Source organism: Pseudomonas sp. SWI7 (genome assembly GCF_006351945.1).
Lineage (GTDB): Bacteria > Pseudomonadota > Gammaproteobacteria > Pseudomonadales > Pseudomonadaceae > Aquipseudomonas > Aquipseudomonas fulva.
This window is the reverse complement of the sequence record NZ_CP040930.1, coordinates 4317501-4430556: the sequence shown is the minus strand read 5'-3', so window position 1 is coordinate 4430556 and position 113056 is coordinate 4317501. Positions and strand designations below refer to the sequence as shown.

Annotated in this window: 113 protein-coding genes, 5 tRNA genes, 2 rRNA genes, 1 pseudogene and 1 riboswitch (2 of these 122 only partly in view); of the genes and pseudogenes, 37 read left to right on the top strand and 84 right to left on the bottom strand. The window is 60.9% G+C overall.

The genetic code is table 11. The features are described 5' to 3' along the window. Both FH041_RS20320 and FH041_RS20315 read left to right on the top strand, forming a co-directional pair. Nucleotides 1-2556: the 3' portion of a T6SS effector BTH_I2691 family protein gene (locus tag FH041_RS20320; protein ID WP_140174994.1), read on the top strand. Its footprint begins 51 nt before the window's first position; 2556 of the gene's 2607 nt are visible here — the last part of the coding sequence; its start codon lies beyond the left edge, outside the window; its stop codon occupies nucleotides 2554-2556. Then, on the top strand, nucleotides 2556-3755 hold the full coding sequence (locus FH041_RS20315; RefSeq protein ID WP_140174992.1) for a DUF6708 domain-containing protein: 1200 nt from the start codon (nucleotides 2556-2558) through the stop codon (nucleotides 3753-3755). Before FH041_RS20320 ends, FH041_RS20315 begins: the two co-directional genes overlap by 1 nt. Before the next feature lie 211 nt (nucleotides 3756-3966). Here the strand turns inward: FH041_RS20315 and FH041_RS20310 are convergent, their stop codons facing one another. Then, nucleotides 3967-5820: a sigma-54-dependent Fis family transcriptional regulator gene (locus tag FH041_RS20310; RefSeq protein WP_049695382.1), complete on the bottom strand. Its 1854-nt coding sequence runs from the start codon at nucleotides 5818-5820 to the stop codon at nucleotides 3967-3969. Nucleotides 5821-6102: 282 nt separating this feature from the next. Here FH041_RS20310 and FH041_RS20305 point away from each other — a divergent pair, with 282 nt between their 5' ends. From FH041_RS20305 to FH041_RS20275, 7 genes are all read left to right on the top strand, one after another. Beyond that, nucleotides 6103-7155 (top strand): NAD(+)/NADH kinase, encoded by a 1053-nt coding sequence (locus tag FH041_RS20305; RefSeq protein WP_140174990.1) that lies wholly within the window; start codon nucleotides 6103-6105, stop codon nucleotides 7153-7155. Nucleotides 7156-7177: 22 nt separating this feature from the next. Continuing rightward, entirely contained in the window at nucleotides 7178-8155 is a 978-nt protein-coding gene (locus tag FH041_RS20300; RefSeq protein WP_023534974.1) for a thiamine pyrophosphate-dependent dehydrogenase E1 component subunit alpha, read from the top strand. 33 nt (nucleotides 8156-8188) lie between these two features. Then, on the top strand, nucleotides 8189-9211 hold the full coding sequence (locus FH041_RS20295) for an alpha-ketoacid dehydrogenase subunit beta (protein ID WP_059183610.1): 1023 nt from the start codon (nucleotides 8189-8191) through the stop codon (nucleotides 9209-9211). Further along, nucleotides 9208-10314, top strand: coding sequence for an acetoin dehydrogenase dihydrolipoyllysine-residue acetyltransferase subunit (locus FH041_RS20290; RefSeq protein WP_028687650.1), 1107 nt, complete (start codon nucleotides 9208-9210; stop codon nucleotides 10312-10314). Before FH041_RS20295 ends, FH041_RS20290 begins: the two co-directional genes overlap by 4 nt. 49 nt (nucleotides 10315-10363) lie before the next feature. After that, on the top strand, nucleotides 10364-11431 hold the full coding sequence (locus FH041_RS20285; protein WP_023534966.1) for a 2,3-butanediol dehydrogenase: 1068 nt from the start codon (nucleotides 10364-10366) through the stop codon (nucleotides 11429-11431). Between the two features lie 186 nt (nucleotides 11432-11617). Further along, nucleotides 11618-13351, top strand: coding sequence for a C13 family peptidase (locus tag FH041_RS20280; protein WP_140174988.1), 1734 nt, complete (start codon nucleotides 11618-11620; stop codon nucleotides 13349-13351). 27 nt (nucleotides 13352-13378) lie between these two features. Then, complete coding sequence (locus FH041_RS20275) at nucleotides 13379-14023, top strand: oxidoreductase (protein ID WP_023534952.1); 645 nt, start codon at nucleotides 13379-13381, stop codon at nucleotides 14021-14023. Between the two features lie 35 nt (nucleotides 14024-14058). On the opposite strand, the gene FH041_RS20270 is transcribed toward FH041_RS20275, so the two are convergent. The 4 genes from FH041_RS20270 to FH041_RS20255 all read right to left on the bottom strand — a co-directional run bounded on the left by FH041_RS20270 (nucleotide 14059) and on the right by FH041_RS20255 (nucleotide 18330). Next, complete coding sequence (locus FH041_RS20270; protein ID WP_027915153.1) at nucleotides 14059-14346, bottom strand: YceK/YidQ family lipoprotein; 288 nt, start codon at nucleotides 14344-14346, stop codon at nucleotides 14059-14061. After that, the gene (ubiX, locus tag FH041_RS20265; RefSeq protein ID WP_027915152.1) at nucleotides 14343-14972 is read right to left on the bottom strand and encodes a flavin prenyltransferase UbiX; all 630 of its coding nucleotides are present in this window, start codon (nucleotides 14970-14972) and stop codon (nucleotides 14343-14345) included. The genes FH041_RS20270 and ubiX overlap by 4 nt, the downstream gene beginning before the upstream one ends. Then, nucleotides 14969-16318 carry a UDP-N-acetylmuramate:L-alanyl-gamma-D-glutamyl-meso-diaminopimelate ligase gene (gene mpl, locus FH041_RS20260; RefSeq protein WP_059183607.1) on the bottom strand — a complete coding sequence of 450 codons (1350 nt, stop codon included), beginning with the start codon at nucleotides 16316-16318 and terminating at the stop codon, nucleotides 14969-14971. The genes ubiX and mpl overlap by 4 nt, the downstream gene beginning before the upstream one ends. A gap of 65 nt (nucleotides 16319-16383) precedes the next feature. Beyond that, complete coding sequence (locus tag FH041_RS20255) at nucleotides 16384-18330, bottom strand: sigma-54-dependent Fis family transcriptional regulator (RefSeq protein WP_027915150.1); 1947 nt, start codon at nucleotides 18328-18330, stop codon at nucleotides 16384-16386. A 254-nt stretch (nucleotides 18331-18584) separates the two neighbouring features. On the opposite strand from FH041_RS20255, the gene FH041_RS20250 reads away from it, so the two are divergent. From FH041_RS20250 to FH041_RS20215, 8 genes are all read left to right on the top strand, one after another. Further along, the gene (locus FH041_RS20250) at nucleotides 18585-20105 is read left to right on the top strand and encodes an aldehyde dehydrogenase family protein (protein WP_140174986.1); all 1521 of its coding nucleotides are present in this window, start codon (nucleotides 18585-18587) and stop codon (nucleotides 20103-20105) included. A 165-nt stretch (nucleotides 20106-20270) separates the two neighbouring features. Further along, nucleotides 20271-21719, top strand: coding sequence for an ethanolamine permease (eat, locus tag FH041_RS20245; protein WP_027915148.1), 1449 nt, complete (start codon nucleotides 20271-20273; stop codon nucleotides 21717-21719). 46 nt (nucleotides 21720-21765) lie between these two features. Continuing rightward, the gene (locus FH041_RS20240) at nucleotides 21766-23160 is read left to right on the top strand and encodes an ethanolamine ammonia-lyase subunit EutB (RefSeq protein WP_027915147.1); all 1395 of its coding nucleotides are present in this window, start codon (nucleotides 21766-21768) and stop codon (nucleotides 23158-23160) included. 12 nt (nucleotides 23161-23172) lie between these two features. Beyond that, the gene (gene eutC, locus FH041_RS20235) at nucleotides 23173-23991 is read left to right on the top strand and encodes an ethanolamine ammonia-lyase subunit EutC (protein WP_027915146.1); all 819 of its coding nucleotides are present in this window, start codon (nucleotides 23173-23175) and stop codon (nucleotides 23989-23991) included. Nucleotides 23992-24286: 295 nt separating this feature from the next. After that, nucleotides 24287-24934: a DedA family protein gene (locus FH041_RS20230; protein WP_023535016.1), complete on the top strand. Its 648-nt coding sequence runs from the start codon at nucleotides 24287-24289 to the stop codon at nucleotides 24932-24934. 15 nt (nucleotides 24935-24949) lie between these two features. Beyond that, entirely contained in the window at nucleotides 24950-25765 is an 816-nt protein-coding gene (locus FH041_RS20225; RefSeq protein ID WP_049695376.1) for a zinc-dependent peptidase, read from the top strand. 92 nt (nucleotides 25766-25857) lie between these two features. After that, nucleotides 25858-26385, top strand: coding sequence for an inorganic diphosphatase (gene ppa / locus FH041_RS20220; RefSeq protein WP_023534987.1), 528 nt, complete (start codon nucleotides 25858-25860; stop codon nucleotides 26383-26385). 182 nt (nucleotides 26386-26567) lie between these two features. Next, nucleotides 26568-27269, top strand: coding sequence for a helix-turn-helix transcriptional regulator (locus FH041_RS20215; RefSeq protein ID WP_027915144.1), 702 nt, complete (start codon nucleotides 26568-26570; stop codon nucleotides 27267-27269). Nucleotides 27270-27567: 298 nt separating this feature from the next. Here the strand turns inward: FH041_RS20215 and FH041_RS20210 are convergent, their stop codons facing one another. Next, nucleotides 27568-29742, bottom strand: coding sequence for a TonB-dependent siderophore receptor (locus FH041_RS20210; protein ID WP_049695398.1), 2175 nt, complete (start codon nucleotides 29740-29742; stop codon nucleotides 27568-27570). A 183-nt stretch (nucleotides 29743-29925) separates the two neighbouring features. Here FH041_RS20210 and FH041_RS20205 point away from each other — a divergent pair, with 183 nt between their 5' ends. The 8 genes from FH041_RS20205 (at nucleotide 29926) to FH041_RS20170 (ending at nucleotide 39211) form a co-directional block, all read left to right on the top strand. After that, the gene (locus FH041_RS20205; protein ID WP_027915140.1) at nucleotides 29926-30618 is read left to right on the top strand and encodes a response regulator transcription factor; all 693 of its coding nucleotides are present in this window, start codon (nucleotides 29926-29928) and stop codon (nucleotides 30616-30618) included. Further along, complete coding sequence (locus FH041_RS20200) at nucleotides 30618-31964, top strand: sensor histidine kinase (RefSeq protein ID WP_028687659.1); 1347 nt, start codon at nucleotides 30618-30620, stop codon at nucleotides 31962-31964. The genes FH041_RS20205 and FH041_RS20200 overlap by 1 nt, the downstream gene beginning before the upstream one ends. An 80-nt stretch (nucleotides 31965-32044) precedes the next feature. Next, nucleotides 32045-32965, top strand: a complete 921-nt coding sequence (locus tag FH041_RS20195) for an alpha/beta hydrolase (protein ID WP_049695374.1) — start codon at nucleotides 32045-32047, stop codon at nucleotides 32963-32965. A gap of 58 nt (nucleotides 32966-33023) precedes the next feature. Beyond that, nucleotides 33024-33165, top strand: a riboswitch (FMN riboswitch). Between the two features lie 80 nt (nucleotides 33166-33245). After that, on the top strand, nucleotides 33246-33896 hold the full coding sequence (gene ribB, locus FH041_RS20190) for a 3,4-dihydroxy-2-butanone-4-phosphate synthase (protein WP_023534985.1): 651 nt from the start codon (nucleotides 33246-33248) through the stop codon (nucleotides 33894-33896). Nucleotides 33897-34022: 126 nt separating this feature from the next. After that, nucleotides 34023-34265 carry an exodeoxyribonuclease VII small subunit gene (locus tag FH041_RS20185; protein WP_023534977.1) on the top strand — a complete coding sequence of 81 codons (243 nt, stop codon included), beginning with the start codon at nucleotides 34023-34025 and terminating at the stop codon, nucleotides 34263-34265. Then, entirely contained in the window at nucleotides 34262-35149 is an 888-nt protein-coding gene (gene ispA, locus FH041_RS20180; protein ID WP_049695372.1) for a (2E,6E)-farnesyl diphosphate synthase, read from the top strand. Before FH041_RS20185 ends, ispA begins: the two co-directional genes overlap by 4 nt. A 118-nt stretch (nucleotides 35150-35267) precedes the next feature. Further along, nucleotides 35268-37163, top strand: a complete 1896-nt coding sequence (gene dxs, locus FH041_RS20175) for a 1-deoxy-D-xylulose-5-phosphate synthase (protein ID WP_059183600.1) — start codon at nucleotides 35268-35270, stop codon at nucleotides 37161-37163. A 176-nt stretch (nucleotides 37164-37339) separates the two neighbouring features. Beyond that, on the top strand, nucleotides 37340-39211 hold the full coding sequence (locus FH041_RS20170; RefSeq protein WP_088523670.1) for a TonB-dependent receptor domain-containing protein: 1872 nt from the start codon (nucleotides 37340-37342) through the stop codon (nucleotides 39209-39211). On the opposite strand, the gene FH041_RS20165 is transcribed toward FH041_RS20170, so the two are convergent. The 12 genes from FH041_RS20165 to nrdR all read right to left on the bottom strand — a co-directional run bounded on the left by FH041_RS20165 (nucleotide 39183) and on the right by nrdR (nucleotide 47894). Then, nucleotides 39183-40001 (bottom strand): cobalamin-binding protein, encoded by an 819-nt coding sequence (locus FH041_RS20165; RefSeq protein WP_028687664.1) that lies wholly within the window; start codon nucleotides 39999-40001, stop codon nucleotides 39183-39185. The two genes, FH041_RS20170 and FH041_RS20165, sit on opposite strands and share 29 nt — an antisense overlap. Then, on the bottom strand, nucleotides 40001-40420 hold the full coding sequence (locus FH041_RS20160) for a hypothetical protein (RefSeq protein WP_027915133.1): 420 nt from the start codon (nucleotides 40418-40420) through the stop codon (nucleotides 40001-40003). The genes FH041_RS20165 and FH041_RS20160 overlap by 1 nt, the downstream gene beginning before the upstream one ends. Next, the gene (gene ribA / locus FH041_RS20155; protein ID WP_023534989.1) at nucleotides 40417-41034 is read right to left on the bottom strand and encodes a GTP cyclohydrolase II; all 618 of its coding nucleotides are present in this window, start codon (nucleotides 41032-41034) and stop codon (nucleotides 40417-40419) included. The genes FH041_RS20160 and ribA overlap by 4 nt, the downstream gene beginning before the upstream one ends. A gap of 133 nt (nucleotides 41035-41167) precedes the next feature. Beyond that, nucleotides 41168-41908 (bottom strand): ABC transporter substrate-binding protein, encoded by a 741-nt coding sequence (locus FH041_RS20150; RefSeq protein ID WP_028687665.1) that lies wholly within the window; start codon nucleotides 41906-41908, stop codon nucleotides 41168-41170. A 13-nt stretch (nucleotides 41909-41921) separates the two neighbouring features. Next, nucleotides 41922-42425, bottom strand: a complete 504-nt coding sequence (locus FH041_RS20145) for a phosphatidylglycerophosphatase A (protein ID WP_023535011.1) — start codon at nucleotides 42423-42425, stop codon at nucleotides 41922-41924. Beyond that, a complete protein-coding gene (gene thiL, locus FH041_RS20140; RefSeq protein WP_027915131.1) occupies nucleotides 42422-43396 on the bottom strand; it encodes a thiamine-phosphate kinase in 975 nt (324 codons plus the stop codon). Before thiL ends, FH041_RS20145 begins: the two co-directional genes overlap by 4 nt. A gap of 18 nt (nucleotides 43397-43414) precedes the next feature. Further along, the gene (gene nusB, locus FH041_RS20135; protein ID WP_027915130.1) at nucleotides 43415-43915 is read right to left on the bottom strand and encodes a transcription antitermination factor NusB; all 501 of its coding nucleotides are present in this window, start codon (nucleotides 43913-43915) and stop codon (nucleotides 43415-43417) included. Beyond that, nucleotides 43912-44388, bottom strand: a complete 477-nt coding sequence (ribE, locus tag FH041_RS20130) for a 6,7-dimethyl-8-ribityllumazine synthase (protein ID WP_023534949.1) — start codon at nucleotides 44386-44388, stop codon at nucleotides 43912-43914. Before ribE ends, nusB begins: the two co-directional genes overlap by 4 nt. A 92-nt stretch (nucleotides 44389-44480) precedes the next feature. After that, entirely contained in the window at nucleotides 44481-45572 is a 1092-nt protein-coding gene (ribBA, locus tag FH041_RS20125; protein WP_027915129.1) for a bifunctional 3,4-dihydroxy-2-butanone-4-phosphate synthase/GTP cyclohydrolase II, read from the bottom strand. 18 nt (nucleotides 45573-45590) lie between these two features. Beyond that, the gene (locus FH041_RS20120; protein WP_023534964.1) at nucleotides 45591-46256 is read right to left on the bottom strand and encodes a riboflavin synthase; all 666 of its coding nucleotides are present in this window, start codon (nucleotides 46254-46256) and stop codon (nucleotides 45591-45593) included. A gap of 40 nt (nucleotides 46257-46296) precedes the next feature. Next, a complete protein-coding gene (gene ribD, locus FH041_RS20115) occupies nucleotides 46297-47427 on the bottom strand; it encodes a bifunctional diaminohydroxyphosphoribosylaminopyrimidine deaminase/5-amino-6-(5-phosphoribosylamino)uracil reductase RibD (protein ID WP_023535003.1) in 1131 nt (376 codons plus the stop codon). Between the two features lie 2 nt (nucleotides 47428-47429). After that, entirely contained in the window at nucleotides 47430-47894 is a 465-nt protein-coding gene (gene nrdR / locus FH041_RS20110) for a transcriptional regulator NrdR (protein ID WP_027915127.1), read from the bottom strand. A gap of 105 nt (nucleotides 47895-47999) precedes the next feature. Here nrdR and FH041_RS20105 point away from each other — a divergent pair, with 105 nt between their 5' ends. From FH041_RS20105 to trxA, 3 genes are read left to right on the top strand one after another with little or no spacing between them, the layout of a single operon-like run. Then, complete coding sequence (locus tag FH041_RS20105; RefSeq protein WP_028687667.1) at nucleotides 48000-48452, top strand: YbaY family lipoprotein; 453 nt, start codon at nucleotides 48000-48002, stop codon at nucleotides 48450-48452. After that, complete coding sequence (locus FH041_RS20100; protein WP_027915125.1) at nucleotides 48453-49112, top strand: methyltransferase; 660 nt, start codon at nucleotides 48453-48455, stop codon at nucleotides 49110-49112. It abuts the gene before it with no gap. A gap of 31 nt (nucleotides 49113-49143) precedes the next feature. Next, nucleotides 49144-50016, top strand: a complete 873-nt coding sequence (gene trxA / locus FH041_RS20095; protein ID WP_027915124.1) for a thioredoxin — start codon at nucleotides 49144-49146, stop codon at nucleotides 50014-50016. A gap of 200 nt (nucleotides 50017-50216) precedes the next feature. Here trxA and FH041_RS20090 read toward each other — a convergent pair whose 3' ends face one another. Continuing rightward, nucleotides 50217-50561, bottom strand: a complete 345-nt coding sequence (locus tag FH041_RS20090; RefSeq protein ID WP_140175151.1) for a hypothetical protein — start codon at nucleotides 50559-50561, stop codon at nucleotides 50217-50219. Between the two features lie 142 nt (nucleotides 50562-50703). Here FH041_RS20090 and FH041_RS20085 point away from each other — a divergent pair, with 142 nt between their 5' ends. The 5 genes from FH041_RS20085 to FH041_RS20065 all read left to right on the top strand — a co-directional run bounded on the left by FH041_RS20085 (nucleotide 50704) and on the right by FH041_RS20065 (nucleotide 54680). Next, nucleotides 50704-51291, top strand: coding sequence for a DUF2796 domain-containing protein (locus FH041_RS20085; protein ID WP_088523675.1), 588 nt, complete (start codon nucleotides 50704-50706; stop codon nucleotides 51289-51291). Continuing rightward, nucleotides 51292-52002, top strand: a complete 711-nt coding sequence (locus FH041_RS20080; RefSeq protein ID WP_028687669.1) for an ABC transporter ATP-binding protein — start codon at nucleotides 51292-51294, stop codon at nucleotides 52000-52002. After that, nucleotides 52002-53267, top strand: coding sequence for an ABC transporter permease (locus FH041_RS20075; RefSeq protein ID WP_140174983.1), 1266 nt, complete (start codon nucleotides 52002-52004; stop codon nucleotides 53265-53267). Before FH041_RS20080 ends, FH041_RS20075 begins: the two co-directional genes overlap by 1 nt. Nucleotides 53268-53402: 135 nt before the next feature. Further along, nucleotides 53403-53888, top strand: coding sequence for a DUF3299 domain-containing protein (locus tag FH041_RS20070; protein WP_033737060.1), 486 nt, complete (start codon nucleotides 53403-53405; stop codon nucleotides 53886-53888). A gap of 108 nt (nucleotides 53889-53996) precedes the next feature. Continuing rightward, entirely contained in the window at nucleotides 53997-54680 is a 684-nt protein-coding gene (locus tag FH041_RS20065; RefSeq protein ID WP_023534960.1) for an OmpW family protein, read from the top strand. An 88-nt stretch (nucleotides 54681-54768) separates the two neighbouring features. Here the strand turns inward: FH041_RS20065 and FH041_RS20060 are convergent, their stop codons facing one another. The 3 genes from FH041_RS20060 to FH041_RS20050 all read right to left on the bottom strand — a co-directional run bounded on the left by FH041_RS20060 (nucleotide 54769) and on the right by FH041_RS20050 (nucleotide 57540). Then, on the bottom strand, nucleotides 54769-55704 hold the full coding sequence (locus tag FH041_RS20060) for an NAD-dependent epimerase/dehydratase family protein (protein ID WP_027915118.1): 936 nt from the start codon (nucleotides 55702-55704) through the stop codon (nucleotides 54769-54771). Beyond that, nucleotides 55697-56581 (bottom strand): sugar nucleotide-binding protein, encoded by an 885-nt coding sequence (locus FH041_RS20055; protein ID WP_033695074.1) that lies wholly within the window; start codon nucleotides 56579-56581, stop codon nucleotides 55697-55699. Before FH041_RS20055 ends, FH041_RS20060 begins: the two co-directional genes overlap by 8 nt. A gap of 149 nt (nucleotides 56582-56730) precedes the next feature. Continuing rightward, on the bottom strand, nucleotides 56731-57540 hold the full coding sequence (locus tag FH041_RS20050) for a helix-turn-helix transcriptional regulator (protein WP_028687672.1): 810 nt from the start codon (nucleotides 57538-57540) through the stop codon (nucleotides 56731-56733). Between the two features lie 178 nt (nucleotides 57541-57718). Between FH041_RS20050 and FH041_RS20045 the strand changes: the two genes are divergently transcribed. Next, nucleotides 57719-59161, top strand: a complete 1443-nt coding sequence (locus FH041_RS20045; protein ID WP_027915115.1) for a sodium:alanine symporter family protein — start codon at nucleotides 57719-57721, stop codon at nucleotides 59159-59161. A gap of 134 nt (nucleotides 59162-59295) precedes the next feature. After that, the gene (locus FH041_RS20040; protein ID WP_028687674.1) at nucleotides 59296-60282 is read left to right on the top strand and encodes an asparaginase; all 987 of its coding nucleotides are present in this window, start codon (nucleotides 59296-59298) and stop codon (nucleotides 60280-60282) included. Between the two features lie 3 nt (nucleotides 60283-60285). Here FH041_RS20040 and FH041_RS20035 read toward each other — a convergent pair. The 7 genes from FH041_RS20035 to fdnG all read right to left on the bottom strand — a co-directional run bounded on the left by FH041_RS20035 (nucleotide 60286) and on the right by fdnG (nucleotide 69486). After that, nucleotides 60286-60381: transfer RNA gene (locus FH041_RS20035), tRNA-Sec, on the bottom strand. A 21-nt stretch (nucleotides 60382-60402) separates the two neighbouring features. After that, nucleotides 60403-62310, bottom strand: a complete 1908-nt coding sequence (selB, locus tag FH041_RS20030) for a selenocysteine-specific translation elongation factor (RefSeq protein WP_140175149.1) — start codon at nucleotides 62308-62310, stop codon at nucleotides 60403-60405. Continuing rightward, the gene (gene selA, locus FH041_RS20025) at nucleotides 62307-63734 is read right to left on the bottom strand and encodes an L-seryl-tRNA(Sec) selenium transferase (protein WP_110607345.1); all 1428 of its coding nucleotides are present in this window, start codon (nucleotides 63732-63734) and stop codon (nucleotides 62307-62309) included. The genes selB and selA overlap by 4 nt, the downstream gene beginning before the upstream one ends. 155 nt (nucleotides 63735-63889) lie before the next feature. Further along, entirely contained in the window at nucleotides 63890-64810 is a 921-nt protein-coding gene (gene fdhE / locus FH041_RS20020; protein ID WP_027915111.1) for a formate dehydrogenase accessory protein FdhE, read from the bottom strand. Nucleotides 64811-64814: 4 nt separating this feature from the next. Further along, nucleotides 64815-65471, bottom strand: coding sequence for a formate dehydrogenase subunit gamma (locus FH041_RS20015; RefSeq protein ID WP_027915110.1), 657 nt, complete (start codon nucleotides 65469-65471; stop codon nucleotides 64815-64817). Continuing rightward, a complete protein-coding gene (fdxH, locus tag FH041_RS20010; RefSeq protein WP_028687677.1) occupies nucleotides 65468-66418 on the bottom strand; it encodes a formate dehydrogenase subunit beta in 951 nt (316 codons plus the stop codon). Before fdxH ends, FH041_RS20015 begins: the two co-directional genes overlap by 4 nt. After that, on the bottom strand, nucleotides 66418-69486 hold the full coding sequence (gene fdnG / locus FH041_RS20005; protein ID WP_140174981.1) for a formate dehydrogenase-N subunit alpha: 3069 nt from the start codon (nucleotides 69484-69486) through the stop codon (nucleotides 66418-66420). Before fdnG ends, fdxH begins: the two co-directional genes overlap by 1 nt. Nucleotides 69487-69651: 165 nt before the next feature. Here fdnG and FH041_RS20000 point away from each other — a divergent pair. Beyond that, nucleotides 69652-70005 (top strand): annotated as a pseudogene (locus FH041_RS20000) (transposase); the annotation flags it as partial. A 4-nt stretch (nucleotides 70006-70009) separates the two neighbouring features. Here the strand turns inward: FH041_RS20000 and FH041_RS19995 are convergent. From FH041_RS19995 to FH041_RS19985, 3 genes are all read right to left on the bottom strand, one after another. Further along, nucleotides 70010-70456, bottom strand: coding sequence for a hypothetical protein (locus tag FH041_RS19995; protein ID WP_050438003.1), 447 nt, complete (start codon nucleotides 70454-70456; stop codon nucleotides 70010-70012). A 217-nt stretch (nucleotides 70457-70673) separates the two neighbouring features. Continuing rightward, nucleotides 70674-71225: a single-stranded DNA-binding protein gene (locus FH041_RS19990; protein WP_023534972.1), complete on the bottom strand. Its 552-nt coding sequence runs from the start codon at nucleotides 71223-71225 to the stop codon at nucleotides 70674-70676. Between the two features lie 9 nt (nucleotides 71226-71234). Continuing rightward, nucleotides 71235-72629 (bottom strand): MFS transporter, encoded by a 1395-nt coding sequence (locus FH041_RS19985; protein WP_023534992.1) that lies wholly within the window; start codon nucleotides 72627-72629, stop codon nucleotides 71235-71237. Between the two features lie 129 nt (nucleotides 72630-72758). On the opposite strand from FH041_RS19985, the gene uvrA reads away from it, so the two are divergent. After that, a complete protein-coding gene (uvrA, locus tag FH041_RS19980; protein ID WP_028687678.1) occupies nucleotides 72759-75593 on the top strand; it encodes an excinuclease ABC subunit UvrA in 2835 nt (944 codons plus the stop codon). Between the two features lie 95 nt (nucleotides 75594-75688). On the opposite strand, the gene bfr is transcribed toward uvrA, so the two are convergent. The 52 genes from bfr to FH041_RS19720 form a co-directional block, all read right to left on the bottom strand. Further along, a complete protein-coding gene (bfr, locus tag FH041_RS19975; RefSeq protein WP_023534970.1) occupies nucleotides 75689-76153 on the bottom strand; it encodes a bacterioferritin in 465 nt (154 codons plus the stop codon). A gap of 163 nt (nucleotides 76154-76316) precedes the next feature. Beyond that, a complete protein-coding gene (locus tag FH041_RS19970; RefSeq protein WP_027915106.1) occupies nucleotides 76317-77756 on the bottom strand; it encodes a catalase in 1440 nt (479 codons plus the stop codon). A 171-nt stretch (nucleotides 77757-77927) separates the two neighbouring features. Then, entirely contained in the window at nucleotides 77928-78314 is a 387-nt protein-coding gene (gene rplQ / locus FH041_RS19965) for a 50S ribosomal protein L17 (protein WP_003255451.1), read from the bottom strand. A 42-nt stretch (nucleotides 78315-78356) separates the two neighbouring features. Next, nucleotides 78357-79358, bottom strand: coding sequence for a DNA-directed RNA polymerase subunit alpha (locus tag FH041_RS19960; protein WP_003255452.1), 1002 nt, complete (start codon nucleotides 79356-79358; stop codon nucleotides 78357-78359). Nucleotides 79359-79380: 22 nt separating this feature from the next. Further along, complete coding sequence (gene rpsD / locus FH041_RS19955) at nucleotides 79381-80001, bottom strand: 30S ribosomal protein S4 (protein WP_003257114.1); 621 nt, start codon at nucleotides 79999-80001, stop codon at nucleotides 79381-79383. Between the two features lie 15 nt (nucleotides 80002-80016). Beyond that, the gene (gene rpsK, locus FH041_RS19950; protein ID WP_003255454.1) at nucleotides 80017-80406 is read right to left on the bottom strand and encodes a 30S ribosomal protein S11; all 390 of its coding nucleotides are present in this window, start codon (nucleotides 80404-80406) and stop codon (nucleotides 80017-80019) included. Between the two features lie 18 nt (nucleotides 80407-80424). Beyond that, on the bottom strand, nucleotides 80425-80781 hold the full coding sequence (gene rpsM / locus FH041_RS19945) for a 30S ribosomal protein S13 (protein WP_009681976.1): 357 nt from the start codon (nucleotides 80779-80781) through the stop codon (nucleotides 80425-80427). A gap of 131 nt (nucleotides 80782-80912) precedes the next feature. After that, nucleotides 80913-81029 carry a 50S ribosomal protein L36 gene (gene rpmJ, locus FH041_RS19940; protein ID WP_002555468.1) on the bottom strand — a complete coding sequence of 39 codons (117 nt, stop codon included), beginning with the start codon at nucleotides 81027-81029 and terminating at the stop codon, nucleotides 80913-80915. Nucleotides 81030-81057: 28 nt separating this feature from the next. Further along, nucleotides 81058-82389: a preprotein translocase subunit SecY gene (gene secY / locus FH041_RS19935; RefSeq protein WP_003257108.1), complete on the bottom strand. Its 1332-nt coding sequence runs from the start codon at nucleotides 82387-82389 to the stop codon at nucleotides 81058-81060. Further along, a complete protein-coding gene (gene rplO / locus FH041_RS19930) occupies nucleotides 82390-82824 on the bottom strand; it encodes a 50S ribosomal protein L15 (protein ID WP_023535012.1) in 435 nt (144 codons plus the stop codon). Nucleotides 82825-82827: 3 nt separating this feature from the next. Continuing rightward, nucleotides 82828-83004: a 50S ribosomal protein L30 gene (gene rpmD / locus FH041_RS19925; protein ID WP_023535007.1), complete on the bottom strand. Its 177-nt coding sequence runs from the start codon at nucleotides 83002-83004 to the stop codon at nucleotides 82828-82830. 2 nt (nucleotides 83005-83006) lie between these two features. After that, a complete protein-coding gene (gene rpsE / locus FH041_RS19920) occupies nucleotides 83007-83507 on the bottom strand; it encodes a 30S ribosomal protein S5 (protein WP_003255465.1) in 501 nt (166 codons plus the stop codon). A gap of 3 nt (nucleotides 83508-83510) precedes the next feature. Continuing rightward, nucleotides 83511-83861: a 50S ribosomal protein L18 gene (gene rplR, locus FH041_RS19915; RefSeq protein ID WP_008089801.1), complete on the bottom strand. Its 351-nt coding sequence runs from the start codon at nucleotides 83859-83861 to the stop codon at nucleotides 83511-83513. 10 nt (nucleotides 83862-83871) lie between these two features. Further along, on the bottom strand, nucleotides 83872-84405 hold the full coding sequence (gene rplF / locus FH041_RS19910; RefSeq protein ID WP_009681972.1) for a 50S ribosomal protein L6: 534 nt from the start codon (nucleotides 84403-84405) through the stop codon (nucleotides 83872-83874). Between the two features lie 12 nt (nucleotides 84406-84417). Then, complete coding sequence (rpsH, locus tag FH041_RS19905; RefSeq protein WP_008089805.1) at nucleotides 84418-84810, bottom strand: 30S ribosomal protein S8; 393 nt, start codon at nucleotides 84808-84810, stop codon at nucleotides 84418-84420. Between the two features lie 209 nt (nucleotides 84811-85019). After that, nucleotides 85020-85325 (bottom strand): 30S ribosomal protein S14, encoded by a 306-nt coding sequence (gene rpsN, locus FH041_RS19900; RefSeq protein WP_023534988.1) that lies wholly within the window; start codon nucleotides 85323-85325, stop codon nucleotides 85020-85022. Nucleotides 85326-85338: 13 nt separating this feature from the next. After that, nucleotides 85339-85878: a 50S ribosomal protein L5 gene (gene rplE, locus FH041_RS19895; protein ID WP_023535025.1), complete on the bottom strand. Its 540-nt coding sequence runs from the start codon at nucleotides 85876-85878 to the stop codon at nucleotides 85339-85341. A gap of 20 nt (nucleotides 85879-85898) precedes the next feature. Continuing rightward, nucleotides 85899-86213 (bottom strand): 50S ribosomal protein L24, encoded by a 315-nt coding sequence (gene rplX, locus FH041_RS19890; RefSeq protein WP_003255476.1) that lies wholly within the window; start codon nucleotides 86211-86213, stop codon nucleotides 85899-85901. A gap of 11 nt (nucleotides 86214-86224) precedes the next feature. Continuing rightward, complete coding sequence (rplN, locus tag FH041_RS19885; RefSeq protein ID WP_002555479.1) at nucleotides 86225-86593, bottom strand: 50S ribosomal protein L14; 369 nt, start codon at nucleotides 86591-86593, stop codon at nucleotides 86225-86227. Between the two features lie 23 nt (nucleotides 86594-86616). After that, complete coding sequence (gene rpsQ / locus FH041_RS19880; protein WP_023534981.1) at nucleotides 86617-86883, bottom strand: 30S ribosomal protein S17; 267 nt, start codon at nucleotides 86881-86883, stop codon at nucleotides 86617-86619. 2 nt (nucleotides 86884-86885) lie between these two features. Next, nucleotides 86886-87077: a 50S ribosomal protein L29 gene (rpmC, locus tag FH041_RS19875; RefSeq protein ID WP_002555481.1), complete on the bottom strand. Its 192-nt coding sequence runs from the start codon at nucleotides 87075-87077 to the stop codon at nucleotides 86886-86888. Continuing rightward, complete coding sequence (gene rplP, locus FH041_RS19870; protein ID WP_003255479.1) at nucleotides 87077-87490, bottom strand: 50S ribosomal protein L16; 414 nt, start codon at nucleotides 87488-87490, stop codon at nucleotides 87077-87079. Before rplP ends, rpmC begins: the two co-directional genes overlap by 1 nt. Nucleotides 87491-87502: 12 nt before the next feature. Continuing rightward, on the bottom strand, nucleotides 87503-88189 hold the full coding sequence (rpsC, locus tag FH041_RS19865; protein WP_023535026.1) for a 30S ribosomal protein S3: 687 nt from the start codon (nucleotides 88187-88189) through the stop codon (nucleotides 87503-87505). A 13-nt stretch (nucleotides 88190-88202) separates the two neighbouring features. Further along, on the bottom strand, nucleotides 88203-88535 hold the full coding sequence (rplV, locus tag FH041_RS19860; protein WP_003103908.1) for a 50S ribosomal protein L22: 333 nt from the start codon (nucleotides 88533-88535) through the stop codon (nucleotides 88203-88205). 11 nt (nucleotides 88536-88546) lie between these two features. Then, on the bottom strand, nucleotides 88547-88822 hold the full coding sequence (gene rpsS / locus FH041_RS19855) for a 30S ribosomal protein S19 (protein WP_003255482.1): 276 nt from the start codon (nucleotides 88820-88822) through the stop codon (nucleotides 88547-88549). 16 nt (nucleotides 88823-88838) lie between these two features. Then, a complete protein-coding gene (gene rplB, locus FH041_RS19850) occupies nucleotides 88839-89663 on the bottom strand; it encodes a 50S ribosomal protein L2 (RefSeq protein ID WP_027915105.1) in 825 nt (274 codons plus the stop codon). 14 nt (nucleotides 89664-89677) lie between these two features. After that, complete coding sequence (gene rplW / locus FH041_RS19845) at nucleotides 89678-89977, bottom strand: 50S ribosomal protein L23 (protein ID WP_003255484.1); 300 nt, start codon at nucleotides 89975-89977, stop codon at nucleotides 89678-89680. Beyond that, nucleotides 89974-90576, bottom strand: a complete 603-nt coding sequence (rplD, locus tag FH041_RS19840) for a 50S ribosomal protein L4 (protein WP_003255485.1) — start codon at nucleotides 90574-90576, stop codon at nucleotides 89974-89976. Before rplD ends, rplW begins: the two co-directional genes overlap by 4 nt. A gap of 12 nt (nucleotides 90577-90588) precedes the next feature. After that, a complete protein-coding gene (rplC, locus tag FH041_RS19835; RefSeq protein WP_003257089.1) occupies nucleotides 90589-91224 on the bottom strand; it encodes a 50S ribosomal protein L3 in 636 nt (211 codons plus the stop codon). Between the two features lie 80 nt (nucleotides 91225-91304). Continuing rightward, on the bottom strand, nucleotides 91305-91616 hold the full coding sequence (gene rpsJ / locus FH041_RS19830; protein WP_003186070.1) for a 30S ribosomal protein S10: 312 nt from the start codon (nucleotides 91614-91616) through the stop codon (nucleotides 91305-91307). 141 nt (nucleotides 91617-91757) lie between these two features. Continuing rightward, nucleotides 91758-92951, bottom strand: coding sequence for an elongation factor Tu (tuf, locus tag FH041_RS19825; RefSeq protein ID WP_038411791.1), 1194 nt, complete (start codon nucleotides 92949-92951; stop codon nucleotides 91758-91760). Between the two features lie 31 nt (nucleotides 92952-92982). Continuing rightward, nucleotides 92983-95127 carry an elongation factor G gene (gene fusA / locus FH041_RS19820; RefSeq protein ID WP_023535524.1) on the bottom strand — a complete coding sequence of 715 codons (2145 nt, stop codon included), beginning with the start codon at nucleotides 95125-95127 and terminating at the stop codon, nucleotides 92983-92985. A 30-nt stretch (nucleotides 95128-95157) separates the two neighbouring features. Beyond that, nucleotides 95158-95628, bottom strand: a complete 471-nt coding sequence (rpsG, locus tag FH041_RS19815; protein ID WP_003246741.1) for a 30S ribosomal protein S7 — start codon at nucleotides 95626-95628, stop codon at nucleotides 95158-95160. Nucleotides 95629-95734: 106 nt separating this feature from the next. Beyond that, the gene (gene rpsL / locus FH041_RS19810) at nucleotides 95735-96106 is read right to left on the bottom strand and encodes a 30S ribosomal protein S12 (RefSeq protein ID WP_003255492.1); all 372 of its coding nucleotides are present in this window, start codon (nucleotides 96104-96106) and stop codon (nucleotides 95735-95737) included. A 211-nt stretch (nucleotides 96107-96317) separates the two neighbouring features. Then, complete coding sequence (rpoC, locus tag FH041_RS19805) at nucleotides 96318-100517, bottom strand: DNA-directed RNA polymerase subunit beta' (RefSeq protein WP_023535526.1); 4200 nt, start codon at nucleotides 100515-100517, stop codon at nucleotides 96318-96320. Between the two features lie 64 nt (nucleotides 100518-100581). Next, nucleotides 100582-104655, bottom strand: a complete 4074-nt coding sequence (gene rpoB, locus FH041_RS19800) for a DNA-directed RNA polymerase subunit beta (RefSeq protein WP_023535525.1) — start codon at nucleotides 104653-104655, stop codon at nucleotides 100582-100584. A 219-nt stretch (nucleotides 104656-104874) separates the two neighbouring features. Continuing rightward, nucleotides 104875-105240 (bottom strand): 50S ribosomal protein L7/L12, encoded by a 366-nt coding sequence (rplL, locus tag FH041_RS19795; RefSeq protein ID WP_003255496.1) that lies wholly within the window; start codon nucleotides 105238-105240, stop codon nucleotides 104875-104877. Between the two features lie 78 nt (nucleotides 105241-105318). Then, nucleotides 105319-105819 carry a 50S ribosomal protein L10 gene (gene rplJ, locus FH041_RS19790; protein WP_016715872.1) on the bottom strand — a complete coding sequence of 167 codons (501 nt, stop codon included), beginning with the start codon at nucleotides 105817-105819 and terminating at the stop codon, nucleotides 105319-105321. A 197-nt stretch (nucleotides 105820-106016) separates the two neighbouring features. Next, nucleotides 106017-106712, bottom strand: a complete 696-nt coding sequence (gene rplA, locus FH041_RS19785; protein ID WP_027915749.1) for a 50S ribosomal protein L1 — start codon at nucleotides 106710-106712, stop codon at nucleotides 106017-106019. After that, the gene (rplK, locus tag FH041_RS19780) at nucleotides 106712-107143 is read right to left on the bottom strand and encodes a 50S ribosomal protein L11 (RefSeq protein ID WP_027915748.1); all 432 of its coding nucleotides are present in this window, start codon (nucleotides 107141-107143) and stop codon (nucleotides 106712-106714) included. The genes rplA and rplK overlap by 1 nt, the downstream gene beginning before the upstream one ends. Before the next feature lie 119 nt (nucleotides 107144-107262). Next, entirely contained in the window at nucleotides 107263-107796 is a 534-nt protein-coding gene (gene nusG, locus FH041_RS19775; RefSeq protein WP_003255501.1) for a transcription termination/antitermination protein NusG, read from the bottom strand. A 9-nt stretch (nucleotides 107797-107805) separates the two neighbouring features. Further along, nucleotides 107806-108174 (bottom strand): preprotein translocase subunit SecE, encoded by a 369-nt coding sequence (secE, locus tag FH041_RS19770; protein ID WP_027915747.1) that lies wholly within the window; start codon nucleotides 108172-108174, stop codon nucleotides 107806-107808. Between the two features lie 44 nt (nucleotides 108175-108218). Further along, nucleotides 108219-108294, bottom strand: a tRNA-Trp gene (locus FH041_RS19765). Nucleotides 108295-108348: 54 nt separating this feature from the next. Further along, a complete protein-coding gene (tuf, locus tag FH041_RS19760) occupies nucleotides 108349-109542 on the bottom strand; it encodes an elongation factor Tu (RefSeq protein WP_038411791.1) in 1194 nt (397 codons plus the stop codon). A 78-nt stretch (nucleotides 109543-109620) separates the two neighbouring features. Then, nucleotides 109621-109696, bottom strand: a tRNA-Thr gene (locus tag FH041_RS19755). 29 nt (nucleotides 109697-109725) lie between these two features. After that, nucleotides 109726-109799 (bottom strand) — tRNA-Gly (locus FH041_RS19750). Between the two features lie 24 nt (nucleotides 109800-109823). After that, nucleotides 109824-109907, bottom strand: a tRNA-Tyr gene (locus tag FH041_RS19745). 152 nt (nucleotides 109908-110059) lie between these two features. Continuing rightward, the gene (locus FH041_RS19740) at nucleotides 110060-110485 is read right to left on the bottom strand and encodes a hypothetical protein (RefSeq protein WP_140174979.1); all 426 of its coding nucleotides are present in this window, start codon (nucleotides 110483-110485) and stop codon (nucleotides 110060-110062) included. A gap of 7 nt (nucleotides 110486-110492) precedes the next feature. Next, nucleotides 110493-111242 (bottom strand): pantothenate kinase, encoded by a 750-nt coding sequence (locus FH041_RS19735; RefSeq protein ID WP_027915760.1) that lies wholly within the window; start codon nucleotides 111240-111242, stop codon nucleotides 110493-110495. After that, complete coding sequence (birA, locus tag FH041_RS19730; RefSeq protein ID WP_027915761.1) at nucleotides 111232-112191, bottom strand: bifunctional biotin--[acetyl-CoA-carboxylase] ligase/biotin operon repressor BirA; 960 nt, start codon at nucleotides 112189-112191, stop codon at nucleotides 111232-111234. Before birA ends, FH041_RS19735 begins: the two co-directional genes overlap by 11 nt. Before the next feature lie 224 nt (nucleotides 112192-112415). Continuing rightward, nucleotides 112416-112531, bottom strand: a 5S ribosomal RNA gene (rrf, locus tag FH041_RS19725). Nucleotides 112532-112665: 134 nt separating this feature from the next. Beyond that, nucleotides 112666-113056 (bottom strand): 23S ribosomal RNA (locus FH041_RS19720) (it continues 2502 nt past the right edge of the window).

The following is a 113056-nucleotide window of genomic DNA, read 5'->3' as shown; positions in this document are numbered from 1 at the left end:
TTGCAAGACCCTTTATCCATAGGGCCCGCCGTCTCATGCACCCGCACCTTCACCGTTCTGCCATTACGCTATGCCGCCGTGGGCGGTAATCCCTACCAGCGTCAGCAGCTCCCTACTCTGCCTCAACACCTGCGCCACCCGCATCGCACCGCCGCGCTGCATCAGGCGGACTATGCCATTCGCCCGCTGCGTGAAGGTTTCCTGTATGTCATGGAAAAGCGCAGGCTCAGTGGGCAATACAGCCTTCACCCTCCCTACCGAATCGCCGCGAACGGCGCCCTGTCGCTCTTCGACCCTGAACATCCAGAGCCAAAACCGCCTGGCATCTCCACATTCCAGGATGTCGTGCGCGCTATGACCTGGGCATTCACGGTTCATGATCTCGACGACTTGCTCGAGCTTCGCCTGTTCTACAGCCCCGATCCGTTGACCATCGCGGCGCAGCGGCAATTGCTGCGTCGACGCGACCTGCTGCCTGCAGTAGACATAGCGCCCTTCGCCAGCCCCAGCTGCCCAATGCCCAGGCCCTACACGATACGTCATGACCAGTTGAACCTTGTCGCCGACTTTGCCGCGGAATCCAACGACGTGTTGCGCACGCTGTTGGACGCTCAGGTCTTCAGTACACCAAGCATCAGCTCGCTGGCGGCGGCCCGCCAAGCCTTGGGCCCCTTGGGCAGTAAACCTGAAGCACGGGGCGTTGCCGTGGTGGTGGAGGATGCCATCGGCATTACCCAGGAACTCAATGCCTGGCGCAACGCTGGCATGGAACACCTCAAGCATTGGCTGGAAGCCAGCACTGAGAGCGGTGGCCCTAGTAACGAGCGAAAGGTGTTGGTTGCGCAAACATTCACCGAACTGCATCAGCAATTCACGGAGCGAAAGGTTGCCGCAATGGTCGATCGCCGCAGAGAGGCGATGCGCGGCTATCTCGGCAGCGACGAGGCGGTTCCACGGTACATGGCCGAGTGGTGGGCAACAGCTAAAGAGCACATTCTGGACAGCGCCGCTGAACTTGAAAGGCAGAAGCTCGAAACGCGCGCAAAAAATGGAGAATTTGCCAAGCAATTCGAAGAGCGCTATCTGTCACTCGTTAACCTAAAAGGTATGTACCAGCACCTTGATGTGTTTGAGGCGCAGAGCGCCGAAGCCCAACGTCTCGCCGAGTCCAGAGCGGCAGATCACCTCGCATGGTTGAAGTCGTCCGCACTGGTAGACGCACTTGCCCACTACGACGAAAACGACCCTGCCAATGGCCTGTGCTTTGCGCACCAGACAGGGCTGTGCGTAGCCGGCCTCGAAGGCGTGCCATCCGGCGCAGCGCTGCTTGCTCAATGGTGGCGCGCCGACGCTATCACCCCCGACAACCTGGCGCTGCGCTCGTTTGTCCATAATCAGCGCGAGATCGCAGAGGTGCTTGCGCAGACACGCACAGCGCTGGACGCACTGGCACCGGGCAGCGACCCTATTCTTCAACTGGAGGCGGCCCTCAAACAAGCCAAAGAGCTCGCCGCACACTTCAGCCGGCTGGACAGCCACCTGGACCAGCTCACGCAACACAGCCCCACCAACACTGCTGGCGCGCTGGCCTGGCTCGGGCAGCTGGGGCGCCAGAGCCTGTCAGTAGGTGCGCCCGGTAGCACTGACCGGTTGCTGTACCGACGCCTGAGCACCTACCTCATTGCCTCACTGGGTAAGCAAGCCGTGGAACTGCGCTTGAGTGAGCAGGCGCTGGACGGTAAAACGCCCTCGCCCGGTCGCGTCGCGGCCCCCATCGTGCGCCGGCTTGATCGAGCTTATGCCGAGACGTTGAACGGGGTGCACGGGAATCAGTTCTATCGCTTGCGGGTCGCCAGCGGATTGCTGCTGTTGGAGGCCGGGCTGCTGTTGTTACAAGGCAGACGGGATGACAAGGACCGACGCTTCTGGAGCGAAGTGACTGCGGCCGCATTTACCAGTGCGGCTGCGGGGATGGAGCTGCTTGCGGTGGGGACGGAACTGACGATTAGAGGCGTTGGCGGGAACAGCGCCACTGCGCGGGGCGCGCTAGTTAATCTAGGGCGGTATCGACTGTGGGGGGCTGGGTTGGCGGCGGTAGGGGGGCTCGTCAGTATAAAATGGGATATCTCCGACGCTGCGGAGGCAAGAAAAAAATCCAACACAATATTAGCCTCTACGTATATGGTCAGAGCAGGCGCTACTTTTGCATTACTTGTGGGGCAAGGAGGGATAGCGTTTTCACAGGCTGGCGCGCTTTTTCATTGGCTGTCAGTAAGTGACACAAATATCTTTAGACGCAAAATGGCCGCACTTTTTTCAAAGTTATCTACACGACTGGCGACCAATAGAATTGCTATGCTTTGGCTTAGTCGGCTGGGCTGGATTGGAGGCACCATCATGATTGTTGCCACCATCGCCATAGTGCTTTTAGATGGAGACGCACTTGAGAGTTGGTGCAAGGAATGCTGCTTCAGCCTGCAGCCACCTCGCACAGGCTATGCGAAAGATGAAGAAGAGTTAGAGGCCTTATTCAGCTCAATCAGCGAGGTCATATAATGTATTTTGCTGAATGGCTCGCATGGCTTGCATACATAGATCCTAAAGAAGAGCGCGACGCTTTTGAGAAGAATCACAAGAAGACCAATATTTCTATATATGAAAGCGATGAGCAGGATATGCTTGATGCCGCGAAGAGATCAGCCAGCAGCAACCCCCTAAGTCGCGGACCGGTATATGTTTATAATAAACACATACTGGAAATGCGTTGCGGCATGATGGAGGACAAACGGGGACTTATAACTATCCTGTCGACTGCTGTTATACTCTATTCATTAGTGAATATAGCGATGGCTTTAGAGGACCTAACTATTCTCATCGGCCTATTATTCACCTACAACGGCGAGCCTTATGCCGGAACGCTTTTAACGGGGTCTGTTTTCCTGACCTTGGGTGTAGGTACGCTGTGGCTTTATTTAAAATTTGGGCTCCGCTTCACGCGCTTTGAGATGTTCACGTCTCGCCACCTACTGATACGTTTCAATCGGACCACCCAACAAGTTTACCTGCATCGCCCACCGTATTGCGGCGGCATCGTCACGCTTCCTTGGTATGGTGTCACCTCCAGCGGTTCGGATAAAAAATATGCTGCTGCGGGTGGATTTGGCCTTCCTTTAGATCTTATATGGCCACCCTCGTTCGCCGGCGCCCTCCATCCAGAACTCATCCACGTAGGCAAGGCCGCCAACAATTTCACGGAGCTGCAATCCGAGTGGGAATTCATCCGCCGTTTCATGGACGAGGGCCCAGAGGGTTTGCCTCGCCCTTCTCTGACCTCACACTTCCCCTGGCCCTGGCAAGCCTTTACCCCTCAATTCGAAGGCCTGACCCACTACTTTCGAAAATCCTCTCGAATCACCAAACTCGGCCTGGTCTTGATCTCGCCCGCCTTCCTGATCATCGGCACCGGCCATTGGCTAAGCCTGATGCTGTGCTGGAAACCGCGCTGGCCCAGGATCATTCGTGAAGCCGGTTTGCCCGGAAAACCCGTCCCGCCGCTGACCACACTTGATGATTATCCACCCGCTATCCAAGCACGGTTGCGTGAAAACGCTTACCTATGGGCTACTCGCCCAGGCAAACGCCCGCAGAGAAAGAAACGCAGCTCTACCCGTAAGCCAAAGACCGAAATTGCCACCGCGTGCCTACAAAACGATATCTCCGGTGAAACACATCGTGCGGACGGCTCATCGGGCTGATATCAACTTGAAGTTTTTCTCTTGGCTATGATCACTCCACATGGGTTATTCACTGAACGCTGCTTCCAGCCATGTGTATTGTGCTGTTGATCTTCGCGACTTCAGCAGGCCGAACGCAGTCTGTGCGTAGGGCACGGCTCTGAAGCGGCAAGCTGCGGCGCCTGAACGATTGCGCGGTCAGCAACAACAGCAAAAAGATGCCGCCACGACGCTACCCTTTCATACGAGGCATCTCGATGCGATGCTCGTGCACGCGCCGATACAATGTCGCACGCGAAATGCCCAACGCCTGGGCAGCCTCGGCGGGCTTCCAACGATGCCGGATCAACGCATCCAGCAATCGTTGCCGCGCCGGGCAGGACGCCTCGCTCGTGACTCGGCCAACCTCCTGCCCACGGACTTCCTCAGGCAGGTCAAGCAGGCGCAGCTGCCCACCCTCGTTCACAGCGCACGCATAACGCAACACCTGCCGCAACTGGCGCAGGTTCCCCGGCCAGCGGTACTCCAGCAACACCTGCAAGGCATCGTCGGCTAGCGCCACGCTCACGCCACACGCGTCGGCCTCTTCGGCCAGCAGCTGGTGAATGAGCCCCAGCCGGTCTTCGCGCTCGCGCAGCGCTGGCAACGCGAAGCGGGCGTTGGCCAGGCGAAAATACAAGTCCTCACGAAACTGTCCCTGCTCCACCCTCGCCGCGAGGTCGCGGTGCGTGGCGCAGATCACCTGAATGTCCACGCGCTGGCGCCGCGCAGCCCCCAAGGGGGCTACCTCACCTTCTGCCAGTACCCGCAACAGTCGGGTCTGCAGGCTCAGTGGCATGTCGCCAATCTCGTCCAGAAACAGCGTGCCGCCATCGGCCTGGTGTACAAGCCCTTGCATACCCTTGCTCGAAGCCCCGGTAAAGGCGCCCGCGACATAACCAAACAACTCGCTCTCGATCAGGTTCTCGGGGATGGCGGCGCAGTTGAGCGTGACGAACGGGCCGGTGCCGCGCTTGCTTTGCTGATGCACCTGGCGAGCAAAAACTTCCTTGCCTGTACCCGTCTCACCCTGCACCAGCACTGCAAGGTTACAGTCCTTGACCCGTGTGGCCAGGCGCAAGTGTTGTTCGATGCGCCGGTCCAAGCCTTGCAGCAAGGGCTCGACCGGCTGCTTGCGCTGGGGGGCGCTGACCCGGCCATACAGCTCGCCCAACCCTGGCAGACGTTGCGCAGACGCGTTGCTGACCCGTCGCAATTGCTCTTGGTCGAACAGCTCACCAATGTGAGCAGGCAAGCGTCCCAGGCGCTGCATCAGGCGTTGCCGTGTCAGGCTGTTCATCGCCTGCAGGCGACCGTCGGCGTCCCAGGCCAGTAGATAGTCAGGCTGGCTTTCCACGTAGCCTGGGGTGCCGTGGGCACGCATCACCCAGTGGCCTTGGGCGCTGTGCATGAAAAAGGCGTTCTCGATTTCGCGTGCGGTCTGCTCGACCAATTGCCGGATCAGGTGCTGGCTGCGGCGGTCGTCGGGCGAGCGCAGCGCAGAGACGTCCAGCACCCCCAGCAACTCTCCAAAGGGGTCGAACACAGGCGCCGCGCTACAGGTCAGACCGATGAAGGCAGCGCGAAAGTGATCGCGCTTGTGCACGGTGACCGGTGCCTTGGTGGTCAGCACCGCCGCTACCCCGCAGGTACCCTCTTCTCCTTCCGACCAGCAGGTGCCCAGGTACAGGCCGGCCTTGCGGCAGTCAGTGCGAATGGCCGACTCGACCCGGTAATCGATGGTGCGGCCCTGGGCATCGGTCAGCAGCACGCAGTAGTCGGCCTCGCGCACCTGTTCGTGCAAGCGTGCCACGGCATCCCCGGCAATGCGCAGGAACAGCTCCGAGCGCTCTCGGCATTCGTTGAGCAGGGCCTGGGAAAGGATACGCGGCCCTTGCTCGGAGGCGGGATCGAGACGGTACAGCTCCATGGAGCGACGCCAGGAATCGAGGATCAACGGCGGTACTGGCGCCTGGGGCAGACGGTCGGCGTTCTTCAGTACCCTGCTGACGCAGTCGACATGAGCGCGGGAGTTCGCGGCAAGCATTCGGGCCCTCCGGTTCTCGTTGCTGTTCTTGTGGTTGTGCAGCCATTAAGCGCCTGCGCGCAGGCATGGACAAGCACGGTGTGATCAAAGGTGTGATTGAGACGCAGCGTCTCAGCGTCTCGCCGCACAACGCCCAGAGCGGCACCTGGCGTCTCAGCACGGCGACCCGCCTGGCAGCAGGCAAGACGATCCCAGGCCTCTGCTGCGGGCCTTTGCGGGATTTCATTCAAAGCTGGCACCGCGCTTGCTCTTGTCCTTGCAAACAAGAACACGAGGTGCGCCATGCCGCTACCCGCCCCACTGGTCGGCATCATTGCCAACCCTGCTTCAGGCCGAGACCTGCGTCGCCTGACAGCCACTGCCGGCTTGTACTCCAGCACTGACAAAGCCGCTGCCATCGCGCGCCTGCTCGCCGCATTCGGCGCAACAGGTGTCGGCCACGTGCTGATGCCCAGCGACATGACTGGCATCGCCGCCGCCGTGGTCAAAGCCTGCGCCGGGCCGATGGCGTGCGATCAACACTGGCCTGCCCTCGAGATACTCGACCTGCCGCTGACCCAGACCGTCAGCGACACACGGCTTGCCACGCGCAACATGGTGGCGCGGGGGGTGTCGATGATCGCTGTGCTGGGGGGCGACGGTACGCACAAGGCCGTCGCGGCAGAAGCTGGCGACGTACCCTTGCTGACCTTGTCCACCGGCACCAACAACGCCTTCCCGGAGCTGCGCGAAGCCACCAGTGCGGGCCTTGCAGGCGGCCTGGTGGTCAGCGGCAAGGTGCCAACCTCCATCGGCCTGCGCCGCAACAAACGCTTGCTGGTCAGGGTGCCCCAACAGCAACTGAGCGAATGGGCGCTGGTGGAGGTCGCGGTATCGCCTCAACGTTTCATCGGTGCGCGGGCCCTGAGCCGCAGCGAGGACCTGAGCGAAATCTTCGCCTGCTTTGCCGAGCCCCACGCTATCGGCTTGTCGGCACTGTGCGGCCTGTGGAGCCCGGTCTCGCGGCAAGCGCCTCACGGCGCCTGGGTGCGCCTTGGCGAAAACGCCGGGCAGGCGCTGCTGGCCCCCGTGGCACCCGGCGTGCTGCAAGCCTGCGGCATTACTGCCTCGGGCTACATGGCGCCTGACGCGCCGTACCGCCCGGTCCTCGTCCAGGGCACCTTGGCGCTGGACGGCGAGCGGGAAATCGAATTCTGCGCCCATGACACCCCCACCATCACCCTCGATCACCTGGGCCCTTTGAGTGTGGACGTGCAGGCGGTGCTCACGCATGCCGCCCAGCATCGTCTGCTGGCTGTACCCCTGGGCCACCCGCTGCACCCCGCGACCCGTTGAGACAACCCCGGAGAACAACAAGATGTCCAATCAACCGAGTTCTGCACAACTGCTGCATGCCTATGAAGTGATGCGCACCATTCGTGCCTTCGAAGAACGCCTGCACGTCGAGTTCGCCACAGGCGAAATACCCGGCTTCGTCCACCTTTACGCGGGTGAAGAGGCCAGCGCGGCGGGGGTGATGGCCCACCTGCGCGACAGCGACTGCATCGCCTCCAACCATCGCGGCCATGGCCACTGCATCGCCAAAGGCGTGGATGTGTACGGCATGATGGCCGAGATCTACGGCAAAAAGACCGGAGTCTGCGGCGGCAAGGGCGGCTCGATGCACATTGCCGACCTGGGCAAGGGCATGCTCGGCGCCAACGGTATCGTCGGCGCCGGCGCACCGTTGGTGGTGGGCGCTGCGCTGGCAGCCAAGCTCAAGGGCCGCGACGATGTGTCCGTGGTCTTCTTCGGAGATGGCGCCTCCAATGAAGGCGCGGTGTTCGAAGCCATGAACATGGCCGCGATCATGAACCTGCCGTGCATCTTCGTCGCCGAGAACAATGGTTATGCCGAAGCCACGGCGTCCAACTGGTCAGTGGCCTGCGATCACATAGCCGACCGCGCCGCCGGCTTCGGCATGCCAGGGGTCACCATCGACGGTTTCGATTTCTTCGCGGTTCACGAAGCCGCCGGTGCCGCCATCGAGCGTGCACGCTCCGGCCAGGGGCCGTCGCTGATCGAGGTCAAGCTCAGCCGCTACTACGGTCACTTCGAAGGCGATGCGCAAACCTACCGCGCGCCCGATGAAGTGAAGAACTTGCGCGAAACCCGTGACTGCCTGCTGCAGTTCCGCGACAAGACCGTGCGCGCGGGGCTGCTCGAAGCAGGGCAGCTGGACAGCATCGACGCCCGCGTCGAGGACCTGATCGAGGACGCCGTGCAACGCGCCAAGTCCGACCCCAAGCCACAACCTGCCGACCTGCTCACCGACGTCTACGTCGCCTATCCCTGAGCCGCTCAGAACAAGAACAACAGGAGAACCACCATGGCAAGAAAGATCAGTTACCAGCAGGCCATCAACGAAGCCCTGGCTCAGGAGATGCGTCGTGACGATACCGTGTTCATCATTGGCGAAGATGTGGCCGGCGGTGCAGGCGCGCCAGGCGAAGACGATGCCTGGGGTGGCGTGCTGGGCGTGACCAAGGGCTTGTACCACCAGTTTCCAGGCCGCGTGCTGGATGCGCCCCTCTCGGAGATCGGCTACGTAGGCGCTGCCGTTGGTGCGGCCACCCAGGGCTTGCGCCCGGTCTGCGAACTAATGTTCGTCGACTTCGCCGGCTGCTGCCTGGACCAGATCCTCAACCAGGCGGCCAAGTTTCGCTACATGTTCGGCGGTAAGGCCGTGACGCCGCTGGTCATGCGCACCATGTACGGTGCCGGGCTGCGCGCCGCGGCCCAGCATTCGCAAATGCTCACCTCGCTGTGGACGCATATCCCAGGCCTGAAGGTGGTGTGCCCGTCCTCACCGTATGACGCCAAGGGCCTGCTGATCCAGGCCATCCGCGACAACGACCCGGTGATCTTCTGCGAGCACAAGCTGCTGTACAGCATGCAGGGCGACGTACCGGAAGAGGTGTACACGGTGCCGTTCGGCGAAGCCAACTACCTGCGCGATGGCAGCGATGTCACCTTGGTGACGTATGGCCGCATGGTGCATGTGGCCATGGAAGCCGCCAACAACCTGGCCCGCCAGGGCATCGACTGCGAAGTCCTGGACCTGCGCACCACCAGTCCACTGGATGAAGACAGCATCCTTGATAGTGTCGAGAAGACCGGGCGCCTGGTGGTGATCGACGAGGCCAACCCCCGTTGTTCGATGGCCACGGACATCAGCGCCCTGGTTGCGCAGAAGGCATTCGGCGCGCTGAAAGGGCCCATCGAAATGGTGACGGCGCCGCACACGCCCGTTCCGTTTTCCGACGCCCTGGAAGACCTGTACATCCCCGACGCTGCCAAAATCGAAGCAGCCGTGCGCACCGTCCTCGACGCTACAAGGAGCGCCGCATGAGCCAGATCCATACCCTGACCATGCCCAAATGGGGCTTGTCGATGACCGAAGGCCGGGTAGACACCTGGCTCAAACAGGAAGGCGACGTCATCACCAAGGGCGACGAAGTGCTGGACGTGGAGACGGACAAGATCAGCAGCAGCGTCGAGGCGCCGTTCAGTGGCGTGCTGCGCCGCCTGGTGGCCAGGCCGGATGAGACCCTGCCTGTAGGTGCGCTGTTGGCCGTGGTGGTTGAAGGCGAAGCCGACGACGCCGACATCGACGCTGTGGTACAGCGCTTCCAGGCCGAGTTCGTGGCCGAAGGTAGTACCGACCAGGCCCAAGGCCCGGCGCCCCAGAAAGCCGAGGTGAAGGGTCGCTTGTTGCGTTGGTTCGAACTGGGCGAAGGCGGGACGCCCTTGGTGCTGGTACATGGCTTTGGCGGCGACCTCAACAACTGGCTGTTCAACCACCCTGCCCTGGCCACCGAGCGACGCGTGATCGCCCTCGACTTGCCGGGCCATGGCGAGTCGGCGAAAGCCTTGCAGCGCGGTGACCTGGAGGAACTGAGCGAAACGGTGCTGGCCCTGCTCGATCACCTGGACCTTCCCCGGGCGCACCTGGTCGGCCACTCCATGGGCGGCGCGGTTTGCCTGGGCCTTGCGCGCCTGGCACCGCACCGGGTGGCCAGCCTCGGCCTGATCGCCAGCGCGGGTCTGGGCGAGGCGATCAATGGGCAATACCTGCAAGGGTTCGTCGCGGCAAGTAGCCGCAACGCCCTCAAGCCGCAGATGGTGCAACTGTTCGCCGATCCAGCCTTGGTCACGCGGCAGCTGCTCGAAGACATGCTCAAGTTCAAGCGTCTTGAGGGCGTAGACCAGGCGCTGCAGGTGCTGGCCTCGGCCCTGGCCGAGGGCGATCGGCAACGCCACGACCTGCGCGGCGTCCTGGGCCAGCACCCCGCCCTGGTCATCTGGGGCGGCAAGGACGCGATCATTCCGGCCAGTCACGCCCAGGGCCTGGAAGCCCAGGTGGTGGTCATGCCGGACGCTGGCCACATGGTGCAGATGGAGGCCGCCGACGCGGTCAACCAGCACCTGCTCGCTTTCCTGCGCAGCCATTGACCCTTCCTGGCTTCTGGAGATTCCTATGAACGACTTGAGCAACCCACACATGCGCGCGGCGGTCTGGCACGGGCGCAACGACATCCGCGTCGAGCAGGTGCCTCTGCCGGCCGATCCTGCACCTGGGTGGGTGCAGATCCAGGTGGACTGGTGCGGCATCTGCGGCTCGGACCTGCACGAATACGTGGCCGGGCCGGTCTTCATCCCGGTAGACGCGCCACATCCTCTTACCGGTATTCAGGGCCAGTGCATCCTTGGCCACGAGTTCTGCGGCCGGATCGCCAAGCTCGGCGCAGGGGTCGAGGGCTATGCGGTGGGCGATCCGGTGGCGGCGGACGCCTGCCAGCACTGCGGGACCTGTTATTACTGTACCCATGGGATGTACAACATCTGTGAGCGACTGGCGTTCACAGGGCTGATGAACAATGGCGCCTTCGCCGAGCGGGTCAATGTGCCGGCCAATCTGCTCTACCGGCTGCCGCCCGGTTTTCCAGCGGAGGCAGGGGCGCTGATCGAACCGCTGGCGGTCGGCATGCACGCGGTGAAAAAAGCGGGCAGCCTGCTGGGCCAGACCGTGGTGGTGGTGGGCGCCGGTACCATCGGGCTGTGCACCATCATGTGCGCCAAGGCGGCAGGCGCGGCGCGGGTGATCGCCTTGGAAATGTCTTCGGCGCGCAAGGCCAAGGCATTGGAAGTGGGCGCCAGCGTGGTCCTGGACCCTAACCAGTGCGATGTGTTGGCCGAGATTCGCGTGCTCACCGCCGGGCTGGGGGCTGACGTGAGCTTCGAGTGCATTGGCAACAAGCACACGGCCAAGCTGGCCATCGACACCCTTCGCAAGGCCGGCAAGTGTGTGATGGTGGGGATTTTCGAAGAGCCGAGCGAATTCAACTTCTTCGAACTGGTGTCCACCGAGAAGCAGGTGATCGGCGCCCTGGCCTACAACGGCGAGTTCGCCGACGTGATCGCCTTCATCGCCGATGGTCGGCTGGACATACGCCCGCTGGTGACCGGCCGCATCGGGCTGGAGCAAATCGTCGAGCTGGGGTTCGAGGAACTGGTGAACAACAAGGAGGAAAACGTGAAGATCATTGTGTCGCCGGGATTGGGTCGCTAGGCGCACGGTATCGAAGCTCCCTCTAGAGCGGCCTTGCCGGTCCGGCGCCCCGGCAAGGCCACTTCTACCCAAGGCCCCCACAGCTTGCAAACGTGGCGCAAAGCCCCCTCGCCCCGCCCGCACCACTCGCTGTTTCAGGCGCCCGATCTGAGTCATAATCGGCGCACTCACTGCCCGGTCCTCGCCATGCGTCCACTGCTTCCCCTGACCCTGCTCCTGTTGCTCGCTGCCTGTGGGGATGGCGAATCCCTGAGCCCACCCGATGCACGCCTGCCGGACGGCGGCCGCTACCGTGGCCAGGTGGTCGACGGCTTGCTGCAGGGCCAAGGCCGTATCGATTACCCCAATGGCAGCTGGTATGCCGGCGGCTTCAAGGACGGCTTGTGGCACGGTCAGGGGGAATGGCATGGGCAGAACGGCGAAGTCTACCGCGGCCAGTTCGCCGCTGGCCTGTTCGAAGGGCTTGGCGACCTGACCACTCCGGGTAGCCACTATGCGGGTACCTTCCGCCATGGCAGGCGCGATGGCGAAGGCACCCTCAAGCAGACCGGGCAAACCTACCGCGGGCAGTTCAAGGACGACCTCTACGACGGCGCAGGCGAACTGGAGCTGGCCGACGGCAGTCGCTACCGGGGCCTGTTCGCCAAGGGCAAGCCCAACGGCGCCGGCGTGCGCAGCGACGCCAGCGGTAATCAGTTCAGCGGCAGGTTCGTGGATGGCCAATTGCAAGGCACTGGCACCTACGACAGCGTCGAAGGCGAGCAGTACATCGGCGAGTTCAAGGACAACCGCCTCGAAGGCCGCGGGCGCTATGAAAACGCCGAAGGCGACGTGTGGATCGGTCAGTTCAAGGACGGTTCGCTCAGCGGCGAGGGTGAAATGCTGGGCAGCGATGGCAGCCATTACAAAGGCACCTTCCTCGACTGGCGCATGTCGGGCCAGGGCAGCCTGCAACTGGCAGATGGCAGTCAATATGTGGGCCACATGCTCGATGATGCCTACCACGGGCAGGGGCGCCTGACGCTGGCTGACGGCAAGGTACAAGCCGGTATCTGGGCCAATGGCGTTCGGGTCCGCGATGAACACGGCACCTTGCTGCCGGACCCGCTCGACATGGCACTGCTCAATCAAGGGCGCTTGCTGAAGGAAGCCTTGGCCGCCGTGCCCCGGTCCCAGCCGGCGGTCGAGCTGTACAGCCTGGTGGTGGGTGGCGACGGGCAGCAGAGCGTTTTTCTGCGCGAAGCCGATTACGTGAGCAACCTGCTGAAAGTACGCTTTGGTGCCATAGGGCAGGTGACGCTGGTCAACCATCGCGACTTCATGGCGACGCGCCCCATGGCCACGCGGCAGAGCATCACCCGCGCAGCCAGCACCCTGGCCGAGCGCAGCGGCCCGGAAGACCTGCTGTTTATCTACCTCACCAGCCACGGCAGTCAGGACCACCAACTGGTCCTCGATCAACCACGCCTGCAACTGGCCGATATTTCCGCCGACGAGTTGGCCGATGCACTGGCCCCCTTGAAAAATCGTGACAAGGTCATCGTCATTTCCGCGTGTTATTCCGGTGGTTACATCGATGCCCTGAAGGACTCGCGCACACTTCTGATGACAGCAGCCCGAGCCGACCGGGTTTCCTTCGGTTGCTCGGAAGAAGCCGACTTCACCTATTTTGGCGATGCCCTTTTCGCGCAGGCGCTGAACCAGACGGACGATCTGAAACAGGCGTTTGAACTGGCGCGCACCCGCGTTGCCGAACGTGAACGAAACGAAGGCTTCGAAGCGTCCGAGCCGCAGCTGTGGGCACCGCCAAACGTACTGGAGCACTGGCAGCGCCTACGCCGGCATCAAGCCGAAGAGGCCTTGCGCAATACGACACAGGCCGCGGTGGGGGCACAGGCGAAAACGCCGCGCACCTACTAAGCTTGTGTGTAACAAGGGAGAGACATCATGTACTTGACGCCTCAGCATGTCCTGCTTGCCGGAGCGACCGGCCTGACTGGCGAGCACCTGCTCGACCGCCTGCTCAACGAGCCCACCATCACCCGGGTGCTGGCGCCTACACGCCGGCCTTTGGCAGAACATCCACACTTGGAAAACCCCGTGGGCGATCCGGCTGTCTTTTTACCCCAGCTGGAGGGCCGCGTGGACATTGCCTACTGCTGCCTGGGCACGACATTGAAGCAGGCAGGCTCGGAGTCTGCATTCAAGGCCGTGGACCTGGACATGGTGGTGGCCTTCAGCAAGCGGGCCCGTGAGATGGGGGCCAGGCACTTGCTGGTAATCAGTGCCGTGGGTGCCGACCCGACTTCCTCGATCTTCTACAACCGCGTCAAAGGTGAGATGGAAGAAGCCCTCAAAGCCCAGGACTGGCCTCAGCTGACCATCGTCCGCCCGTCGCTGTTGCTCGGGGAACGCACCGAGCCAAGGCTCACTGAAACCCTGGCCGCTCCCTTTTCCAAGCTGATTCCTGGCAAGTACCGGGGCATAGAGGCCTGCACCCTGGCGCGAGCGCTGTGGCGCCTGGCGCTGGAGGAAGAGGACGGTATCCGGATCGTGGAGTCGGACGAGTTGCGCAAGTTGGGGAAAAACTGAGCCGCTGCCTGCTCGCAAGCGGCTAGGTGCAGCACTCAGAAGCCGCCGCTGCCGTGATAGTAGATGCCGGCTGCAGCTGGCAGGGTCAACGGCAGTAACAAGGTATCGAGCAGAAAACTCGCCGGCAGATCGAGGGAGGCGAACCGAGGCGCCTCAACGCCGAAGCGGGCCTGGGGGCAACAGCCACCGCTGATCGCATACCAATCCAGCCGGGTGCCTGCATAGACCACGGGCGCCCCTGGCTTGGTGCCATCCAGGGTGCGTACCGTGGCGCAGCCACCGAGCATCAACACAGCCAACGTCCCGGCCAGCCCTCTTTTCAATCATCCACCCCATAGTGATGTTCACCCCAACGCGGCAGCATGTCCTGAGGGATGTTCAGCAAGTTGAGGATGCGCGCCACCACGAAGTCGACCAGATCGTCGATGGTCTGTGGCTGATGATAGAAGCCAGGCGAGGCTGGTAGCATGACCGCACCCATCTGCGACAGCTTGAGCATATTCTCGAGGTGAATGGTAGAAAACGGCGCCTCACGAGGCACTAGGATCAACTGTCGACGCTCCTTGAGGGTGACATCGGCAGCCCGCTCGATCAGGTTGTTGCACGCACCGGTGGCGATCGCCGACAGCGTGCCGGTGGAACATGGCACCACGACCATGGCCGCCGGTGCGCCGGAACCCGAGGCCACGGGCGACATCCAGTCTTCCTTGCCGTACACCCGAATTTGCCCGTCGGCAGCCCCGGTGTACTCGGTCAGAAACGCCTGCATCGCCTGCGGCTTGGCAGGCAGCAGGACGTCGGTTTCGGTCGCCATGACCAGCTGTGCCGCCTTGGAAATCAGAAAGTGCACCTCCCGATCTTCGCGCACCAGGCAATCGAGCAGGCGCAGGCCGTACTGCGCACCCGACGCCCCGGTCATCGCCAGGGTAATGCGTTGCGGCCCGTTCACTTGAGCGCCTCGGCCAGCTTGCCGTGCAGGCCGCCAAAGCCGCCGTTGCTCATGATCACCACCTGGGTACCGGGTCGCGCCTGGCGCTTGACCTGCTCAATGATCGCCTCGAGGCTGTCGGCCACTACGCTGGGGACTTTGCATTGCGCGGCCGTGGCTGCCAGGTCCCAACCCAGGTTGGCCGGGGCATACCAGATCACCTGGTCAGCATCGTTGACGCTTTCAGGCAGGCCATCGCGGTGCGCGCCCAGTTTCATCGAATTGGAGCGCGGCTCGATGACGGCGATCACCGATGCATCACCCACGCGCTTGCGCAGGCCGTCCAGGGTGGTGGCGATGGCCGTGGGGTGATGGGCGAAATCATCAAAGATGGTCACGCCTTGCACTTCGGCGACCTTTTCCATGCGCCGCTTGACGCTCTTGAACGCACTGAGGCCCTCGATGCCCATCGCCGGTGCCACGCCAACGTGACGAGCGGCCGCCAGGGTCGCCAAGGCGTTGGCCACGTTGTGCTGACCGGTCAGGGCCCACTCCACCACGCCTTGCACGTGCCCGTCGAACAGCACCTCGAAACGCGATCCGTCCGGGCTGAGCAGGCGTGCCTGCCACTGACCGCCGTCACCGGTGGTCTGCACGGGCGTCCAGCAGCCCATCTCGATGACCCGGGCCAGCGCGTGTTCGGACGTGGGATGGATCACCAGCCCTTCGCTGGGGATGGTGCGCACCAAGTGATGGAATTGACGCTCGATGGCGGCAAGGTCAGGAAAAATGTCCGCGTGGTCGAATTCCAGGTTGTTCAGGATTGCCGTGCGCGGATGGTAATGCACGAACTTCGAGCGCTTGTCGAAGAAGGCGCTGTCGTACTCGTCCGCTTCGACCACGAAGAACGGCGTATCACCCAGCCGCGCCGATACGGAGAAATTCTGCGGCACCCCACCGATCAGGAACCCAGGGCTCATGCCGGCATGCTCGAGCACCCAGGCCAGCATGCTGCTGGTGGTGGTTTTGCCGTGGGTACCGGCGACTGCCAACACCCAGCGACCCTGCAGCACATGGTCGGCCAACCACTGCGGGCCCGACACATAAGGCAGGCCTTTGTTGAGCACATGCTCCACCGCCGGGTTGCCACGGGACATGGCGTTGCCAATGACGACCAGATCGGGAGCCGGCTCCAGCTGGGCAGGGTCATATCCCTGAGTCAGCTCGATGCCCTGGGCCTGGAGCTGGGTGCTCATCGGCGGATAGACGTTGGCGTCAGATCCGGTGACGCGGTGGCCAAGTTCCTTGGCCAGCACCGCCAGCGAGCCCATGAAAGTGCCGCAAATACCGAGAATGTGAATGTGCATGGTCGACCTCGCAAAACTTCGAGGCAGGGTAGCCCAGGGCGCGACAAATCGCACCCGCTGTTTCGTTACAAGGGCCGACTGATGCCATGCTTGCGCAGTTTGCGATACAGCGTGTTACGGCTGATGCCCAGATGCTCAGCTACCCGAGTAAGCTGCCAATGCCGGGCCTCGAGAACGGCCAGCAGCGCATGGCGTTCGGCCGCCTCCAATGTGGTCTTGTTCCCAGGTACCGATGAACCCTCATTCGGCAAGCCCGACATGGCCACGGCCGCGGCGTCTTGCCGACGCGCCGTGCGCACCACGGCAGGCAAGTCTGCCAGCGTGACGCGACCCTCGTCGCACAAGGCTGCCAGGGTGCGCAGCACGTTGCGCATCTGCCGCACGTTACCAGGCCAGGGGTAGTCCAGCAGTGCCTGACGCGCCTTGGGTTCGAGCTCGATCAGCTGGCCCTGGGTTTCCTGGCGCAGCAGCACGTCCAGCAACTGCGCTTTGTCGCTGCGCTCGCGCACGGCAGGCAATGCGACTTCGAGCCCATTGAGGCGGTAGTAAAGATCTTCACGGAACGTACCCTGGGCCACTCGTTGCAACAGGTCCCGGTGGGTGGCACTGATGATGCGTACATCCACAGCCTGCGGCTCGCCGCCGATTGGCACCACCTGCCGCTCTTCGAGCACGCGCAGCAGCCGCGTTTGCAGATCCAAGGGCATGTCGCCGATCTCGTCGAGCAGCAAGGTGCCGCCGTCGGCCTGCAGCAGCTTGCCGCGCATGCCTTCCTTGCGCGCCCCGGTGAAGCTGCCGGCCCGATAGCCGAACAACTCGCTTTCGATCAGGCTTTCGGGGATGGATGCACAGTTGATGGCCACGAAGGGCTTGTCCCGGCGTTCGCTGGCCTGATGCACGGCCTGGGCGAAGGCTTCCTTGCCGCAGCCCGTCTCTCCACTCAGCAGCAGCGGTACATTGCGCTCGAACACCCGCACACTGCGGCGAAAATCGTGTTGCAGTGCCGGGTCCAGCAGGCAGACCTGCGCAGGCTGCCGCACGACGCGGCGCGCATGCCCGGCGGGCACGGTCCAGACCGGCGTACGTGCCTGGCCACGCAGGCTGGCGAACACCTGCCGCCCGTCCAGGGTCAGCAGCGGCCAGGCTGCGCTGCCATCGGGCATGGCACGGCTGAACAGCTCGTCATGGGTGCAGGCGAAAAACTGCTCCAGGGTCTGCCCTTCCACGCCGGCTCGCACGCGGCCCAGCAGGTTCAGCGCACTCTGGTTGGCCGCGCAGATACGGCCATCGCCGTCGACTGCCAGCAGCCCCTCGCTGAACAGCCCGACCGACTCGGCCTGCAGGTGAAAACGCAGCAGCCAGTGGTGCTCGAACTGGCGCATGAAATAGCAGCTTTCGATCATCTTGGCCGACAGGGTCACCATGGCCATGGTGTGGAATTCGCTTTGGCGCGAGACGTCGGGCCGCGCTGAAGACACATCCAGCACGGCCAGCAAGTGCCCGTGAGGGTCGAACACCGGGCTGGCCGAACAGGTCAGCCCCGTATGCCGCCCACGAAAGTGTTCGTGCTGGTGAATGGTCAACGCCTGGCGTTCGACCAGGCAGGTGCCGATGCCGTTGGTGCCCTCTCGCGCCTCGCTCCAGTCAGCGCCCAGCCACAGCCCGGCCTGCTCGAAGCTGCGCCGCTCGGTAGGAGCGGTGACGCAATTGAGGATCACACCACGGGCATCGGTGAGCAGCACCGCATGGCCGGCACCGGAAAGCTGCTGGTGCAGGCTGTTCATTTCCTGATCGGCGATTTGCAGCACCTGGCGCATGCGTTCGCGGCTTTCCAGCAGGCGGCCATGCTCGAGGACCACCGGGGCTTCGGCCAGCGCGGGATCCAGATGATAGTCCTCCAGGCAGCGCAGCCAGGAGCGGGCAATGGACGGGTCGCTGCCGCCTTCGACACCGCCGCCATGGGCGACCGTATGCACTTGCCTGGCATGCCGGGTAAATGGATTGCTCTGCATTATTGTGGTTCTCCGCAGATAGAGGCTAAAGCCAGCATCCTCCACAGCAGGCCGGTTTGCAATGCACCCGCCACAAGGCGTGTCATCGGCGGTACACAGTGTCACCCAAGCCTGTATCGAACACGGCACATCGCGGGTGGCCAGTGGGCGCTGTGCGGCGCCAACTGCTTGATTTCATTGAAGCGCAAAACGATGGCCCAACCTTTGCTCTACGCTTTGCACTCCACACAAACACAATAGCCAGGAGACACACCATGCGTTATGCACATCCCGGTACCGAAGGCGCGAAGGTTTCCTTCAAAAGCCGCTACGGCAACTACATCGGTGGTGAGTTCGTTCCTCCGGTAAAGGGTGAGTACTTCACCAACACATCGCCCGTGGACGGGCAGCCGATTGCCGAATTCCCCCGTTCCACCGCCGAAGACATCGACAAGGCCCTGGACGCTGCCCACGCCGCTGTCGATGCCTGGGGCCGCACGTCCGTCCAGGACCGCTCCAACGTGTTGCTGCGCATCGCCGACCGTATCGAGCAGAACCTCGAAGTGCTGGCCATCACCGAAACCTGGGACAACGGCAAACCCGTGCGGGAAACCCTCAATGCCGACATCCCGCTGGCCGTCGACCACTTCCGCTACTTCGCCGGATGCATCCGCGCCCAGGAAGGCGGCGCTGCGGAAATCAACGAAAGCACCGTGGCCTACCATATCCATGAGCCGCTGGGGGTGGTCGGTCAGATCATCCCGTGGAACTTCCCGATCCTGATGGCCGCCTGGAAACTCGCGCCGGCGCTGGCAGCAGGCAACTGCGTGGTGCTCAAGCCCGCCGAACAGACGCCACTGGGCATTACCGTGCTGGTGGAGCTGATCGGCGACCTGCTGCCCAAGGGCGTGCTGAACGTGGTGCAAGGCTATGGCCGTGAAGCGGGCGAGGCGCTGGCCACCAGCAAGCGCATCGCCAAGATTGCCTTCACAGGCTCCACGCCCGTGGGCTCGCACATCATGAAGTGCGCGGCCGAGAACATCATCCCGTCGACGGTGGAACTGGGCGGTAAATCGCCGAACGTGTACTTCGAAGACATCATGCAGGCCGAACCGAGCTTCATCGACAAGGCTGCCGAAGGCATGGTCCTGGCATTTTTCAACCAGGGCGAGGTGTGCACCTGCCCATCCCGAGCCCTGGTCCAGGAGTCGATCTACCCGCAGTTCATGGAAGTGGTGATGAAGAAGGTGCTGCAGATCAAGCGCGGCGACCCGCTGGACACCGACACCATGGTCGGTGCACAGGCCTCGCAACAGCAGTTCGAGAAGATCTTGTCTTACCTCGAGATCGCCCAGCAGGAAGGCGCCGAGCTGCTGACCGGGGGCAAGGTCGAGAAACTCGAAGGCGCGCTGGCCACCGGTTACTACATCCAGCCGACCCTGCTCAAGGGCAACAACAAGATGCGCGTGTTCCAGGAGGAAATCTTCGGCCCGGTGGTGAGCGTCACCACCTTCAAGGACGAGGCCGAAGCCCTGGCCATTGCCAACGATACCGAGTTCGGCCTGGGCGCCGGGGTCTGGACCCGCGACATCAACCGTGCCTACCGCATGGGCCGCGGCATCAAGGCCGGGCGTGTGTGGACCAACTGCTACCACCTGTATCCGGCGCATGCGGCCTTCGGGGGTTACAAAAAGTCCGGTGTTGGCCGTGAGACCCACAAGATGATGCTCGATCACTACCAGCAGACCAAGAACCTGCTGGTGAGCTACGACATTAACCCACTGGGCTTCTTCTAAGCCCTGCGCCGGTCTTTCCACCGGTTACGGTGCAAAGGCCGGCGTTGACTGGCCCTCTGTTCAGGGCGGTTGTCATGCACCAACCGCTCTGGCTCGCTTCCTGCAGTACAGATCACCATCGGCCCGAACCCCTTCCGGCCACCAAGAAAAAGAACAGGTGAAACCATGCCAAGCGAACAACCAGCCGGTAGCCCGGCAGGCTCTTCCGTAGATTTCGAGAAAGTCGGTTCCGACTATTTCCAACAGCGTGAACTCAAGAAAGGCGCCGCCGGCTGGGTGCTTCTGGTCGGCCTAGGCGTTGCCTACGTCATCTCCGGCGACTACGCCGGCTGGAACTTCGGCCTGGCCCAGGGCGGCTGGGGCGGCATGTTCCTCGCAACCCTGCTGATGGCCACCATGTACCTGTGCATGTGCTTCTCCCTGGCCGAACTGTCGTCGATGATCCCTACTGCCGGCGGTGGCTACGGGTTCGCCCGCAGCGCCTTCGGGCCCTGGGGCGGGTTCCTGACCGGCACCGCCATCCTGATCGAGTACGCCATCGCGCCGGCGGCCATTGCCACCTTCATCGGCGCCTATTGCCAGTCGTTGTTCGGCATCGGCGGCTGGATGATCTACCTGGCGTTCTACGTGGTGTTCATCGGCATCCACATCTTTGGCGTGGGCGAGGCGCTCAAGCTGATGTTCATCATCACCGCCATCGCCGCCGTTGCACTGGCCGTGTTCCTAGTGGCCATGGTGCCCCATTTTGATGCAGCCAACCTGTTCGACATCGCCGTCACCGATGCCGCAGGGGCCAGCAGCTTCCTGCCGTTTGGCTATGTAGGCGTGTGGGCAGCCATTCCCTACGCGATCTGGTTCTTCCTGGCGGTCGAGGGCGTGCCACTGGCTGCCGAAGAAACCAAGAACCCCAAGCGCGACCTGCCACGCGGCCTGATTGGCGCGATGCTGGTGCTGGTGGCGTTCGCCCTGCTGATCCTGATCGTCGGCCCCGGCGGCGCAGGCTCCGAAGCACTCAAGGCCTCCGGCAATCCGCTGGTCGAGGCGCTGGCCAAGGCTTACGGCGGTTCCACCTGGATGGGCAGCTTCGTCAACCTGGTGGGCCTGGCAGGCCTGATCGCCAGCTTCTTCTCGATCATCTATGCCTACTCGCGCCAGATCTTCGCGCTGTCGCGAGCCGGTTACCTGCCGCGCAAACTGTCCGAGACCAACAAGAGCAAGGCACCGGTCATGGCGTTGGTGATCCCAGGCATCATCGGTTTTGCCCTGTCGCTGACAGGTCAAGGCGACTTGCTCATCCTGGTTGCCGTGTTCGGGGCTACCTTGTCTTATGTACTGATGATGGCGGCGCACATCACCTTGCGCATCCGTCGCCCGAAAATGGAGCGCCCTTACCGCACCCCAGGCGGCATCTTCACCTCGGGCCTGGCCCTGGTGCTGGCCTGCATCGCCGTGGTCGCCGGCTTCCTGGTCGACCCGCGCGTGGTGATTGGCGCTGCCGTGATCTATGCGGTGCTGATTGCGTACTTTGCGTTCTACAGCCGTCACCACTTGGTAGCGGGCACGCCAGAAGAGGAATTCGCCGCGATCCAGAAGGCCGAAGAGGCCTTGCACTGATCGACGACACTCGCCGCGGGGCGCCCCGCGGCTTTGGAGAATCTGCATGGCAAGTTTCGTACACACCGTAGGCAACCTGGTCTATCGCTTCGACAGCCTCAGGGAAGTGATGGCCAAGGCCAGCCCGGCACGCTCCGGCGACTACCTCGCCGAGGTCGCGGCTTCAAGCGATGGCGAGCGTGTGGCTGCGCAAATGGCATTGGCCAACATTCCGCTCTCGCATTTTCTGAGCGAAGCGCTGATCCCCTACGAAGACGACGAAGTCACCCGCTTGATCATCGATACTCACGATGCACAGGCGTTCGCACCGGTCAGCCACCTGACCGTGGGCGGCTTGCGTGACTGGCTGTTGAGCGAGCAGGCCGACGAAAACAGCCTGCGCGCATTGGCGCCGGGCCTGACGCCGGAAATGGCCGCCGCCGTATCGAAGATCATGCGCGTCCAGGACCTGGTGCTGGTGGCCCAGAAGATCCGTGTCGTCACCCAGTTTCGCGGCACCATGGGCCTGCGCGGGCGCTTGTCGACGCGACTGCAGCCCAACCACCCTACCGACGAACCGGCCGGTATCGCGGCGAGCATTCTCGACGGCCTGCTGTACGGCAATGGCGATGCCATGATCGGCATCAACCCGGCCACGGACAGCACCGCCTCCATCTGCGCGCTGCTGGAAATGCTCGATGCCATCATCCAGCGCTACGACATTCCGACCCAGTCCTGCGTGCTCACCCATGTCACCACCTCGATCGAGGCGGTCAACCGGGGCGTGCCACTGGACCTGGTCTTCCAGTCCATCGCCGGCACCGAGGCGGCCAATGCAGGGTTTGGCATCAACCTGAACGTGTTGCAGGAAGGGTATGAAGCAGGGCTGTCGCTCAAGCGCGGTACTCTGGGGCAGAACCTGATGTATTTCGAAACCGGCCAAGGCAGTGCGCTGTCGGCCAATGCCCACCATGGTGTCGACCAGCAGACGTGCGAAACCCGCGCCTATGCCGTCGCCCGCCACTTCAAGCCGTTTCTGGTCAATACCGTGGTCGGTTTCATTGGCCCGGAGTACCTCTACAACGGCAAGCAGATCATTCGCGCGGGCCTTGAAGACCACTTCTGCGGCAAGTTGCTGGGCGTGCCGATGGGCTGCGACATCTGCTACACCAACCACGCCGAAGCCGATCAGGACGACATGGACACGCTGCTGACGCTGCTGGGGGTCGCCGGGATCAACTTCATCATGGGCATTCCCGGCTCGGATGACATCATGCTCAACTACCAGACCACGTCGTTCCATGACGCCCTGTATGCCCGCCAAACCCTGGGCCTCAAGCCTGGGCCTGAGTTCGAAGCATGGCTGGCACGGACCGGCATCTTCACCCAGGCCGACGGCCGGATACGCTTTGGTGACAACCTGCCGCCAGCCTTCCGGCAGGCCTTGGCACAGCTTGCATAGGAATCGCCGATCATGGACAACCGCACCCCCACCCCCGAAAACCCTTGGCTGGCCCTGCGCAACCTCACCCCCGCGCGTATCGCCTTGGGGCGCGTGGGCACCAGCCTTCCGACCAGTGCGCAACTGGATTTCCAGTTCGCCCATGCCCAGGCTCGGGACGCCGTGCACCTTCCATTCGACGTGGCTGAGCTGACCGCACAGCTCGATCAACGCGGGCGCGACAGCCTCGTGTTGCACAGCGCCGCAAGCGACCGTCATCAATACCTGCAGCGGCCCGACCTGGGCCGGCGCCTGAACGAGGATTCGGTCGCCACCTTGCGCCAGCATGCCCAGGCCAACCCCGGCGGGGTCGACTTGGCAATCGTGGTTGCCGACGGGCTGTCTGCCTTGGCGGTACACCGTCATACACTCCCGTTTCTGACGCGCCTTGAGGAGCAGGTCAATGCCGAAGGCTGGACCTGCGCGCCCATCTCCTTGGTTCAGCAAGGACGCGTGGCGGTGGCAGACGAGGTCGGCGAGCTGCTCGGGGCTCGCATGACCGTGATGCTGATCGGTGAGCGGCCAGGGCTCAGTTCACCGGACAGCCTGGGGCTTTACTTCACCTACGCCCCGAGGGTCGGGCTGACCGATGCCTACCGCAACTGCATTTCCAATGTTCGCCTGGAGGGGTTGAGCTACGGCATGGCCGCGCATCGGCTGCTGTACCTGATGCGTGAAGCCTGTCGGCGCCAGCTGTCAGGCGTGAACCTCAAGGATGAGGCTGAAGTTCACAGCCTGGAAAGTGACGAACTGGCCAGCCAGAAAGGTAATTTTCTGCTGGGCAAGGGCTGAGCACCTGCGCAGGAGGATGGCGGTGCCCCCGCTGCCCTGCTGCGCGCTACAGACGGGCGACTGAACACGCTCGTCGAAGCCTCCGTGCGTCGAACGTGGACGATGAACGATGCCCATGGCCTCAGTGTCTGTCTGCCTTACTACAACGCGGCTCACGCCTTCCTACTGCCGTAATCCCTCGCTACAAACTGTGCGGGCGTGATCCTCACTTCGCCGTATAATGGCCCACTTGTCATGTGTGAAATTTCACTCCTCCAGGTAACCGAGCCTTCGACCCAGACCACAGGTGCTGTACATGGATTTCAACCCGCTGGACCTCATCCTGCATCTCGATGCGTACCTTGATCTGTTGGTCACCAATTACGGGCCCTGGATCTATGCCATTTTGTTTGCTGTCATATTTTGCGAAACCGGCCTGGTGGTGATGCCCTTCCTGCCAGGCGATTCCTTGCTGTTCATCGCCGGTGCAGTCGCTGCCGGCGGCGGCATGGACCCTGTCCTGCTGGCCGGGTTGCTCATGATCGCTGCCATCCTGGGCGACAGCACCAACTACGTGATCGGGCGAACGGCCGGCGAGCGCCTGTTCAGCAACCCGAACTCGAAGATTTTCCGCCGCGACTACCTGCAGCGCACTCACGACTTCTACGAGCGTCACGGCGGCAAGACGGTCACCATGGCGCGTTTTCTGCCCATCCTGCGCACGTTCGCGCCGTTCGTGGCCGGTATTGCCCGCATGCACTACCCGCGCTTTCTCGGTTTCAGCATTGCCGGTACGTTGCTCTGGGTAGGTGGCCTGGTCACGCTGGGGTACTTCTTCGGCAACGTGCCGTTCATCAAGCAGCACCTGTCGCTGATGGTAGTGGGCATCATCCTGCTGTCGCTGGTCCCGATGATTCTCGGCCTGCTGCGCACCCGCCTGGGCCGCACGGCCAAAGCGCACTGAGGCGCTTGAGCGGGCATGTGGTCGTTCAGCGCCTGGCGGCGCAAGCGCACGTTGGCGCGCTTCCCGATCAGCGTCCAGCAGTGGCAAGCCGTGCGCGAGCGCTTGCCCATACTGGACGGTATCGACGAGGCCGAAGACCAATGGTTGCGCGAGGCCAGCATCCTGTTCCTGAACGAAAAGCACCTGACGTGCCTGCCAGGCGTCGAGCTCGACGATGAGCAACGCCTGGTACTGGCAGCGCAAGCTCAACTGCCGTTACTCCACCTGGGCGACCTGAACTGGTACCAGGGCTTTCACGAAATCATCCTCTACCCCGACGACTTCAAAAGCCCGCAGCGCCACCGGGACGCCAGCGGCGTGGAGCACGCCTGGGACGGCGAACACAGTGGCGAGGCCTGGCAGCAGGGCCCGATCATCCTGGCCTGCAATGGCGTATTCGGCAGCGGCGGCTGGGAAGCCTACAACCTGGTCATCCATGAGCTGGCGCACAAGCTGGACATGCTCAATGGCGATGCCAATGGCCTGCCTCCCCTGCACAGCGACATGCCTGTGCAACGCTGGGCGAATGCCATGCAACACGCCTTCGACGACCTCAACCGGCAACTCGATCGGGACCCGGAAGCCGACACGCCGATCGACCCTTATGCCGCCGAAAACCCCGCCGAGTTCTTCGCCGTAACCAGCGAGTACTTCTTCAGCGCCCCCGACCTGCTGCACCAGGCCTACCCCGAGGTCTACCAGCAACTGTCGCTGTTCTACCGGCAGAACCCGCTTGCACGCCTGACCCGGTTGCAAAGCGAGCATCCCGACTATCGCCATCCCCCCGCCTAGCGCCCGGTTCATTGGGCCAGACGTGGCATGCCCCGTCGGAATATGCCTATAATCGCCGCCACTTTTTTGGTCAAACACGGGGGCACTGCCCAATGAGCTACAGCAAGATTCCGGCGGGCAAAGACCTGCCGAACGACATCTACGTCGCCATCGAGATCCCGGCCAACCACGCGCCGATCAAATACGAGATCGACAAGGACAGCGACACGCTGTTCGTCGACCGTTTCATGGCCACCCCTATGTTCTACCCGGCCAACTACGGCTTCATCCCCAACACCCTGGCTGACGACGGTGATCCGCTGGACGTGCTGGTGGTTACCCCTTACCCAGTGGCCCCAGGTTCGGTCATCCGCGCCCGCCCGGTGGGTGTCTTGAACATGACCGACGATGGCGGCGGCGACGCCAAGGTCATCGCGGTCCCCCACGACAAGCTGTCGCAGCTGTACGTGGACGTGAAGGAGTACACCGACCTGCCTGCCCTGCTGATCCAGCAGATCGAGCATTTCTTTGCCAACTACAAAGATCTCGAGAAAGGCAAGTGGGTCAAGATCGAAGGCTGGGACGGCGCTGACGCCGCCCGCGCTGCGATCACCAAATCGGTCGAAGCCTACAAAGGCTAATCCTGATTGCACGAAAAACCCGCTTCGGCGGGTTTTTTTTGGCGCGCAATACGCTTCACAGCCAATCGCGGCGCAAGCGTCCTACAACGTCCTACACCCGCGTCTGACTGCCCTACGTTTCCCCTTTGCCCATCAACATCTTGTTCATACCCTTGGTGGCACCGTGCCGCTAAACTTTCCCCATGAACACATCTGGTGAACGTTTAAGAGCCCTTCTTCAGGAATGCGGACTGACCCCTGCCGACTTCGCCGCACAGCGCGGCGTGACGCCTCAGCACGTCAACAACTGGTTCAATCGCGGGGTACCGCTGGCTCGCCTGGACGAGCTTGCCGACCTGTTCTGCGTGCACCGTCGCTGGCTGCGCACGGGTGAAGGCGCCAAGCATCCCAATGCCATCCTGCGCACCTGTCCGCCACGCCCTGTGCCGATAGATGCTCCCATTCCGCGTGCGGTTCATCGCGGGCGCGTAGTGCACGTGCCGTTCCACGAGGTGCGCAATGGCCTGCTGTGCAAGGTGTCGGGGCGTGCCTTGCGCCTGCCGGCCAACGCCCTGCGAATGCTGGGTGTCAAACACGACACGTCCATCTGCATGGCCATGCCAGGCGGCAACATGGCCCCCTTGATCCCCGTCGAAGCGACCCTGGCCATCGACATGAGCATGACCCAGATCGTGGAGGGCGAAACCTATGCCCTGCTGATCAATGGTGCGTTGCGCGTGCACAACCTGACCATGGGTGAGCACGGCACGCTTTACCTACACAGCCATGACCGGCACAACTATGCCGTCGAGCGCTTGACCCCCAGCCAGCGCCAGGCGCAAGGGCTAGAGATCCTGGGATGGGTCTATCACTGGTCCCATTTTCGACGGCAGCGGCCTGGCTGAAACACCCTGTGCCATTTTTTGCTGGGCATCAGGTGCATGCCCTTGTATGCTACGCGCACATCAGCCCCGACCGGCCCAAGCCGCAGTCCAGAGGGCTCGGCGATACCCCATACGGGCATCAGCCATCTCTTTCAGGCCTCTTTTGGTCACACCGTTAAGGCGATTGCGGCTTACCATAAATTAGTCGGAAGCGTCCCCGAGAAGCCGGCCACAAGCCGGCTTTTTAATGCCTGTTTTTCAGCCAGGAAAATGCGGCGAGACGCTCAGGCGGCGCCGCATTACCCGTCGGTACACGCCTCTAGAAATCGTAACGCGCACCCACCAGCACGCTGCGCGACGGGCCGTAGAAGTTGAACGTGGAAGTCGAACCCACCCGCGACAGATAATCGCGATCGAACAGGTTGTTGACGTTGACGGTGGCCGTCAGCTTGGAGGTCACCGGGTAGGAAAGCATGGCGTCCACGGTGGCATAACCCGGCGCGTCGATACGTACCCCGCCGTTTTCCGAGTGGAAATTGCTCATTGCCGAAACGCCGCCACCGATGGCCAGCCCGGTGAGCGCGCCACGGCTGATGGTGTATTTGCTCCACAGCGACGCCTGGTGGCGCGGCATGATGAAGAACGTGGTTTCGGCATCGCCCTTCACGGTTTCGGTGTCCATCCAGGTGTAGCCGCCTAGCAGCTCCCAGTTATCGGTCAGCTTGCCGCTGACTTCCACTTCCGCGCCCTTGACCCGTGTCTTGCCCGCAGCCACCGAGTCATTGGTCGCAACGCCTTCGCTGTCGTAACGGGTGGTGGCGCGGTTTTCGTCGGTCAGGCGAAACGCCGACAGGCGCGTGTTGAGCGCGCCACCAAAGTAGCTGCTCTTGATGCCCACTTCGTACTGCTCGCCTTCGCGTGGCTTGAGTACCCGGCCGTCGCCATCGGTTGCCGATTGCGGCTTGAACACCTGGGAATAGCTGGCATACAGCGCATGGTTTTCGGAAAGGTCATAGACTGCCCCCGCATAGGGTGTGAAATGACCATCGACCTGCTTGCTGTCGTCCGCAGTGACACCGCTCTTGAGGGTCGTGGTGTAGAAATCGCCGCGGTACCAACTGAACCTCCCGCCGGCAATCAACGCCAGGCGCTCGACCGGGCGGAAGGTCACCTTGGAATACAAGCCGTACTCCTCTTCCTGCATGCCCGTCTCGGTCGTGTAGTTCGCAGCTGGTTTAGCGAACTGCTTGGGCGAGTAGGTGTTGACGTTGATGTTGCCCAGCGTCGTGGCCCCGTTCAGGTACTCGGTATCGTAGTTCTTGTAATCGCTGCCGACGACGAACTCGCTGACCTGGCCAAAGGTTTCGAAGGGCTGGCTGTAGCTGGCATCGACCGCGTAGGTGTCCTGGGTGAAATCACGTGCACTGGCGCGTTCGGAGTTTTTGCCCGTGGTAGGGTTCGTGGCCGTGAAGGCGTAGAGATAGTTGGTATCGCGGTGCGACCCGCGGGCAGCAATGCGGCCATAACCACCGTTGTTGAATCGATGAGTCAGCTCAGCGACCAGATCGGTGGTCTTGCCGTCGAACGCGTTCCAGTCTGCGCCCAGAAAGCGGGAATGGCTGAAGTCAGGGACCTTGCCGTCCAACGTTGCCGGGTAGCCGTTGTGCGGCGTGATGTTCTTGACCTCGTGGATCAGGCCGAACGACAAGGTGGTGGCCTCGTCCAGGTCGACATCGAGCGCGCCGTAGTAGCTGTTGCTGGTGTTGGCGTTGTAGTCGACTTCGCCATTGGTGTCGTCGCGCGAGGCGATGAAGCGACCGCGCACCCGTCCGTTTTCGTCCAGCGGCCCGCTCAGGTCCAGTTCCTGGTGATTGGTATCCCAGGTGCCGTAGTAACCCTCGACATGCCCCTGAAAGTCCGCCGTCGGCCGCTTGCGCACCATATTGACGATACCGCCCAGTTCGCTGGTGCTGCTGAATAGTCCGGCCGGGCCACGCATGATCTCGACACGGTCGAAGGCCACAAGCGATGGCACGGTCCCGAAGATGCTCGCCATCGGTGCTGGCAGGCCGTCGATGTTGAATTCGCTGTACTCATAGCCACGGGCGTAGATCGACGACCGACCACTGTCGTTGGTCAGGGTACGCAAGCCGGCCGTGTACTTGGCCAGGTCATCGAGGTGGACAAACTGCCGATCCTTGACGTAATCCTGGGTATAGACGGTGATCGACTGCGGGATGTCCTTCAAGGCGGCTGGCGTCTTGGTGCCCACGGTGGCGGCGTCCACGCTGTACCCGCCAGTGGTTTCGGAGGGCAGCATGTCGTATAGCCGATTGCCTTCGATGGTCAATGCAGGCAGGTCGAGGGGGTCATCGGCATTGACCACCACGGCTACGTCTTGCGCCAATGCCGAAAGTGAAAACGGCGCCACCAGCCCTGCCACCAGCCATCCCCGCACGCGCCGCGCGCGCCCTGCCCCACTGAAAACATTCATGCCGCACCCTTCGCCCATATGATAGTAATTCGCAAACGAAACATATTGCTTTTTGCGAACGATACCGGAGCAGGTACAGGGCATGCAGCAGCATTAACCTTCTTAACACATTGGGGCCATTGCCTAGGGCCGAGTCCGGTGGGATGATTTGCAACTGATATAAATTCTCATTCAAGGCTCGCCGTGCCCACCTCCTTGCTGCTGGTCGAAGACGACCCACGCTTACGCCACGACCTTTACCGCCATTTCATCGACCGTGGCTTCGAGGTACATGCATGCGCGACGGGAGAAGCGGCGCTGGCCAATGCCCGGCGATGCGCATTCGACCTAGCGCTGCTGGACATCATGCTGCCAGGTCTCGATGGCCTGAGCCTGCTCGATGCACTGCGGCGCAAGCAGGCCGTACCGGTGATCCTCATGTCGGCATTGGGTGCCGAGCAGGACCGCATCACCGGATTCACCCGCGGCGCCGACGATTACCTGCCCAAGCCCTTCAGCCTGGCGGAACTGGATGCGCGGGTAGACGCACTGTTGCGCCGGGTCGCCTTCCACAGCACGCCGCCCCTGGCAACGCGCGCTGATGAGCCCGTATTCGACCACGCGGCCCAGGACGTCATGCACAACGGCATGCCGGCGGGGTTGACTGGCTCGGAGTTCCGCCTGTTGATCACGCTGCACGCCCATGCCGGGGAGCCGCTGAGCAAGCCTTTCCTGTACCAGACCGTCCTGCACCGTGGCTACACGCGCCTGGATCGGGGCCTGGATGTGCATGTGTGCAACGTGCGCCGCAAGCTGGCGGACATTGGCATACAGCATCTGCTCATCCAGGCTGTGCGTGGTCAGGGCTATGTCCTGGTCGTGCAGAGCCCGGCCTGATGCGGCGTCATCCGCTGCTGTGGAAGCTGGCCCTGCTGCAGGTCAGCTTCTGCCTGCTGCTCACCTGGTTGATCTGGACCTGGGGCCTGACGGTGGAACGCAGCACCTATTTCCTGGCTCAGGCCGACCAGGACTACCTGGCCCGCTATGCCCGGCAGGCCGAGCTCGCCTGGGAGCAAGGAGGCGCCGTGGGGGTCGAGACCTGGCGTAAGCAGGTGCAAAGGGCCGAGGACACCTGGGCAGCCGTCGTCGGCCCTTACCTGCAAAGCCTGGGGACCACACAGCTCACAGCCGAGGAAGCGGGTCACCTGACCTTCATGCGCAAGCTGAACTGGCCCATGAGCCGCCGCCTGCAAGGCGAACTGCCTTACGTCAGCATTACCTTCCCGCGCCATCCCGAGCACGGTCGCCTGGTGATGCAACTGCCCGAGCGGCTGCTGCCCACCGGGCTGACGCCTTGGACTCACCTGGTTACCCACGGTGTGGCGCCGGCCTTGCTGGCCCTGCTGATGGGGCTGGCACTGTACCGTCACCTTGTCGCCCCGTTGAACCGCCTGCGTGACCGCGCCGATGCGCTGCGGGCCAACGACCTGGACAGCCCAGGCCTGCCCCTGCAAGACCGGCGCGATGAGCTGGGCGAACTGGCGCAGGCCTTCGATCATATGGCCAATCGCTTGCGCCAGAGCCTGGAACAGCAGCGGCTGCTGCTGCGCACACTGTCCCACGAACTGCGCACGCCGCTGGCACGCCTGCGTATTGCCCATGACAGCAACTTGCCCGCCGCCCAGTTACGCGCGCGCATGGATTATGAAACGAGCCATATGCAGAAACTGCTGGAAGACACCCTCGACCTGGCCTGGATGGATACCGAGCAGCCCGTCCTGGCCACCGAACCGGTACTGATGGCATCACTGTGGGAGGCGCTGTGCCAGGACATCTGCTTCGAAAGCGGCTGGAGCCCCGCACGCCTGCCGTGCACACTCGGGCAGGACTGCGTGGTCCAGGTGCACCTGGACAGCGTGGCCCAGGCGCTGGAGAACCTGCTGCGAAACGCCATCCGGCACTCCCCGCCCGAAGGAACCGTCTGCCTGGAGGGCTGGCGAGAGGGTACGCATTGGCACCTGTGCGTGCGCGATCAAGGCCCCGGCGTGCCTGAGGCCGCGCTTGAGCGCATTTTCCAACCGTACCAGCGGCTGACCGCCAGCGGCGCAGGCTTCGGACTGGGCCTGGCCATTGCCCGCCGCGCCGTCCAATTGCAGGGTGGCAGACTCTGGGCCTGCAATGCTCACCCAGGCTTGCGCCTGCACCTTACCCTGCCGGCCAGCGTCAACGGTTTAGAAAGTTAAGGCGCTTTACGCATGTCAAAGGCTGATTATCATCTGGCTGCTTGAGTTGCAGCGCCTGCAATGCCGTGAAGAGATGCCTGATGAACAGAATGATCCGGGGCCTGGCGCTTGTGCTGGCCTTTGTGACCGGTGCCGCCACGGCCCAGCCCGAGCATGACCAGCCGATGGATACGACGCTGCTGGCACGCCAGGACCTGGCCTATCGATTCACCCACCTGGACCTCGACTCGGCAGACGGCGCGCGTCACTACCGGCTGTGGATAGGACTGCCCAAGCGCGCCGCCCCCGCAACCGGCTACCCTGTGTTGTGGATGCTCGACGGCAATGCAGCCCTGAGCGCACTGGACCCACAACGACTCGATGCCTTGGCCGCCGGCCAGGCCCCCGTACTGGTCGCCGTGGGTTACCAGACCCGCCAGCGCATCGACAGAACCAGCCGAACCTACGACTACACGCCGGCGCTGGCCGGGCAGACAGAGCAACGCGACCCACTCACCGGGTTACCCAGCGGCGGGGTGGATGCCTTTCTTGACCTGCTGGAGACCCGCATGCGCTCGGGGCTGGCAGCACTGGTGAGCATCGACCCCCAGCAGCAGACGCTGTGGGGGCACTCGTATGGCGGCCTGGCCGTGCTCCATGCCCTCTTCACCCGGCCCAAGTCATTCGCCGTCTATGCGGCGGCCAGCCCATCGCTGTGGTGGCATGACGGCGCGATCCTGCGCGAAGCGGCAAGCCTGCCGGCGCGGTTGGGGGATGCCCAACCGCAGGTGCTGTTGATGCGCGGCTCACTGGAGCCGGCCAGCCCCCGCGAACCGGCCCAGCCCCACGCCGATCAGACGGCACGGAGCCTCGCCGCCAGCCTGACCCAGCTCAAGGGCGTGCAGGTGTCTTTCAAGCAGTTCGACGGCCTTGGGCATGGGCCGATGCTTGCGGCGTCGCTGCACTGGGTGATCGACACCTTGAGCAAAGCAGCACCGCAGGGCACCTCGCCCAGCCGCTGACAGCGGTCTAGATCATAACGGCGGGTTGCCAACCCAGGCACAGGGTGCGGTATGCTTGCCCGGTCTTCAGGGCGGGGTGAAAGTCCCCACCGGCGGTAAATCGAAAGATGAGCCCGCGAGCGCTCCGGCCATGCCGGAGGTCAGCAGACCTGGTGAGATTCCAGGGCCGACGGTCATAGTCCGGATGAAAGAAGGCGTCAGGCAGGGGCCCCACGGGCACCCTTGCGCACGCATTTTGCTCGCCCCGAGACGTTCATCGATCACTTACGAGGAGCGTTTCATGTCTACCTTGCACCCTGTGCACTTTCCCAATGTCACCGCCGCCATCGCCGCGTTCAAGGCCGGTCGCCCCGTGCTGCTGCTTGACGATGACGACCGTGAAGATGAAGCGGACATCATTGCCGCTGCCGAGAACATTTCGTTGCAGACCATGGCCATGATGATCCGCGATTGCAGCGGTATCGTCTGCCTGTGCCTGGACGAGGCAACGGTCGATGAGCTGCAACTGGCACCCATGGTCCAGAACAACCAGGCCCGCCACGGCACCGGGTTCACGGTCACCATCGAAGCTGCCGAGGGCATCAGCACTGGCGTAAGCGCCCAGGACCGGGTCACCACGATTGCCGCTGCACTGCGCTCTTCGGCCGAGCAACGGCATATCGTCAGCCCTGGGCATGTGTTTCCGCTGCGCGCGCGCAATGGCGGTGTGCTCACGCGTCGCGGTCACACCGAAGGCTCGGTTGACCTGGCCCGCCTGGCCGGACTGCGGCCGGCAGCCGTCTTGTGCGAATTGATGAACCCTGACGGCACGATGGCTCGCGGTGAGGAAGTGGCCGTCTATGCACGCCAGTACAACCTTCCCATGCTGACCATCGACGAGTTGGCGCAGTATCGACTGGCGCTGCAGGCGCAAACGGCTGCGGCGATCTGATCGACCTGGCCACGCCAGGGCCTGAACGGTAGCGCCAACCCGGCGCTGCCGTGCCAATGGCGGTTTGCTCACCCCGCCCCGCTCTGCTAGTGTCGCGGCGTTCAGACTACCGCCGAGACTGCCGCCATGGCCCGCAAAAAAGCTTCCCTTGATTTCGAGCAATCCCTTGCCGAGTTGCAGGCACTGGTCGAGCGCCTGGAGAACGGCGAGTTGTCCCTGGAGGACTCGCTTGCCGCTTTCGAACAAGGCATTGCCCTGACGCGTGATTGCCAAGGCGCACTGGCTCAGGCCGAACAGAAGGTGCAGGTTCTGCTGGAGCGCGATGGCGAGCTGACTGCCCAGCCCTTCGACGTGGAGCCCGAGGCATGATCGGTGCCTATCAGTCCGCCTGCCAGGCACGCGTCGATGGCGCACTCGAGCCGCTGTTCATCGCCCCTACGGCCGAGCTTGAACGCCTGTACGCCGCAATGCGCTACAGCGTGATGAACGGCGGCAAACGCGTACGCCCGCTGCTCGTCTACGCGGCCTGCGAGGCCTTGGGCGCTCCGGCGGAGCACGCCAACGGCGCCGCTTGCGCCGTCGAGCTCATCCACGCTTACTCGCTGGTCCACGACGACTTGCCGGCCATGGATGACGACGACCTGCGCCGCGGCCAGCCGACCACGCACAAGGCGTTCGACGAGGCCTGTGCCATTCTTGCCGGTGACGGCCTGCAAAGCCTGGCCTTCAGCGCATTGCTCGACCCCCGCCTGAGCCCCCAGACCGACGCACTTCGCCTGGCCATGGTGCAGGCCTTGGCCTCGGCCGCCGGCCCCGCTGGCATGGTGGGCGGGCAAGCCATCGACCTGGGCTCGGTGGGCATGAAGCTGGACCAGCAAGCCTTGGCGTTCATGCACCGGCACAAGACCGGTGCACTGATCGAGGCCAGCGTCCGCCTGGGCGGATTGGCCAGTGCCCGCGCCGACCAGGCGCAGCTCGATGCCTTGCAGGTGTATGCGCAGGCCATCGGCCTGGCCTTCCAGGTTCAGGACGACATCCTCGATGTGGAAAGCGATACGGCTACACTGGGTAAACGCCAGGGCGCCGACATCGCCCGCGACAAGCCGACCTACCCCGCCCTGCTGGGCATGGAGGCGGCCAAGGCCTACGCGATCGAACTGCGCGACCAGGCATTGGTCGCATTGGAAAGCTTCGACGAAAAGGCCGAGCCACTGCGAGCCCTGGCGTGCTACATCGTCGAACGCCGCAACTGACCTGGCGAGTACCGCGTGATGGCTGTTAAGCCGCCAGCGCGTCACCCGTCTGAATGGGCAGCTTTTCCTACAATGGGGTAAACTGCCGCGTCTTAATACACCTATAACGACTCGCCTGATGCCCACGACGTTTCAAGAGATCCCCCGCGAACGCCCGGTCACGCCGCTGCTCGACCGCGCTGACACGCCAGATGGCTTGCGCCGTCTGGCCGAAGCCGACCTGGAGACCCTGGCCGACGAGTTGCGCCAGGAACTTCTGTATACCGTGGGCCAGACCGGTGGGCACTTCGGTGCCGGCCTGGGCGTCATCGAGCTGACCATCGCCCTGCACTACGTCTTCGATACCCCCGATGACCGGTTGGTATGGGACGTGGGCCACCAGGCCTACCCGCACAAGATTCTGACCGGGCGCCGCAACCGCATGCTCAGCCTTCGCCAGAAGGACGGCGTAGCCGCCTTCCCGCGCCGCAGCGAAAGCGTGTACGACACCTTCGGCGTCGGACACTCCAGCACATCGATCAGCGCAGCCCTTGGCATGGCCATCGCGGCGCGCCTGCAAAACAGCGCTCGCAAGTCGATTGCGGTCATCGGCGACGGCGCACTCACCGCAGGCATGGCGTTCGAGGCGTTGAACCACGCCCAGGAAGTCAACGCCGACATGCTGGTGATCCTCAACGACAACGACATGTCGATCTCGCGCAATGTGGGAGGCTTGTCCAACTACCTGGCCAAGATCCTCTCCAGCCGCACCTACTCCAGCATGCGCGAAGGCAGCAAGAAAGTGCTGTCGCGCCTGCCAGGTGCGTGGGAAATAGCGCGGCGTACCGAAGAATATGCCAAGGGCATGCTGGTACCCGGCACGCTGTTCGAAGAGCTGGGCTGGAACTACATCGGTCCCATCGATGGTCACGACCTGCCCACGATGATCGCCACCCTGCGCAACATGCGCGACCTCAAAGGCCCGCAGTTCCTGCACGTGGTGACAAAAAAGGGCAAGGGGTTCGCCCCGGCCGAGATCGACCCGATCGGCTACCACGCCATCACCAAGCTCGAGCCTGTGGACAAGCCGGTTGCGCCGAAACAGGCCAGCGGACCGAAATATTCCGCCGTGTTCGGCCAGTGGCTCTGCGACATGGCCGCCGCCGACGATCGCCTTGTCGGCATCACGCCGGCCATGAAGGAAGGCTCCGACCTGGTGGCGTTCAGCGAACGCTACCCTGAACGCTATTTCGACGTGGCGATTGCCGAGCAGCATGCCGTCACGCTCGCGGCGGGCATGGCTTGCGAAGGTAGCAAACCGGTAGTGGCTATCTACTCGACCTTCCTGCAGAGGGCCTATGACCAGTTGATTCATGACGTGGCCGTGCAGAACCTGGACGTGCTGTTCGCCATCGACCGCGCCGGTCTGGTGGGTGAAGACGGCCCGACCCATGCCGGTAGCTATGACCTGTCCTACTTGCGCTGCATCCCTGGCATGCTGGTGATGACCCCCAGCGACGAAAGCGAGTTGCGCCAGATGCTCAGTACGGGCCACCTCTATAACGGCCCGGCTGCCGTGCGCTATCCGCGCGGTACAGGCCCTGGCGCTGCTGTCGACGAGGGCTTGGAACCGCTGGAGATTGGCAAGGGCGTGGTTCGTCGCCGGGGTGAAAAGGTCGCGCTGCTGGTCTTTGGCGTGCAGCTGGCCGAAGCCCTGCAAGTAGCCGAACAGATCAACGCCACGGTCGTCGACATGCGCTTCGTCAAGCCGTTGGATGAAGACTTGGTGCTGGAAATGGCAGGTAGCCACGAACTGCTGGTGACCCTCGAAGAAAATGCCATCATGGGCGGCGCCGGTGCTGCCGTTGGCGAGTGCCTGGCCAGGGAAGCGGTGGTCAAGCCGTTGCTGCACCTGGGCTTGCCGGACCTTTATGTGGAACACGCCAAGCCCGCGCAGATGCTGGCAGAGTGTGGGCTGGATGCAGCGGGCATCGAAGCTAGCGTCAAGGCCCGCATGGTCAAGCTGGGACTTTGATGTGCAGGGCTGCGCTGCAGCCCGGGTGCTCAGCCAAACGAGCAGGCAGTCATTTACCCAACGGGGTCTGTGATTGCCGGCTTCTTTTTCGTTCATGGCGACTCTGAGGGCAAGGGCCTTTCTGCGCTGGGCTCCGCTGTGTTGGAGTGCGCAGACTTCGCAGATATGTACCGCCCGTGAAAAACCCGACCCTTGCCACCCTGCTTTGCCTCCCTCTGCCCCTGCTGGCGTCCGAACGAGATGACGCCCTGAAACTGCCTGACGTGCTCATCAGCGCCAGCCGACAGGCCGAATCGCGCACCGCCACCAGTGCTGCGAACACCGTGTTTACCCGGGCCGATATCGACCGCCTGCAACCGAGTAGCGTCATGGACCTGCTCAGCCGCGTGCCGGGCGTGCAAGTGGCACCGACCGGCGGGCGCGGCAGCTTGCCAGGCCTTTTCATTCGCGGCACCAAGACCGCGCAAACGCTGGTGCTGGTCGATGGTGTACGCATCGCCAACGCGACCTCAGGCGACAGCGGCCTGCAGTTTCTCAACGTCGACCAGATCGAGCGTGTCGAAGTGCTTCGCGGCTCTCGGTCGGCGGTATATGGCAGCGATGCCATTGGCGGGGTCATCCAAGTGTTCACCCGACGGAGCCTCGGTGACGGCCTGCACCCGCGCGTGCGCCTGGCTGCCGGTAGCCGAAAAACCTTCCAGCGCAGCCTGGGTGTGTCGGGCGCCGATGGCTCAACGCGCTTCAACCTGGGCGCAAGCCTGGACGAAACGGCAGGCATCGATTCAACCGGACCGTCGTTCAGCAGTGACGCCGACCATGACGCTTACCGCAACAAATCGCTCAACTTCAGCCTGAGCCAGACGCTCGGCGAGCGCATCGAAGTCGGCCTGAACCTGCTGCACAGTCAGGGCCGCAGTCAATACGACAATCCATTCGGCGGCTTCGACCCTGTCACCTTCCAAAGCGTCGGCCAACAGCCGTACACCGACTTCACCGTCGCCAGCCTGGGCAGTTACCTCGACGCCCAGCTCACCGACAACTGGCACACGCGGATGGAGGTGGCGCACAGCGAAAACCGTGACGACAAGCGCGACACGTTGAGCTCAGAACGCTTTGTGTTCAACACCTACCGCGACCAGATGACCTGGCAGAACGACCTAGCCCTGAACGATCAGCACAGCCTGCTCGCCGGCGCCGACTGGTATCAGGACCGCGTGCACGCCAGTACCGACTTCGAGAAGGACAGCCGCTGGAACCGGGCGGTGTTTCTTCAGCACCGCTATCAAGGCCCGCTGTTCTCCACCGAAGCGGGCGTACGCCAGGACCGCAACGAGCAGTTCGGCACTCACACCACCTGGAGTGGCAGCGTGAGCGTTGCGCTCGATGATCGCAATGATGTGGTGCTGTCCTACAGCGAAGGCTTCCGGGCCCCGACGTTCAACGACCTGTATTACCCGCAGTTCAGCAACCCTGACCTTGACCCCGAGCACGCCAGGACCTATGAAGTGCAGTGGCGCAGCCAGCTGTCTACCGACACCCGCCTGGAGGCTTCCCTGTACCGCACCGACCTGCGCGATGCGATCGTGTTCGGTCAGGACGCCATTCCCCGCAACGTGGCCTCGGCGCGCGTCGACGGTGTAGAGCTGGCCCTGGCCCAACAGTGGGGCGAATGGAGCAGCCAGCTGGGCCTGGCGATGATCGACCCCCGTGACCGCGACAGTGGCCATACATTGGCCCGACGGGCACGCCGCACCCTGAGCCTGGACCTGGACCGCCGTGTGGGACCCTTCGGCATCGGTGCCAGCGTACAGGCTGTCAGCAGCAGCTACGATGATGAAGCCAACCGCAACCGTTTGGGTGGATATGGGTTGCTGGGCCTGCGCGGCAGTTGGGCAGCCACCGAGGCGCTGACCGTGGAGGCGAAGCTGGACAACCTGTTCGACCGTGGCTACAGCCGCGCCCTGTACAGCTACGAGGGCAGCCCCCATGCCTACCAGGAAGAAGGGCGCACGCTGTTGTTCAGCGTGACGTGGGCACCGGCGCTCTAGCGGCCAGCAGTTCGCACAGGCGAGCCGTCGCTTCGATCATCTGCCCACTGGGGCGCTCGATGCCGTTGTCCGGCACCACCAGTAACCCGTCTTGCGCCACCGCGCGCAGCGTCGGCCAGGCCTTCCAACTGGCCAACTGTTGCGCATCGGCGGCCAGGATGATGTCGGGGTCGCGCGCAATGACCGACTCTACGCTCACCTGGGGCGCTGCCGGGTTCAAATCCGCAAAGACATTACGCGCACCACAGACGGCCAGTGCATCGCTGATCACTTGCTGACCACCCAAGGTGTACAAGGGGCGATCCCAGACCTGGTAGAAGACCTGCAGGGGCCTGTCGCGACGGTACTGCTGGCGCAGTGTTTTCAATCGTGCACGCAGGGCGCGAGCGTAGCGGCGGCCTTGGTCAGCGTGGCCTACGTGTTCAGCGATTTCTTCGATCTGGCCAATCAACTGCTCTATGCTGTGGGGCTCTGCGCTGAAGGCAGGGATGCCCAGACGTTTGAGCTGGTCGCGTTGCGCGGGGGGTACGCTGCCCGGCCACAGCAGCAGCAGATCAGGGCGCAGACTGAGCAAACGCTCCATGTCCAGCTGGCCATAGCGCCCCACCGAGGGCAACGCTCGCAACGCCGGTGGCCGTTCACCCCCATCGAGCACCCCCACCAGCAGGTCGCCTGCCTGCAGTTCGAGCATGATTTCCGTCAACGACGGTGCCAGGCTGACGACGCGTAGTGGCCCAGCGCTCGCCAGGCTGCAGGCCAGTAGCGCCAGCCCCGCTATGAGCCGGCGCATCAGCCGAGCTGAGACGGCAGACGGTACAAGTAGAGCAAGACCACGGTGGACAAGGCCAGCAGCACCTGTGGGACGGTTTCCAGGCCCACCAGTACCGACACGGCGGCTACCCAGGCGGGGAAGCAAGCATAGGTCATGGCCAGGCGCCGCACGCGAGCCAGTTCGATCCACGCAGCAGGCTCGGCTTCGGTACCGAGCGCCTTGGAGGTGGCAATCAGCGCGCGCTTGTAGGCCCCGAAGCGCGGCAAGGTGAGAAACAACGTGGCTGCGCCAGCGATAAACAGCGGCATAGCCAACATGGGAATCATCGCCTCGCCACCGCCAAAGGCCCAGGCCATGACCGGCAGCGGCACAAGCCCCACCGCCAGGTACTGCCACCAAGCCAGGGCGAGGCGCCGCTTGACCTCGGCGCGGGTCACGCCTGGGGCACCTCGCCCTGGTGTTCATTGCCCAGCATGTGGCCCAGCTTGCCGGCCTTGGTTGCCAGGTAATGGCTGTTGTGCGGGTTGTGCCCGGTGTGTAGCGGCACACGCTCGGCCACCACGATATCCATGTCGGTCAAGGCCTTGACCTTGCGCGGGTTGTTGGTCATCAAGCGCAACGCCTTGACACCCAGGTGCTCGAGCATCGGCAGGCAGATGGCATAGTCGCGCTGATCCGCAGCAAACCCGAGGCGCTCGTTGGCTTCGACCGTGTCCGCCCCTCCGTCCTGCAGTTCGTAGGCGCGGATCTTGTTCAGCAGGCCAATGCCACGGCCTTCCTGGCGCAGGTAAAGCAGCACGCCACGACCTTCTCGGGCGATCGCCTGGAGGGCAGCTTCGAGTTGCGACCCGCAATCACAGCGTTGACTGAACAAGGCATCGCCGGTCAGGCATTCGGAATGCAGGCGCCCCAGTACCGGCTGCCCATCGGCGATATCACCCAGGCTGAGCACCACATGCTCGCGGCCAGTGGCTTCATCCAGAAAGCCGTGCATGGTGAAAGTCGCGAAAGGCGTCGGGAGTTTAGAGGCGGCAACAAAGACAACGGGCACGTTGTGCTCCTGGGATAAGTGGGAATTTCAATGGACCGATTGTATCAGCAGCTTACAGGCAGTGCTCCCGCAGTATACCGCCGGTTATTATCGAAAACCTCGATGCGTAGCGGTTGCGGGCATGTACCACGCGCTACGGTTTGGTACTGGCATCGAAAGGATAAGGCTGTTTCCAACGTTCGAATATCGGCTTGAGTTCGCCGCTGCGCACCAGTTCGGCCATGCGTTTGTCGAACACATCACGCAGTGCCTCACCCCGCTGACTGCGGGCAAACGCCAGGTACATGGGCAGCTCGACCACATGGGTGCGCCGGAATCGATCAGGTTGCGAGCTTTGCCCGATGACGTAGTCCACTTCGGTCATGGCGTCGACATAGAAGTCCACCCGGTCATGCTCCAGCATGGGCAGAATGCCTTCGCGTCGCTGGATTTCACGGTACTCCCGCACGCGGGGCAGGTATTTGCCATAGGCATAGCCACGCACCCAAGCCAGGCGATAGTCGCCTATGGTTGCCAGTGTAGGGGCCGGCTTGCTGGCAAGCCCCAGGGCGTAGATATGGTCGACGTCGAAATGCCAGCGAGGGTAGAGGTTGTCTTCACTTTCGTCCTTGTACGAGCCAACCCAGGCGTCAGCCTCGCCACGTTTGACCAGGCCAATGGCACGGCTATACGGAGCACTCTGCGGCACGACCTCGATCCCTGCGGGCTGGAACACCTTGCGCATCACGTCCCAGGCCACACCGGTGCCATCTGCGTTGGTGTAGTCGACCCACTCCTCGCTGACCAGGCGAATCTGGCCAGGCTGGCTGTCGCCGGCAGCCGCCCATGGGGCAGCGGCCATCAACAATGCCAGTAGCACACCCTTCAGCACCATGGCAGCCCCCGTTCTACGCGACAGCCCATACCAGAACCTGCATGCCCAACCAGGCGAAGACGCCGGCCAGCACGTCATCGAGCATGATGCCAACGCCGCCATGCACGTGACGATCGATCCAGCGAATGGGCCAAGGCTTGAGGATGTCGAAGAAACGGAACATCAAAAAACCCGCCAACAGCCACTGCCAGCCATCGGGCACCAACCACAGCGTGATCCACATGCCGACCATTTCGTCCCAGACGATGCCTTCGTGGTCATGCACGCGCAAGTCATTGGCCACCTTGCCGCACAGCCAGAAGCCGAACAGCATGGTGATCCCGAGTACCAGCCAATACCCCCAATCGGGCAGCATCTGCCAGAGCGGAATGAAGGGTATCGCCACCAGCGAGCCCCAGGTGCCGGGCGCTTTGGGCAAGGTGCCGGAGCCGAACCCGAACGCGATGAAGTGCCAAGGGTTGCGCCAGACCGATGGCGGAACGAACTCCGCAGGCACCTGATTGGGGTGGTCGGTCACGGTATCTCCCTAAAGTGTTGATAGCCCCGCTGCCGAGGCGTGATGTCCTGACCGTGCGCATCGCGCAGGGACACGCCCTGCCCTTGCAGCACGCGGCCAATGGGGTAGACCTGGATGAAGCCAAAGTGCGCAAGGTGCGTCAAGGCGTCCGGAGGTGCCGTGAACGCCAGTATGTAGTCGTCGCCACCGGCGAGCGCTGCCTGCACGGCTGCCTCGCGGCCCAGGAACGCCTCCACTTCGGGGGACACTGGCACCTGCGCCAGGTTCACCTCGAGCGCCACGCCAGAGGCCTTGGCGATATGACCGCAATCGGCCAGCAACCCATCGGAAATATCCAGTGCCGCCGTGGCGTGCCCTCTGAGCAAGGCACCGAGGGTGAGCTGCGGCATGGGCGCCCAATAGTGGGCCAGCAGCGGCTCTGCCACGTCCGGCGGCGCCTGGCGCTCCCCGAGCACCAGAGGCAAGGCGCCAGCGGCCTTGCCCAGCACGCCACCGACATACAGCAGGTCGCCCGGCTGGGCGCCAGTGCGGCGTAATGCCTGCCCGGCCGGCACACGGCCGAACACCGTCACGGTGATGCTCAGCGGACCCCGGGTCGTGTCCCCGCCAATCAGGCTCATGCGGCAACGGTGAGCCATGCGGCTCAATCCTGCCGAGTATTCCTCCAACCACGCGTGGCTGACGTCAGGCAGGGTGAGGGCCAGCGTGAAACCGATCGCGGTAGCGCCCATGGCGGCCAGGTCACTGACGGCGACTGCCAGGCAGCGCTGACCCAGCAGCTTCGGGTCGCAGACGGCAGGGAAATGCACCCCAGCTACCAGAGTATCGGTCGAGACGGCCAACTGCTCACCGGGAGGCAGATCCAGCAGAGCACAGTCGTCACCGATGCCCAGCGCCACCCCTTCGCCCTCGCCGTGCACTGCACAGTGCGCGGAGGCGAAGTAACGGTTGATCAGCTCGAACTCACCCATGGCCAGGCTGCGCCGCAATCAGCGCTTGTTCGCCTTGACTTCGGCTTCGCGCAGCGTCGGTGCCAGTTTGTCGAGCACGCCGTTGACGAACTTGTGACCGTCGGTGGCGCCGAAGACCTTGGCCAGCTCGACGCCTTCGTTGATCACAACGCGGTAAGGCACGTCGATGCGCTTGATGAACTCCCAGGTGGACAGACGCAACACGGCCAGTTCGACCGGGTCGAGTTCGTCAAGGCTCAGGTCCAGGCAGGGCTCGAGCGCACCGTCGATTTCGCCCTTGATGGCCGGAACGCCATGCAGGATTTCACGGAAGTAGGCGCCGTCGACATCTGCAAAATCGTTATCGACCCGAAACTGCGCTTCGATCTCGTTCAACGAATGATGCGCCATGTGCCATTGATACAGTGCCTGGGTCGCGAGCTTGCGGGCTTCACGGCGTTTGGCGCTTTTCGATGGCTTGCCGGCATCCGCAGGCTTGGGATCGCGCGGGTTGAAACGATCGCTTTCGTCGCTAATCACTTGGCCTCCAACTGCGCCAGCAGGCTTACCATTTCCAGGGCAGACAGGGCAGCTTCTGCACCTTTGTTGCCGGCCTTGGTGCCGGAACGTTCGATGGCCTGTTCGATGGAGTCGACGGTCAGTACGCCGAACGCCACAGGAACACCGAACTCCATGGACACCTGAGCCAGGCCCTTGGTGCACTCGCCCGCCACGTATTCAAAGTGCGGGGTGCCGCCACGGATTACAGCGCCCAGCGCGATGATCGCGTCGTAAGCACCTTGCTGGGCGACCTTCTGGGCAACCAGCGGAATCTCGAACGCACCAGGCGCACGGATGATGGTGATGTCGTTTTCGCTGACACCATGGCGTACCAGGGCATCAACGGCACCACTTACCAGGCTTTCGACGACGAAGCTGTTGAAGCGGCCAACCACCAAAGCATAGCGACCTTTGGGGGCAATGAAGGTACCTTCGATGGTCTTCAGGGTCATTGCGATATTCTCATCTTCAAACGCAAGGCCGCTTGCTGGCGGCCTCGACAGGGGTATGGACTCGAGCTGCAGGGCGTCATTGCCGCCTCAAGTCACTCGGAGGGCACGTATTCTACAACTTCCAGGTCGAATCCGGATATCGCATTGAACTTCATCGGCGAACTCATCAGGCGCATCTTGCGCACGCCGAGGTCACGCAGGATCTGCGAACCGGCACCCACGGTGCTGTAGGTGGTCGGGGTCTTGGCCGGTGCATCGCCTGCACTTTCGCGAATATGCGCAAGCAGCACATCGCCATCGAGCGGGTGCCCCAGCAGCAGCACCACACCGCTTCCGGCTTCGGCCACGGCGGCCATGGCGGCGCGCAGGCTCCAGCGACCCGGCTGCTTGACCAGCAGCAGGTCGCGCAGCGGGTCCATGTTGTGCACGCGCACCAGGGTGGGCTCTTCGGCGCAGATGGCGCCCAGGGTCAAGGCCATGTGCACGTCACCTTCAACCGCATCGCGGTAGGTGACCAGGTTGAACTCGCCCAGCTCGCTTTCCACCGACTGCTCGGAAACCCGCTGCACGGTGCGCTCGTGGATCATGCGGTAGTGAATGAGATCGGCGATGGTGCCGATCTTCAGGCCGTGCTCGGCAGCGAACACTTCCAGTTCGGCGCGGCGCGACATGGTGCCGTCGTCGTTCATCACCTCGCAGATCACGCCGCTGGGCTCGAACCCGGCCATGCGTGCCAGGTCGCAGGCTGCCTCGGTGTGCCCGGCGCGAGCCAGCGTACCGCCTGGCTGAGCCATGAGCGGGAAGATGTGCCCAGGGCTGACGATGTCTTCGGCCTTGGCGTCCTTGGCGGCAGCCGCTTGCACGGTGCGGGCACGGTCGGCGGCGGAAATGCCGGTGGTGACACCCTCGGCCGCCTCGATCGAAACGGTGAACTTGGTGCCGAAGCCTGAACCATTGCGCGGCGCCATCAGGGGCAGCTTGAGGGTTTCGCAACGTTCGCGGGTCATCGGCATGCAGATCAGGCCACGGGCGTGCTTGGCCATGAAGTTGATGTGCTCGGGCTGGCAGCATTCGGCTGCCATGATGATATCGCCTTCGTTCTCACGGTCTTCGTCATCCATCAGGATGACCATTTTGCCCTGGCGGATGTCTTCGACCAGTTCTTCGATGCTGTTGAGCGCCACGCGGCACCCCCTTCTCAATCAGGATTTCAAGAAGCCGTTGGCGGCCAGGAAACTTTCGGTGATGCCACTGCCCTTGCTCGGCTCGGCCGCCTTGTCGCCCAGCAGCAAGCGCTCCAGGTAACGGGCCAGCAGGTCGACCTCAAGGTTTACCCGACGCCCTGCGCGGTAGTCGGCCATGATGGTTTCGGACAGGGTGTGCGGGACGATGGTCAGCTCGAATTCGGCGCCATTGACCTCGTTGACCGTCAGGCTGGTGCCATCGACGGTAATCGAACCCTTGTGGGCGATGTACTTGGCCAGTTCTCGCGGCGCACGCACGCGAAACTGGATGGCGCGGGCGTTATCGCTGCGCGAGATGATTTCGCCGACACCGTCGACGTGACCGCTGACCAGGTGTCCCCCCAGGCGGGTGGTTGGCGTCAGCGCTTTTTCAAGGTTGACCTTGCTGCCACTTTTCAAGTCGACGAAAGCCGTGCGCTTGAGGGTCTCCACGCTCACATCGGCCCAGAAGCCGTTGCCAGGCAATTCCACCGCCGTCAGGCAAACGCCATTGACGGCGATGCTGTCGCCGAGCTTGACGTCACCCAGGTCAAGCTTGCCGGTGTCGACGTGCACGCGCACGTCGCCGCCTTTGGGCGTCAGACTGCGGATGGTGCCGATGGATTCGATGATGCCGGTGAACATGGGTCTTCCTCAAAACGGTGTGCGCGGGGCAAGCCGCGCATTATACGCCGGGCGCAGGCAGCGGTACGGCTGTGACCCGCCAGTCATCGCCTACTGCGCGCATGTCGGTGATCTTCAGCCGCGGTGCCTCGCTCATGCGGTTCAGTGGCCAGTCCAGCAGTGGGCGTGCGCTTGAGCCAAGGAAGGTGCCTGCCATGAACAGCTGGTACTCGTCGACAAGGCCTTGCTGGGCGAAGGCCCCGACCAGGCCGGCGCCGGCTTCCAGCAGGATTTCGTTGACGCCACGGGCGGCCAGAGCTTGAAGCAGGGCACGCAGGTCCACATGGCCATTGTCGCCCGGCAGGCTGAGCAGTTCATGGCCGGCAGCGGCATAACGTGGGTCATCTGCGACGGCGGTCACCACCAGCGCGGGGCCGGCCTGGAAGAAGGGCGCCTGCAAGGGCAAGCGCAAACGGCCATCGACCAGCACCCGCAGCGGTGCCCGGCTCAGGGCAAGCGCGGTGGTTTCGGCGTCCAGGCCCAACTCGGCGCCACGCACCGTCATGCGGGCACCGTCAGCCAGTACGCTGCTTGCACTGGTCAGCACCACGCTGGAGCGCGCGCGCAGACGCTGCACGGCAGAACGCGCCGCAGGGCCGGTGATCCACTGGCTTTCGCCGCTGGCCATGGCGGTACGACCATCCAGGCTCATGGCCAGCTTGGCGCGCACGAACGGCAACCCCTGTTCCATGCGCTTGAGGAACCCGGGGTTGAGTGCCCGCGCCTGCTCTTCGAGCACCCCGCTGGCCACGTCGATACCGGCCTGGGCAAGTCGCTGCAGGCCCCGCCCAGCCACCTGGGGATTGGGGTCCTGCATGGCGGCCACTACGCGCGCCACACCGGCCTTGACCAAGGCTTCGGCACACGGCGGCGTACGGCCATGGTGGCTGCAGGGTTCGAGGGTGACATAGGCACAGCCGCCCCGCGCACGCTCGCCTGCCTGGGCAAGCGCATGCACCTCGGCATGGGGCTCCCCGGCGCGCACATGCCAGCCCTCGCCCACCACCTCGCCATCACGGACGATGACGCAACCCACACGCGGGTTGGGGTGGGTGGTGTAGAGCCCCTTGCGCGCCAACTCAAGGGCACGGGCCATGTAATGGGCGTCAAGCACAGCTGCGGGGGTTTGCATGCTCACTCTTTGGCCGGCTCACGGGCCAGGCGGTCGATTTCTTCGCGGAATTCGTCAAGGTCCTGGAAGCGCCGATAAACCGAGGCGAAGCGGATGTAGGCGACTTCATCGAGTTTGCGCAACTCGCCCATCACCAGCTCGCCCACCACCAGCGACTTGACCTCGCGCTCGCCGGTGGCGCGCAGCCGACTCTTGATGTGGGCCAGGGCGGCCTCGAGGCGCTCGACACTGACAGGGCGTTTTTCCAGCGCACGCTGCATGCCGGCCCGCAACTTGTCTTCGTCGAAGGGCTGGCGAGTACCGTCCTGTTTGATCAGCCGGGGCAGTACCAGCTCGGCGGTCTCGAAGGTGGTGAAGCGCTCGCCGCAGGCGACGCATTCGCGACGGCGCCGCACTTGCTCGCCCTCGGCGACCAGGCGCGAGTCGATGACCTTGGTGTCGTTGGCACCGCAAAAGGGACAGTGCATGGTGGCAGGCAACAAAAAAAGGGAGGGCCATGGTAGCGCATCCCACTGGCAAGACAAGCCAAAGGGGTTAACATCCATGCAATTCTGCCCCTGAAGGACTACCCCATGCCACTTCGAGCGCTTGCCGTGCTGTGCTGCGCCGCCCTGCTCACCGCCTGCGGCAGTGACCAGCCCAAGACCGAACAACCGCCTGCTCCGGCGCCCGCCAAAGTGTCCAAAAAGGCCCAGCCGCTTGGCCCCTTGCCGGCCTATCAGCGCGAGCTGAGCGGCACGTTGCTGGGCATCCCCGCCGGCGCAGAGGTAGAACTTGCCCTGCTGGTGATCGATGACCGCGACAGGCCGCAACAGCTGCTGGCCAGTAGCACCTTGCCGGGTACCGGCCAGGCCCTGCCCTACCAGCTGCGTTTCAACCCCGAGGCATTTCCGGCCGGCGCCAGGGTAGAGCTGCGTGGACGAGCCAGCCGCTCAGGCCAGTTGATCATGCACTTGCCGCCGCTGCGCATCACCCAGGCACAGACCCAGGCCACCGGCCCGCTGCAGTTCGAAAAGGCACCGTAAGTGGCGCCAGTGGCGTTGCAACAGGCCTTGAGCGGCCTGATTGGCGAGGCACGGCTGGTGATCAGCGACCTGCCTGACTGTGCGTTGAAATTATGGCTGATCGATGATCAGAACATGGATCGCGCTTTTAGCAGCGAAGAAACCCGGCGCATTCTCGAAGATCCGCCGTACTGGAGCTTCTGCTGGGCCAGTGGCCTGGCCATGGCGCGCTACCTGGCCGAGCACCGGGAGTGGGTAGCCGGCAAGCGGGTGCTCGATTTTGGCGCCGGTTCCGGTATCGCCGGCATCGCCGCTGCCCGTGCAGGTGCGCTGGAGGTCGTGGCCTGCGACCTTGATCCGCTGGCCTTGGACGCCTGCCGTGCCAACGCCGCCTTGAACCAGGTGGAACTGGGCTACAGCAGCGACTTTTTTGCCGAGGATGACCGTTTCGACCTGATCCTGGTGGCCGATGTGCTCTACGACCGCGCCAACCTGCCGCTGCTCGATACCTTCCTCGACCGGGGCCGACAGGCACTGGTGGCCGACTCTCGCGTACGGGACTTCAGCCACCCGTTGTACCGACCGCTTGGGGTGCTCGACGCCTTGACCCTGCCGGACTTGGCCGAGCCGCACGAATTCCGCCGGGTCAGCCTGTACCACGCCAGCCGCGAGCCTTTATAGTGGTGCCATTCACGGATTTGCGAGAGTCGCGATGACCCAGGACACCCCCTATATCTTCGATGCCACCGATGCCACCTTCCAGCAGCTGGTGATCGAGAATTCATTCCACAAGCCAGTGCTGGTCGATTTCTGGGCCGAATGGTGCGCGCCTTGCAAAGCGCTGATGCCGCTTCTGGCAAAAATTGCCGAGGAGTACCAGGGCGAACTGCTGCTGGCCAAGATCAACTGCGACGTCGAGCAACAGGTCGTGGCGCAATTCGGCATCCGCAGTCTGCCAACCGTGGTGCTGTTCAAGGATGGCCAGCCGGTCGACGGTTTTGCCGGTGCTCAGCCGGAATCGGCGATCCGCACCATGCTCGAGCCACATGTGCAACTGCCGGCGCCACCCACCGCCTCGCCGCTGGAACAGGCTCAGGCGCTGTTCGCCGAAAGCCGTTTTGGCGAAGCCGAAGCGGTGCTGCAGCAATTGCTTGCAGAAGACAATAGCAACGCCGAAGGCCTGATCCTGTACGCCCGCTGCCTGGCCGAGCGCGGTGAGCTGGGCGAGGCCCAGGTGGTGCTAGACGCGGTCAAGACCGAGGACCATAAGGCCGCCCTGGCCGGCGCCAAGGCGCAACTGACTTTCCTGCGCCAGGCCGCCAGCCTGCCGGAGGTTGCAGACCTGAAAAGCCGTCTGGCACAGAACCCACAAGATGACGAGGCCACGTACCAACTGTGCATCCAGCAGCTGGCACGCCAGCAGTACGAGCCCGCGCTTGAAAGCCTGCTCAAGTTGTTCCAGCGCAATCGCGGTTACGAAAATGGGCTACCGCACAAGGCATTGCTGCAGGTGTTCGAGTTGCTCGGCAGTGCCCATCCGCTGGTGGGTACGTATCGCCGTAAGCTGTTCGCTGCGATGTACTGACGCTTATCAGGCGTGAAGGGCACGAGTGAGGCACGCCGCCTTGCTCATGCCCTTGCTCAGGCTTCGCCGAGGGCTAAGAATGGCTGGAGGCTGATGAGGGCTACAGCTTGACGATGACTGCACAGCACCCGTTGCCTGGGCTGTTCATCCATGACCCGCGAGCCGGCCACAGGTACACCTGTCACGTCTTTGAAGGTCATCTACGCCTTTTTGTCGGTCTGCCATACATACATCGGCGTTTCGCCCTCACTGAACACCCGTACCTGCCCATGGTGCCGCAACCGCACCAGCAACCGCTTGGCTGCGCCAAAGTCCCCCGTGACGCCCTGCAGTTGCTCAAGCAGCTCTGGCCCCTCCATACGGCCAGCCGTGCGCAACAACTCGCAGGCTACCCGCCATGGCCCGTCATCCTTCGTCGCTGCGGGAGGCATCGCGGCAGCTGGCTGGGGTGTCGAAGCGGGGAGTTGTTCGGTTGGCCGCGCCAACTGCGCCCATTCCTGGGGATCAAGCTCAATGGTCAAGTCCACCGGCCACTCACCGATCATTCCACGAATTCTCACTGTAGGTCCTCACTCACGTCATTGTCGCCATGCTACCGCAACATGAAACCTGAGCCACGAGGCTGGCGGCCCGCCAAACAATCGTTATAACATAACCACTCCTATTGACCTGCTCCTGGAGTCATCCATGCGTCGTCTGCTGCTAGCCCTGCCCTTCGCCTGCTTGCCCCTGGCCATGATGGCCCATGCCCACGATGAACATGAGCATGATCACGGCCATGGCACGCTTGCCGCCCATGAGCATGGTGTGGCCAAGCTCAATGCCGTGCTCGACGGCAAAACCCTGGAGCTTGAGCTGGACAGCCCGGCGATGAACCTGGTCGGCTTCGAGCACATGGCCAGCAGCGATGCCGACAAGGCCAAGGTAGCCGCCGTGCGTCAGCAATTGGAACAGCCCCTGAAGTTGTTCGCCCTGACGGCGGCCGCTGGTTGCACGCCAGACCAGCAAGAACTGCAAAGCCCACTGTTCGGGGATGCGGCCAAGGCTGACGACGATGGCGACGATGGCGACGAGCACGAGAAAGGCCACGTCCACAGCGACATCAACGCCCATTACCAATTCACCTGCGCAGCGCCTGAAAAGCTCACCCAGATCGACCTGTCGCCGCTGTTCAAGGCCTTCCCCGCCACGCAGAAAATCAATGTGCAATTGATCGGCCCGAACGGCCAGAAGGGAGTGGAAACCGCGCCAACCAAGGCCGTGGTCACACTCTGAATGAACCAGCCGCTGATCCACCTGCAAGGCGTGGAGTTCGCCTGGCCGGGGCAACCGCCATTGCTGGATATCCCCGCCTTTGACCTGCAAGCCGGTGAGGCTGTGTTTCTCAAGGGCCCCAGCGGCAGTGGCAAGACCACCCTGCTGGGCTTGCTCGGCGGGGTCAACCGGCCAGCCCGTGGGCGAATCCAACTGCTTGGGCAGGACCTGGCCTTACTCGGCCAAGGTGCCCGTGACCGTTTCCGTGTGGACCACACCGGATACATCTTCCAGCAATTCAACCTGCTGCCGTTTCTCTCGGTACGGGAAAATGTCGAGCTGCCCTGTCGTTTCTCCCGCAGCCGCGCCCAGCGTGCCATCGAGCGCCACGGTAGCGTCGACCAGGCCGCCAGCGAATTGCTCGCCCATCTGGGCCTGGGCGATAGGCAGTTGCTGGCGCGGCGAGCCGACAGCCTGTCGATCGGCCAGCAGCAACGCGTCGCCGCCGCCCGCGCTTTGATCGGCCAGCCCGAGCTGGTGATCGCCGATGAGCCCACATCAGCGCTGGATGCCGATACCCGCGAAGCGTTCATCGCCTTGCTGTTCAACGAATGCCGCGCGGCAGGCTCAAGCTTGCTGTTCGTCAGTCATGACCAAAGCCTGGCCCCGTTGTTCGACCGTCACCTGTCCCTGGCCGAGCTCAATCGCGCCGCCAAACCCCGGGAGGCATGATGTACCTGCTTCGTCTTGCCTTGGCCAGCCTGGCCAACCGCCGCTTCACCGCCTTTCTCACCGCGTTCGCCATCGCCTTATCGGTGTGCCTGCTGCTGGCTGTCGAGCGGGTGCGCACCGAAGCCCGCGCCAGCTTTGCCAGCACCATCAGTGGTACTGACCTGATTGTCGGGGCGCGGTCAGGCTCGGTGAACCTGTTGCTGTACTCGGTGTTTCGCATCGGCAATGCCACCAACAACATCCGCTGGGACAGCTACCAGCACTACGCCCAGGACCCACGGGTGAAGTGGGCGATCCCCATCTCCTTGGGCGACTCGCACCGCGGCTACCGGGTGATGGGCACCACCGGCGCCTATTTCGACCACTATCAGTACGGGCGCAAGCAGCACCTGGCATTGCGCCAGGGCCGGGAATTTGCCGACGATCCTTTCGAGGTGGTACTGGGTGCAGAGGTTGCCGATGCCTTGCACTACAAGCTGGGCGACAAACTGGTGCTGGCCCATGGCGTGGCGGCGATCAGCCTGGTCAAGCACGACGACAAACCCTTTACCGTGGTCGGTGTACTCAAGCGCACCGGCACGCCGGTTGACCGCACCTTGCACATCAGCCTGGCCGGCATGGAGGCCATCCATATCGACTGGCACAACGGCGTGCCGGCCCGAGGTGCGGGACGCATCAGTGCAGAACAGGCGCGTGGCATGGACCTGCAACCCGCTGCGATCACGGCGTTCATGTTGGGTTTGAACAACAAGATCGCCACCTTCAGCCTGCAGCGCGAAATCAATGAGTACCGGAACGAGCCGCTGTTGGCGATTTTGCCAGGGGTGGCGTTGCAGGAGTTGTGGAGCCTGATGAGCACTGCCGAACAGGCCCTGTTCGTGGTGTCGCTGTTCGTCGTGCTCACTGGCCTGATTGGCATGCTCACGGCGATCCTCACCAGCCTGAACGAGCGCCGCCGGGAAATGGCGATCCTGCGCTCGGTCGGTGCACGGCCATGGCACATCGCCGGGCTGCTGGTGCTTGAGGCCCTGGCACTGGCGACTGCCGGAATCGTTGCCGGGCTTGGCCTGCTGTACGCCGGTATCGCCCTGGCCCAGGGTTACGTGCAGGCCAACTATGGCTTGTACCTGCCACTGGCCTGGCCCAGCACGCATGAATGGTCGTTGCTGGCTATCATCCTTGGCGCAGCGCTGTTGATGGGCAGCGTTCCGGCATGGCGAGCCTATCGACAGTCGTTGGCAGATGGCTTGTCGATCCACCTTTGAGAGCCTGTGATGATGCGATTTCTCACCGCCTGCTTCGTGGCTCGCGACGCGCTAGCAAGCGCATGGACTGGCCGTTTTGGCGCCGGCCTGTCAATCAGCAGCCCCGCCCGGCGCCTGCTGTGTTCGCTGCTCGTGATGCTCGCGGTGCCTGCGTGGGCATCGCAGCCCCGGGAGCTCGACTGGCCCGCCCTGATCCCCGAGGGCGCACCGGTCGTCGCACCGCAACTGGCACCCCTGCATGACATGTCGCAGCTCAGCGATGCGCTGTCTGCCGAGTCCGCCCCAGCCGCGCGCCAGCAGGCGCCCGCTGCACCGGTGGTGAACAGCCTCGATGGCCAGCAGATCAAGCTGCCGGGCTACATCGTGCCGCTGGAAGTCAATGAGCAAGGCCGCACCACCGAATTTCTGCTGGTGCCGTACTACGGCGCGTGCATCCATGTGCCCCCGCCCCCGTCGAACCAGATTGTGCACATCGTCAGTGAAATGGGCGTACGGGTAGAGGATCTGTACCAGCCCTACTGGATAGAGGGCACGATGCACGTCAAACCTTCGAGCAGCGAACTGGCTGAGGCGGGTTACCAGATGGAAGCCGAGAAGATCTACGCCTACGAACTCAGATGAGCCTTCCGAAGGCCGGTGCAGACGCTTCGTTGAGCTGGGTCAAACTTTCTGTTTAATCGCATCCGTACCATTGGACTACACGATTATCAACGTCCTTTGGGAGCTTCCATGAACAAGTCCTTGCTCGGTGCCTCACTCGTGGCCCTGGCACTCGCCGCCCCGGCTGCGCACGCGTATCAGCCCGGTGATTTCATCGTACGTGCAGGCGCCATCACCACTGCGCCCAACGAGAGCAGCAGCGACCTGAAGTTCGACGGCAACAAGGTGGCAGGCACCAAGGCGACCCTGGACAGCGATACCCAGCTGGGTCTGGCATTCGCCTACATGCTCACCGACCACGTTGGCCTGGAACTGCTGGCAGCCACGCCGTTCAAGCACACGGTAGGCGTGAAAGGGCTGGGCGGCGGGCTGGATGGCAAGCTGGCCGACATCAAGCAGCTGCCGCCGACCCTTTCGTTGCAGTACTACCCGATGGAGGCGTCGTCGAAGTTCCAACCTTATGCGGGCGTGGGCATCAACTACACCTTGTTCTTCGATGAAGACCTGAGCAGCAACCGCAAGCAGCAAGGGTTCAGCAATCTGAAACTGCAAGATTCGGTAGGGTTCGCCGGCCAGCTGGGCATGGATTACATGATCACCGACAACCTGCTGGTCAATGCCGCCGTCTGGTACGTGGACATCGACACCAAGGCCAGCGTGAACGGCCCGAGCGCCTTGGGTTATAGCAAGACCAAGGTCGACGTGGACGTTGACCCTTGGGTCTACATGGTCGGCCTGGGCTACAAGTTCTGATCGACCGCTGCAAAACGCACGGGGCGGCCAAGGCCGCCCCTTTTTCGTTACCGTCTTGCTGAACGCCCAATAGAGCGCTCCTCGATTGCTAACGGAGCTTGCCCAGCAACCGGGCCAGCCCCTCCACCATCGAGGTGGCCCGCTGGAAGTCGAAACGAGCCAGCAACCGCCTGTTGTCCGCACGCGAATGGCGGATGTCGCCCGACCGCGGCGTGGTGTAGCTGACTGCTGGCAAGCTGCCCACCACCTGCTGGAGCGCAGCGAGCATCTGGTTCAGCGACGTGGCCTGGTTGAGACCGATGTTCACGGCCCCCTCCTCGACCTGCGCTTGTTCGAGCGCCTGCACCATGACCTGCACCAGGTCACCTACATACAGGAAATCCCGCGTCTGCTCGCCGTCACCGAACACGGTGATTGGCTGGCCTTGCACTGCACGCTCGCTGAAGATGCTGATGACGCCCGAATAAGGCGAGGAAGGATCCTGCCGCGGCCCGAAGATATTGAAGAACCGGAAGATTACAGGCTCAAGGCCATGCTGGCGCCGATAGAACTCCAGGTACTGCTCGCTGGCCAGCTTGTCCACGGCATACGGTGTCAGCGGCGCCTTGGGTGTGTCTTCGGCGATGGACTGGCCTTCACCGTTATTGCCGTAGACCGCTGCACTGGACGCGAACAACACGCGGCGCACCCCGTGAACACGCATGGCTTCGCACACGTTGAGCGTGCCGATGAAATTGCTCTGGTGCGTGCGCACCGGGTCGTCGACCGAAGCCTGCACCGAGGCCACCGCAGCCAGGTGCACCACGGCCTGGCAGCCCGCCGCAGCGCGCTGGACCAGCTTGGCGTCGGCAACGTCCCCCTCGACAAGCTCAAGCAGGGGGTGGTCCAGTTGCAGGTTGTCGCGCTTGCCCGTGGAGAGGTCGTCGACGATGCGCACGGCGTAGCCACGCGCGAGCAAGGCGTCACTCAGGTGGGAGCCGATGAAGCCGGCACCGCCGGTGATCAGGATGGGGGCATCAGCCATGGCGATAGAACCGGTCCAGAAGAGGCGGCAAGCCTGCACGCCAGGCACGGGGCTTGATACCGAAGGTGTGAAGGATTTTCTTGCAGGCCAGCACGGCGTTCTGCGGCTCTTCGCTGGCATCCGGGCGCGCGGCATGAGCCTGCGGCGTTGGCGTCTGTACCGCGAGCTGACGATGCTGGCCGGCCTCGGCGAGAATCGCCTGGCCTAGCGCCACGGGGGTGGTCGCTTCGTTCCCGGCGTAGTGGTAGGTCCCCCACAGCGGCGAATTGCAGTCCAGCTGCTTGAGCACCGAGAGAATGACCCTGGCCGCATCGTCGACGGGTGTCGGGTTGCCACGGCGATCATCGGCCAGCAGCAATTCCTGGGGGAGCTCGGCGCGCGTCAGGAAACGGCCAAGCAGGCCATCGATGCTTTCGTCCAGCACCCAACCGAAGCGCAACAGCACATGTTGCGGGCAGGCCGCACGCACGCTTTGTTCGATACGCCAGAGGGCCTGCCCACGCAGGCCAAGCGGCAATGGCTCGTCCTTCTCGCTGTAGGCGGTGGCACGCGAGCCATCGAACACACGGTAGCTCGAGGGCTGGACCAGTGTGATCTGGTGGTGCTGGCACAACTCTGCCAGCCGCTCCACCGCGCGCTCCTGAAGCGCCAGACGCTGCTCGCTGACCGACTCGGCCTGGAACCAGTCGAAGTAATACGCCAGGTTGACCACGGCGTCGGGGCGATGATCGTCGAGCAACTGGGTGAGGCTGGCAGGCGCCCAGCCCTCCTCTGGAGGGCGCGGCGCCATGAAAGCGATGTCCTCCTCGGCCCCAAGACGAATCAGCGCTTGCCCGAGGGCATTGCCACCACCCAACAGCATTAGGCGCATACGCATAGAGTCAGCAGATCCGGAGGTTGTAAGGGAAAGCGGCCATTTTGCGGTTTCCGGGCGGGGAAGTCCAACGTGGGGCCGTATGATCATTGCGGCGGAGGAGGTTGCGCCGTGGCCGACCTCATCCTCTACCACGCATGACGCGGCTCCCCCTACTCGACTTCAAACAACCCATTCCTGAGCGGGCCCACATCCAGCCGCTCGCGGATGTCTTCATCTATGCGTGGATCATCAGGTCGGTACAGTTTCACCTGGCGGTACGCGTTGATGCGATTGATCTCTTGCCCCAGGTACTCCCACACCACTCGGGTACAGGCAGGATTGCGCCGGTCCCCGCTGGACACGCCGGCCTTGAGGCCATTGAGGCGGGTGATACGGCTCTTGAAGCTTGGGATGAGAATGGTCTGGCTCATTTCGTTGAAGGTAAGCGATTCGTAGTCGATCAGGAACACCCGGTCCTGCAACTGGAAGGCAGCCCCCAGGTAACGACAGCGCACTTCGGCGTGCTGGTCTGTCGCGGTAGACCGCTCCTGACGCTCCTGGCGCTCGAACAGGAAGCGACCGCCCTCCTCCCACAGATGCACCAGCGACACCAGGACCGTACCCGGCACCGACATGCAGTTGGAGTACTCGAAGTAATACCCGCAGTAACGCGACAGGTTGCCCGCGTGATCATGCAGAGGCCGAAACAGCTCGCTGATCGGATCGCCGGTTTGCTCGACCGAAGACGGCACTCGCGCGCCGATCAAGCGTGAAAACTGATCGGCGGGCAGGTCGAGCTCGTATTCCTCCACCCCGAAGAAATCGCCAATGCGTTTGAGGTTGTAAGCCGTCGGGCGGCTTTGGCCGCTCAGGTATTTGTTGAACTGGGCGCGATTGATCGACAGTTGGCGGCAAACTTCGGAGATAGAGCGGTAGTGGCTGCAAGCCAGCTTGAGATTGGTAGCGAAATGCTCGCTCATGACAAAGGCCTACGTGACGCGAATGACGCCAGTTTAGCATCAAGTCGCATCAATTAAGACCAAACCGCGAAATTGTAACGACTCTTGTCATGGCCAACCATGCGCCCCAACGAATAGCGGTACGCCTGCCGGCCGCTGGTCTTTCCACACGAAGAATAAGAATCGAGGTCATTTTCCAATGCTCGAAGTACTCAACGATTTCCTCTCGGGGAAACTGCTCATCGTGCTGATCGTGGGGCTGGGTAGCTACTTCACCCTCCGTTCCCGGTTCGTCCAGTTCCGCCACTTCGTACACATGTTCGGTGTGTTCAAGGAATCGCTGCGTGGCCAGGCAGGCCAACTGAGTTCATTCCAGGCCCTGATGCTGAGCCTGGCCGGCCGCGTGGGCGCCGGTAACATTGCAGGTGTCGGCATCGCCGTGACGCTGGGCGGCCCAGGTGCCGTGTTCTGGATGTGGGTCACCGCGCTGGTGGGCATGTCGAGCAGCTTCTTCGAATGTACCCTGGCCCAGGTGTACAAGCGCGCCGACGGCGACGGCCTGTACCGTGGCGGCCCGGCCTACTACATTCAGCATGGCCTGAAGTACAAGGGCATGGCGATCGTCTTCTCGATTCTGCTGCTGGTCACCTATGGCTTCGCTTTCATCGGCCTGCAGTCGTACACCGTGACCCACTCGCTGCAAAACGCCTTCCACTTCGACCCGCGCCACACCGGCATCGTGCTGGCAGTGCTGTTGGCCATCACCTTCATTGGTGGCATCAAGCGCATCGCGGCGGTGTCCGACCTGCTCGTACCGATCAAGACCCTGGCCTACATCGGCGTGACCCTGTACGTGATCGGTACCCAGATCGAACACGTGCCGGCCATGCTCGAAACCATCTTCAAGAGCGCTTTCGGTCTTGACCCGGCGTTTGGCGGCCTGCTGGGCAGCGCCATCGTCATGGGCGTGAAGCGTGGCGTATTCGCCAACGAAGCCGGCCTTGGCAGCGCACCGAACGTGGCCGCCGTCGCAGCCGTGAAGCACCCAGGTGCCCAGGGTGTGGTACAGGCGTTCAGCGTGTTCCTCGATACGTTCGTGATCTGCACCTGCACCGCGCTGCTGATCCTGCTGTCGGGCTTCTACACCCCTGGCTTCGAGGGCGATGGCATTGTCCTGACCCAGAACTCGCTGGCTGCCGTGGTAGGCGACTGGGGCCGTATCTTCGTCAGCGTGGCCCTGTCGCTGTTCGTGTTCACCTGCATCCTCTACAACTACTACCTGGGTGAGAACAGCCTGCAGTTCCTCACCCGTAACCGGGCAGTATTGATGGGCTTCCGTGCCTTGGTGCTGGCGCTGGTCGTGTGGGGCTCCATGCAGGACCTGACCACCGTGTTCGCCTTCGCTGACATCACCATGACGTGCCTGGCCTTCGTCAACCTGATGGCCTTGGCCCTGCTGTTCAAGGTCGGCCTGCGTGTGATGCGCGACTACGATGACCAGCGCAAGGCTGGCATCAAGCAGCCTGTGTTCGATTCGGCCAAGTTCGCCGACCTGGACCTGGACCGCACTGCATGGCCTGCCAACCCGCAGGTGGAAACAGCCGCTGACAAAGCTGTCGGCCAGGCTCAGCCGCTGCGCTGATAGGCTGACATCGCCAGCCGCCCCAGCGAGGGTTGTGCCAGTCGGTTGAGTCACCAGGGGCCGCATTGCGGCCCCACTAGCCTTCCCTGCAAAGCGCGGCTCTTCTTTCCCGTTCATCGCTACGGACGCTTTCCATGCGCGCAGTAAAGAACCTCCTCGTGCTCTACACCGGTGGCACCATCGGCATGCTCGAAACGCCGGAAGGCCTGGCCCCATCCGGCGGCTTCGAGTCCCGCATGCGCGATCACTTCGCCATGATGGCAGACGCCCCCGAAGTCACCTGGACACTCCAGGAACTGGACCCACTGCTCGACAGTGCCAACATGCAGCAGCACAACTGGCTGGCGATGCGTGATGCGATCGTCGATGCCGTGCGTGTCCGTGGCCATGATGCGGTACTGGTGCTGCATGGCACCGACACCCTGGCCTACAGTGCAGCGGCACTGTCGTTCCTGTTGCTGGGGCTGCCGGTTCCCATCCTGCTGACCGGCTCGATGCTGCCGGCAGGGGCACCTGGCAGCGACGCCTGGGACAACCTGTGCGGCGCACTGCGCCAGTTCGATCATCCCCTCGAAGCGGGTGTGCAACTGTACTTCGCGGGCAAGCTGCTGCACGGTTGCCGCGCCTCGAAGCTGCGCAGCGAAGCGTTCGATGCCTTTGCGGCCTTGCCGCGCCATCGCCAGAGTGAGCACGTAGCCCCCTTGCCGGCGCACTTGGGTTACCAGCAGCCCCGTCAGCGCGTGAACCTTGCGGTAGTGCCGGTGTTCCCTGGCTTGCAGGCAGGTCATCTGGAAGCCTTGCTCGGCAGCGGCGTGCAGGGCTTGTTGCTGGAATGCTATGGCAGCGGCACTGGGCCGTCAGATGATCAGGCGCTGCTCGACACCTTGCGTGCTGCACGCCAGCGTGGCGTCATGTTGGTGGCCATTTCCCAGTGCCCGGAAGGCGACGTGGTGTTCGATACCTATGCCGCCGGTAGCCGCCTGCGGGCAGCAGGCCTGGTCAGCGGGGGCGGCATGACGCGGGAGGCGGCCCTTGGCAAGATGTTCGCGCTACTGGGTGCCGGGCTGGACGTGAAAGAGGCCGAGCACTGGTTTGCCCTGGACTTGTGCGGCGAACGCTAGAAGTGGCGGAAGGCAGCGGGAGTCGAACCTGCCCGGGAACGGATGCCGTCCCCAACCGGGTTTGAAGCCCGGCCGCGCCACCGGGCGCGATTGCCTTCCTTGAAATCGGTGCCTGGCCTGCTAGCGGGCCAGGGCACTGTCACTGCGAATGTACCGCTGATCGCCGACCCTGCGGGTCAGACCGATGCGGTCGAAATACTCTAGAATCTGCACACTGCGCTTGCGACCGATGCCCAACATATCGCGAAATGCAGCAACCTGCACTACCGGCGTGTCACCTATGTGATGCTGTAGCAGCTCTGCCATGCGGCGTAGGGTCGACTCTGGGTAGAACAGGTCCCGCACCACCTGATGCACCAACCCCAGTCGCGCCAGCTTGCGCAGCAGCAGGCGTACATCGGCCTCGGCGCATTTTTCCTCGCTCGCCAATGTCCTTACCCAAGGCGGATCGTAAGCGCCAGCCTGCAACCTTGGCTGCAGGCGCGCCCAGAGCGCCTCATCCGCGGCACTGAGCTGAACCTGATGATCAGGCAAATGCAGCCAGGGGCCGCTGCTGGCTACGGCGCCTTCGGCCAGCAACTGCTCGAGCAAACTGACGAACCCCGGCCTGTCCAGTGGCAACGCCGCGAAACGGCGCAGCCTGTCACGGTCCGGGCCCAATTGATCGGGCTCCTGCTCGTGAAAGGCCGCCAGCTGGGCCAGCACACGTTGCTTGAGCGCCTGCCACTGGCTTGCAGCGAACAACAACTGGCCTTGGCGGGTGGCGATCACGCGTACGTCGTCGGGTAACTGCCAGCTGTCACGCAGGCGATTGAACTGCCGCTCCAGGCGCTGTGGATCTAGCCCACCCGGTGCGCTGGCCAGCAAACCCGGCAAGGCCTGCTCAAGACCTGTACAGTCGCGCAGCACCTGCAACTGTTGCAGCCTTTCGACGCTGCGGCGTTGACGACTGGGGGCGAACGGGTCCAGGACCGTGCCGCCGCCCAGCGTGTACTGAGCGCGCTGATCGCGCAGCACCAGACGGTCGCCATGCACCGCTTGCAACGGCGCGTTGAGCAGCAACTGTGCGAACATGCGCTGCCCCGCCGCCAAGCTCTGCCCCTCGAGCAAAGCCACCCTGGCTGTCACGTCCTGAGTACCCAGGTGCACGTGCACTGCACTGAAGTGCTCTAAGGCACGGGCTTGGCCAGGCAGCAGGCTCAAGGTGATATCGATGCGTGTGCTAGGCGCGTGCAACCACTGCGGCACCAGCCAATCGCCGCGGCGTATCTGGTCCACCGCCAGGCGCTCGGCGACGATGTTGAGCGCCACACGCTGCCCTGCCTCAGCCACCAGCGCGGGCTGATTCTGAGCATGCAACCCGCGCACCCTCACCGGTTTGCCAGCCTTGCCCAGCAGCAACGTGTCGCCAGCAGTCACCCGCCCCGCAAGCGCCGTGCCGGTCACCACTACCCCCGCGCCCGTAACGGCGAACGCCCGGTCCACGGCAAGACGAAAGCCTCCGGCCACACTGCGACGGCGGGCATGGGGCGCTGCCGCCAGCAGGGCCTGGCGCAAGGCGTCGATGCCGGTACCAACGGTACTGGATACGGGAAAGTGCAGCGCATCGGCATACGGGCCAGGCGCCAGCAGTTGGCTGACTTGCTGCTTCACCGCTTCCACGCGTGCGGGCTCGACCCGGTCGCACTTGCTGATGGCCACCAGCGCCTGGGGAATGCCCAACAGTTCGATGATCGCCAGGTGCTCGCGGGTCTGCGGCATGACGCCATCGTCTGCCGCCACCACCAGCAATACCAGGTCGATGCCGTGGGCACCGGCCAGCATGTTGTGGACAAACCGCTCGTGGCCCGGCACGTCGATGAAGCCAGTCAGTGGCGCCTCCTCGGCCAGCGACGCGTAGCGATAACCCAGGTCGATGGTCATGCCGCGGGCCTGTTCCTCCTGACGCTGGTCCCCGGCTTGGCCGGTGAGCGCCTGCAGCAGCGCCGTCTTGCCGTGATCGATGTGCCCGGCGGTACCGACGATCACTGCAAGGCCCCCAACTGCAGGCTTGGCAGCTGCGCCAGCCATTGGGGTTCATCGTCCAGCTGGCGCAAGTCCAGCCACAACGCATCGTCGTCGATGCGCCCAAGCACAGGCACCGGTAATTCACGCAGCGCTCGCTCCAAAGCATGCAAGCTGCGCCCGCGCAGCCGCTTGGACACCTGTGGACGCAGGCACAAGGCGGCGCTGGGCAAGCGGGCGACAGGCTGGCTGCCGCTGCCGATCATGCCCAGCGTCGGCTCTACGCTGACGCGCCACTGCTCGCCCAGGCAGGCTTGCATCGCGGGCGCCACGCGCAGGGCCTGGGTGTGAATCTCCGCCTGGGCACGCGTGAGCAGGCGCAGGCTGGGCAGGCGCTCGGCCAGGCGATCAGGGTTGCGGTACAGCGCCAATACGGCCTCCAGGGCGGCCAAGGTGATCTTGTCCACGCGCAGGGCGCGCTTGAGCGGGTTCTTCTTGATCCTGGCGATCAAGTCCTTACGCCCGACGATGATCCCTGCCTGCGGACCGCCCAGCAGTTTGTCGCCACTGAAGGTGACAATGTCGGCGCCATCGCTCAGTGCCTGGCGCACCGTCGGTTCGGCGGGTAGCCCCCAGCGCGTGAGGTCCAGCAGGCTGCCACTGCCCAGGTCCTCGAGTAGCGGCAGGTTGTGCTGACGGGCAATGCGGGCCAGCTCCGGGGTGGGTACCTGGGTGGTAAAGCCCTGGATGCTGTAATTACTGCAGTGCACGCGCATCAGCAACCCAGTGCGCGGGCTGATGGCCGCCTCGTAGTCGCGGGCGTGGGTGCGGTTGGTGGTGCCGATCTCGTGCAGCCTGACGCCGGCCCGGGCCATGATGTCGGGTATGCGGAAGGCGCCCCCGATCTCGATCAGCTCGCCACGGGAGATGATGCCTTCCTTGCGGGCGCCCAAGCTGTTGAGCGCCAGCAACACAGCGGCTGCATTGTTGTTCACCACGGTGACGGCCTCGGCGCCGGTCAGTTCGCGAATCAACCCTTCGATCAGGTCATCGCGATCACCGCGCTTGCCCGTGCTCAGGTCGAACTCGAGGTTCAGCGGGTAGCGCGCTGCGCATTCCATGGCCTCGATGGCTTCTTCGGGCAGCAAGGCGCGGCCCAGATTGGTGTGCAACACCGTGCCGGTGAGGTTGAACACGCGGCGAACCTGGCTGCGTTGCTGGACGTCGAGGCGTTCGCCGGCGCGGCCCAGCAGTACCTCCGGCGCCACCTCGGCAGCATTCAGCTGGCCATTGCGGACAAGGTCGCGCAGATCATTCAGCAAGTGGCGCAAGGTCGACAGAACAGCTTCACGGCCGTAACGCTCGATGAGCGCAAGACAGGCGGTGTGGCGCAGGAGTGTATCGATGGAAGGCAGGCGAGGCGTGACGCTGGCTAAGCTGGAGGGCATGCGGTACTACCTTGGACGGGTCCATTGTCTGCTGGCCTTGTGGCAGGCAAGCGACGGTAACGCAGGCATCCGCAGGTCCGGGAACCTTCGAAACCCGTGTCAAGGACGCTTGCCTGGGCAAGGCAACTCGGTCTCACAGTGTAGACAATCAACCGCTAGCCGGGCGAGACCATCAGGTTGGGTGCCAGACGATGGTACCCCTCCTCGTCCAGGCGCATGTCCAGGGCCAGGCTGGCCAAGTCGTCGGCCAACGCTTCGGCTGCTGCGTCGTTTTCCAGGTAGTGCTGCTTGAGGTAGCTGTTGCACCCTGGGCAACACTCGGCACGCAGCGGTGCCTTGCCGGGTCCGTGACGGTCATCGTCGAGCGCGCTGTAGCGCAGGTCTTTGCTGGAGTCGCAGTACACGCACTTGACCCGCACCACGTGCCACTCACAGGCGCACAACGAACAGGCAAGGTAACGCAAGCCGTTGTGCTTGCCACGGTTGCGTACCACGCCCGCCATGGCCGGCGAGCCGCATGCCGGGCATTGGGCAAGGCTGGCAGCGGGCTTGAGTTCGGTGCTTGGCAGCGCCAGCAACCAGCTTGACCAGGCCGCCTGCAAGGCTGCGCCCACGAACGGCACCAGTGCAGGGGGCACGGCATCGTACTGGCCGCTGAGCAGGGCAATTGCCCAACCTTTGCGCTGGGTATCGTCACTGATGCGCAGCCTGTGCAGTGCATCTTGCAGGGGCCCCTGGCCAGACTCATCGAAATGATCGAGCAGCGCCTGCAACCACGCCAGCCATGCGCCTTCGCGCACAAGGCTGTCAGCAGCCAGGGGCGGCAGCCCGTGACTTATGCACAGACGCTGACGGTCCTCGGCAACAGGCAGCGCACTCGGCGGGTTATCCACAAGCTGCTGTTGGATGCGGCAAAGCCGCGCGATCAACAGCAGGTAGTCGCCCATGGCGTGGCCCTGGGCCAAGCGCTCCAGGCGAGCCGCTCGCACGTCGAAGAGGTTGCCTGGTGGCAGGTGCAGAAACGGCGGCATGACGGCCGACGCTTCGATCTGCCCAGGTTCAAGTACGGTACTCAAGCGTTCATCCTTCTTTTCGTCGGTGCTCGGTCGGCGTTTTGTCACCGGTCACGTCGCGATACCACAGTTCATGGTGCTTGCGCGCCCAGGCCCGGCTGACCCAGCCATGCAGCATGGCGCCTACCGACCCCTTGATCCAGATGCCGGCGTAGATGTGCACGATGATGCTGAGCACCAGCACGAACGCCGCGAAGGCGTGTAGCAAGGTGGCCAGGCGTATGGCGCCGATGTCGAAGTAGTGACTGAAGTAAGCACGCCAGATCACCACGCCACTGACCATCAGGATCAGCATGCACACTAGCAGCGTCCAGAACAGCAGTTTCTGGCCGGCATTGTACTTGCCGATGGCAGGCACACCGTCCTCCTGGTTGCGCATGACCCGATCGATTCTGCGCAACCACAGGCGGTCGTTGGCGGTAATGAAGTTGGCACGCCAGAAACGCACCACTAGGCCCAGGAAGAAAACGAACATCGCCACACCCAGGAACGGGTGCAGGATGCGTGTCCATGGACCGCCGCCGAACAGATTGCTTAGCCAGAACAAGGCGGGATGAAACAGCGCCAGCCCCGACAGGCCCGCCAGAAAGAACAGGATCGCCACTACCCAGTGGTTGCTGCGCTCGTTGGCGGTGTAACGCAGGATAGGCTTGTTGTCGTTCATGGCCGCTGCTCCCCTTGCCCATCAGGCTTGTTCGGATCGAACACATGCACTGCCGGGTCGACTTGGTGCACGCTGGTGTCGGACGCTACAGGCTGCTCGTCCTCCTCGACACGTTGCGGCCCGACCCGTACGTAGTGGAAGAAGCCGGCCAGCACCGCCGCCCCCATGGCCAGCAAGGCCAGCGGCTTGGTGAAGCCCTTCCACAGCCCCACCAGCGGGCTGATCACCGGCTGGTCCGGGAGCCCGGCATACAGCTTAGGTGTGTCGGCATGGTGCAATACGTACATCACATGGGTGCCCCCTACCCCGTCGGGGTCATACAGCCCAGCGTTCTCGTAGCCTCGGGACTTGAGGTCGACGATGCGTTCATCGGCATGCACCTTCATCTCGTCCTTGCTGCCGAAAACGATGGCGCCGGTCGGGCAGGTTTTAACGCAAGCTGGCTCCAGCCCTACGCTGACACGGTCGGAACACAGCGTGCACTTGTAGGCCTTGTGATCCTTCTGGGAAATGCGCGGGATATTGAACGGGCAGCCGGTGATGCAGTAGCCGCAGCCTATGCAATGGTCCTGGTTGAAGTCGACGATGCCGTTGGCGTGCTTGATGATCGCACCTGGGCTTGGACACGCCTTCAGGCAACCGGGATCTGCGCAGTGCATGCAGCCATCCTTGCGGATGAGCCACTCCAGGTTGCCGTCGTCGCGCTCGTGCTCGGTGAAGCGCATCAATGTCCAGGTTTCGGCGCTCAGGTCCTGAGGGTTGTCGTAAGTCCCGTGGTTGTGCCCAACCTCGTCACGCAACTCGTTCCATTCCGAACACGCCACCTGGCAGGCCTTGCAGCCGATGCACTTGGTGGTGTCGATCAGCTTGGCCACCTGCTCCTGCTCGCGTACCGAAGGCGGCACTGTGGTGGTGGCCGACCGGGCGATGATGTCTTGGCTGGCCATCAGAGTTTCTCCACTTTGACGAGGAACGACTTGGACTCCGGTGTCTGGGTATTACCATCACCCAGGAACGGAACCAGGGTGTTGGTCAGGTACCCGTGCCGCGTGGACCCGGTGAAGCCCCAGTGCAGCGGGATGCCGATCTGATGCACCGTCTGGTTGTTGACCTGCAGCGGACGTATCCGCTTGGTCACTACCGCAACCGCATCGATATGCCCGCGCTTGCTCGATACACGCACCCTGTCGCCTGCCTTGATGCCTTTTTCATTGGCCAGGACTTCACCAATCTCGACGAACTGCTCAGGCTGGGCAATGGCGTTGAGCCGGCAATGCTTGCTCCAGAAGTGGAAATGCTCGGTCAGGCGATAGGTGGTGGCCGCGTAGGGGAATTCATCATGTGTGCCCAAGGTTTCCCACACCGAATCGAAGATGCGGCCTGCCGGGTTGCTGACGACCTTCTTGTTGTTCGGGTGCAGGGGGTTGATGCCAATCGGTGTTTCGAAAGGCTCGTAATGCTCGGGGAACGGCCCTTCGGCCATCTTGTCGATGGCGAAGAAACGCGCCACACCCTCGGGGTTCATGATGAATGGGTTCATGCCCGCTTCCGGCGGCGAATCGACCTTGAAATCAGGCACGTCGGTCCCGCCCCACGCCTTGCCGTTCCACCAGACCAGACGCTTCTTCTCCGGATCCCAAGGCTTGCCCTGCGGGTCGCTGGAAGCACGGTTATAGAGAATGCGTCGGTTGGCCGGCCACGCCCACGCCCAGTTCTGGACCTGATGCATGCCGTAGGGGTCGCTGTTGTCGCGGCGCGCCATCTGGTTGCCCTGCTCGGTCCAGCAGCCGGCGAAGATCCAGCAGCCCGAAGCCGTGCTGCCGTCATCCTTGAGCTGGCCGAAGCCCGACAGTTGCTGACCGGACTTGACGGTCGCACCGGTCGGGTCGGTGAAGTCCGTCACGGCCCAGCCGTTCATCTCCTTCGCCAGCTCCTCAGGTGACGGCTCTTCGGCGATCTTGTAGGGCCAGTGAATGTTCAGCAGAGGATCGGGGTAGGTACCCCCTTCCTTCTGGTAACGCTGACGCAAGCGCAGGAACAACTCGCTCATGATCTGCACGTCAGTGCGGGTTTCACCCGGGCCGTCGGCGCCTTTCCAGTGCCATTGCAGCCAGCGGCTGCTGTTGACCAGCGAGCCGTCCTCTTCAGCGAAGCAGGTGGTGGGCAGGCGGATCACCTCGGTCTGGATACCGGCCGTGTCCACATCGTTGAACGGCCCCACGTTGCGCCAGAACTCGGACGTCTCGGTGGCCAGCGGGTCCATGACTACCAACCACTTGAGCTTGGCCAGTGCCGCGGTCACGCGGTTCTTGTCAGGGAGGGCGGCAATCGGGTTGAAACCTTGGCACATGTAGCCGTTGACCTTGCCTTGGCTCATCATCTCGAACATGCGCAGCACGTCGTAGGCAGGCACGTCGAGCTTGGGCAGCCAATCGTAGCCCCAGTTGTTGTCGGCGGTGGCGTTGGGGCCGTACCAGGCCTTCATGAGGCTGACGTGGAACTTGCCGTAGTTCTGCCAGTAGGACAGCTGCCCCGGGCGCAGCGGCTTGGACGCACGCTTGTCGATGAACGCGGCGTAGTCCTGCTCGGCGTCGCCGGCAAGTGTCAGGTAACCCGGCAGCGAGTTGGACAGCAACCCCAGGTCGGTCAGGCCCTGAATGTTGGAGTGACCCCGCAAGGCATTCACGCCCCCACCTGGCATGCCCACGTTGCCCAACAACAGCTGCACCATCGCCGCGCTGCGGATGATCTGCGCGCCGATCGAATGTTGCGTCCACCCCAGCGCATACAGGATCGTCATGGTCTTGCCCGGCGCCGAGCAGGTGGCGATCTCTTCCCAAACCTTCATCATGGCGTCCTGCGGCATGCCACAGGTCATGCTCGCCAATTCTGGGGTGTAGCGGCTGTAGTGCTGCTTCATCAGCTGGAACACACAGCGTGGGTGCTGAAGTGTCGGGTCTACCTTGGCAAAACCGTCCTCGCCCAGCTCGTAACCCCAGCCCGACTTGTCGGCATAAATGCGCTTGCTCTCGTCATAGCCGCTGAACAGGCCATCCTCGAAGCCATAGGTGTCCTTGACGATGAAGGATACGTCGGTGTAATTGCGCACATATTCGTGCTGGATCTTGTCATTGCTCAGCAGGTAATTGATCAACCCGCCCATGAACGCGATGTCGGTACCGGTGCGGATGGGCGCGTAGTAATCGGCCACCGAAGCGGTACGGGTAAACCTTGGGTCGACCACGATCAGCCGCGCCTTGTTGTGCGCCTTGGCCTCGGTCACCCATTTGAAGCCGCACGGATGCGCTTCTGCTGCGTTGCCACCCATCACAAGGACCAGATTCGCGTTGGCGATATCGGACCAGTGGTTGGTCATGGCGCCACGGCCGTACGTCGGGGCAAGACTTGCCACCGTCGGGCCATGTCAGACACGTGCTTGGTTATCGAACCCCAGCATGCCTGTTGCGCGAACAACCTTGTGAGTCAGGTAGCCGGCCTCGCTGGAGGCGGCGGAAGCGGCAAGAAAACCGGTGGTGAGCCAGCGGTTGACCGTCTGCCCCTGGGCATTTTTCTCGATGAAGTTCGCGTCGCGATCTTCCTTCATCAAGGCGGCCACGCGATCGAGCGCTTCGTCCCAGCTGACGCGTACCCACTCGTTGCTACCCGGCTTGCGCACCTCGGGGTACTTGAGACGGCTTGGACTGTGGATGAAGTCGAGCAAACCTGCGCCTTTGGGGCAAAGGGTGCCGCGGTTCACCGGATGGTCGGCGTCACCTTCGATGTGGATGATGTTCTGCTTGACGTTCTTGCCTGCATCACCCTGGCTGTACAGGATCAAGCCGCAGCCGACCGAGCAGTAGGGGCAGGTGTTACGGGTTTCTTTGGTATGCGCCAGCTTGAAGTGGCGCACTTGCTCGGCGAACGCAGGCGTTGGGGCCATGCCCAGCGCCGCAAGGCTCGAGCCTCCAAGGCCGACGGCGGCGACCTTGAAGAATTGCCGACGGTTGAGATCCATCGTGCACTCCTGATCAGATTTGGACGCACGGAACATGGCCGGCGCCTCTTGGTAGTCACGGTGACGGCGGTTTGATGACCGCCAACAGGTAAGACTAGCAAGGAATCGAAAAGGTGCGATGACGTGGGTCAGGTAGGCTGAAGATAGATCATACATCTCAGCACGTGGCTGCTCGCCGACAAAGGCTATGACGCACAAGCGTTGCGTCAGTACTTCGACCGGTGCCGCATACAGCCCGTCATTCCGAAGCGCTCGATGAAGCGCAAGCCTAAGCCGGGTTTGCCCAGGTTGTTCGACCGGCGCAAATACCGACAACACCATGTCCATCGAGCGCATGTTCGGCTGGCTGAAAAAAGATCGCCCCCTTGGAACGGGTCTCGACAAGCTCGCAGAAGTCATGCCGTGATGGTCTCACTGACTTGCTCCATGCGGTGTTTACGTTGCCTTTCTCCGTACCCTACCTGGCGCTCAGATATTGAGACGGACAGTAGCCCCCGCAGTGGCCGCGTGGTCAGTTGAAAGATCATTGGGTAGTTATAGAAAAATTGTCATCTCCCAAGTAACTAAGTTTAACGTCGTCATTGACGTATGTGCCGTCCGGAGCAATGAACTTGTAACGTGACAGTAGAAACGCTTCCTGGCTGACCTCGCTGCTGGCGTGAAGTCGGGTACCAATTGCAAACAGGACGCCACCCACACTGAATATTGGCCCAGGGTACATCTGTATGTACTGCAGCAAGGTAGGGCCTGCCACTCTGTTGTACGTAATCGTTTCAGGGCCTAGAACGAGCGTACCGAAGCCCACCAAGGCGATGATGATACCTACCGCCATCACGAACGAGCCAGAATATTCAGCACCTCTATCGCGACCCTTGAGAAATGCCGCGTAGTCTTCGCTGAATCCCGAAACGTGATAGTCCCCAGTCGACGCCGTCAGTTTTATCTCCCGCTGTTCAGTTCCTGATTGCATGAGCCTCTCCTTGTTAAAGCTGAGATACTAAGCAATATTGGCACTGCATAGCCGGTGTCATGCAAACTTGGGAAAGACCCTACGGCAGAAGGAGAAAGTTCATTGAGTACTGTTCTTACTCGCCAACAAACTTAATAGTTGACCCTGCCCCAGGTATAAAAAAACCCGGAGCAATGGCCCCGGGTTTTTACTGTAGCGCGATGCCCTACCGTTCAAATCAGAACGGAATATCATCATCAAAGCTGTCGAAGTCAGCCGCCGGTTGCGGCGCTGGCTGCTGCGGCGCCGGGCGCTGTTGCTGTTGCGGGCGCGGGGCCTGCTGGCGCGCAGGTTGCTGGTTGTACTGTTGCTGCTGACCGCCACCTTGGTTGTAGTTGTTACCACCACCCTGGTTGTACGGGTCGCCGCCGCCTTGCTGGTTCTGCGGACGGCCGCCCAGCAGCTGCATGGTGCCGTTGATGTCAACGATGATTTCAGTGGTGTAGCGCTTGATGCCGTCTTTTTCCCACTCACGGGTCTGCAGCTTGCCTTCGATGTAGCACTGCGAACCTTTGCGCAGGTACTCGCCGGCAATCTCGGCAACCTTGCCGAACAGCGACACACGGTGCCATTCGGTACGCTCGACCTTCTGGCCCGACTGCTTGTCGGTCCATTGCTCGCTGGTTGCCAGGCTCAGGTTGGTCACGGCATTACCGTTGGGCAGGTAGCGGACTTCGGGATCCTGGCCACAGGTACCGACCAGAATGACTTTGTTAACCCCACGGGCCATAACGTTCTCCTAGGCTTCGCACGCCGCTGAGGCCGGATTGATCAGGCGCTCCAGGGTCGTACGGTCCAAAATTTTCGTATCCAGTTTGATATAGACGGCTGATTCTTCCGAGACCACAACGGCGTCGGTCACGCCGGGCACGGCCATCAACCGTGCAGCCAGGCCAGCATCCTTGGCGGCCTCCGGCGACAAAGGCATGCGCAAGCTGGTCACATACGGTGGCTCGTTCATGCTCAAGGCAACGGCCAACCAGATGGCACACAGTATCGCGCAGCCAAGGAACACGGTGTTCAGCCCACCATGCTGGAACAGCCAGCCACCCAGGATGCCCCCTAGCGCAGCACCGAGAAACTGGCTGGTGGAGTACACCCCCATCGCCGTTCCCTTGCCACCTGCTGGCGACACCTTGCTGACCAGCGAAGGCAACGAAGCCTCCAGCAGGTTGAATGCGGTGAAGAATACCACGGTGCCGATCACCAGTCCGCGCAAACCGTCAGCCCACTGCCAGAAGAATAGCTCGACCAACAGCAGTACGCTGACGGCCCCGGCCAGCACACGTTTCATCTTGCGCTTTTTTTCGCCGTAGATGATGAACGGTACCATTGCAAAAAATGAGACGAACAGCGCGGTCAGGTAGACCCACCAGTGTTGTTCCTTGGGCAGTCCGCCGCGCTCGACGAAGGCCAGAGGCAGCGCGACGAAGCTGGCCATGAGAATGGCATGCAGGATGAAGATGCTCACATCCAGCCGTAGAAGGTCCGGGTGACGGAGGGTCGGGCCGATGGCCTGACGCGCAACGCCCGATTCGCGATGCTGCAGAATGTTGTGCGTGGCAGGTACCACGAAGGCAATCAACGCGATGCCAACCAAGGCCAAGCCGGCCGTTGCAAGGAACAATCCTGACAAGCCAAAGGCACTTGTCAGCAAAGGCCCGACGACCATTGCCACTGCAAAGGAAAGACCAATGCTCATCCCGATCATGGCCATGGCCTTGGTGCGGTGCTGTTCCCGGGTCAGGTCCGACAGCAGCGCCATCACCGCCGCCGAAATGGCGCCGGCCCCTTGCAGGATGCGCCCTGCGATGATGCCCCAGATGGAATCGGCCTGGGCTGCCAGGACGCTGCCCAGGGCAAACACGATCAAGCCCAGGTAGATGACGGGTCGACGGCCGATGCGGTCTGAAATCATCCCGAAGGGAATCTGCAACACCGCCTGGGTGAGGCCATAGGCGCCAATGGCCAGGCCAATCAGCGCGGGCGTGGCGCCGGCCAGGTCCATGCCATAGGTGGCCAGGACCGGCAAGACCATGAACATGCCCAGCATACGAAAAGCGAAGACCAGAGCCAGACCGCCGGCGGCGCGGGTTTCATTGCCGCTCATGCGCTCGTTGTGGGTGTCGTGCATGGATTAATCTCGTGTGAACCGGCGGCGATTCTATCAGTCCGACAGCTTGACGGCATCTACGCGACGCTTTGCCGCGTACTGGCAGGGCGCCGTATAATTCTTCGTTTATGCCCGCCGAGCGAGGCCGCAGTGGACAAGATCCTGATTCGTGGGGCACGTACCCACAACCTGAAGAACATCGACCTGACCCTGCCCCGGGACAAGCTCATCGTCATTACCGGCCTGTCGGGCTCGGGCAAGTCATCCCTGGCCTTCGATACGCTGTACGCCGAGGGCCAGCGTCGTTATGTGGAATCGCTGTCGGCGTATGCCCGCCAGTTCCTCTCGATGATGGAAAAGCCTGACGTCGATACCATCGAAGGGCTGTCACCGGCCATTTCCATCGAACAGAAATCCACCTCACACAACCCCCGCTCCACCGTCGGCACCATCACCGAGATCTACGACTACTTGCGCCTGCTGTACGCCAGGGTCGGGACACCCCGCTGCCCAGACCATGACATACCACTGGAAGCGCAAACGGTCAGCCAGATGGTCGACCTGGTACTGGAGCGCCCGGAAGGCAGCAAGTTGATGCTCCTGGCCCCGGTCATCCGTGAGCGCAAGGGTGAGCACCTGGCGGTGTTCGACGAGCTGCGCGCCCAAGGCTTCGTCCGCGCCCGCGTCAACGGCAAACTCTACGAACTGGACGAGTTGCCCAAGCTGGACAAGCAGAAAAAGCACAGTATCGATGTGGTGGTCGATCGTTTCAAAGTGCGTGCCGATCTTCAGCAGCGATTGGCCGAGTCGTTCGAGACCGCGTTGAAGCTGGCGGATGGTATCGCGCTGATCGCTCCCATGGACGACGAGAAAGGCGAAGAGACCATTTTTTCGGCGCGCTTTGCCTGCCCCATTTGCGGTCATGCGATCAGCGAACTGGAACCCAAGCTGTTCTCGTTCAACAACCCGGCCGGTGCCTGCCCGACCTGTGACGGCCTGGGCGTTAAGCAGTATTTCGATACCAAGCGCCTGGTCAATGCGGAACTGACCTTGGCCGAAGGCGCCATTCGCGGGTGGGATCGCCGTAACGTCTACTACTTCCAGATGCTGGGGTCGCTGGCTGCGCATTATGACTTCAGCCTGGACGAAGCATTCGGCGAGCTTGCGCCGGAGCATCAGAAGGTGATCCTGCAAGGCAGCGGCAAGCACAGCGTGGACTTCAAGTACCTCAACGACCGGGGTGACATCGTCAAGCGCTCGCACCCGTTCGAAGGGATCATCCCCAACCTGGAACGCCGCTACCGCGAAACCGAGTCCAATACCGTACGCGAGGAACTGGCCAAGTACTTGGGCACCCAGCCGTGCCCGGACTGCCGTGGCACGCGGCTGCGGCGCGAGGCGCGTCATGTGTGGGTCGGTGAGAAGACGCTGCCGGCGGTCGCCAACATGCCGATCGGTGACGCCAGTGGCTACTTCAGCACGCTGACCCTGACCGGTCGCCGTGGCGAAATCGCGGCCAAGATTCTCAAGGAAATCTGCGAACGGTTGCAGTTCCTGGTGAACGTGGGCCTGGACTACCTCACCCTTGACCGTAGCGCAGAAACCCTGTCCGGTGGTGAGGCTCAGCGCATCCGCCTCGCCAGCCAGATCGGCGCAGGCTTGGTGGGGGTGATGTATATCCTGGACGAGCCGTCCATTGGCCTTCATCAGCGCGACAACGATCGCTTGCTCGCCACCCTCAATCACCTGCGTGATCTGGGCAACACCGTAATCGTCGTCGAGCATGACGAGGATGCGATCCGCCTGGCGGACTACGTGGTGGACATTGGGCCAGGGGCCGGCGTGCATGGCGGCAAGATCGTCGCGGAGGGTACGCCTCAGGAAGTCATGGACCACCCGGACTCCGTAACCGGCCAGTACCTGTCCGGCCGTAGAAAGATCGTGGTCCCTGCCAAGCGCACACCGCGCGACAAAAAGCTGCAGCTCAAGCTCAAGGGCGCACGTGGCAACAACCTTCAGAACGTCGATCTGGAAATCCCCATCGGGCTGCTGACCTGCGTGACCGGCGTCTCAGGCTCCGGCAAGTCCACGCTCATCAACAACACCCTGTTCCCGCTCGCAGCCACCGCCCTGAACGGCGCGAGCAGCCTGGAAGCGGCGCCCCATGCCAGCATGGACGGGTTGCAGCACCTGGACAAGGTGGTGGATATCGACCAGAGCCCCATTGGCCGCACCCCCCGGTCCAACCCTGCCACCTACACAGGGATCTTCACGCCGATCCGCGAGCTGTTCTCTGGGGTGCCTGAATCACGCTCGCGCGGGTATGGCCCAGGCCGGTTCTCGTTCAACGTGAAAGGCGGGCGCTGCGAAGCGTGCCAGGGCGACGGCCTGATCAAGGTGGAAATGCATTTCCTCCCGGACATCTACGTGCCTTGCGATGTGTGCAAGAGCAAGCGCTACAACCGCGAAACCCTGGAGATCAAGTACAAGGGCAAGAACATCCACGAGGTGCTGGAAATGACCATCGAGGATGCGCGTGAGTTCTTCGATGCGGTGCCTGCATTGGCGCGCAAGCTCCAGACCCTGATGGACGTAGGGCTTTCCTACATCAAGCTAGGTCAATCGGCGACGACGCTTTCGGGGGGCGAAGCCCAGCGCGTGAAGCTGTCACGGGAGCTGTCCAAGCGCGATACCGGTAAGACCTTGTATATCCTGGACGAGCCTACTACGGGCCTGCACTTCGCCGATATCCAGCAGCTGCTGGACGTTCTGCACCGGCTTCGTGACCATGGCAACACCGTGGTGGTCATCGAGCACAACCTGGACGTCATCAAGACAGCCGATTGGCTGGTGGACCTCGGGCCAGAGGGCGGCTCAAAGGGTGGGCAGATCATCGCATGCGGTACGCCCGAGGAACTGAGCAAGATGAAACAATCCTACACCGGGCACTACCTCAAGCCTCTGCTGGAGCGAGACCGAGCGTGATGAACGTGAAGGGGCGCCTAGGCGCCCCTTTCTTATCGGCTCATCGCTTTCATGCTAGAGCCACTACAAGGCCCAAGCACAATGCAATCGAAGCATTACATCTGTGATTGCAGGTAATTCTGCAGACCGATCGCCTTGATCAAGCCTTGCTGCTTCTCGAGCCAATAGGTGTGATCTTCCTCGGTATCGGCCAATTGCGCGCGCAGAATGTCACGGCTCACATAATCCTTGTGCAGTTCGCACAACTCGATCCCCTTGCAAAGCGCCGCTCGCACTTTGTATTCGAGCTTCAAATCCGCTTCGATCATTTCAGGGACAGTGGTTCCCACTTCGAGATCGTCCGCACGCATGTCCGGGGTGCCCTCGAGCATGAGAATGCGGCGCATCAAAGCGTCAGCGTGCTGCGCCTCTTCTTCCATCTCATGGTTGATGCGCTCGTAGAGCTTGGTCAGGCCCCAGTCTTCGTACATGCGCGAGTGAATGAAGTACTGGTCACGTGCAGCCAGTTCGCCCTTCAGCAGCATGACGAGGTAATTGATGACGTCTGGGTGGCCTTGCATCGCCGGGGTTCTCCATGTGAAAGCGTGTATGCCGCATAGTGTGAACCACGTTGTGCGCTTGGTCACTGAAAACCGCGCGACTCACTGGAAAAAATCGGGCAAACGGTAGTGATATTCATTGAAAAACCGCCCAAATGAGGGCGGTTATTCTTATCACTTCGACTTAGGCGATATTCATCCCAAGCGCCTTTGCGACACCTGCCCCGTAAGCGGGATCGGCTTTGAAGAAGTATTGCAATTGACGCTGGATGACATCGTCGGTAACTCCGGACATGGCCCCCGCAATGTTGTTGACCAGTAGCTCCTGCTGCGCCTGGCTCATCAGCCGGAACAGGGCGCCCGCGTGGCTGAAGTAATCGGTGTCCTCGCGATGATCATACCGGTCGGCCAAACCATTCAGCGCAAGCCCAGGCTCACCATGACGCGGCGATTGCTTGGGAGCATCCGCGTAGCTGTTGGGCTCATAATTGGGTGCCCCACCGTAGGTACCCAGCGCCATCGAGCCATCACGCTGGTAGCTGTTGACAGCACACCGGGGAGCATTCACCGGCAATTGCTGATGGTTGGTGCCTACCCGATAGCGGTGCGCATCGGCATAGGCGAACACGCGGCCTTGCAGCATGCGATCAGGTGACAGCCCCACCCCAGGCACCATGTTGCTCGGACCGAATGCAGCCTGCTCGACTTCGGCGAAGTAGTTCAGTGGGTTGCGGTTGAGCTCCAGTACACCCACTTCGATCAGCGGGTAATCTTTCTGCGACCAGGTCTTGGTCACGTCGAACGGATTTTCGGAACGGTTCGCGGCCTCTGCTTCAGCCATGACCTGAATGCACACCGTCCAGCGCGGGTGGTCGCCACGCTCGATGGCCTCGTACAGGTCGCGCTGGGCGTAATCCGGATCGGTGCCGGCCAGACGCGCAGCTTCAGCAGGCGCCAGGTTCTTGATGCCCTGCTGGGTCTTGAAGTGCCATTTGACCCACGTACGCTGACCGTCGGCGCTGATCAAGCTGTAGGTATGGCTGCCGAAGCCGTGCATATGCCGATAACCGTCGGGGATACCGCGGTCCGAAAACAAGATCGTGACCTGGTGCAGCGCTTCCGGCGAATGAGACCAGAAGTCCCACATCATCTGGGCATTTTTCAGATTGGTCTGAGGATGGCGTTTTTGCGTGTGAATGAAGTCTGGAAACTTCAGTGGATCACGGATGAAGAACACCGGCGTGTTATTGCCGACGATGTCCCAGTTGCCTTCTTCCGTATAGAACTTGACCGCAAACCCTCGTGGGTCACGCTCTGTGTCGGCCGAGCCACGCTCCCCACCTACCGTGGAAAATCGCAGAAACGTTTCGGTCTGCTTGCCAATTTGCTCAAACAGTTTCGCACTGGTGAGGTGAGTAATGTCGCGCGTCACCGTGAACGTACCGTAGGCACCAGAGCCTTTGGCATGCACACGTCGCTCAGGGATGTTTTCGCGGTTGAAATGCGCCAGCTTCTCGATCAGGTGGAAATCATCGAGCAGCAGTGGACCGCGTTGACCTGCGGTACGGGAGTTCTGGTTGTCCGCTACAGGGGCACCGCTGGCGGTAGTAAGCGTTTTGCTCATGGGCTCTCCTCGATCAGTCTCAAATGCCTGTTTATCGGCTTGAGAGGATTATCAGCAGAATTGGCCCCACCTGGAAATTTATTGAATTACTGAATGTGATAGATAGTTTTAATAACCTTAAATACAAAAAACCGGGCACTAGGCCCGGTTCTTTGTAGCAGACAAAACGTCTTACTCGGCAGCTTCTACAGCACCACCGACTGGACGATCAACCAGCTCGACGTACGCCATTGGCGCGTTGTCGCCAGCGCGGAAACCGCACTTCAGGATGCGCAGGTAGCCGCCCTGACGGGTGGCGTAGCGCTTGCCCAGATCGTTGAACAGTTTACCAACAGCGGACTTCGAACGGGTACGGTCGAAAGCCAGACGACGGTTGGCAACGCTGTCTTCCTTGGCCAGGGTGATCAGCGGCTCGGCAACGCGACGCAGTTCCTTGGCTTTCGGCAGGGTGGTTTTGATCAGCTCGTGCTCGATCAACGACACTGCCATGTTCTGGAACATAGCCTTGCGGTGAGAGCTGGTGCGGCTCAGGTGACGTCCACTTTTACGATGACGCATGATTCATTCCTTACCAAACACTACGTTCGGTGATTACGACGATCAGGCGGTCGCCTTGTCGTCCTTCTTAAGACTTGCAGGCGGCCAGTTGTCGAGGCGCATGCCGAGAGACAGACCACGAGAGGCCAGGACGTCCTTGATTTCAGTCAGGGACTTCTTGCCAAGGTTAGGAGTCTTCAACAGCTCTACTTCGGTACGCTGAATCAGGTCGCCGATGTAGTAGATGTTCTCCGCCTTCAGGCAGTTGGCCGAACGTACAGTCAGTTCCAGGTCGTCAACCGGACGTAGCAGGATCGGATCGATCTCGTCTTCCTGCTCGACTACGACAGGCTCACTGTCACCTTTGAGGTCGACGAACGCGGCCAACTGCTGTTGCAGGATGGTCGCAGCGCGGCGGATAGCCTCTTCAGGATCCAGGGTGCCGTTGGTTTCCAGATCAATGACCAGCTTGTCCAAGTTGGTACGCTGTTCAACACGTGCGTTTTCGACCACATAGGCGATACGACGCACAGGGCTGAACGAAGCGTCCAACTGCAGACGGCCAATGCTACGGCTTTCGTCTTCGTCGGTCTGACGGGAGTCGGCCGGCTCGTAACCGCGACCACGAGCTACAGTGAGCTTCATGTTCAGGGCGCCATTCGACGCCAGGTTCGCGATTACGTGATCGGGGTTGACGATCTCGACATCGTGATCCAGCTGAATATCGGCAGCGGTAACCACCCCCGAACCCTTTTTCGACAAGGTCAGCGTAACTTCGTCACGACCGTGCAGTTTGATAGCCAGGCCTTTCAGGTTCAACAGGATTTCAATGACATCTTCCTGTACACCTTCGATCGCGGAGTACTCGTGGAGTACGCCATCGATCTCGGCCTCGACTACTGCACAGCCAGGCATGGAGGACAACAGGATGCGGCGCAGCGCGTTGCCCAGGGTATGGCCGAAGCCACGCTCGAGAGGCTCGAGCGTGATCTTGGCGCGGGTCGGACTGACTACCTGCACATCAATGTGGCGGGGAGTCAGGAACTCATTTACCGAAATCTGCATGGATGCACCTATTTTCTAGCCCTTACTTGGAGTAGAGCTCGACAATCAGGTTTTCGTTGATGTCGGCAGACAGGTCGCTGCGAGCAGGAACGTTCTTGAAAACGCCCGACTTTTTGGCAGCATCCACGTCAACCCACTCAACGCGGCCACGCTGGGCACACAGTTCAAGGGCTTGAACAATGCGCAGCTGGTTCAGCGACTTCTCACGAACCGCGACCACGTCACCCGGACGAACTTGGTAGGATGGAATGTTTACAGTCTTACCGTTGACGCTGATCGCTTTGTGCGAAACCAGCTGACGGGACTCGGAACGAGTCGAGCCGAAGCCCATACGGTAAACGACGTTATCCAGACGGCACTCGAGCAGTTGCAGCAGGTTCTCACCGGTTGCGCCTTTTTTCGAGGCAGCGGCCTGGTAGTAACCGCGGAACTGACGCTCCAGAACACCGTAGATACGACGGACTTTTTGTTTCTCGCGCAGCTGGGTACCGTAGTCGGACTGACGGCCACGGCGCTGGCCGTGGATACCTGGGGCTGCTTCGATGTTGCACTTCGATTCCAGAGCGCGAACGCCGCTCTTCAGGAACAGATCGGTGCCTTCACGACGAGACAGTTTGCATTTTGGACCAATGTAACGTGCCATTTATCTGTCTCCTGATTACACGCGACGCTTCTTCGGCGGACGGCACCCGTTATGCGGGATTGGCGTCACGTCGGTGATGCTGGCGATCTTGTAGCCGCAGCTGTTCAATGCACGAACGGCGGACTCACGACCTGGACCTGGACCCTTGACGTTTACGTCGAGGTTCTTCAGACCGTATTCCAGCGCAGCTTGACCAGCACGCTCAGCAGCGATCTGGGCTGCGAACGGGGTGGATTTGCGCGAACCACGGAAACCCGAACCACCGGAGGTCGCCCAGGACAAAGCATTGCCCTGACGGTCGGTGATGGTCACGATGGTGTTGTTAAAAGAAGCGTGGATGTGGGCGATGCCATCAACCACTGTCTTTTTGACTTTTTTACGAGGACGAGCAGCAGGTTTTGCCATGTCTATATTCCTGGGCGATTACTTGCGGATCGGCTTACGCGGGCCCTTACGGGTGCGTGCGTTGGTCTTGGTGCGCTGACCGCGAACCGGCAGACCTTTACGATGACGCAGGCCGCGGTAGCAACCCAGGTCCATCAAGCGCTTGATCTTCATGTTTACGTCACGGCGCAGGTCACCTTCGGTGGTGAACTTCGCGACTTCGCCACGCAGGGTTTCGATTTGCTCGTCGCTCAGATCCTTGATCTTAGCGGCTGGATTTACACCAGCATCTACACAGATTTTCTGTGCAGTAGTGCGACCGACACCATAGATGTAGGTCAGCGAGATAACAGTATGCTTGTTATCTGGAATGTTAACGCCTGCAATACGGGCCATTCAGTGGGACTCCAATTGACAGCTACCTACGCCCCGGAAGCCAAGAAATAGGGCGCGAGATAATATCGCTGTAGAAACAAATAATCAACCCAGCAGCACACTAGCTGCTGGGTTTGAAGCGCGAATCACACTCAGCCTTGGCGCTGTTTGTGACGCGGTTCCGCGCTGCAAATCACTCGTACGACGCCTTCGCGACGGATGATCTTGCAGTTGCGGCACAGCTTTTTCACCGATGCACGAACTTTCATTACCGACTCCTCGAACCTTAGGGGCTTATCAGCGCAGCAAACCGCTGCCACCGTAGCCTTTCAGGTTGGCTTTCTTCATCAGGGATTCGTACTGGTGCGAAACGAGGTGCGATTGTACTTGGGACATGAAGTCCATCACAACCACTACCACAATCAGCAACGAGGTCCCGCCAAGGTAGAACGGCACATTTGCTGCCACCACCAGGAACTGGGGCAGAAGGCAGACGGCCATCATGTAAAGAGCACCGAACATGGTCAGACGAGTCAGAACGCCATCAATGTAGCGCGCCGACTGCTCACCAGGACGGATACCCGGAATAAAGGCACCGGACTTCTTCAGGTTTTCCGCTACGTCTTTCGGATTGAACATCAATGCTGTGTAGAAGAAGCAGAAGAAAATGATCCCTGCACTAAACAGCAGAATGTTCAACGGCTGACCAGGAGCGATCGACTGCGAGATGTCCTGCAGCCAGCCCATACCTTCGGACTGACCGAACCAGGCACCCAGCGAAGCCGGAAACAGCAAGATGCTGCTCGCGAAGATGGCCGGGATAACCCCCGCCATGTTCACCTTCAGCGGCAAGTGGCTGGTCTGCGCAGCGAAGACCTTGCGGCCCTGCTGGCGCTTGGCGTAATGAACGGCAATACGCCGCTGACCACGCTCGATGAACACCACGAAACCGATGATCGCTACTGCCAGCAAACCGATAGCGACCAGGGCGAAAATGTTGATATCACCCGTGCGTGCAGACTCGAAAGACTGCCCGATTGCTCTCGGAAGACCGGCAACGATACCTGCGAAAATCAACATCGAGATACCGTTGCCCACACCGCGCTCGGTGATCTGCTCGCCCAGCCACATCATGAACATTGCGCCTGCCACAAAGGTGGAGACGGCAACGACATGGAAGCCGAGGCCTACAGAAAACGCCACGCCCTGGTTGGCCAGGCCAATGGACATGCCAATGGCTTGGACCAGCGCCAGGATAACGGTGCCGTAGCGGGTGTACTGGCTGATCTTGCGACGGCCAGCTTCACCTTCCTTCTTCAACTGCTCCAGTTGCGGGCTGACCGCGGTCATCAGCTGCATGATGATCGATGCCGAAATGTACGGCATGATCCCCAATGCAAAGATGCTCATGCGCTCAAGCGCGCCACCGGAAAACATGTTGAACAAGCTAAGAATGGTCCCCTCATTCTGCCGAAACAGATCCGCCAGACGGTCCGGATTGATGCCGGGAACCGGGATATGCGCACCTATCCGATAGACGATGATCGCCATGAACAGAAAGCGCAGACGAGCCCAGAGTTCCGACATCCCGCCCTTACCGAGCGAAGAGAGAGCACCTTGCTTAGCCATTTATTCCTCGAACTTGCCGCCAGCTGCTTCGATAGCCGCACGCGCACCCTTGGTGGCTGCGATACCCTTGATGGTGACTGCGCGAGTGACTTCGCCAGACAGCATGATTTTCACACGCTGTACGTTCTGGCCGATCACGTTGGCATCCTTCAGGGATTGCACGGAGATCACGTCGCCGTCCACTTTGGCCAACTCGGACAGACGCACTTCTGCGCGGTCCATGGCTTTCAGGGAAACGAAGCCGAACTTCGGCAGACGACGGTGCAGCGGCTGTTGACCGCCTTCGAAGCCCGGAGCGATGGTGCCACCGGAACGGGAGGTCTGACCTTTGTGACCACGGCCACCAGTCTTACCCAAACCGCTACCGATACCACGGCCCGGACGATGCTTCTCGCGACGGGAACCCGGCGCTGGACTCAGATCATTGAGTTTCATTGATTAACCCTCGACCTTCAGCATGTAGTAAGCCTTGTTGATCATCCCGCGGTTCTCGGGAGTATCTTGGACTTCTACAGTGTGACCGATGCGACGCAGACCCAGGCCTTTAACGCACAGAATGTGGTTAGGCAGACGGCCGGCGGTGCTTTTGATCAGCGTTACTTTAACGGTTGCCATGATCAGAAGATCTCCTCGACGCTCTTGCCGCGCTTGGCAGCAATGGATTCAGGAGATTGCATGGCTTTCAGACCCTTGAAGGTGGCGTAAACCACGTTCACTGGGTTGGTCGAACCGTAGCACTTGGCCAGAACGTTCTGAACACCAGCAACTTCCAGGACGGCACGCATTGCGCCACCGGCGATGATACCGGTACCTTCCGACGCAGGCTGCATGTAAACCTTCGAGGCGCCATGGGCGGCCTTGGTGGCGTACTGCAGAGTGGTGCCCTTCAGGTCTACCTGAATCATGTTGCGACGAGCAGCTTCCATGGCTTTCTGGATCGCGGCAGGTACTTCGCGCGACTTGCCACGGCCGAAGCCAACACGACCCTTGCCATCACCCACCACGGTCAGCGCGGTGAAGGTGAAGATACGGCCGCCTTTTACGGTTTTGGCAACGCGGTTAACTTGAACCAGCTTCTCGATGTAGCCTTCGTCGCGCTTTTGATCGTTATTTGCCATAACTTAGAACTCCAGCCCGCCTTCACGAGCAGCATCAGCCAGCGCTTTGACGCGGCCATGGTACTTGAAGCCGGAACGGTCAAAGGCAACTTGAGATACACCGGCGGCTTTCGCACGCTCAGCTACCAGCTTGCCAACCTTAGTGGCCGCGTCGATGTTGCCAGTGGCGCCATCACGCAGGTCTTTGTCCAAGGTCGAGGCGCTTGCCAGAACCTTGCTGCCGTCGGCCGAAATGACCTGGGCGTAGATATGCTGCGAGGAGCGGAACACGCACAGGCGCACGACTTCGAGTTCGTGCATCTTGAGACGTGCTTTGCGAGCGCGACGCAGTCGAGTAACTTTTTTGTCGGTCATTTGCTAGGCCCTACTTCTTCTTGGCTTCTTTACGACGGACTACTTCGTCCGCGTAACGCACACCCTTGCCTTTGTAAGGCTCTGGCGGACGGAAATCGCGGATTTCAGCGGCCACCTGACCCACCAGCTGCTTATCGATACCCTTGATCAGGATGTCGGTTTGGCTTGGGGTTTCTGCGGTGATACCGGCTGGCAGTTCGTAGTCCACTGGATGCGAGAAGCCCAGAGCCAGGTTCAGGACGGTGCCTTTTGCCTGTGCCTTGTAACCAACACCGACCAGCTGGAGCTTGCGCTCGAAGCCTTGGCTTACGCCTTGGACCATGTTGTTCACCAGAGCGCGGGTAGTACCGGCCATGGCGCGAGCTTGCTGATCACCGTTGCGAGCGACGAAGCGCAGTTCGCCGGACTCTTCGGTAACTTCAACAGACGAGTGAACGTTCAGTTCGAGAGTGCCCTTGGCACCCTTCACCGAAAGCTGCTGGCCGGCGAATTTTACTTCGACGCCTGCTGGCAGCTTAACGGGGTTCTTAGCGACGCGAGACATGCCTATCTCCCCTTAGAACACTGTGCACAGAACTTCGCCGCCGACACCGGCAGCGCGCGCAGCGCGGTCAGTCATCACACCTTTGTTGGTGGAGACGATAGACACGCCCAGGCCGCCACGTACTTTCGGCAGATCTGTGACGGACTTGTACTGGCGCAGGCCTGGACGGCTGGAGCGCTTCAGTTCCTCGATGACCGGACGGCCTTCGAAGTACTTGAGTTCGATCGACAGGGAAGGCTTGGCTTCACCAGTTACCTGGTAACCAGCGATGTAACCTTCATCTTTCAGAACTTTGGCAACCGCGACCTTCAGGGTGGAGGAAGGCATGCTTACGACGGACTTTTCAGCCATCTGGGCATTACGGATGCGAGTTAGCATGTCCGCTAACGGGTCCTGCATACTCATGGGCTAGATGCTCCTGATACAAGAATTATTAGCCTTGCGGCTATCACAACCACCTGAACAGGCAGGGCAAGAAGCCCAGGCTCAGGTGAGCCGGTCATTCTAGACACAAGCCAGAAACGAAACAAGCCCCATGTAGGGGCTTGTTCGTGGGAAGCGTCACCGGCGGTCGGAAGATTAACCCCCTACGCCGACGACTCAACCTGCAGCGATTACCAGGAGGCCTTGACCAGACCTGGTACGTCGCCACGCATTGCCGCTTGACGCAGCATGTTACGGCCCAGGCCGAACTTACGGTATACACCGTGAGGACGACCGGTCAGGCGGCAACGGTTGCGCAGGCGTGCAGCGCTAGCATCGCGAGGCTGCTTCTGCAGAGCGACAACGGCAGCGAAACGCTCTTCAGGAGAGGCGTTCAGATTGACGATGGTCGCTTTCAGCTCAGCGCGCTTTTTAGCGTACTTGGCTACCGTTTGCTGACGCTTCAGCTCACGGTTTTTCATGCTCTTCTTGGCCATTTTCCTACTCCAATCAGTTGCGGAACGGGAACTTGAAAGCACGCAGCAGAGCGCGGCCTTCGTCGTCCGAACGAGCAGTGGTGGTCAGGGTGATGTCCAAACCGCGCAGAGCATCGATCTTGTCGTAGTCGATTTCCGGGAAGATGATCTGCTCTTTCACGCCCATGCTGTAGTTGCCACGACCGTCGAAGGACTTGGCATTCAGGCCGCGGAAGTCGCGAACCCGAGGCAGGGAGATCGCCAGCAGGCGGTCCAGGAATTCGTACATCTTGTCGCTACGCAGGGTCACCTTGACGCCGATCGGCCAGCCTTCGCGGACTTTGAAGCCAGCGATGGATTTGCGAGCGAAAGTCACGACCGGCTTTTGACCGGTGATCTTTTCCAGGTCGGCAACAGCGTGCTCGATGACCTTCTTGTCACCGATCGCTTCGCCCAGACCCATGTTCAGGGTGATTTTGGTAACGCGCGGAACTTCCATCACGTTCGACAGCTTAAGTTCATCCTTAAGCTTAGGAGCGATCTCGTTCCGGTAAATCTCTTTCAGTCGTGCCATGGTCTTCTACCTAGCAGTGTTCAAGCATCAACCGCTTTTTGGGTCGACTTGAAGACACGAATTTTCTTACCGTCTTCTACTTTGAAACCAACGCGGTCAGCCTTGTTGGTTTCACCGTTGAAGATGGCAACGTTGGAAGCGTGCAGAGGCGCTTCTTTTTCGACGATACCGCCCTGAACGCCCGCCATCGGGTTAGGCTTGGTATGACGCTTGACCAGGTTCACACCACCGATGACCAGACGGTCGTCAGCGAGAACCTTCAGCACCTTACCGCGCTTACCTTTGTCTTTGCCGGCGATCACGATGATCTCGTCGTCACGACGAATCTTTTGCATGTCGGATCTCCTTACAGCACTTCAGGGGCGAGCGAGACGATCTTCATGAACTTCTCAGTACGAAGTTCACGGGTCACTGGCCCGAAGATGCGAGTGCCGATCGGCTCTTGCTTGTTGTTCAGCAGAACAGCAGCGTTGCCGTCGAAACGAATGATGGAACCGTCAGCGCGACGAACACCGTGACGGGTGCGCACGACAACAGCAGTCATCACTTGGCCTTTTTTGACCTTACCGCGCGGAATTGCTTCCTTGACGGTAACTTTGATGATGTCACCGATGCCGGCGTAACGGCGGTGAGAACCGCCGAGCACCTTGATGCACATGACGCGACGAGCGCCGCTGTTATCGGCCACATCGAGCATGGATTGAGTCTGAATCATAAAATTTCTCCGACCCCTAGCCCTTAGACTTCAACAGCGCGTTCGAGGACTTCAACCAGTGCCCAGGACTTGGTCTTGGCCAGCGGACGGGTTTCGGTAATGGAAACCTTGTCGCCGATCTTGCACTGATTGGTTTCGTCGTGCGCATGCAGCTTAGTCGAACGCTTAACGTATTTACCGTAGATCGGGTGCTTAACGCGACGCTCGATCAGAACGGTGATGGTCTTGTCCATTTTGTCGCTGACGACACGGCCAGTCAGCGTACGGACGGTTTTTTCAGCTTCAGCCATGATCACTTACCTGCCTGCTGGTTGAGCACAGTCTTCACGCGAGCGATGTCACGCTTGACTTGCGAGAGCAGGTGCGACTGCCCCAACTGGCCAGTTGCTTTCTGCATACGCAGATTGAACTGGTCGCGCAGCAAGCCGAGCAGTTGCTCGTTCAGTTGCTGTGCGGATTTTTCACGAAGTTCATTCGCTTTCATCACATCACCGTCCGCTTAACAAAGGAGGTGGCGAGAGGCAGCTTCGCAGCGGCCAGAGCGAAAGCTTCGCGCGCCAGCTCTTCAGAAACACCCTCGATCTCGTACAGGACTTTGCCTGGCTGGATCTGGGCAACCCAGTACTCAACGGAACCCTTACCTTTACCCATACGAACCTCGAGAGGCTTCTTGGAGATCGGCTTGTCCGGGAATACACGGATCCAGATCTTGCCGCCACGTTTTACGTGACGGGTCAGCGCACGACGTGCGGACTCGATCTGGCGGGCGGTGAGGCGACCGCGAGCAACAGCTTTCAGGGCGAATTCGCCGAAGCTGACTTTGCTACCGCGCAGTGCCAGACCACGGTTGTGGCCAGTCATCTGCTTGCGGAATTTTGTACGCTTAGGTTGCAACATTTGGCGTACCCCTTACTTAGCAGCTTTTTTACGAGGCGCTGGTGCTTGTGGTTTCAGTTCTTCTTGGCGACCACCAATAACTTCGCCTTTGAAAATCCAAACCTTCACACCGATCACACCGTAAGTGGTGTGAGCTTCGTAGGTGTTGTAGTCGATATCGGCACGCAGGGTGTGCAGAGGCACACGACCTTCGCGATACCACTCGGTACGAGCAATCTCAGCGCCGCCGAGACGACCGCTCACCTGGATCTTGATGCCCTTGGCACCAATACGCATGGCGTTCTGTACGGCGCGCTTCATGGCGCGACGGAACATAACGCGGCGTTCCAGCTGCTGAGCTACGCTTTGCGCAACCAGCATGGCGTCGAGTTCCGGCTTGCGGATCTCTTCGATGTTGATGTGCACAGGCACACCCATCTGCTTGGTCAGGTCCTGGCGCAGCTTCTCGACATCCTCACCTTTCTTCCCGATAACGATACCTGGACGAGCGGTGTGGATGGTGATGCGTGCAGTTTGAGCCGGACGATGAATATCGATACGGCTTACGGACGCGCTTTTTAGTTTGTCGTGGAGGTACTCACGCGTTTTCAGATCCTTCAACAGGTAATCTGCGTAAGTAGCACCGTCTGCGTACCAGACGGAGGTGTGCTCCTTGACGATTCCCAGGCGAATGCCAGTGGGATGTACTTTCTGACCCATCTGATCGACTCCGTTACTTGTCCGCAACCTTGACAGTGATATGGCAAGACCGCTTGACGATGCGATCAGCACGGCCTTTGGCACGTGGCATGATGCGCTTCAGCGAACGCCCTTCGTTGACGAAGACGGTGGAGACCTTCAGGTCATCAACGTCTGCGCCTTCGTTGTGTTCGGCGTTGGCTACGGCCGACTCGAGGACTTTCTTCATGATTTCAGCGGCTTTTTTGCTGCTGAAGGCCAACAGGTTGAGCGCTTCGCCCACCTTCTTCCCGCGGATCTGGTCGGCGACCAAGCGGGCTTTCTGGGCGGAGATTCGAGCGCCCGACAACTTAGCGGCTACTTCCATTTCCTTACCCCTTAACGCTTGGCTTTCTTGTCAGCCACGTGCCCGCGATAGGTGCGGGTACCGGCGAACTCGCCCAGTTTGTGGCCGACCATGTCTTCGTTCACGAGAACTGGAACATGCTGGCGACCGTTGTGAACCGCGATGGTCAGACCGACCATTTGTGGCAGGATCATCGAGCGACGCGACCAGGTTTTAACTGGTTTGCGATCGTTCTTCTCCACCGCCACTTCGACCTTCTTCAAGAGGTGAAGATCGATAAAAGGACCTTTTTTCAGAGAACGTGGCACTGTCGTATCCCTCTAGTTACTTGCGACGACGGACGATCATGTTGTCGGTACGCTTATTACCACGGGTTTTAGCACCCTTGGTTGGGAAGCCCCATGGCGATACCGGATGACGACCACCGGAGGTACGACCTTCACCACCACCATGTGGGTGGTCAACCGGGTTCATGGCAACACCACGAACGGTTGGGCGAACGCCGCGCCAGCGTTTGGCACCAGCTTTACCCAGCGAACGCAGGCTGTGCTCGGAGTTCGAGACTTCGCCCAGGGTCGCACGGCACTCAGCCAGGACTTTACGCATTTCACCAGAGCGCAGACGCAGGGTCACGTAGACACCTTCACGAGCGATCAGCTGAGCCGAAGCACCAGCGGAACGAGCGATCTGTGCACCTTTACCCGGCTTCAGTTCGATGCCGTGAATGGTGCTACCTACTGGAATGTTGCGCAGCTGCAGGGAGTTACCGGCCTTGATTGGGGCCAGGGCACCTGCGATCAGCTGGTCGCCAGCGCTCACGCCTTTAGGGGCGATGATGTAGCGACGCTCACCGTCTGCGTAGCACAGCAGGGCGATGTGAGCAGTACGGTTTGGATCGTATTCGATACGCTCGACAGTGGCTGGGATGCCATCTTTGTCGTTGCGACGGAAGTCGACCAGACGGTAATGCTGCTTATGACCACCACCTACGTGACGCGTAGTGATGCGGCCATTGTTGTTACGACCACCAGACTTCGATTTTTTCTCGAGCAGCGGTGCGTGAGGAGCGCCTTTATGCAGCTCCTTGTTGACCACCTTGACCACGAAACGGCGGCCAGGGGAAGTCGGTTTGCATTTAACGATTGCCATGATGCACCCCTTCCTTACTCAGCACTGCTGCTGAAATCGAGATCTTGGCCTGGCTGAAGGGAGACGATCGCCTTCTTCCAGTCATTACGCTTGCCCAGACCACGTGCGGTACGCTTGGTTTTACCCAGAACGTTAACGGTCGACACGTTTTCAACTTTTACGTTGAACAGGCCTTCGACAGCTTTCTTGATTTCCAGCTTGGTTGCGTCAGTAGCAACCTTGAATACGAACTGGCCTTTCTTCTCAGCCAGAACGGTAGCCTTCTCGGAAACGTGCGGGCCAAGGAGGACTTTGAATACGCGTTCCTGGTTCATCCCAGCAGCTCCTCGAATTTCTTCACGGCCGAGACAGTGATCAACACTTTCTCGTATGCGATCAGACTGACCGGGTCGGAACCTTGTACGTCACGAACGTCGACGTGCGGCAGGTTACGAGCAGCCAGGTACAGGTTCTGATCAACAGCGTCGGAAACGATCAACACATCGCTCAGACCCATGCCGTTCAGCTTGTTCAGCAGATCTTTGGTTTTCGGTGCTTCAACAGCGAAGTCCTGAACCACGACCAGACGGTCGCTACGCACCAGCTCAGCGAGGATGGAGCGCAGAGCTGCGCGATACATCTTCTTGTTGAGCTTCTGCGAGTGATCTTGAGGGCGAGCTGCGAAGGTTACACCACCGCCACGCCAGATCGGACCACGAGTGGTACCAGCACGAGCACGGCCAGTACCCTTCTGACGCCATGGGCGCTTACCGCCACCAGCCACGTCGGAACGGGTCTTTTGCTGCTTGGTGCCCTGACGGCCGCCGGCCATGTAGGCCACGACTGCTTGGTGTACCAGCGTCTCGTTGAATTCGCCACCGAAAGTCAGTTCGGAAACTTCGATCGCCTGAGCGTCATTTACATTAAGTTGCATGTCAGTTTCCCCTTAACCGCGAGCCTTGACAGCTGGACGTACAACCACGTCGCCGCCAGTAGCGCCTGGAACGGCACCCTTGACCAGCAACAGGTTGCGCTCAGCGTCTACGCGAACAACTTCCAGGGACTGAACAGTCACGCGCTCGGCGCCCATGTGACCGGACATCTTCTTGCCCTTGAACACACGACCAGGAGTCTGGCACTGGCCGATGGAACCTGGGACACGGTGCGACACGGAGTTACCGTGGGTGTTGTCCTGGCCACGGAAGTTCCAGCGCTTGATGGTACCGGCGAAGCCTTTACCCTTGGACTGACCAGTAACGTCTACCAGCTGGCCTGCAGTGAAGAGTTCAGCTTTGATCAGATCGCCAGCCTGGAAATCGCCTTCTTCAAGACGGAACTCCCAAACACCGCGACCAGCAGCAACGTTGGCCTTGGCAAAGTGGCCTGCCTGAGCGGCAGTCACGCGCGAAGCACGACGCTCGCCGACAGTGACTTGCACTGCACGGTAGCCATCGGTTTCTTCAGTTTTGAACTGGGTGACGCGATTCGGCTCGATCTCAATGACCGTGACCGGAATGGAGACACCTTCTTCGGTGAAAATGCGGGTCATACCGCACTTGCGACCGATTACACCAATAGTCATGTTGTAAACCTCATGAGTGTACGGGGCTTTCACCCGCTATGGCCGCCCATTTCAGAGCGTTACACGACCAGACCGAAGTCTTAGCCGAGGCTGATCTGTACTTCCACACCTGCCGCCAGATCAAGCTTCATCAGCGCGTCAACGGTTTTATCCGTTGGCTGGACGATGTCCAGAACACGCTTATGAGTGCGAATCTCGTACTGATCACGCGCGTCTTTGTTGACGTGCGGGGAGACCAGAACGGTGAAACGCTCTTTGCGGGTAGGCAGTGGAATTGGACCACGCACTTGTGCACCAGTACGTTTCGCGGTTTCCACGATTTCCTGGGTGGATTGGTCGATCAGGCGATGGTCGAAAGCCTTCAACCTGATACGGATTTGCTGATTTTGCATTGGATTTCAGACTCCAGGCTGTTCCCAACGGACGCACTACGCCCGCTAAAAGGAGGCGTGATTCTATAGATGCCCCCATTTGGTGTCAACCCAATAAAAAAAGCCCCCGCTGAGCGGGGGCTTTTTCAATCGGTCGAGTGGTTACTCGATGATTTTGGCTACGACGCCGGCGCCGACGGTACGACCGCCTTCACGGATAGCGAAGCGCAGACCGTCTTCCATTGCGATGGTCTTGATCAGGGTAACAGTCATCTGAATGTTGTCACCTGGCATTACCATTTCAACGCCTTCCGGCAGTTCGCAGTTACCGGTCACGTCAGTGGTACGGAAGTAGAACTGAGGACGGTAGCCTTTGAAGAACGGAGTGTGACGACCGCCTTCTTCTTTCGACAGAACGTAGACTTCTGCGGTGAACTTGGTGTGCGGCTTGACCGAACCTGGCTTGACCAGAACCTGGCCACGCTCAACGTCGTCACGCTTGGTACCACGCAGCAGAACGCCGCAGTTCTCGCCAGCACGGCCTTCGTCCAGCAGCTTGCGGAACATCTCAACACCGGTGCAGGTGGTGGTGGTGGTGTCACGCAGACCAACGATTTCCAGCGGATCCTGAACGCGGACGATACCACGCTCGATACGACCGGTTACAACGGTACCACGACCCGAGATCGAGAACACGTCTTCGATCGGCATCAGGAAAGGCTGGTCGATGGCACGAACTGGCTCAGGGATGTAGGAATCCAGAGTTTCTACCAGCTTCTTAACAGCGGTAGTGCCCATTTCGTTGTCGTCTTTGCCTTCCAGCGCCATACGAGCCGAACCGATGATGATCGGGGTGTCGTCGCCTGGGAAGTCGTAGGTGGACAGCAGGTCGCGAACTTCCATCTCGACCAGTTCCAGCAGCTCAGCGTCGTCTACCAGGTCAGCCTTGTTCAGGAAGACCACGATGTACGGAACGCCAACCTGACGGGACAGCAGGATGTGCTCACGGGTTTGTGGCATCGGACCATCGGCGGCCGAGCAAACCAGGATCGCGCCGTCCATCTGGGCAGCACCGGTGATCATGTTCTTCACGTAGTCAGCGTGACCTGGGCAGTCAACGTGAGCGTAGTGACGAATGGTCGAGTTGTACTCAACGTGAGCGGTGTTGATGGTGATACCGCGCGCTTTTTCTTCCGGAGCCGAGTCGATCTTGTCGAACTCAACGACTGCCGAACCGAATACTTCGGAGCAGACGCGAGTCAGAGCTGCGGTCAGAGTGGTCTTACCGTGGTCAACGTGGCCGATAGTGCCGACGTTAACGTGGGGAAGGGAACGATCAAATTTTTCTTTAGCCACGACAGTGAACTCCTAGCCTAAAGGGGCTGAATCAGCCTTGTTTTTTAATGAGAGCTTCGACGATGTTCGACGGAGCTTCAGCGTACTTGGAGAATTCCATGGAGTAGCTTGCGCGACCCTGAGACATGGAACGAACGTCGGTCGCGTAACCGAACATTTCCCCGAGCGGAACTTCAGCGCGGACGACGCGGCCAGAGACCGACTCATCCATACCCTGTACCAGACCACGACGACGGTTCAGGTCACCCATCACGTCACCCAGGTAGTCTTCCGGGGTTACAACTTCGACCTTCATGATCGGCTCGAGAACCACGCCGCCGCCCTTCTGGGCCAGCTGCTTGGTTGCCATCGATGCAGCGATCTTGAACGCCATTTCGTTGGAGTCGACGTCGTGGTACGAACCGTCGAATACCGTGGCCTTCAGGCCGATCAGAGGATAGCCGGCAACGACGCCGTTCTTCATCTGCTCTTCGATACCCTTCTGGATCGGGGCGATGAATTCCTTCGGAATCACACCACCAACGACTTCGTTGGTAAACACCAGACCTTCGGTGATGTTGCCTTTCTCGTCCACTTCCGGCTCCGAGAAACGGATCCAGCAGTGACCGAACTGACCACGACCACCCGACTGACGAACGAATTTGCCTTCGATCTCGACGTTGGACTTGGTGATCTTCTCGCGGTACGAAACCTGAGGCTTACCGATGTTGGCTTCGACGTTGAATTCGCGCTTCATGCGGTCAACGAGGATGTCCAGGTGCAGCTCACCCATACCGGAGATGATGGTCTGGCCGGTTTCTTCGTCGGTCTTGACGCGGAACGACGGGTCTTCCTGGGCCAGCTTGCCCAGTGCGATACCCATCTTCTCCTGGTCGGCCTTGGTTTTCGGCTCGACGGACAGGGAGATTACCGGCTCCGGGAAGTCCATACGCTCAAGGATGATTGGATGATCGGCGTTGCACAGGGTTTCACCGGTGGTCACGTCTTTCATGCCGATCAGAGCGGCGATGTCGCCAGCGCGCACTTCCTTGATCTCTTCACGCTGGTTGGCGTGCATCTGCACCATACGACCAACGCGCTCTTTCTTGCCTTTGACCGAGTTGATCACGGAGTCGCCGGAGCTCAGAACACCCGAGTAGACGCGAACGAAGGTCAGAGTACCTACGAACGGGTCGGTCGCGATCTTGAACGCCAGGGCCGAGAACGGCTCGTTGTCGTCGGCGTGACGCTCGTCTTTACGAACAGCCGGGTCTTCCTTGTCCAGATCCTTGTCGTCCGGGTTGATACCCTGGATGGCAGGAATCTCGGTAGGAGCAGGCAGGTAGTCGATGACGGCGTCGAGAACCAGGGGAACACCCTTGTTCTTGAACGACGAACCGCAAACAGCTGGAACGATTTCGCTGGCCAGGGTGCGCGCGCGCAGGCCTGCCTTGATCTCGTCAACGGTGAGCTCACCGCCTTCCAGGTACTTGTTCATCAGCTCTTCGTTGGCTTCAGCGGCAGCTTCAACCATGTTGTTGCGCCACTCTTCAGCCAGCTCAAGCATGTCCGCAGGAATTTCTTCCTCGCGGTAGGTGGTGCCCTTGTCGTCGTCGTTCCAGTAGATAGCCTTCATCTTGATCAGGTCGACCTGACCCTGGAAGTTATCTTCCGAACCGATGGCCAGCTGAACCGGAACCGGGGTGTGACCCAGACGGTTCTTGATCTGACCTACGACGCGCAGGAAGTTGGCACCGGCACGGTCCATCTTGTTCACGTAAACAACACGTGGAACACCGTACTTGTTGGCCTGACGCCATACGGTTTCGGACTGAGGCTCGACACCGGAGGTGCCGCAGAACACAACGACCGCACCGTCGAGTACGCGCAGCGAACGTTCTACTTCAATGGTGAAGTCAACGTGGCCGGGAGTATCGATGACGTTTACGCGGTAGTTGTCGTACTGACCAACGGAACCTTTCCAGAAGGTGGTCACGGCAGCGGAGGTAATGGTGATACCGCGCTCCTGCTCCTGCACCATCCAGTCGGTGGTCGCGGCGCCGTCGTGCACCTCGCCCATCTTGTGGCTCAGACCTGTGTAGAACAGGATCCGCTCGGTAGTGGTGGTCTTGCCCGCGTCAACGTGGGCACAGATACCAATGTTACGGTAGCGGTTAATTGCTGTAGTACGAGCCATAAAGCCCTCGCAAAGTGATTGATGCTTGAATTAGAAGCGGTAGTGCGAGAACGCTTTGTTGGCTTCAGCCATACGGTGAACGTCTTCACGCTTCTTCACTGCAGCACCCTTGCCTTCGGCAGCATCCAGCAGTTCACCGGCCAGGCGCAGGGCCATCGACTTCTCGCCGCGCTTACGGGCGTAGTCTACGAGCCAGCGCATTGCCAGAGCGTTACGACGGGATGGACGAACTTCAACCGGAACCTGGTAAGTGGCACCGCCGACACGACGGGACTTAACTTCGACCAGCGGAGCGATGGCGTCGAGAGCTTTCTCGAAGATTTCCAGGGGGTCGCTGTTCTTGCGTGCTTTGACGGTATCCAGGGCACCATAAACGATGCGCTCGGCTACGGCCTTCTTGCCGCTTTCCATCACGTGGTTCATGAACTTGGCGAGAATCTGCGATCCGTACTTAGGATCGTCAAGGATCTCACGTTTTGCTGCTACACGACGTCTTGGCATGATAAGCCCTCAAACGGTCTTCAGGTTAGCCCGGGACCTGGGTCTACGACCCCCGCCCGACCTTACTCTTATCGACTCAAAAAAATGGATGTCTGCAAACGGCCGATTACTTCGGACGCTTGGTACCGTACTTCGAACGACCCTGGTTACGGCCTTTAACGCCCGAGGTATCCAGAGAGCCGCGAACGGTGTGGTAACGAACACCTGGCAAGTCTTTTACACGGCCGCCACGGATCAGGACGACGCTGTGCTCTTGCAGGTTGTGGCCTTCACCGCCGATGTACGAGGAAACCTCGAAACCGTTGGTCAGACGCACACGGCATACTTTACGCAGTGCCGAGTTAGGTTTTTTCGGCGTGGTGGTGTACACACGGGTGCACACGCCACGACGTTGCGGGCAGTTCTGCAGCGCAGGAACGTCGGACTTCTCGACCGAACGCTTACGCGGCTGACGTACCAGCTGGTTGATAGTTGCCATCTACTAGCTCCACTGATTGTCTTGCGACTCTATTGTCTTGCAAGAAAGCCAAAAATTGGCGAGACGGAGCCTCACCAAATTTAAGGGTACAAAAGTCTAAAGAGGATCTTGCACCCAGTCAAGACAAGGCCCCGGCCCTCCCCGCCCGATCATCGGCAACATTTCATGTCGCCGACGACCGTCCGGGGTAAACCGGGGCCCTGCCCTGTACTCAGTTACCGCTGGAGTTCAGTGCTTCGGTCAGTGCGGCTTCCACCTCACTGGCGCTCACACGCAGCGGCTTGTCTGCATCACGGCGACGCTTGCGCTCGCTGTGGTAAGCCAGACCCGTACCAGCCGGGATCAGGCGACCCACGACCACGTTCTCTTTCAGACCACGCAGGTAGTCGCGCTTGCCAGTCACGGCCGCTTCGGTCAGTACGCGGGTGGTTTCCTGGAAGGAAGCCGCGGAAATGAACGACTCGGTCGACAGCGACGCCTTGGTGATACCCAGCAGCACACGGGTGAACTTGGAGATGAACTTGTCCTCGCCGGCGAGACGCTCGTTCTCTACCAGTACCTGAGTCAGTTCCATCTGGTCGCCCTTGATGAAGCTGGAATCGCCCGACTCGGAAATCTCGACCTTGCGCAGCATCTGGCGCAGGATGGTCTCGATGTGCTTGTCGTTGATCTTAACGCCTTGCAGACGATAAACGTCCTGAATCTCGTTGACGATGTACTTGGCGAGTGCGCTGACACCCAGCAGACGCAGGATGTCGTGCGGATCGCTTGGGCCGTCGGAGATAACTTCGCCGCGGTTTACCTGCTCACCTTCGAAGACGTTCAGGTGACGCCACTTCGGAATCAGCTCTTCGTACGGATCGCTACCGTCGGTCGGAGTGATCACCAGGCGACGCTTGCCCTTCGTTTCTTTACCGAAGGCGATGGTACCGCTGACTTCCGCCAGAATCGACGCTTCCTTCGGACGACGCGCTTCGAACAAGTCGGCAACACGTGGCAGACCACCGGTGATGTCACGGGTCTTGGACGTTTCTTGCGGAATACGCGCAATAACGTCACCGACACCGATCTGTGCACCGTCGGCCACGCCAACCAGGGCGTTAGCCGGCAGGAAGTACTGGGCAGGTACATCGGTACCCGGCAGGTACAGGTCCTTACCAGACGCATCCACCATCTTGATGGCCGGACGGATTTCCTTGCCTGCGGCAGGGCGATCCTTGACGTCCAACACTTCAATGTTGGTCAGGCCGGTGAGCTCATCGGTCTGACGCTTGATGGTGATGTTTTCTTCCATGCCCACGAAGGTCACGGTACCTTTGAGTTCGGTCACGATCGGGTGGGTGTGCGGGTCCCACTTGGCGACGATGGCGCCAGCTTCGACCTTGTCACCTTCCTTGACCGAAATCACAGCGCCGTACGGCAGCTTGTAACGCTCACGCTCACGACCGAATTCGTCGGCAATGGCCAACTCGCCCGAACGCGATACGGCAACCAGGTTACCGTCTGCGCGCTCAACCTGCTTCAGGTTGTGCAGACGTACCATACCGCCATTCTTCACCTGAACGCTGTCAGCAGCCGAGGTCCGGCTTGCAGCACCACCGATGTGGAACGTACGCATGGTCAGCTGGGTACCAGGCTCACCGATGGACTGGGCGGCGATGACGCCGACCGCTTCACCGATGTTCACCTGGTGACCGCGCGCCAGGTCACGACCGTAGCACTTGGCGCAAATACCGAAGCGGGTTTCGCAGCTGATCGGCGAGCGCACGACCACTTCGTCGATGCTGTTCAGCTCGATGAACTCGACCCATTTCTCGTCTACCAGCGTACCGGCAGGAACGATGACGTCCTCGGTGCCCGGCTTGAACACGTCACGGGCGATGACACGACCCAGAACACGCTCACCCAGCGGCTCGACAACGTCGCCGCCTTCGATGTGCGGGGTCATGACCAGGCCTTGGTCGGTGCCGCAATCGATCTCGGTCACCACCAGGTCCTGCGCCACGTCTACCAGACGACGGGTCAGGTAACCGGAGTTCGCGGTCTTCAGTGCGGTATCCGCCAGACCCTTACGAGCACCGTGAGTCGAGATGAAGTACTGGAGTACGCTCAGACCTTCACGGAAGTTCGCGGTGATCGGCGTCTCGATGATGGAGCCGTCCGGCTTGGCCATCAGACCACGCATACCCGCCAGCTGACGGATCTGGGCAGCAGAACCACGCGCACCCGAGTCAGCCATCATGTACATCGAGTTGAACGATTCCTGGTCGACTTCATTGCCCTCGCGGTCGATGACCTTCTCTTTCGAGAGGTTGGCCATCATCGCCTTGGACACTTCGTCGTTCGCCTTGGACCACAAGTCGATGACCTTGTTGTACTTCTCGCCCTGGGTGACCAGGCCGGAGGCGTACTGACTTTCGATTTCCTTCACTTCATCGGTAGCCGTACCGATGATGCGCGCCTTCTCATCCGGAATGACGAAGTCGTTCACACCGATGGAAACACCGGAGATGGTCGAGTAGGCGAAACCGGTGTACATCAGCTGGTCAGCGAAGATGACGGTCTCTTTCAGACCAACCACGCGGTAGCACTGGTTGATCAGCTTGGAGATCGCCTTTTTCTTCATTGGCTGGTTGACGACATCGTAAGGCAGGCCAGCAGGTACAACCTGGAACAGCAGCGCACGGCCAACGGTGGTGTCGACGATGCGGGTGTTCTTGGTGACGCTGCCATCACGGTCTTTCACGGTCTCGTTGATACGAACCTTGATTTTCGCGTGCAGGGCAGCTTCGCCAGCGCGGAATACGCGGTCGACTTCCTGCAGGTCGGCAAAGACACGACCCTCGCCCTTGGCGTTGATGGCCTCACGGGTCATGTAGTACAGACCCAGTACGACGTCCTGCGACGGAACGATGATTGGCTCACCGTTGGCTGGCGACAGGATGTTGTTGGTCGACATCATCAGCGCACGCGCTTCGAGCTGAGCTTCCAGCGTCAGCGGCACGTGAACGGCCATCTGGTCACCGTCGAAGTCGGCGTTGTACGCAGCGCAGACCAGCGGGTGGAGCTGGATGGCCTTGCCTTCGATCAGGACCGGCTCGAATGCCTGGATACCCAGACGGTGCAGGGTCGGTGCACGGTTCAGCAATACGGGGTGTTCGCGAATCACTTCGGCGAGAACGTCCCACACCTCTGGCAGCTCGCGCTCGACCATCTTCTTGGCAGCCTTGATGGTGGTCGCCAGACCACGCATTTCCAGCTTGCCGAAAATGAACGGCTTGAACAGCTCCAGGGCCATTTTCTTCGGCAGACCGCACTGGTGCAGACGCAGGGTCGGGCCTACGGTAATGACCGAACGACCGGAGTAGTCCACACGCTTACCGAGCAGGTTCTGACGGAAGCGACCTTGCTTACCTTTGATCATGTCGGCCAGGGACTTCAGCGGACGCTTGTTCGAGCCAGTGATGGCGCGACCGCGACGGCCGTTGTCCAGCAGGGCGTCGACCGCTTCCTGCAGCATGCGCTTTTCGTTGCGCACGATGATGTCCGGCGCCGATAGATCCAGCAGGCGCTTGAGACGGTTGTTACGGTTGATCACCCGCCGGTACAGGTCGTTCAGGTCGGAGGTCGCGAAGCGGCCGCCATCCAACGGTACCAGCGGACGCAGGTCCGGCGGCAGCACTGGCAGGACGGTCAGGACCATCCACTCAGGCAGGTTGCCGGAGCCCTGGAAGGCTTCCATGAGCTTCAGGCGCTTGGACAGCTTCTTGATCTTGGTTTCCGAGTTGGTCTGCGGAATCTCTTCACGCAGGCGACCGATCTCGTGCTCCAGGTCGATAGCGTGCAGCAGCTCGCGGACAGCCTCGGCACCCATGCGGGCGTCGAAGTCGTCACCGAACTCTTCCAGCGCTTCGAAGTACTGCTCGTCGTTGAGCAGCTGGCCTTTTTCAAGCGTAGTCATGCCTGGATCGATAACGACGTAGCTCTCGAAGTAGAGCACGCGCTCGATATCACGCAGGGTCATGTCCATCAGCAAGCCGATACGGGACGGCAGCGACTTCAGGAACCAGATGTGTGCGACAGGCGAAGCCAGCTCGATGTGAGCCATGCGCTCACGACGGACCTTGGCGAGGGCAACTTCAACGCCGCACTTCTCGCAGATAACGCCACGATGCTTCAGGCGCTTGTACTTACCGCACAGGCACTCGTAGTCCTTGACTGGGCCAAAGATCTTGGCGCAGAACAGGCCGTCACGTTCTGGTTTGAACGTACGGTAGTTGATGGTTTCCGGCTTCTTAACTTCACCGAACGACCACGAACGGATCATCTCTGGTGACGCCAGACCGATGCGGATGGCGTCGAACTCTTCGACTTGACCCTGGTTTTTCAGCAAATTCAGTAGGTCTTTCAAGGCCTTTCCTCCTGGCGGAGCAGGGAGCGGGCACTGCCTGCCCCACTCCCCTTCACGTCACGTGTTATTCGGTTTCCAGATCGATATCGATACCGAGCGAACGGATCTCTTTGATCAACACGTTGAAGGACTCGGGCATGCCCGGCTCCATACGGTGATCGCCATCCACGATGTTCTTGTACATCTTGGTACGGCCGTTCACGTCGTCCGACTTCACTGTGAGCATTTCTTGCAGGGTGTATGCCGCGCCGTATGCTTCCAGCGCCCACACTTCCATCTCCCCGAAACGCTGACCACCGAACTGCGCCTTACCACCCAGCGGCTGCTGGGTAACCAGGCTGTAAGAACCAGTGGAACGCGCGTGCATCTTGTCGTCCACCAAGTGGTTCAGCTTCAGCATGTACATGTAACCAACGGTCACAGGACGCTCGAACTTGTTGCCGGTACGGCCATCGAACAGCACCATCTGGCCGCTCTCAGGCAGATCGGCCAGCTTCAGCATGGCCTTGATCTCGCTCTCTTTCGCACCGTCGAATACTGGCGTTGCCATTGGCACGCCTTTCTTCAGGTTGTGAGCCAGGGCGAGAATTTCTTCATCGCTGAACTCGTCGAGGCTTTCCTGACGACCACCGATCTCGTTGTAGACCTCGGTCAGGAACACGCGCAGCTCTGCGGCCTTGCGCTGTTCTTCGATCATGCGATCGATCTTTTCACCCAGACCCTTGGCCGCGAGGCCCAGGTGGGTTTCCAGAATCTGACCCACGTTCATACGCGAAGGTACACCCAGCGGGTTCAGTACGACATCGACCGGTGTGCCATTGGCGTCATGCGGCATGTCTTCGACCGGCATGATCACCGAGACGACACCTTTGTTACCGTGACGACCGGCCATCTTGTCACCCGGCTGGATGCGACGGCGGATTGCCAGGTAAACCTTGACGATTTTCAGAACGCCTGGTGCCAGGTCATCGCCCTGTTGCAGCTTGCGCTTCTTGTCTTCGAACTTGTCGTCCAGCAGTCGGCGACGGTCGACGATGTACTGCTGAGCTTTTTCCAGCTGCTCGTTCAGTGCATCCTCGGCCATGCGCAGTTTGAACCACTGACCGTGCTCCAGACCGGCGAGGACTTCATCAGTGATGACAGTGCCTTTTTTGAGGCCTGCACCACCGTCGACCACCTGACCATCCAGCGCAGAGCGCAGACGCTCGAAGGTCGCGCCTTCGACGATGCGGAATTCCTCGTTGAGGTCCTTGCGGATCTCGTCGAGCTGCATCTTCTCGATGGCCAGCGCACGGCTGTCACGCTCGACGCCATCACGGGTGAAGACCTGAACGTCGATGACAGTACCCTTGGTGCCGGTAGGCACGCGCAGGGAAGTGTCTTTAACGTCGCTGGCTTTTTCGCCGAAGATCGCGCGCAGCAGTTTTTCTTCAGGGGTGAGCTGGGTTTCGCCTTTTGGCGTTACCTTGCCGACCAGGATGTCACCAGCGCCAACTTCGGCACCTACATAAACGATACCGGCTTCGTCCAGCTTGTTCAGTGCAGCCTCACCCACGTTCGGGATGTCTGCAGTGATCTCTTCTGGGCCAAGCTTGGTGTCACGGGCCACACAGGTCAGTTCCTGGATGTGGATCGTGGTGAAGCGATCTTCCTGAACCACACGCTCGGAAAGGCAGATGGAGTCTTCGAAGTTGAAGCCGTTCCACGCCATGAACGCGATGCGCATGTTCTGACCCAGCGCCAGCTCACCCATGTCGGTGGACGGGCCATCGGCCATGATATCGCCGCGCTGCACCTTGTCACCTTTGCTCACCAGCGGACGCTGGTTGATGCAGGTGTTCTGGTTCGAACGGGTGTACTTGGTCAGGTTGTAGATATCTACACCTGCCTCGCCGGTTTCCACTTCGTCATCCGCTACACGGACCACGATACGGCTGGCGTCGACCGAGTCGATCACGCCACCGCGGCGGGCAACTACGCAGACACCGGAGTCACGGGCAACGTTGCGCTCCATGCCGGTACCTACCAGCGGCTTGTCGGCACGCAGGGTCGGTACAGCCTGACGCTGCATGTTCGAGCCCATCAATGCACGGTTGGCGTCGTCGTGCTCGAGGAATGGAATCAGCGACGCGGCGACCGAGACTACCTGCTTGGGCGAAACGTCCATCAGGGTGACGTCTTCCGGCGCCTTGACGGTGAATTCGTTCAGGTGACGCACAGCGACCAGCTCATCGATCAGCTGCTTCTTGTCGTTCATCGCGGCCGAAGCCTGGGCGATCACGTGATCGGCCTCTTCGATGGCGGACAGGAATACGATGTCGTCGCTGACAACGCCTTCCTTCACCACACGGTACGGGCTTTCCAGGAAGCCGTACTGGTTGGTGCGAGCATACGCAGCCAGGGAGTTGATCAGACCGATGTTCGGACCTTCAGGGGTTTCGATCGGGCACACGCGGCCGTAGTGGGTCGGGTGTACGTCACGAACTTCGAAGCCAGCACGCTCACGGGTCAGACCGCCAGGGCCGAGTGCGGAAACACGGCGCTTGTGGGTGATCTCGGAGAGCGGGTTGTTCTGGTCCATGAACTGCGAAAGCTGGCTGGAACCGAAGAACTCTTTCACCGCCGCCGCAACCGGCTTGGCGTTGATCAGGTCCTGAGGCATCAGGCCTTCGCTTTCAGCCATCGACAGACGTTCCTTGACCGCACGCTCTACACGCACCAGGCCTACACGGAACTGGTTCTCGGCCATTTCGCCGACGCAACGTACGCGACGGTTACCCAGGTGGTCGATGTCGTCGACGATGCCTTTGCCGTTACGGATATCGACCAGGGTCTTCAGAACCTCGACGATATCTTCCTTGCTCAGCACGCCCGAACCTTCGATTTCGGTGCGACCGATACGACGGTTGAACTTCATACGGCCGACGGCGGACAGGTCGTAACGCTCGGCACTGAAGAACAGGTTGTTGAACAGGGTCTCGGCAGCATCCTTGGTCGGCGGCTCACCTGGACGCATCATGCGGTAGATTTCGACCAGAGCTTCCAGTTGGTTGCTGGTGGTGTCGATCTTCAAGGTATCGGAGATGAACGGACCGCAATCGATGTCGTTGGTGTACAGGGTCTCGATACGGACTACCTGTGCCTTGGCGACTTTGACCAGCAGTTCGGTCGTCAGCTCGGTGTTGCACTCGGCAATGATCTCGCCGGTTGCAGGGTGCACGATGGCCTTGGCAGTCGTACGGCCCAGGACGTATTCCATCGGCACGTCGAGCTGTTTGACACCGGCTTTTTCGAGCTGATTGATATGGCGCGCGGTGATGCGGCGGCCTTGCTCGACGATGACCTTGCCGTTTTCGTCATGGATGTCCATGACCGCGACTTCACCACGCAGACGCTGTGGCACCAGTTCCAGGCTGAGGTTCTCGCCGGAAACATGGAACACGTTGGTGGTGTAGAAGGTGTTCAGCACTTCTTCAGTGCTGTAGCCCAGCGCGCGCAGCAGGACGGAAGCCGGCAGTTTGCGGCGACGGTCGATACGCACGAATACGCAGTCCTTCGGGTCGAACTCGAAGTCCAACCAGGAACCGCGGTAAGGAATGATGCGAGCGGAGTACAGCAGCTTGCCCGAGCTGTGAGTCTTGCCACGGTCGTGGTCGAAGAACACACCCGGCGAGCGGTGCAGCTGGGAAACGATCACACGCTCGGTACCGTTGATTACGAAGGTACCGTTCTCAGTCATCAGGGGAATTTCACCCATGTAGACTTCTTGCTCTTTGATGTCCTTGATCGCTTTGTTCGACGATTCCTTGTCGAAGATGATCAGGCGCACCTTGACCCGCAGTGGGACCGCGAAGGTCACGCCACGCAGGACACATTCCTTCACATCGAAGGCGGGTTCGCCCAGGCGATAGCCTACGTACTCCAAGGCAGCATTGCCGGAGTAGCTGATGATCGGGAATACCGATTTGAAGGCCGCATGCAGACCGACGTCGCGGAACTGATCCTTGGATGCTCCCGCTTGCAGGAATTCGCGATACGAATCCAGCTGGATGGCCAGGAGGTAAGGCACATCCATCACGTCCGGCAACTTGCTAAAGTCCTTGCGGATACGTTTTTTCTCAGTGTATGAGTAAGCCATCAGCGTTCCCCAGCTTGGTCACCTGCTTGTTTGGCTTCTCCCGGCGGGAGCAGCCAGAAAATCGTGCAAACCCTTGGTTTGCGCCACCCACATGGGTGTCTTGCAGCTTGTTATCGGGGCCGGCCTGACCGACCGCCAATAACGGAAAAAGGCCGGTGGCATAAGCCACCAGCCATCAGCCCTTTGCTCAACGCTCGGACTGGCGTCGCAAGGTCGAGATTACTTCAGCTCGACTTTAGCGCCTGCTTCTTCCAGCTTCTTCTTAGCGTCTTCAGCGGCTTCTTTCGAAACGCCTTCAGCTACAACCTGAGGAGCGCCATCGACTTTCTCTTTGGCTTCTTTCAGGCCCAGACCGGTCAGTTCGCGAACGGCCTTGATCACGTTCACTTTCTTGTCGCCAGCTTCAACCAGAACAACGTTGAACTCGGTCTGCTCTTCAACAACGGCAGCAGCAGCAGCTGGGCCAGCAGCGGCAACAGCAGCGGTAACGCCGAAGGTTTCTTCCATAGCTTTGATCAGCTCAACAACTTCCAGAACGGTTTTCTGGCCGATTGCTTCGATGATTTGCTCGTTAGTCAGGGACATGACTTAAATCCTGTATTGGGGTGACAGCCTACGCAGCCATCAAATTAAACGAATGATTTTGAAAGAGTTTCGCTTGCCTTAGGCAGCGGTAGCTTCTTTCTGGTCGCGAATGGCTGCCAGAGTACGAGCCAGCTTGCTGGTAGCGCCTTGGATCACGCTCATCAGTTTTGCAATAGCTTCGTCGCGGGTCGGCAGGGTAGCCAACACGTCGATCTGGTTCGCTGCAATGAAATTGCCGTCAAACGCAGCTGCCTTGATCTCGAACTTGTCCTGACCCTTGGCGAACTCTTTGAACAGACGAGCAGCAGCGCCCGGGTGTTCGTTGGAGAAAGCAATCAGGGTCGGGCCTTTGAACGCATCGTTGAGGATCGAAAATTCGGTGCCTTCAACAGCGCGCTTGAGCAGGGTGTTACGTACGACACGCACGTATACGCCAGCTTCGCGGGCCTCTTTACGGAGTCCGGTCATTGCGCTTACAGTCACACCACGGGCATCGGCCACGACAGCGGACAGAGCGACTTTGGCAGCCTCGTTGACTTCAGCGACGATGGCCTTCTTGTCTTCGAGTTTAATTGCCACGGGTTTACTCCTGGTTTTTACCGTTTCATCTGGCCGAAGCCGGATGTCGTTTTGGTGTCTGATTCGGTAACGAATCGGGAGCACCATCTGCGTGGGCTGGTGTTTTAAGGCTTGCGCCGCCTACGGTCTTGGATAGCCCCCGCCAGGCAGGGACCCCAATTTTTGCTGGTGGCGTGACAGGTCACACCACCATGTTCTTACACGTCCAGCGAGCTCTGATCGATGACCAGACCTGGGCCCATAGTGGTGCTCAGGGTAACGCGCTTGACGTAGATACCTTTCGAAGAAGCTGGCTTGATACGCTTGAGGTCAGCGATCAGTGCTTCAACGTTTTCCTTCAGCTTGCCGGCTTCGAAGCCGATTTTGCCAACGGAAGTGTGAATGATACCGTTTTTGTCGGTACGGTAGCGAACCTGACCAGCCTTGGCGTTTTTCACGGCAGTGGCTACGTCTGGAGTTACGGTACCAACCTTCGGGTTAGGCATCAGGCCACGTGGGCCCAGAACCTGACCCAGCTGACCTACGACACGCATGGCATCAGGCGATGCGATGACGACGTCATAGTTCAGGTCGCCGCCTTTCATTTCAGCAGCCAGATCGTCCATACCTACGCGGTCAGCGCCGGCAGCCAGAGCGGCTTCAGCAGCTGGACCCTGGGTGAAGACAGCAACACGTACAGTCTTGCCAGTGCCGTGTGGCAGCACGGTAGCGCTACGAACGACCTGGTCGGATTTACGTGGGTCTACACCGAGGTTTACCGCGATGTCGTAAGACTCGACGAACTTGGCGGCTGGCAGGGAAGCCAGCAGAGTTGCCGCTTCTTCGAAGTTGTAGGCCTTGCCTGCTTCGATTTTTTCGGCGATTGCCTTTTGGCGCTTGGTCAGCTTAGCCATTACACACCCTCCACGTTCAAGCCCATGCTGCGGGCAGAGCCAGCGATGGTGCGTACAGCTGCGTCCAGGTCAGCGGAAGTCAGGTCGGCTTGTTTAGCCTTGGCGATTTCTTCCAGCTGAGCGCGGGTAACGGTACCGACTTTAACGGTGTTCGGGCGAGCCGAACCACTGGTCAGGCCAGCAGCTTTCTTCAGCAGAACCGAGGCAGGGGTGCTCTTGGTCTCGAAGGTGAAGCTACGGTCGCTGTATACAGTGATGATCACTGGAGTCGGCAGGCCGGCTTCTTGACCCTGGGTACGGGCGTTGAAGGCCTTGCAGAATTCCATGATGTTCACACCATGTTGGCCCAGTGCTGGACCAACGGGTGGGCTTGGGTTGGCCTGGCCGGCCTTAACTTGCAGCTTGATGTAAGCCTGAATCTTCTTAGCCATGAGCTACTCCAATATCGGGTACGAACGCCTATTGGCTCCCCGGATGACTTGCGTTTTATCCCAGTGACGACAAAACCCCGCAGCACACAGGGCTGCGGGGTATGGGATGCTTCGTCCGCCTAGACCTTTTCGACCTGGCTGAACTCGAGCTCCACAGGCGTAGAGCGACCGAAAATAAGCACTGCAACCTGCAGGCGGCTCTTTTCGTAGTTAACCTCTTCGACACTACCATTGAAGTCTGCGAACGGACCGTCAATGACTCGAACCACTTCACCTGGCTCGAACAGCGTCTTAGGCTTCGGCTTGTCACTGCCGTCGGCAACGCGACGCAGGATTGCCTCAGCTTCTTTATCAGTGATGGGTGCGGGCTTGTCTGCCGTACCACCGATAAAGCCCATCACGCGCGGGGTATCCTTGACCAAGTGCCAAGTCCCTTCGTTCATTTCCATCTGGACCAACACGTAGCCCGGGAAGAACTTGCGTTCACTCTTGCGCTTCTGGCCGTTACGCATTTCAACGACTTCTTCGGTCGGAACCAGGATCTCGCCGAAACCGTCTTCCATGCCAGCCAGCTTGACGCGCTCGATCAGGGAGCGCATCACATGCTTCTCGTAACCCGAGTAAGCATGCACAACATACCAACGCTTAGCCACGGGGCACCTTTAGCCTACGATCAAGGAGACCGCCCAGCCGAGCAGGGAATCGAGCCCCCACAACAGCAGAGCCATAACCAGCACGACAGCCACAACAATCAGCGTGGTCTGGGTGGTTTCTTGGCGGGTCGGCCATACGACTTTACGAATCTCGGTACGCGCTTCCTTGGCCAGCGTAAAGAACGACTTACCCTTCGCGGTCTGCAAGGCAACGAAGCCTGCAACAGCAGCCAGAGCAAGAAGTGCGAGTACGCGGTACAGAATTGGAGCAGCGGAGTAATACTGATTACCCACTACACCAACAACCACCAAAGCCACTACAGCCAGCCACTTGAACAGATCAAAACGCGATTCTTGGGCTTCAGTTTTGGGGGTCATCGAGGAGGATCCTGTAATAAGAAAGCCATCACACCGAGGTGAAATGGCAGGTCAGGAGGGAATCGAACCCCCAACCTACGGTTTTGGAGACCGTCGCTCTGCCAATTGAGCTACTGACCTGTAACGCTGTATCAGGCCGGCTATTATACCGGCCCAATCAAGTAAATCAACTACTTATTCAATAATTTTGGCTACGACGCCGGCGCCGACGGTACGACCGCCTTCACGGATAGCGAAGCGCAGACCGTCTTCCATTGCGATGGTCTTGATCAGGGTAACAGTCATCTGAATGTTGTCACCTGGCATTACCATTTCAACGCCTTCCGGCAGTTCGCAGTTACCGGTCACGTCAGTGGTACGGAAGTAGAACTGAGGACGGTAGCCTTTGAAGAACGGAGTGTGACGACCGCCTTCTTCTTTCGACAGAACGTAGACTTCTGCGGTGAACTTGGTGTGCGGCTTGACCGAACCTGGCTTGACCAGAACCTGGCCACGCTCAACGTCGTCACGCTTGGTACCACGCAGCAGAACGCCGCAGTTCTCGCCAGCACGGCCTTCGTCCAGCAGCTTGCGGAACATCTCAACACCGGTGCAGGTGGTGGTGGTGGTGTCACGCAGACCAACGATTTCCAGCGGATCCTGAACGCGGACGATACCACGCTCGATACGACCGGTTACAACGGTACCACGACCCGAGATCGAGAATACGTCTTCGATCGGCATCAGGAAAGGCTGGTCGATGGCACGAACTGGCTCAGGGATGTAGGAATCCAGAGTTTCTACCAGCTTCTTAACAGCGGTAGTGCCCATTTCGTTGTCGTCTTTGCCTTCCAGCGCCATACGAGCCGAACCGATGATGATCGGGGTGTCGTCGCCTGGGAAGTCGTAGGTGGACAGCAGGTCGCGAACTTCCATCTCGACCAGTTCCAGCAGCTCAGCGTCGTCTACCAGGTCAGCCTTGTTCAGGAAGACCACGATGTACGGAACGCCAACCTGACGGGACAGCAGGATGTGCTCACGGGTTTGTGGCATCGGACCATCGGCGGCCGAGCAAACCAGGATCGCGCCGTCCATCTGGGCAGCACCGGTGATCATGTTCTTCACGTAGTCAGCGTGACCTGGGCAGTCAACGTGAGCGTAGTGACGAATGGTCGAGTTGTACTCAACGTGAGCGGTGTTGATGGTGATACCGCGCGCTTTTTCTTCCGGAGCCGAGTCGATCTTGTCGAACTCAACGACTGCCGAACCGAATACTTCGGAGCAGACGCGAGTCAGAGCTGCGGTCAGAGTGGTCTTACCGTGGTCAACGTGGCCGATAGTGCCGACGTTAACGTGGGGAAGGGAACGATCAAACTTTTCCTTAGCCATCGATACAATCCTCCGCAGAAGAAATAGTCTTGCGCTGATAAAACAAAGGCAGATATTTTCATATCTGCCTTGTTTATATGGAGCTCTTGAGCGGACTTGAACCGCTGACCTCACCCTTACCAAGGGTGTGCTCTACCAACTGAGCTACAAGAGCGAAACACATTGTGCAATAACCAGCAAACTTGGAGCGGGTAGCGGGAATCGAACCCGCATCATCAGCTTGGAAGGCTGAGGTTCTACCACTAAACTATACCCGCGAGGCTTGCGGCTCTCGCTAAAACTGGTGGAGGGAGAAGGATTCGAACCTTCGAAGCTCTCGCAACGGATTTACAGTCCGTCCCCTTTGGCCGCTCGGGAATCCCTCCAGATGTGGCCGGCATTTTATTCATCTGCCGTCCTAGTGTCAAGCGCTTTTTCAAATTTTTTCAATCAAATCTGAAACTTAGCTACTGTGGCACTGCTTGCAACTCAACCACCTGAGTGGTGTTCCCTGCGAAGCGGGCGCCATTCTATCAAGCTATTCACCAGTTGCAATACCCTGGCAGAAAATAATTTGATGTTTTAAGTCTTTGAAATCATTGGAAAGCGCGTCGAGGGTCGCTGGGTCCAACAAACGCTCACTTGCAGGCTCTACTTTCAGCCAACGCCCTTGGGCACCTGCGACCTGCCCTCGGACCTGGGCCGTGGCGATGTCCAGGCTGGTCAGCCGCTGACGAAGCGACTCAAGCGTATCGGGCGTCATTGCGCCTCCGACTATGAGGCACTCCTCGCGACGTCGCTCAGGTGCCGCCACGCCTGCTTCCCGCAATAGGCGAATGTCCTGCTGACTGCCTTTATAAAGCGAAAGCGGCGTTACATCCTTGACCTTGAGCGGCGCCTCCTGTTGATTCCAGACGTAGTACACACCGTTGAGGATCAGCAGCGACAAGAACAACCAGCGCATAGGCACCTCAATTCAGTGGGCAGGCCATGGCCAAGCCTACAAAGACCAAGTCAGGCACCACGCGCGCGTCAGGCAACGAGTCCTTGACTAGCGGGGCGTCCCCTCCCGTCAGGAAAACAGTAAAATCCTCACCCCATATTTCACGCGCCTGCTCAAGTTGTGTGCGTACGAAGCCTTGCAGCATCAGCACGCAGCCTCGCTCGACCGCCTCCACCGTCGAGCGACCCGGGGTCAAGCTGACCAATGCACGCTCGGCGGATGCATCGTCATAGCGAATACGGCGCGTGTGCGTGCGCAGTTGGCTACGCATCAGCGGCATGCCTGGACAGATATAGCCGCCTAGATGCTCGCCGTTTGCGGCGACGAAGTCTGCTTTGGCCGCAGTGCCCAGGTCAATGACGAGGCAAGCGCCCTTGGCCAGGTGAAATGCGCCCAGTGTTGCCAGCCAACGATCCATCCCGAGGCGCTGATAATCCGCATAGCCGTTGCGCACGCCCGCCATCTCCGGCGCTGACTGTGCGACTTGAGCCTGGACGGCAAATACCTGGGCAATCAGGGTCGTCAAGGCGTCGGTTTCTTCCTCACTGCGCACGCTGACGATACGACAAGCCGTAATCTGAACGCCTGCCAGCACTCTGATCTGGTCCATGAGTGTCTGGTCGGAATCCACGATCCCGCCACCCACAATCATTGCATCGTGAAGATGAATTACCCGCCATTTGATGAAGCTGTTACCGCAATCGAGCTCAAGAATCATCACTCAACCTCAAACTAAGCTCGCCGCCGCTGAAGACTTTCTCCACGCCATCCACGCGCATGCGCAAACCGCCCTGCCCGTCCACGCCCGCGACCACTCCTTGTACCTGGGTGGCTCCGGCAATGAGCGTTACATTGCGCCCCTGCCAGAGGTGCGCTTGCTCCCACTCTTCCTGAAAAGCCGCAAACCCATAACGGCGGTGACGCCCCAGCTCATGCTCCAAGTGGTGGCTCAGCACCGCCACTAAATGATTGCGGTCTACAGACGCTCCTAATTCTCGACGCATGGAGGTCCATCGTTGATCCACCTGCGTATTGGCCTGCATATTCACGTTTATGCCAATTCCCAGAACCACATGGCATACGTCTGCCGGATCACCGATCAGCTCAAGCAAAATGCCCGTTATCTTCTGACCATCGACCAGCACGTCGTTAGGCCACTTCACGCCTACATTCTTTACCCCGAATGTCTGCAATGTGCGCATGACCGCCAATCCCACGACAAGGCTCAGCCCCTCAAGCTGACGCATGCCACCGTCAATGCGCAGCACCAGACTGAAGTATAGGTTTTGCGCGAAAGGGCTGATCCATTGCCGACCGCGTCGCCCGCGACCGGCACTCTGCTGCTCCGCCAATACCACGAAGGGCGCCAGTTGCCCGTTAGCCGCCAGGCGCATACCTTCGGCATTGGTCGAATCGATGGACTCATGGATGAATGTGGGCCAGGGCGCCGCCTCTGCATGGCCCGCGATCGCCGCACCGTCCAGCAGCACCAACGGTGAAGCTAGCTGATAGCCACGGCCACGTACCTTGTGGATACTGAGGTTCAGCTCGCTTTCCAAGTGCTGCAGCTGCTTCCACACCGCACTGCGACTGACGCCCAGAGCCGCCCCCAGAGCTTCTCCGGAATGGAATCGGCCATCCTTGAGGAGATTCAACAACTTCAGCATGCGCGTCTCGACTTCGAATGAGGCTGGCATGATAGCCATGGGGGATTGCCTTGCATAGGACAAGGGCTTGCGATTGGGGGCAGCCGGGTGCGCTGCACAGCTCCCGCTCAGATACCAGACCGCCGGCCCTCGCGCCCTTCACAGGAGCAATGCCGGCGGGTTTGTCTGAGACGCAAAGACAAAACCCCTACCTGCATACGCAGATAGGGGTTTTGCGAAATGAATCTTGACGATGACCTACTCTCACATGGGGAAACCCCACACTACCATCGGCGATGCATCGTTTCACTACTGAGTTCGGGATGGGATCAGGTGGTTCCAATGCTCTATGGTCGTCAAGAAATTCTGTAGCCAGAACGTCCTGTTGGACAGCCCAGCGAATTCGGATATGTGATGTTTGTGATGCGTTGCGAACTTTCGGTTCATGTCATCTTCACCACCGCAATCTGCAAGAGCAAATTGCTTGGGTGTTATATGGTCAAGCCTCACGGGCAATTAGTATTGGTTAGCTCAACGCCTCACAGCGCTTACACACCCAACCTATCAACGTCGTAGTCTTCGACGGCCCTTTAGGGGATTCAAGATCCCAGTGAGATCTCATCTTGAGGCAAGTTTCCCGCTTAGATGCTTTCAGCGGTTATCTCTTCCGAACATAGCTACCCGGCAATGCCACTGGCGTGACAACCGGAACACCAGAGGTTCGTCCACTCCGGTCCTCTCGTACTAGGAGCAGCCCCTCTCAAATCTCAAACGTCCACGGCAGATAGGGACCGAACTGTCTCACGACGTTCTAAACCCAGCTCGCGTACCACTTTAAATGGCGAACAGCCATACCCTTGGGACCGGCTTCAGCCCCAGGATGTGA

Bases quoted from the DNA above. Each gene is read 5' to 3' on its own strand.
- FH041_RS20315 (WP_140174992.1), top strand. From the start codon at position 2,556: ATGTATTTTGCTGAATGGCTCGCATGGCTTGCATACATAGATCCTAAA.
- FH041_RS20310 (WP_049695382.1), bottom strand. From the start codon at position 5,820: ATGCTTGCCGCGAACTCCCGCGCTCATGTCGACTGCGTCAGCAGGGTA.
- FH041_RS20305 (WP_140174990.1), top strand. From the start codon at position 6,103: ATGCCGCTACCCGCCCCACTGGTCGGCATCATTGCCAACCCTGCTTCA.
- FH041_RS20300 (WP_023534974.1), top strand. From the start codon at position 7,178: ATGTCCAATCAACCGAGTTCTGCACAACTGCTGCATGCCTATGAAGTG.
- FH041_RS20295 (WP_059183610.1), top strand. From the start codon at position 8,189: ATGGCAAGAAAGATCAGTTACCAGCAGGCCATCAACGAAGCCCTGGCT.
- FH041_RS20290 (WP_028687650.1), top strand. From the start codon at position 9,208: ATGAGCCAGATCCATACCCTGACCATGCCCAAATGGGGCTTGTCGATG.
- FH041_RS20285 (WP_023534966.1), top strand. From the start codon at position 10,364: ATGCGCGCGGCGGTCTGGCACGGGCGCAACGACATCCGCGTCGAGCAG.
- FH041_RS20280 (WP_140174988.1), top strand. From the start codon at position 11,618: ATGCGTCCACTGCTTCCCCTGACCCTGCTCCTGTTGCTCGCTGCCTGT.
- FH041_RS20275 (WP_023534952.1), top strand. From the start codon at position 13,379: ATGTACTTGACGCCTCAGCATGTCCTGCTTGCCGGAGCGACCGGCCTG.
- mpl (WP_059183607.1), bottom strand. From the start codon at position 16,318: ATGCACATTCACATTCTCGGTATTTGCGGCACTTTCATGGGCTCGCTG.
- FH041_RS20255 (WP_027915150.1), bottom strand. From the start codon at position 18,330: ATGCAGAGCAATCCATTTACCCGGCATGCCAGGCAAGTGCATACGGTC.
- FH041_RS20250 (WP_140174986.1), top strand. From the start codon at position 18,585: ATGCGTTATGCACATCCCGGTACCGAAGGCGCGAAGGTTTCCTTCAAA.
- eat (WP_027915148.1), top strand. From the start codon at position 20,271: ATGCCAAGCGAACAACCAGCCGGTAGCCCGGCAGGCTCTTCCGTAGAT.
- FH041_RS20240 (WP_027915147.1), top strand. From the start codon at position 21,766: ATGGCAAGTTTCGTACACACCGTAGGCAACCTGGTCTATCGCTTCGAC.
- eutC (WP_027915146.1), top strand. From the start codon at position 23,173: ATGGACAACCGCACCCCCACCCCCGAAAACCCTTGGCTGGCCCTGCGC.
- FH041_RS20230 (WP_023535016.1), top strand. From the start codon at position 24,287: ATGGATTTCAACCCGCTGGACCTCATCCTGCATCTCGATGCGTACCTT.
- FH041_RS20225 (WP_049695376.1), top strand. From the start codon at position 24,950: ATGTGGTCGTTCAGCGCCTGGCGGCGCAAGCGCACGTTGGCGCGCTTC.
- ppa (WP_023534987.1), top strand. From the start codon at position 25,858: ATGAGCTACAGCAAGATTCCGGCGGGCAAAGACCTGCCGAACGACATC.
- FH041_RS20215 (WP_027915144.1), top strand. From the start codon at position 26,568: ATGAACACATCTGGTGAACGTTTAAGAGCCCTTCTTCAGGAATGCGGA.
- FH041_RS20210 (WP_049695398.1), bottom strand. From the start codon at position 29,742: ATGAATGTTTTCAGTGGGGCAGGGCGCGCGCGGCGCGTGCGGGGATGG.
- FH041_RS20200 (WP_028687659.1), top strand. From the start codon at position 30,618: ATGCGGCGTCATCCGCTGCTGTGGAAGCTGGCCCTGCTGCAGGTCAGC.
- FH041_RS20195 (WP_049695374.1), top strand. From the start codon at position 32,045: ATGAACAGAATGATCCGGGGCCTGGCGCTTGTGCTGGCCTTTGTGACC.
- ribB (WP_023534985.1), top strand. From the start codon at position 33,246: ATGTCTACCTTGCACCCTGTGCACTTTCCCAATGTCACCGCCGCCATC.
- FH041_RS20185 (WP_023534977.1), top strand. From the start codon at position 34,023: ATGGCCCGCAAAAAAGCTTCCCTTGATTTCGAGCAATCCCTTGCCGAG.
- ispA (WP_049695372.1), top strand. From the start codon at position 34,262: ATGATCGGTGCCTATCAGTCCGCCTGCCAGGCACGCGTCGATGGCGCA.
- dxs (WP_059183600.1), top strand. From the start codon at position 35,268: ATGCCCACGACGTTTCAAGAGATCCCCCGCGAACGCCCGGTCACGCCG.
- FH041_RS20165 (WP_028687664.1), bottom strand. From the start codon at position 40,001: ATGCGCCGGCTCATAGCGGGGCTGGCGCTACTGGCCTGCAGCCTGGCG.
- FH041_RS20150 (WP_028687665.1), bottom strand. From the start codon at position 41,908: ATGGTGCTGAAGGGTGTGCTACTGGCATTGTTGATGGCCGCTGCCCCA.
- thiL (WP_027915131.1), bottom strand. From the start codon at position 43,396: ATGGGTGAGTTCGAGCTGATCAACCGTTACTTCGCCTCCGCGCACTGT.
- ribE (WP_023534949.1), bottom strand. From the start codon at position 44,388: ATGACCCTGAAGACCATCGAAGGTACCTTCATTGCCCCCAAAGGTCGC.
- FH041_RS20120 (WP_023534964.1), bottom strand. From the start codon at position 46,256: ATGTTCACCGGCATCATCGAATCCATCGGCACCATCCGCAGTCTGACG.
- ribD (WP_023535003.1), bottom strand. From the start codon at position 47,427: ATGCAAACCCCCGCAGCTGTGCTTGACGCCCATTACATGGCCCGTGCC.
- nrdR (WP_027915127.1), bottom strand. From the start codon at position 47,894: ATGCACTGTCCCTTTTGCGGTGCCAACGACACCAAGGTCATCGACTCG.
- FH041_RS20105 (WP_028687667.1), top strand. From the start codon at position 48,000: ATGCCACTTCGAGCGCTTGCCGTGCTGTGCTGCGCCGCCCTGCTCACC.
- trxA (WP_027915124.1), top strand. From the start codon at position 49,144: ATGACCCAGGACACCCCCTATATCTTCGATGCCACCGATGCCACCTTC.
- FH041_RS20090 (WP_140175151.1), bottom strand. From the start codon at position 50,561: ATGATCGGTGAGTGGCCGGTGGACTTGACCATTGAGCTTGATCCCCAG.
- FH041_RS20085 (WP_088523675.1), top strand. From the start codon at position 50,704: ATGCGTCGTCTGCTGCTAGCCCTGCCCTTCGCCTGCTTGCCCCTGGCC.
- FH041_RS20080 (WP_028687669.1), top strand. From the start codon at position 51,292: ATGAACCAGCCGCTGATCCACCTGCAAGGCGTGGAGTTCGCCTGGCCG.
- FH041_RS20075 (WP_140174983.1), top strand. From the start codon at position 52,002: ATGTACCTGCTTCGTCTTGCCTTGGCCAGCCTGGCCAACCGCCGCTTC.
- FH041_RS20070 (WP_033737060.1), top strand. From the start codon at position 53,403: ATGCTCGCGGTGCCTGCGTGGGCATCGCAGCCCCGGGAGCTCGACTGG.
- FH041_RS20065 (WP_023534960.1), top strand. From the start codon at position 53,997: ATGAACAAGTCCTTGCTCGGTGCCTCACTCGTGGCCCTGGCACTCGCC.
- FH041_RS20060 (WP_027915118.1), bottom strand. From the start codon at position 55,704: ATGGCTGATGCCCCCATCCTGATCACCGGCGGTGCCGGCTTCATCGGC.
- FH041_RS20055 (WP_033695074.1), bottom strand. From the start codon at position 56,581: ATGCGTATGCGCCTAATGCTGTTGGGTGGTGGCAATGCCCTCGGGCAA.
- FH041_RS20050 (WP_028687672.1), bottom strand. From the start codon at position 57,540: ATGAGCGAGCATTTCGCTACCAATCTCAAGCTGGCTTGCAGCCACTAC.
- FH041_RS20045 (WP_027915115.1), top strand. From the start codon at position 57,719: ATGCTCGAAGTACTCAACGATTTCCTCTCGGGGAAACTGCTCATCGTG.
- FH041_RS20040 (WP_028687674.1), top strand. From the start codon at position 59,296: ATGCGCGCAGTAAAGAACCTCCTCGTGCTCTACACCGGTGGCACCATC.
- selA (WP_110607345.1), bottom strand. From the start codon at position 63,734: ATGCCCTCCAGCTTAGCCAGCGTCACGCCTCGCCTGCCTTCCATCGAT.
- FH041_RS20015 (WP_027915110.1), bottom strand. From the start codon at position 65,471: ATGAACGACAACAAGCCTATCCTGCGTTACACCGCCAACGAGCGCAGC.
- fdxH (WP_028687677.1), bottom strand. From the start codon at position 66,418: ATGGCCAGCCAAGACATCATCGCCCGGTCGGCCACCACCACAGTGCCG.
- FH041_RS19995 (WP_050438003.1), bottom strand. From the start codon at position 70,456: ATGCAATCAGGAACTGAACAGCGGGAGATAAAACTGACGGCGTCGACT.
- FH041_RS19990 (WP_023534972.1), bottom strand. From the start codon at position 71,225: ATGGCCCGTGGGGTTAACAAAGTCATTCTGGTCGGTACCTGTGGCCAG.
- FH041_RS19985 (WP_023534992.1), bottom strand. From the start codon at position 72,629: ATGCACGACACCCACAACGAGCGCATGAGCGGCAATGAAACCCGCGCC.
- bfr (WP_023534970.1), bottom strand. From the start codon at position 76,153: ATGCAAGGCCACCCAGACGTCATCAATTACCTCGTCATGCTGCTGAAG.
- FH041_RS19970 (WP_027915106.1), bottom strand. From the start codon at position 77,756: ATGAGCAAAACGCTTACTACCGCCAGCGGTGCCCCTGTAGCGGACAAC.
- rplQ (WP_003255451.1), bottom strand. From the start codon at position 78,314: ATGCGTCATCGTAAAAGTGGACGTCACCTGAGCCGCACCAGCTCTCAC.
- FH041_RS19960 (WP_003255452.1), bottom strand. From the start codon at position 79,358: ATGCAGATTTCGGTAAATGAGTTCCTGACTCCCCGCCACATTGATGTG.
- rpsD (WP_003257114.1), bottom strand. From the start codon at position 80,001: ATGGCACGTTACATTGGTCCAAAATGCAAACTGTCTCGTCGTGAAGGC.
- rpsK (WP_003255454.1), bottom strand. From the start codon at position 80,406: ATGGCAAAACCTGCTGCTCGTCCTCGTAAAAAAGTCAAAAAGACAGTG.
- rpsM (WP_009681976.1), bottom strand. From the start codon at position 80,781: ATGGCCCGTATTGCAGGCGTTAACATTCCAGATAACAAGCATACTGTT.
- rpmJ (WP_002555468.1), bottom strand. From the start codon at position 81,029: ATGAAAGTTCGTGCATCGGTGAAAAAGCTGTGCCGCAACTGCAAGATC.
- secY (WP_003257108.1), bottom strand. From the start codon at position 82,389: ATGGCTAAGCAAGGTGCTCTCTCTTCGCTCGGTAAGGGCGGGATGTCG.
- rplO (WP_023535012.1), bottom strand. From the start codon at position 82,824: ATGAAACTCAATGATCTGAGTCCAGCGCCGGGTTCCCGTCGCGAGAAG.
- rpmD (WP_023535007.1), bottom strand. From the start codon at position 83,004: ATGGCAACCGTTAAAGTAACGCTGATCAAAAGCACCGCCGGCCGTCTG.
- rpsE (WP_003255465.1), bottom strand. From the start codon at position 83,507: ATGGCAAATAACGATCAAAAGCGCGACGAAGGCTACATCGAGAAGCTG.
- rplR (WP_008089801.1), bottom strand. From the start codon at position 83,861: ATGACCGACAAAAAAGTTACTCGACTGCGTCGCGCTCGCAAAGCACGT.
- rplF (WP_009681972.1), bottom strand. From the start codon at position 84,405: ATGTCTCGCGTCGCTAAGAACCCCGTTAAGCTGCCAGCAGGCGTCGAA.
- rpsH (WP_008089805.1), bottom strand. From the start codon at position 84,810: ATGAGTATGCAGGACCCGTTAGCGGACATGCTAACTCGCATCCGTAAT.
- rpsN (WP_023534988.1), bottom strand. From the start codon at position 85,325: ATGGCCAAGAAGAGCATGAAAAACCGTGAGCTGAAGCGTCAGCAAACG.
- rplE (WP_023535025.1), bottom strand. From the start codon at position 85,878: ATGGCACGACTGAAAGAGATTTACCGGAACGAGATCGCTCCTAAGCTT.
- rplX (WP_003255476.1), bottom strand. From the start codon at position 86,213: ATGCAAAAGATTCGTCGTGACGACGAGATCATCGTGATCGCCGGCAAA.
- rplN (WP_002555479.1), bottom strand. From the start codon at position 86,593: ATGATTCAGACTCAATCCATGCTCGATGTGGCCGATAACAGCGGCGCT.
- rpsQ (WP_023534981.1), bottom strand. From the start codon at position 86,883: ATGGCTGAAGCTGAAAAAACCGTCCGTACGCTGACTGGCCGTGTCGTC.
- rpmC (WP_002555481.1), bottom strand. From the start codon at position 87,077: ATGAAAGCGAATGAACTTCGTGAAAAATCCGCACAGCAACTGAACGAG.
- rplP (WP_003255479.1), bottom strand. From the start codon at position 87,490: ATGTTGCAACCTAAGCGTACAAAATTCCGCAAGCAGATGACTGGCCAC.
- rpsC (WP_023535026.1), bottom strand. From the start codon at position 88,189: ATGGGTCAGAAAGTACATCCCACTGGCATTCGCCTGGGAATCGTCAAG.
- rplV (WP_003103908.1), bottom strand. From the start codon at position 88,535: ATGGAAGTAGCCGCTAAGTTGTCGGGCGCTCGAATCTCCGCCCAGAAA.
- rplB (WP_027915105.1), bottom strand. From the start codon at position 89,663: ATGGCAATCGTTAAATGCAAACCGACTTCCCCTGGCCGCCGTTTCGTG.
- rplW (WP_003255484.1), bottom strand. From the start codon at position 89,977: ATGAACCAGGAACGCGTATTCAAAGTCCTCCTTGGCCCGCACGTTTCC.
- rplD (WP_003255485.1), bottom strand. From the start codon at position 90,576: ATGCAACTTAATGTAAATGACGCTCAGGCGATCGAAGTTTCCGAACTG.
- rplC (WP_003257089.1), bottom strand. From the start codon at position 91,224: ATGACTATTGGTGTAATCGGTCGCAAGTGCGGTATGACCCGCATTTTC.
- rpsJ (WP_003186070.1), bottom strand. From the start codon at position 91,616: ATGCAAAATCAGCAAATCCGTATCAGGTTGAAGGCTTTCGACCATCGC.
- fusA (WP_023535524.1), bottom strand. From the start codon at position 95,127: ATGGCTCGTACTACAGCAATTAACCGCTACCGTAACATTGGTATCTGT.
- rpsG (WP_003246741.1), bottom strand. From the start codon at position 95,628: ATGCCAAGACGTCGTGTAGCAGCAAAACGTGAGATCCTTGACGATCCT.
- rpsL (WP_003255492.1), bottom strand. From the start codon at position 96,106: ATGGCAACTATCAACCAGCTGGTACGTCAGCCGCGTAAGCGTTCGGTC.
- rpoB (WP_023535525.1), bottom strand. From the start codon at position 104,655: ATGGCTTACTCATACACTGAGAAAAAACGTATCCGCAAGGACTTTAGC.
- rplL (WP_003255496.1), bottom strand. From the start codon at position 105,240: ATGTCCCTGACTAACGAGCAAATCATCGAAGCAATCGGCCAGAAAACC.
- rplA (WP_027915749.1), bottom strand. From the start codon at position 106,712: ATGGCTAAGCTGACCAAGCGCCAAAAGGCAATCGCCGAAAAAATCGAA.
- rplK (WP_027915748.1), bottom strand. From the start codon at position 107,143: ATGGCTAAGAAGATTCAGGCTTACATCAAGCTGCAAGTTAAGGCCGGC.
- secE (WP_027915747.1), bottom strand. From the start codon at position 108,174: ATGACCCCCAAAACTGAAGCCCAAGAATCGCGTTTTGATCTGTTCAAG.
- tuf (WP_038411791.1), bottom strand. From the start codon at position 109,542: ATGGCTAAGGAAAAGTTTGATCGTTCCCTTCCCCACGTTAACGTCGGC.
- FH041_RS19740 (WP_140174979.1), bottom strand. From the start codon at position 110,485: ATGCGCTGGTTGTTCTTGTCGCTGCTGATCCTCAACGGTGTGTACTAC.
- FH041_RS19735 (WP_027915760.1), bottom strand. From the start codon at position 111,242: ATGATTCTTGAGCTCGATTGCGGTAACAGCTTCATCAAATGGCGGGTA.
- birA (WP_027915761.1), bottom strand. From the start codon at position 112,191: ATGCTGAAGTTGTTGAATCTCCTCAAGGATGGCCGATTCCATTCCGGA.